114 protein-coding genes and 4 tRNA genes (1 of these 118 running past the window's edge) are annotated in these 111401 nt (G+C 60.3%); 88 read left to right on the top strand and 30 right to left on the bottom strand.

The window, feature by feature from the left end; translation table 11 throughout:
- From B9A97_RS20090 to dnaE, 24 genes are all read left to right on the top strand, one after another.
- A protein-coding gene (locus B9A97_RS20090; RefSeq protein WP_084367574.1) for a NuoB/complex I 20 kDa subunit family protein crosses the window boundary here: on the top strand, positions 1-387 show its 3' portion. Its footprint begins 192 nt before the window's first position; 387 of the gene's 579 nt are visible here — the last part of the coding sequence; its start codon lies beyond the left edge, outside the window; the stop codon is at positions 385-387.
- Between the two features lie 18 nt (positions 388-405).
- Positions 406-1008 carry an NADH-quinone oxidoreductase subunit C gene (locus tag B9A97_RS20085; RefSeq protein ID WP_084367572.1) on the top strand — a complete coding sequence of 201 codons (603 nt, stop codon included), beginning with the start codon at positions 406-408 and terminating at the stop codon, positions 1006-1008.
- A gap of 31 nt (positions 1009-1039) precedes the next feature.
- Entirely contained in the window at positions 1040-1444 is a 405-nt protein-coding gene (locus tag B9A97_RS20080; protein WP_280164091.1) for a four helix bundle protein, read from the top strand.
- Between the two features lie 59 nt (positions 1445-1503).
- Positions 1504-2694 carry an NADH-quinone oxidoreductase subunit D gene (locus B9A97_RS20075; RefSeq protein ID WP_084367569.1) on the top strand — a complete coding sequence of 397 codons (1191 nt, stop codon included), beginning with the start codon at positions 1504-1506 and terminating at the stop codon, positions 2692-2694.
- Positions 2694-2933 (top strand): hypothetical protein, encoded by a 240-nt coding sequence (locus B9A97_RS20070; protein WP_084367567.1) that lies wholly within the window; start codon positions 2694-2696, stop codon positions 2931-2933. Before B9A97_RS20075 ends, B9A97_RS20070 begins: the two co-directional genes overlap by 1 nt.
- Positions 2934-2951: 18 nt before the next feature.
- The gene (locus B9A97_RS20065; protein ID WP_084367565.1) at positions 2952-4055 is read left to right on the top strand and encodes an NADH-quinone oxidoreductase subunit E; all 1104 of its coding nucleotides are present in this window, start codon (positions 2952-2954) and stop codon (positions 4053-4055) included.
- A gap of 10 nt (positions 4056-4065) precedes the next feature.
- Positions 4066-5370 (top strand): NADH-quinone oxidoreductase subunit NuoF, encoded by a 1305-nt coding sequence (gene nuoF, locus B9A97_RS20060; protein WP_084367563.1) that lies wholly within the window; start codon positions 4066-4068, stop codon positions 5368-5370.
- Positions 5371-5379: 9 nt separating this feature from the next.
- The gene (locus B9A97_RS20055; protein ID WP_084367561.1) at positions 5380-6075 is read left to right on the top strand and encodes a hypothetical protein; all 696 of its coding nucleotides are present in this window, start codon (positions 5380-5382) and stop codon (positions 6073-6075) included.
- A 161-nt stretch (positions 6076-6236) separates the two neighbouring features.
- Positions 6237-8318: an NADH-quinone oxidoreductase subunit NuoG gene (nuoG, locus tag B9A97_RS20050; RefSeq protein WP_084367559.1), complete on the top strand. Its 2082-nt coding sequence runs from the start codon at positions 6237-6239 to the stop codon at positions 8316-8318.
- Between the two features lie 12 nt (positions 8319-8330).
- Entirely contained in the window at positions 8331-9374 is a 1044-nt protein-coding gene (gene nuoH, locus B9A97_RS20045) for an NADH-quinone oxidoreductase subunit NuoH (RefSeq protein ID WP_084367557.1), read from the top strand.
- A gap of 40 nt (positions 9375-9414) precedes the next feature.
- Complete coding sequence (gene nuoI, locus B9A97_RS20040) at positions 9415-9906, top strand: NADH-quinone oxidoreductase subunit NuoI (protein ID WP_084367556.1); 492 nt, start codon at positions 9415-9417, stop codon at positions 9904-9906.
- A 143-nt stretch (positions 9907-10049) separates the two neighbouring features.
- On the top strand, positions 10050-10664 hold the full coding sequence (locus tag B9A97_RS20035) for an NADH-quinone oxidoreductase subunit J (RefSeq protein WP_084367554.1): 615 nt from the start codon (positions 10050-10052) through the stop codon (positions 10662-10664).
- 30 nt (positions 10665-10694) lie between these two features.
- Positions 10695-11003 (top strand): NADH-quinone oxidoreductase subunit NuoK, encoded by a 309-nt coding sequence (nuoK, locus tag B9A97_RS20030; protein WP_084367553.1) that lies wholly within the window; start codon positions 10695-10697, stop codon positions 11001-11003.
- A 7-nt stretch (positions 11004-11010) separates the two neighbouring features.
- The gene (gene nuoL, locus B9A97_RS20025) at positions 11011-13008 is read left to right on the top strand and encodes an NADH-quinone oxidoreductase subunit L (RefSeq protein ID WP_084367551.1); all 1998 of its coding nucleotides are present in this window, start codon (positions 11011-11013) and stop codon (positions 13006-13008) included.
- A complete protein-coding gene (locus B9A97_RS20020) occupies positions 13008-14519 on the top strand; it encodes an NADH-quinone oxidoreductase subunit M (protein ID WP_084367549.1) in 1512 nt (503 codons plus the stop codon). Before nuoL ends, B9A97_RS20020 begins: the two co-directional genes overlap by 1 nt.
- 19 nt (positions 14520-14538) lie before the next feature.
- Positions 14539-15984 carry an NADH-quinone oxidoreductase subunit NuoN gene (gene nuoN, locus B9A97_RS20015; RefSeq protein WP_084367548.1) on the top strand — a complete coding sequence of 482 codons (1446 nt, stop codon included), beginning with the start codon at positions 14539-14541 and terminating at the stop codon, positions 15982-15984.
- A 23-nt stretch (positions 15985-16007) separates the two neighbouring features.
- Complete coding sequence (locus tag B9A97_RS20010) at positions 16008-16748, top strand: biotin--[acetyl-CoA-carboxylase] ligase (protein WP_143530608.1); 741 nt, start codon at positions 16008-16010, stop codon at positions 16746-16748.
- A 16-nt stretch (positions 16749-16764) separates the two neighbouring features.
- Positions 16765-18432: a ribonuclease J gene (locus B9A97_RS20005; protein WP_084367544.1), complete on the top strand. Its 1668-nt coding sequence runs from the start codon at positions 16765-16767 to the stop codon at positions 18430-18432.
- A gap of 68 nt (positions 18433-18500) precedes the next feature.
- Positions 18501-18905 (top strand): methylmalonyl-CoA epimerase, encoded by a 405-nt coding sequence (gene mce, locus B9A97_RS20000; RefSeq protein ID WP_084367542.1) that lies wholly within the window; start codon positions 18501-18503, stop codon positions 18903-18905.
- Between the two features lie 142 nt (positions 18906-19047).
- The gene (locus B9A97_RS19995) at positions 19048-19317 is read left to right on the top strand and encodes a DUF1467 family protein (RefSeq protein WP_084367541.1); all 270 of its coding nucleotides are present in this window, start codon (positions 19048-19050) and stop codon (positions 19315-19317) included.
- A gap of 475 nt (positions 19318-19792) precedes the next feature.
- On the top strand, positions 19793-21115 hold the full coding sequence (proS, locus tag B9A97_RS19990; RefSeq protein WP_084367539.1) for a proline--tRNA ligase: 1323 nt from the start codon (positions 19793-19795) through the stop codon (positions 21113-21115).
- Between the two features lie 19 nt (positions 21116-21134).
- Positions 21135-22445 (top strand): lipoprotein-releasing ABC transporter permease subunit, encoded by a 1311-nt coding sequence (locus B9A97_RS19985; protein WP_084367537.1) that lies wholly within the window; start codon positions 21135-21137, stop codon positions 22443-22445.
- Positions 22446-22459: 14 nt separating this feature from the next.
- Positions 22460-23149, top strand: coding sequence for an ABC transporter ATP-binding protein (locus B9A97_RS19980; protein WP_084367595.1), 690 nt, complete (start codon positions 22460-22462; stop codon positions 23147-23149).
- A gap of 397 nt (positions 23150-23546) precedes the next feature.
- Entirely contained in the window at positions 23547-27044 is a 3498-nt protein-coding gene (gene dnaE / locus B9A97_RS19975; protein WP_084367535.1) for a DNA polymerase III subunit alpha, read from the top strand.
- An 85-nt stretch (positions 27045-27129) separates the two neighbouring features.
- Here dnaE and B9A97_RS19970 read toward each other — a convergent pair whose 3' ends face one another.
- The 4 genes from B9A97_RS19970 to B9A97_RS19955 form a co-directional block, all read right to left on the bottom strand.
- Positions 27130-28371, bottom strand: a complete 1242-nt coding sequence (locus B9A97_RS19970) for a L,D-transpeptidase family protein (RefSeq protein WP_084367533.1) — start codon at positions 28369-28371, stop codon at positions 27130-27132.
- A 159-nt stretch (positions 28372-28530) separates the two neighbouring features.
- Positions 28531-29817, bottom strand: a complete 1287-nt coding sequence (locus B9A97_RS19965; protein WP_084367531.1) for a DNA polymerase IV — start codon at positions 29815-29817, stop codon at positions 28531-28533.
- Between the two features lie 83 nt (positions 29818-29900).
- Positions 29901-30536: a hypothetical protein gene (locus tag B9A97_RS19960; protein ID WP_084367530.1), complete on the bottom strand. Its 636-nt coding sequence runs from the start codon at positions 30534-30536 to the stop codon at positions 29901-29903.
- Positions 30537-30539: 3 nt separating this feature from the next.
- Entirely contained in the window at positions 30540-30848 is a 309-nt protein-coding gene (locus B9A97_RS19955) for a DUF3572 domain-containing protein (protein WP_084367528.1), read from the bottom strand.
- Between the two features lie 230 nt (positions 30849-31078).
- On the opposite strand from B9A97_RS19955, the gene B9A97_RS19950 reads away from it, so the two are divergent.
- Positions 31079-31450, top strand: coding sequence for a response regulator (locus B9A97_RS19950; protein ID WP_084367526.1), 372 nt, complete (start codon positions 31079-31081; stop codon positions 31448-31450).
- An 18-nt stretch (positions 31451-31468) separates the two neighbouring features.
- Positions 31469-32842, top strand: coding sequence for a PleD family two-component system response regulator (locus B9A97_RS19945; protein WP_084367524.1), 1374 nt, complete (start codon positions 31469-31471; stop codon positions 32840-32842).
- A gap of 933 nt (positions 32843-33775) precedes the next feature.
- Here B9A97_RS19945 and rpmG read toward each other — a convergent pair.
- The 6 genes from rpmG to topA all read right to left on the bottom strand — a co-directional run bounded on the left by rpmG (position 33776) and on the right by topA (position 41521).
- On the bottom strand, positions 33776-33943 hold the full coding sequence (gene rpmG / locus B9A97_RS19940) for a 50S ribosomal protein L33 (RefSeq protein ID WP_003547442.1): 168 nt from the start codon (positions 33941-33943) through the stop codon (positions 33776-33778).
- Between the two features lie 93 nt (positions 33944-34036).
- Positions 34037-35221 carry an MFS transporter gene (locus B9A97_RS19935; RefSeq protein WP_084367522.1) on the bottom strand — a complete coding sequence of 395 codons (1185 nt, stop codon included), beginning with the start codon at positions 35219-35221 and terminating at the stop codon, positions 34037-34039.
- 12 nt (positions 35222-35233) lie between these two features.
- Positions 35234-35932 carry an NUDIX hydrolase gene (locus tag B9A97_RS19930; protein WP_084367520.1) on the bottom strand — a complete coding sequence of 233 codons (699 nt, stop codon included), beginning with the start codon at positions 35930-35932 and terminating at the stop codon, positions 35234-35236.
- The gene (locus B9A97_RS19925) at positions 35929-36384 is read right to left on the bottom strand and encodes a DUF983 domain-containing protein (protein WP_084367518.1); all 456 of its coding nucleotides are present in this window, start codon (positions 36382-36384) and stop codon (positions 35929-35931) included. The genes B9A97_RS19930 and B9A97_RS19925 overlap by 4 nt, the downstream gene beginning before the upstream one ends.
- A gap of 79 nt (positions 36385-36463) precedes the next feature.
- A complete protein-coding gene (gene rnr / locus B9A97_RS19920; RefSeq protein ID WP_143530606.1) occupies positions 36464-38782 on the bottom strand; it encodes a ribonuclease R in 2319 nt (772 codons plus the stop codon).
- 66 nt (positions 38783-38848) lie between these two features.
- Complete coding sequence (gene topA, locus B9A97_RS19915; RefSeq protein ID WP_084367515.1) at positions 38849-41521, bottom strand: type I DNA topoisomerase; 2673 nt, start codon at positions 41519-41521, stop codon at positions 38849-38851.
- A gap of 256 nt (positions 41522-41777) precedes the next feature.
- Between topA and B9A97_RS19910 the strand changes: the two genes are divergently transcribed.
- Entirely contained in the window at positions 41778-42014 is a 237-nt protein-coding gene (locus B9A97_RS19910) for a hypothetical protein (RefSeq protein ID WP_084367513.1), read from the top strand.
- On the opposite strand, the gene dprA is transcribed toward B9A97_RS19910, so the two are convergent.
- From dprA to B9A97_RS19890, 4 genes are read right to left on the bottom strand one after another with little or no spacing between them, the layout of a single operon-like run.
- Entirely contained in the window at positions 41967-43118 is a 1152-nt protein-coding gene (gene dprA / locus B9A97_RS19905; RefSeq protein WP_084367512.1) for a DNA-processing protein DprA, read from the bottom strand. The genes B9A97_RS19910 and dprA overlap by 48 nt on opposite strands.
- Before the next feature lie 4 nt (positions 43119-43122).
- The gene (gene plsY / locus B9A97_RS19900; RefSeq protein ID WP_084367510.1) at positions 43123-43740 is read right to left on the bottom strand and encodes a glycerol-3-phosphate 1-O-acyltransferase PlsY; all 618 of its coding nucleotides are present in this window, start codon (positions 43738-43740) and stop codon (positions 43123-43125) included.
- Between the two features lie 27 nt (positions 43741-43767).
- Positions 43768-45063, bottom strand: a complete 1296-nt coding sequence (locus B9A97_RS19895; RefSeq protein WP_084367509.1) for a dihydroorotase — start codon at positions 45061-45063, stop codon at positions 43768-43770.
- Positions 45060-46013 (bottom strand): aspartate carbamoyltransferase catalytic subunit, encoded by a 954-nt coding sequence (locus B9A97_RS19890; RefSeq protein WP_084367507.1) that lies wholly within the window; start codon positions 46011-46013, stop codon positions 45060-45062. The genes B9A97_RS19895 and B9A97_RS19890 overlap by 4 nt, the downstream gene beginning before the upstream one ends.
- Before the next feature lie 407 nt (positions 46014-46420).
- Between B9A97_RS19890 and B9A97_RS19885 the strand changes: the two genes are divergently transcribed.
- Both B9A97_RS19885 and B9A97_RS19875 read left to right on the top strand, forming a co-directional pair.
- Positions 46421-48064 carry an acyl-CoA dehydrogenase family protein gene (locus B9A97_RS19885; RefSeq protein WP_084367505.1) on the top strand — a complete coding sequence of 548 codons (1644 nt, stop codon included), beginning with the start codon at positions 46421-46423 and terminating at the stop codon, positions 48062-48064.
- Between the two features lie 365 nt (positions 48065-48429).
- Positions 48430-48765: a DUF6105 family protein gene (locus tag B9A97_RS19875; RefSeq protein WP_084367501.1), complete on the top strand. Its 336-nt coding sequence runs from the start codon at positions 48430-48432 to the stop codon at positions 48763-48765.
- On the opposite strand, the gene ruvX is transcribed toward B9A97_RS19875, so the two are convergent.
- On the bottom strand, positions 48699-49196 hold the full coding sequence (gene ruvX / locus B9A97_RS19870) for a Holliday junction resolvase RuvX (protein ID WP_084367499.1): 498 nt from the start codon (positions 49194-49196) through the stop codon (positions 48699-48701). The genes B9A97_RS19875 and ruvX overlap by 67 nt on opposite strands.
- A gap of 6 nt (positions 49197-49202) precedes the next feature.
- Complete coding sequence (locus tag B9A97_RS19865; RefSeq protein ID WP_084367497.1) at positions 49203-49499, bottom strand: alkylphosphonate utilization protein; 297 nt, start codon at positions 49497-49499, stop codon at positions 49203-49205.
- 212 nt (positions 49500-49711) lie between these two features.
- Here B9A97_RS19865 and B9A97_RS19860 point away from each other — a divergent pair, with 212 nt between their 5' ends.
- From B9A97_RS19860 to gatA, 3 genes are all read left to right on the top strand, one after another.
- A complete protein-coding gene (locus B9A97_RS19860) occupies positions 49712-50416 on the top strand; it encodes a metal-dependent hydrolase (protein WP_084367495.1) in 705 nt (234 codons plus the stop codon).
- Positions 50417-50483: 67 nt separating this feature from the next.
- Complete coding sequence (gene gatC, locus B9A97_RS19855; protein WP_084367493.1) at positions 50484-50771, top strand: Asp-tRNA(Asn)/Glu-tRNA(Gln) amidotransferase subunit GatC; 288 nt, start codon at positions 50484-50486, stop codon at positions 50769-50771.
- An 85-nt stretch (positions 50772-50856) separates the two neighbouring features.
- A complete protein-coding gene (gene gatA / locus B9A97_RS19850; RefSeq protein ID WP_084367491.1) occupies positions 50857-52338 on the top strand; it encodes an Asp-tRNA(Asn)/Glu-tRNA(Gln) amidotransferase subunit GatA in 1482 nt (493 codons plus the stop codon).
- Between the two features lie 220 nt (positions 52339-52558).
- Here gatA and B9A97_RS19845 read toward each other — a convergent pair whose 3' ends face one another.
- The 3 genes from B9A97_RS19845 to B9A97_RS19835 form a co-directional block, all read right to left on the bottom strand.
- Positions 52559-52705 (bottom strand): type II toxin-antitoxin system RelE/ParE family toxin, encoded by a 147-nt coding sequence (locus tag B9A97_RS19845; RefSeq protein WP_084367489.1) that lies wholly within the window; start codon positions 52703-52705, stop codon positions 52559-52561.
- Positions 52695-52895: a hypothetical protein gene (locus tag B9A97_RS19840; RefSeq protein WP_084367487.1), complete on the bottom strand. Its 201-nt coding sequence runs from the start codon at positions 52893-52895 to the stop codon at positions 52695-52697. Before B9A97_RS19840 ends, B9A97_RS19845 begins: the two co-directional genes overlap by 11 nt.
- 88 nt (positions 52896-52983) lie before the next feature.
- Positions 52984-53241, bottom strand: coding sequence for a YjhX family toxin (locus B9A97_RS19835; RefSeq protein WP_084367485.1), 258 nt, complete (start codon positions 53239-53241; stop codon positions 52984-52986).
- 304 nt (positions 53242-53545) lie between these two features.
- Here B9A97_RS19835 and B9A97_RS19830 point away from each other — a divergent pair, with 304 nt between their 5' ends.
- From B9A97_RS19830 to B9A97_RS19820, 3 genes are all read left to right on the top strand, one after another.
- On the top strand, positions 53546-54055 hold the full coding sequence (locus B9A97_RS19830) for a GNAT family N-acetyltransferase (RefSeq protein WP_084367593.1): 510 nt from the start codon (positions 53546-53548) through the stop codon (positions 54053-54055).
- Between the two features lie 135 nt (positions 54056-54190).
- On the top strand, positions 54191-55696 hold the full coding sequence (gene gatB, locus B9A97_RS19825; RefSeq protein WP_084367483.1) for an Asp-tRNA(Asn)/Glu-tRNA(Gln) amidotransferase subunit GatB: 1506 nt from the start codon (positions 54191-54193) through the stop codon (positions 55694-55696).
- A gap of 56 nt (positions 55697-55752) precedes the next feature.
- A complete protein-coding gene (locus B9A97_RS19820) occupies positions 55753-56202 on the top strand; it encodes a GNAT family N-acetyltransferase (protein WP_084367591.1) in 450 nt (149 codons plus the stop codon).
- 6 nt (positions 56203-56208) lie between these two features.
- Here the strand turns inward: B9A97_RS19820 and B9A97_RS19815 are convergent, their stop codons facing one another.
- Positions 56209-56634, bottom strand: coding sequence for a hypothetical protein (locus B9A97_RS19815; protein WP_084367481.1), 426 nt, complete (start codon positions 56632-56634; stop codon positions 56209-56211).
- Between the two features lie 63 nt (positions 56635-56697).
- Here B9A97_RS19815 and B9A97_RS19810 point away from each other — a divergent pair, with 63 nt between their 5' ends.
- From B9A97_RS19810 to B9A97_RS19800, 3 genes are all read left to right on the top strand, one after another.
- Complete coding sequence (locus tag B9A97_RS19810) at positions 56698-57165, top strand: GNAT family N-acetyltransferase (protein WP_084367589.1); 468 nt, start codon at positions 56698-56700, stop codon at positions 57163-57165.
- 106 nt (positions 57166-57271) lie between these two features.
- The gene (locus tag B9A97_RS19805) at positions 57272-57670 is read left to right on the top strand and encodes an NADH:ubiquinone oxidoreductase subunit NDUFA12 (protein ID WP_084367479.1); all 399 of its coding nucleotides are present in this window, start codon (positions 57272-57274) and stop codon (positions 57668-57670) included.
- Positions 57671-57760: 90 nt separating this feature from the next.
- Positions 57761-58207, top strand: coding sequence for a DUF2155 domain-containing protein (locus tag B9A97_RS19800; protein ID WP_084367477.1), 447 nt, complete (start codon positions 57761-57763; stop codon positions 58205-58207).
- 10 nt (positions 58208-58217) lie between these two features.
- On the opposite strand, the gene aat is transcribed toward B9A97_RS19800, so the two are convergent.
- From aat to B9A97_RS19780, 4 genes are all read right to left on the bottom strand, one after another.
- Positions 58218-58832, bottom strand: a complete 615-nt coding sequence (gene aat / locus B9A97_RS19795; protein ID WP_084367476.1) for a leucyl/phenylalanyl-tRNA--protein transferase — start codon at positions 58830-58832, stop codon at positions 58218-58220.
- A gap of 6 nt (positions 58833-58838) precedes the next feature.
- A complete protein-coding gene (gene accC, locus B9A97_RS19790) occupies positions 58839-60188 on the bottom strand; it encodes an acetyl-CoA carboxylase biotin carboxylase subunit (protein ID WP_084367474.1) in 1350 nt (449 codons plus the stop codon).
- Positions 60189-60192: 4 nt separating this feature from the next.
- Positions 60193-60660 (bottom strand): acetyl-CoA carboxylase biotin carboxyl carrier protein, encoded by a 468-nt coding sequence (gene accB, locus B9A97_RS19785; protein ID WP_084367472.1) that lies wholly within the window; start codon positions 60658-60660, stop codon positions 60193-60195.
- 297 nt (positions 60661-60957) lie between these two features.
- Positions 60958-61719, bottom strand: a complete 762-nt coding sequence (locus B9A97_RS19780; RefSeq protein WP_084367470.1) for a DsbA family protein — start codon at positions 61717-61719, stop codon at positions 60958-60960.
- Between the two features lie 205 nt (positions 61720-61924).
- Between B9A97_RS19780 and B9A97_RS19775 the strand changes: the two genes are divergently transcribed.
- Both B9A97_RS19775 and B9A97_RS19765 read left to right on the top strand, forming a co-directional pair.
- Positions 61925-63085 (top strand): pyridoxal phosphate-dependent aminotransferase, encoded by a 1161-nt coding sequence (locus tag B9A97_RS19775; protein WP_084367587.1) that lies wholly within the window; start codon positions 61925-61927, stop codon positions 63083-63085.
- A 394-nt stretch (positions 63086-63479) separates the two neighbouring features.
- Positions 63480-63689: a phenylacetaldoxime dehydratase family protein gene (locus tag B9A97_RS19765; RefSeq protein ID WP_143530602.1), complete on the top strand. Its 210-nt coding sequence runs from the start codon at positions 63480-63482 to the stop codon at positions 63687-63689.
- A gap of 87 nt (positions 63690-63776) precedes the next feature.
- On the opposite strand, the gene B9A97_RS19760 is transcribed toward B9A97_RS19765, so the two are convergent.
- The gene (locus B9A97_RS19760; RefSeq protein ID WP_084367464.1) at positions 63777-66731 is read right to left on the bottom strand and encodes an Rne/Rng family ribonuclease; all 2955 of its coding nucleotides are present in this window, start codon (positions 66729-66731) and stop codon (positions 63777-63779) included.
- 637 nt (positions 66732-67368) lie between these two features.
- Here B9A97_RS19760 and B9A97_RS19755 point away from each other — a divergent pair.
- From B9A97_RS19755 to prfB, 3 genes are all read left to right on the top strand, one after another.
- The gene (locus tag B9A97_RS19755; RefSeq protein ID WP_244564294.1) at positions 67369-68661 is read left to right on the top strand and encodes an N-acetylmuramoyl-L-alanine amidase; all 1293 of its coding nucleotides are present in this window, start codon (positions 67369-67371) and stop codon (positions 68659-68661) included.
- Between the two features lie 239 nt (positions 68662-68900).
- Complete coding sequence (locus B9A97_RS19750) at positions 68901-71354, top strand: penicillin-binding protein 1A (protein ID WP_084367460.1); 2454 nt, start codon at positions 68901-68903, stop codon at positions 71352-71354.
- A gap of 101 nt (positions 71355-71455) precedes the next feature.
- Positions 71456-72584 (top strand): peptide chain release factor 2 gene (gene prfB, locus B9A97_RS19745; RefSeq protein WP_179145345.1). Its coding sequence is split into 2 segments (ribosomal slippage): positions 71456-71524 and positions 71526-72584, totalling 1128 coding nucleotides; the frame shifts between segments, so codons are not numbered across the junction.
- A gap of 90 nt (positions 72585-72674) precedes the next feature.
- Here prfB and B9A97_RS19740 read toward each other — a convergent pair.
- The gene (locus B9A97_RS19740; protein ID WP_084367456.1) at positions 72675-73181 is read right to left on the bottom strand and encodes a hypothetical protein; all 507 of its coding nucleotides are present in this window, start codon (positions 73179-73181) and stop codon (positions 72675-72677) included.
- A gap of 13 nt (positions 73182-73194) precedes the next feature.
- Positions 73195-73968: an NAD kinase gene (locus B9A97_RS19735; protein WP_084367454.1), complete on the bottom strand. Its 774-nt coding sequence runs from the start codon at positions 73966-73968 to the stop codon at positions 73195-73197.
- 159 nt (positions 73969-74127) lie between these two features.
- On the opposite strand from B9A97_RS19735, the gene B9A97_RS19730 reads away from it, so the two are divergent.
- Positions 74128-74203: transfer RNA gene (locus B9A97_RS19730), tRNA-Thr, on the top strand.
- Between the two features lie 186 nt (positions 74204-74389).
- Here the strand turns inward: B9A97_RS19730 and rlmB are convergent.
- Entirely contained in the window at positions 74390-75274 is an 885-nt protein-coding gene (rlmB, locus tag B9A97_RS19725; protein WP_084367452.1) for a 23S rRNA (guanosine(2251)-2'-O)-methyltransferase RlmB, read from the bottom strand.
- Between the two features lie 207 nt (positions 75275-75481).
- On the opposite strand from rlmB, the gene B9A97_RS19720 reads away from it, so the two are divergent.
- The 4 genes from B9A97_RS19720 to B9A97_RS19705 all read left to right on the top strand — a co-directional run bounded on the left by B9A97_RS19720 (position 75482) and on the right by B9A97_RS19705 (position 77714).
- Positions 75482-75566: transfer RNA gene (locus B9A97_RS19720), tRNA-Tyr, on the top strand.
- A 24-nt stretch (positions 75567-75590) separates the two neighbouring features.
- Positions 75591-75664, top strand: a tRNA-Gly gene (locus B9A97_RS19715).
- A 243-nt stretch (positions 75665-75907) separates the two neighbouring features.
- Complete coding sequence (gene tuf, locus B9A97_RS19710) at positions 75908-77083, top strand: elongation factor Tu (RefSeq protein ID WP_084367450.1); 1176 nt, start codon at positions 75908-75910, stop codon at positions 77081-77083.
- Positions 77084-77204: 121 nt separating this feature from the next.
- Positions 77205-77714: a hypothetical protein gene (locus B9A97_RS19705; protein WP_143530598.1), complete on the top strand. Its 510-nt coding sequence runs from the start codon at positions 77205-77207 to the stop codon at positions 77712-77714.
- A 26-nt stretch (positions 77715-77740) separates the two neighbouring features.
- Here the strand turns inward: B9A97_RS19705 and B9A97_RS19700 are convergent, their stop codons facing one another.
- The gene (locus tag B9A97_RS19700; RefSeq protein ID WP_084367446.1) at positions 77741-78097 is read right to left on the bottom strand and encodes a pentapeptide repeat-containing protein; all 357 of its coding nucleotides are present in this window, start codon (positions 78095-78097) and stop codon (positions 77741-77743) included.
- Between the two features lie 226 nt (positions 78098-78323).
- Here B9A97_RS19700 and B9A97_RS19695 point away from each other — a divergent pair.
- From B9A97_RS19695 to rpoC, 9 genes are all read left to right on the top strand, one after another.
- Positions 78324-78399 (top strand) — tRNA-Trp (locus B9A97_RS19695).
- A 187-nt stretch (positions 78400-78586) separates the two neighbouring features.
- Positions 78587-78787, top strand: coding sequence for a preprotein translocase subunit SecE (gene secE, locus B9A97_RS19690; protein ID WP_084367445.1), 201 nt, complete (start codon positions 78587-78589; stop codon positions 78785-78787).
- A 16-nt stretch (positions 78788-78803) separates the two neighbouring features.
- A complete protein-coding gene (nusG, locus tag B9A97_RS19685) occupies positions 78804-79334 on the top strand; it encodes a transcription termination/antitermination protein NusG (protein WP_084367443.1) in 531 nt (176 codons plus the stop codon).
- 149 nt (positions 79335-79483) lie between these two features.
- Complete coding sequence (gene rplK / locus B9A97_RS19680; protein ID WP_084367441.1) at positions 79484-79915, top strand: 50S ribosomal protein L11; 432 nt, start codon at positions 79484-79486, stop codon at positions 79913-79915.
- A 2-nt stretch (positions 79916-79917) separates the two neighbouring features.
- On the top strand, positions 79918-80613 hold the full coding sequence (gene rplA, locus B9A97_RS19675) for a 50S ribosomal protein L1 (RefSeq protein ID WP_084367585.1): 696 nt from the start codon (positions 79918-79920) through the stop codon (positions 80611-80613).
- Between the two features lie 333 nt (positions 80614-80946).
- Positions 80947-81465: a 50S ribosomal protein L10 gene (rplJ, locus tag B9A97_RS19670; RefSeq protein ID WP_084367439.1), complete on the top strand. Its 519-nt coding sequence runs from the start codon at positions 80947-80949 to the stop codon at positions 81463-81465.
- A gap of 58 nt (positions 81466-81523) precedes the next feature.
- A complete protein-coding gene (rplL, locus tag B9A97_RS19665) occupies positions 81524-81904 on the top strand; it encodes a 50S ribosomal protein L7/L12 (protein ID WP_084367437.1) in 381 nt (126 codons plus the stop codon).
- A gap of 252 nt (positions 81905-82156) precedes the next feature.
- On the top strand, positions 82157-86293 hold the full coding sequence (gene rpoB, locus B9A97_RS19655; RefSeq protein ID WP_084367433.1) for a DNA-directed RNA polymerase subunit beta: 4137 nt from the start codon (positions 82157-82159) through the stop codon (positions 86291-86293).
- Between the two features lie 193 nt (positions 86294-86486).
- Positions 86487-90701 (top strand): DNA-directed RNA polymerase subunit beta', encoded by a 4215-nt coding sequence (gene rpoC / locus B9A97_RS19650; protein ID WP_084367431.1) that lies wholly within the window; start codon positions 86487-86489, stop codon positions 90699-90701.
- Positions 90702-90880: 179 nt separating this feature from the next.
- On the opposite strand, the gene B9A97_RS19645 is transcribed toward rpoC, so the two are convergent.
- Positions 90881-91174 carry a transcriptional regulator gene (locus tag B9A97_RS19645; RefSeq protein WP_084367429.1) on the bottom strand — a complete coding sequence of 98 codons (294 nt, stop codon included), beginning with the start codon at positions 91172-91174 and terminating at the stop codon, positions 90881-90883.
- A gap of 502 nt (positions 91175-91676) precedes the next feature.
- Here B9A97_RS19645 and rpsL point away from each other — a divergent pair.
- The 31 genes from rpsL (at position 91677) to rplQ (ending at position 111119) form a co-directional block, all read left to right on the top strand.
- Positions 91677-92048, top strand: a complete 372-nt coding sequence (rpsL, locus tag B9A97_RS19640) for a 30S ribosomal protein S12 (RefSeq protein ID WP_003507760.1) — start codon at positions 91677-91679, stop codon at positions 92046-92048.
- Between the two features lie 76 nt (positions 92049-92124).
- Positions 92125-92595 carry a 30S ribosomal protein S7 gene (rpsG, locus tag B9A97_RS19635; RefSeq protein WP_084367428.1) on the top strand — a complete coding sequence of 157 codons (471 nt, stop codon included), beginning with the start codon at positions 92125-92127 and terminating at the stop codon, positions 92593-92595.
- 33 nt (positions 92596-92628) lie between these two features.
- Entirely contained in the window at positions 92629-94728 is a 2100-nt protein-coding gene (fusA, locus tag B9A97_RS19630) for an elongation factor G (protein ID WP_084367426.1), read from the top strand.
- Between the two features lie 71 nt (positions 94729-94799).
- Positions 94800-95975 carry an elongation factor Tu gene (gene tuf, locus B9A97_RS19625; RefSeq protein ID WP_084367424.1) on the top strand — a complete coding sequence of 392 codons (1176 nt, stop codon included), beginning with the start codon at positions 94800-94802 and terminating at the stop codon, positions 95973-95975.
- 360 nt (positions 95976-96335) lie between these two features.
- Positions 96336-96644: a 30S ribosomal protein S10 gene (gene rpsJ, locus B9A97_RS19620; RefSeq protein WP_006728688.1), complete on the top strand. Its 309-nt coding sequence runs from the start codon at positions 96336-96338 to the stop codon at positions 96642-96644.
- Positions 96645-96815: 171 nt separating this feature from the next.
- Entirely contained in the window at positions 96816-97457 is a 642-nt protein-coding gene (gene rplC, locus B9A97_RS19615; RefSeq protein WP_084367422.1) for a 50S ribosomal protein L3, read from the top strand.
- 13 nt (positions 97458-97470) lie between these two features.
- A complete protein-coding gene (rplD, locus tag B9A97_RS19610; RefSeq protein WP_084367420.1) occupies positions 97471-98091 on the top strand; it encodes a 50S ribosomal protein L4 in 621 nt (206 codons plus the stop codon).
- Positions 98088-98381, top strand: a complete 294-nt coding sequence (locus tag B9A97_RS19605) for a 50S ribosomal protein L23 (protein ID WP_084367418.1) — start codon at positions 98088-98090, stop codon at positions 98379-98381. Before rplD ends, B9A97_RS19605 begins: the two co-directional genes overlap by 4 nt.
- Positions 98382-98397: 16 nt before the next feature.
- Positions 98398-99234, top strand: a complete 837-nt coding sequence (gene rplB, locus B9A97_RS19600; protein WP_084367416.1) for a 50S ribosomal protein L2 — start codon at positions 98398-98400, stop codon at positions 99232-99234.
- Between the two features lie 15 nt (positions 99235-99249).
- Positions 99250-99528: a 30S ribosomal protein S19 gene (rpsS, locus tag B9A97_RS19595; RefSeq protein WP_062282885.1), complete on the top strand. Its 279-nt coding sequence runs from the start codon at positions 99250-99252 to the stop codon at positions 99526-99528.
- A gap of 2 nt (positions 99529-99530) precedes the next feature.
- On the top strand, positions 99531-99920 hold the full coding sequence (gene rplV / locus B9A97_RS19590; protein WP_084367414.1) for a 50S ribosomal protein L22: 390 nt from the start codon (positions 99531-99533) through the stop codon (positions 99918-99920).
- Positions 99920-100660: a 30S ribosomal protein S3 gene (rpsC, locus tag B9A97_RS19585; RefSeq protein WP_084367412.1), complete on the top strand. Its 741-nt coding sequence runs from the start codon at positions 99920-99922 to the stop codon at positions 100658-100660. Before rplV ends, rpsC begins: the two co-directional genes overlap by 1 nt.
- Positions 100661-100699: 39 nt before the next feature.
- Positions 100700-101113, top strand: coding sequence for a 50S ribosomal protein L16 (rplP, locus tag B9A97_RS19580; RefSeq protein ID WP_084367410.1), 414 nt, complete (start codon positions 100700-100702; stop codon positions 101111-101113).
- A gap of 12 nt (positions 101114-101125) precedes the next feature.
- Positions 101126-101326: a 50S ribosomal protein L29 gene (rpmC, locus tag B9A97_RS19575; RefSeq protein WP_084367408.1), complete on the top strand. Its 201-nt coding sequence runs from the start codon at positions 101126-101128 to the stop codon at positions 101324-101326.
- Between the two features lie 12 nt (positions 101327-101338).
- Complete coding sequence (rpsQ, locus tag B9A97_RS19570; RefSeq protein ID WP_046792687.1) at positions 101339-101575, top strand: 30S ribosomal protein S17; 237 nt, start codon at positions 101339-101341, stop codon at positions 101573-101575.
- A gap of 235 nt (positions 101576-101810) precedes the next feature.
- Positions 101811-102179: a 50S ribosomal protein L14 gene (gene rplN, locus B9A97_RS19565; protein WP_084367406.1), complete on the top strand. Its 369-nt coding sequence runs from the start codon at positions 101811-101813 to the stop codon at positions 102177-102179.
- A gap of 13 nt (positions 102180-102192) precedes the next feature.
- Positions 102193-102501, top strand: coding sequence for a 50S ribosomal protein L24 (gene rplX, locus B9A97_RS19560; RefSeq protein WP_084367583.1), 309 nt, complete (start codon positions 102193-102195; stop codon positions 102499-102501).
- A complete protein-coding gene (gene rplE, locus B9A97_RS19555; protein ID WP_084367404.1) occupies positions 102494-103051 on the top strand; it encodes a 50S ribosomal protein L5 in 558 nt (185 codons plus the stop codon). The genes rplX and rplE overlap by 8 nt, the downstream gene beginning before the upstream one ends.
- A gap of 33 nt (positions 103052-103084) precedes the next feature.
- Positions 103085-103390 (top strand): 30S ribosomal protein S14, encoded by a 306-nt coding sequence (rpsN, locus tag B9A97_RS19550; RefSeq protein ID WP_084367403.1) that lies wholly within the window; start codon positions 103085-103087, stop codon positions 103388-103390.
- A 12-nt stretch (positions 103391-103402) separates the two neighbouring features.
- Positions 103403-103801 (top strand): 30S ribosomal protein S8, encoded by a 399-nt coding sequence (gene rpsH, locus B9A97_RS19545; RefSeq protein WP_084367401.1) that lies wholly within the window; start codon positions 103403-103405, stop codon positions 103799-103801.
- Between the two features lie 43 nt (positions 103802-103844).
- Positions 103845-104378, top strand: a complete 534-nt coding sequence (rplF, locus tag B9A97_RS19540) for a 50S ribosomal protein L6 (RefSeq protein ID WP_084367399.1) — start codon at positions 103845-103847, stop codon at positions 104376-104378.
- A gap of 12 nt (positions 104379-104390) precedes the next feature.
- A complete protein-coding gene (gene rplR, locus B9A97_RS19535; protein ID WP_084367397.1) occupies positions 104391-104753 on the top strand; it encodes a 50S ribosomal protein L18 in 363 nt (120 codons plus the stop codon).
- A 141-nt stretch (positions 104754-104894) separates the two neighbouring features.
- Positions 104895-105464, top strand: coding sequence for a 30S ribosomal protein S5 (gene rpsE / locus B9A97_RS19530; protein ID WP_084367395.1), 570 nt, complete (start codon positions 104895-104897; stop codon positions 105462-105464).
- Positions 105465-105478: 14 nt separating this feature from the next.
- Entirely contained in the window at positions 105479-105688 is a 210-nt protein-coding gene (gene rpmD / locus B9A97_RS19525) for a 50S ribosomal protein L30 (protein ID WP_084367393.1), read from the top strand.
- Positions 105689-105704: 16 nt separating this feature from the next.
- Positions 105705-106184 carry a 50S ribosomal protein L15 gene (rplO, locus tag B9A97_RS19520; protein ID WP_084367391.1) on the top strand — a complete coding sequence of 160 codons (480 nt, stop codon included), beginning with the start codon at positions 105705-105707 and terminating at the stop codon, positions 106182-106184.
- 235 nt (positions 106185-106419) lie between these two features.
- Positions 106420-107760 carry a preprotein translocase subunit SecY gene (secY, locus tag B9A97_RS19515; RefSeq protein ID WP_084367389.1) on the top strand — a complete coding sequence of 447 codons (1341 nt, stop codon included), beginning with the start codon at positions 106420-106422 and terminating at the stop codon, positions 107758-107760.
- Positions 107757-108341 carry an adenylate kinase gene (locus B9A97_RS19510; RefSeq protein WP_084367388.1) on the top strand — a complete coding sequence of 195 codons (585 nt, stop codon included), beginning with the start codon at positions 107757-107759 and terminating at the stop codon, positions 108339-108341. The genes secY and B9A97_RS19510 overlap by 4 nt, the downstream gene beginning before the upstream one ends.
- 233 nt (positions 108342-108574) lie before the next feature.
- The gene (gene rpsM, locus B9A97_RS19505) at positions 108575-108943 is read left to right on the top strand and encodes a 30S ribosomal protein S13 (RefSeq protein WP_084367386.1); all 369 of its coding nucleotides are present in this window, start codon (positions 108575-108577) and stop codon (positions 108941-108943) included.
- Between the two features lie 128 nt (positions 108944-109071).
- Positions 109072-109461 (top strand): 30S ribosomal protein S11, encoded by a 390-nt coding sequence (gene rpsK / locus B9A97_RS19500; protein WP_015915761.1) that lies wholly within the window; start codon positions 109072-109074, stop codon positions 109459-109461.
- A gap of 105 nt (positions 109462-109566) precedes the next feature.
- Positions 109567-110577 (top strand): DNA-directed RNA polymerase subunit alpha, encoded by a 1011-nt coding sequence (locus tag B9A97_RS19495; RefSeq protein ID WP_084367384.1) that lies wholly within the window; start codon positions 109567-109569, stop codon positions 110575-110577.
- Between the two features lie 116 nt (positions 110578-110693).
- On the top strand, positions 110694-111119 hold the full coding sequence (gene rplQ / locus B9A97_RS19490; protein ID WP_084367382.1) for a 50S ribosomal protein L17: 426 nt from the start codon (positions 110694-110696) through the stop codon (positions 111117-111119).
- Positions 111120-111401 lie beyond the last annotated feature (282 nt).

The raw sequence follows: 111401 nt of genomic DNA, 5'->3' as shown, positions 1-111401 counted from the left end.
ATGACCTTCGGTCTGGCCTGTTGCGCCGTCGAAATGATGCAGCTGTCGATGCCGCGCTACGACGTCGAGCGCTTCGGCTTTGCTCCGCGCGCCAGCCCGCGCCAGTCCGACGTCATGATCGTGGCCGGCACGCTGACCAACAAGATGGCACCCGCGCTGCGCAAGGTCTATGACCAGATGCCGGAGCCGCGTTACGTCATCTCCATGGGCTCCTGCGCCAATGGCGGCGGCTATTATCACTATTCCTATTCGGTGGTGCGCGGCTGTGACCGCGTCGTGCCGGTCGACATCTATGTACCGGGCTGTCCGCCCACGGCAGAGGCACTGCTTTACGGCGTGCTTCTGCTGCAGAAGAAAATCCGCCGCACCGGCACGATCGAGCGGTAAGGGCCAAGGGACGATACAATGAGCGAAGCCCTCAACGAGCTTGCCTCTTATCTCAGGGAAGTGCGCGGCACGCTGGTGTCCGACGCCGTGATCAAGCTCGGCGAACTGACGCTGACCACGACGCCTGACAAGGTGATCGCGCTTCTGACCTTCCTGCGCGACGATGTGCAGTGTGGATTTGTCAGCCTGATCGATATCTGCGGCGTCGATTATCCGCAGCGTGTGGACCGGTTCGACGTCGTCTATCACCTCTTGTCGCCGCGCCAGAATCTGCGCGTCCGCGTCAAGGTGGCGACATCGGAAGAGCAGCCCGTACCGTCAGCCTGTTCGGTATTTCCGGGCGCGGACTGGTTCGAGCGCGAAGCCTGGGACATGTACGGCATCATGTTCACCGAGCATCCCGACCTGCGCCGCATCTTGACCGACTACGGCTTTGAAGGGCATCCGCTGCGCAAGGACTTCCCGATGACGGGCTTCGTAGAAGTTCGCTACGACGACAACGCCAAGCGCGTGGTCTACGAGCCGGTCGAGCTTAAGCAGGAATTCAGAAATTTCGATTTCTTGTCACCTTGGGAAGGTACGGATTACGTGCTGCCGGGCGACGAGAAGGCGAAGCAGTAACTTTCAGGCACTAGGCAGTAGCCAATAGGCAATAGACGAGGGAAGGGGCAGGCAGACGACGATCAATTCCTATCGGGATCTGAAGGTGTGGCAACGCGCCATGGATCTTGCAGTCGAGACATATGAGCTAACCAAAGCTTTTCCGCGGGATGAGGTCTATGGACTGGTCTCCCAAATCAGACGCTCGGCAACCTCGGTTCCGGCGAATGTTGCAGAAGGCTACGGACGGCAGATGACGGGCGCGTATGTCCATCATCTCAAGATCGCTCAAGGCTCTCTGAAGGAATTGGAAACGCATTTGATACTGAGTTCGCGCCTGAACCTGATTTCCGCCGACCGCGTGGAAAAGGTGATTACGCTGAGCGAGGAGATCGGGAAAATGCTGAGGTCGCTGATCCGCAGCTTGCAGGATGAACGGAATGATCGCACGAGTTAATCAAAGCCCTATTGCCTACTGGCTATTGGCTACTGCCTCGACAAGCGGAGCGCGTTGCAATGACTGAACATAACGTCCGCAACTTCAACATCAACTTCGGGCCGCAACACCCTGCGGCGCACGGCGTTTTGCGCCTCGTGCTGGAGCTGGACGGCGAAATCGTCGAGCGGGTCGATCCGCATATCGGCCTGCTGCATCGCGGCACCGAAAAGCTGATCGAGGCGAAGACCTACCTTCAGGCGCTGCCTTACTTCGACCGGCTCGATTACGTCGCGCCGATGAACCAGGAGCATGCCTATTCGTTGGCGGTTGAAAAGCTGCTGGGTCTGGAGATTCCGATCCGCGGTCAGCTGATCCGCGTTCTTTATTCGGAAATCGGCCGTATCCTGTCGCATCTTCTGAACGTCACCACGCAGGCCATGGACGTCGGCGCGCTGACGCCACCGCTCTGGGGCTTCGAAGAGCGCGAAAAGCTGATGGTTTTCTACGAGCGGGCCAGCGGTGCCCGCATGCACTCGGCCTATATTCGTCCGGGTGGCGTGCACCAGGACCTGCCGGCCCAACTCGTCGAAGATATCGGCAAGTGGTGCGATCCGTTCCTGAAGACGGTCGATGACATTGACGACTTGCTCACGGGCAACCGCATCTTCAAGCAGCGCAACGTCGATATCGGCGTGGTGAGCCTTGAGGATTGCTGGGCCTGGGGCTTCTCGGGCGTCATGGTCCGCGGCTCCGGTGCCGCCTGGGACCTGCGTCGCTCGCAACCCTACGAATGCTACTCCGATCTCGATTTCGATATTCCGATCGGAAAGAACGGCGACTGCTATGATCGTTACCTGATCCGCATGATTGAAATGCGCGAATCGGTGAAGATCATGAAGCAATGCGTCAATCGCCTGCTGGGCGATGCCAAGGTCGGCCCCGTGTCATCCCTTGATGGCAAGGTGGTTCCGCCGAAGCGTGGCGAGATGAAGCGGTCGATGGAAGGTTTGATCCATCACTTCAAGCTCTACACCGAAGGCTATCACGTGCCGGCTGGCGAAGTGTATGCGGCCGTCGAAGCGCCGAAGGGCGAATTCGGCGTCTATCTGGTCGCCGATGGCACCAACAAGCCCTATCGCTGCAAGATCCGCGCTCCGGGCTATGCCCACCTGCAGGCCATGGACTTCATCTGTCGTGGTCACCAGCTGGCCGACGTGTCGGCCATTCTCGGCTCCCTCGACATCGTTTTTGGAGAGGTCGACCGCTGATGCGCCGAGCATGGCTTGCTACGATCCTTGTGCTGCTCGCATCCGGCGCCATGGCGCAGGACGGCGTTGCGGTGTCGGGCTCGTCGGCGACCATGGCAGAGCTGATCAGGCAGGGCTATGAGATCAAGGCAGCCGTTCCCAACGGCCCAAAGTTCATCGTGTTCTTGCAGAAAGACAAGTCGGCCTATGCCTGCGAATTCGCCAACCTGGCGAGTTCGCGGTGTGGATCCATAAATTGAGATAAGGCGTGAGGAAGAATGTCCGTTCGTCGACTAGCCGAAGATAACGTCCAGCCAGCAGCATTTGCCTTCAACGAGGAAAATGCGGCCTGGGCCGAGGCAACCATCCGGAAGTATCCAGAAGGCCGACAACAATCCGCGGTCATACCGCTGTTGATGCGCGCACAGGAACAGGACGGCTGGGTAACGCGCGCGGCGATCGAATTCGTCGCCGAAAAGCTCGCCATGCCCTATATCCGCGTTCTGGAAGTGGCGACGTTCTACACCCAGTTCCAGCTGAAGCCCGTGGGCACGCGCGCCCATGTGCAGGTCTGTGGCACCACGCCCTGCATGCTGCGTGGCGCGGAGGACCTGATTGCCGTCTGCAAGAAGAAGATCGCTCCCGAGCCCTTTACCCTGAATGCCGAGGGCACACTGTCCTGGGAAGAGGTGGAGTGTCAGGGCGCCTGTGTGAACGCGCCGATGGTGATGATCTTCAAGGACAGCTATGAGGATCTGACACCGATCCACCTGGAGCACATCATCGATCGCTTCGACGCAGGCAAGGGACGCGACGTGACGCCCGGCCCGCAGATCGACCGCATCTATTCGGCCCCGGTTGGGGGCCCCGTGGCTCTGACGAGCGAGATCAAGCCTGTTCGCTTCGTGGCCAATCCTCCGGCCGCTGCCGAGCCGGCAGTTGATGTGCCTCCGGCCAATGCCGCAAAGCCGGTGACGGCTGCCGAGGAAACCAACCCGGCGCTTAAGACGCCTGCGACCGACAAGAAGGCTGCCGCCGAAAACGTCGAAGTCTCGGGCGAGAATGCGGACAAGGCCGGCGCGCCTGTGGCAGCGACTCTGGATTCTCCCGATCGTCCTGCTGGCATCGACCGCCCCGCGACGCCCGACGACCTCAAGATGATCTCTGGCGTTGGCCCCAAGATTGAAGGCACGCTGCACGAGCTCGGTATCTACACCTTCGCGCAAGTGGCATCGTGGAAGAAGAACGAACGCGACTGGGTCGACAGCTACTTGAAGTTCAAGGGACGCATCGACCGGGACGACTGGGTGAAGCAGGCCGAGGTTCTCGCCCGTGGCGGCGAGGCGGAATACATCAAGGTCTTCGGCAAGAAGCCGCGGTAAGGATTGAGACATGCTTGCAGATCAGGATCGCATCTTTACCAATATCTACGGCATCAAGGACAAGTCCCTGAAAGGCGCGATGGCGCGCGGACACTGGGACGGCACGAAGCAGATCCTTGAAAAAGGCCGGGATTGGATCATCAACGAGGTCAAGACCTCAGGCTTGCGCGGCCGCGGTGGCGCTGGCTTCCCGACCGGCCTGAAATGGTCCTTCATGCCGAAGGAGTCCGACGGCCGCCCGCACTATCTCGTCGTCAATGCCGACGAATCGGAACCGGGCACCTGCAAGGACCGTGACATTCTGCGCCATGATCCGCATACGCTGATCGAAGGCTGCGTCATTGCCTCCTTCGCCATGGGTGCCAATCACGCCTATATCTATGTGCGCGGCGAGTTCATGCGCGAGCGTGAAGCGCTGCAGGCGGCGATCGACGAATGTTATGACGCCGGGCTGCTGGGTAAGAACAACAAGCTCGGCTACGACATCGATATCATCGTGCATCACGGCGCCGGCGCTTATATCTGCGGCGAAGAGACGGCATTGCTCGAAAGCCTTGAGGGCAAGAAGGGTCAGCCGCGCCTGAAGCCGCCATTCCCGGCGAATATGGGTCTCTATGGCTGCCCAACCACAGTCAACAACGTCGAATCCATCGCCGTGACGCCGACGATCATCCGTCGTGGTGCCGGCTGGTTCTCGTCCTTCGGCCGTCCGAACAATGTCGGCACCAAGCTGTTCATGATCTCGGGCCACGTCAACCGTCCCTGCACGGTGGAAGAGGCCATGGGCATCAGCTTTCGCGAGATGATCGAAAAGCATGCCGGGGGCATCCGCGGCGGCTGGGACAACCTGCTGGCGGTCATCCCCGGCGGCGCATCCTGCCCGGTCGTGAAGGCGGAGGACATGATGAATGTCACGCTCGACTTCGATGGCCTGCGCGAGGTGAAGTCCTCCTTCGGCACCGGCGGCATGATCGTCATGGACAAGTCCACCGATATCATCAAGGCCATCTGGCGCATCGCTGCCTTCTTCAAGCACGAGAGCTGTGGCCAGTGCACGCCCTGCCGCGAAGGCACCGGCTGGATGATGCGCGTCATGGAACGCATGGTGCGCGGCAATGCGCAGAAGCGCGAAATCGATATGCTGTTTGAAGTCACCAAGCAGGTCGAAGGTCACACCATCTGTGCGCTCGGCGATGCGGCGGCCTGGCCGATCCAGGGCCTGATCCGCAATTTCCGTCCGGAAATCGAAGCCCGTATCGACCAGTACACCCGCAACGCCATGGCTCATGGCGTTGTCATGGAAGCTGCGGAATAAGGAACCGTCATGGCCAAGGCAAACGACAATTCGGAAGAGAAGACGGCAGCGGCCGATCTCGGCCGCGTTGACGAGGCCGCGGCCAATACAGGGCCCGCTGACGCAAATCCGCTGATGTCGAGCTTTGCGGCGGCCTCGGCAATCGGCTTCCACTTCGCCTCGCAGATGGCGGGGGCCATGCTCGGTTCCTTCCAGGGCGCGCTGGAAGCCACGACGAAGCTAGCCCGCACGCTGGAGGAAGAGCGCAAGGCATCCGCATCAAAGGCGCCAGAGCCTGCTGACGAAGGTGCTCCCCAGGCAAGTGGGCCAACTGCCGCTCCGGTCATGCCGGCTGCCGCAAAGCCAGTGGTTGCAGACGCGCCAAAGTGGGAAAAGACGGTGGCAAAGGCCGCCGCTACACCCAAGGCCAAGGCCAAGAACGAAAAGGCAGCCAGCACCGAAGTGTCGGCGGCAGTCGATCCGAAGCCTGCCAAGGCGACGACGCGAAAGAAGGCTGGCAAGGCCGACGACCTGAAGCGCATTTCCGGCATCGGCCCGAAGGTCGAGCAGGTACTGAATGGCATGGGCGTGACGCGCTTCGCCGACATCGCCGCCTGGACTGTCGACGACATCGCCAAGTTCGATACGGAACTGGGATTTTCCGGCCGGATCGAGCGGGATGATTGGGTCGGGCAGGCAAAGGCGCTGGTAGGGGGGAAGGCCTGATGGCGCTTACAACCCCGCACATAGGCATGAAACGTCGGTCCCTGCTGGGGGCTGAAGGACAGAAATATTACGGCAATACCGACCAAGCCATCGGCTGGTCGCAGCTGGCGGGCGTGACGCTGTGCCAGCACGCGCAGTGTGCGTGAGACAGGAAGGCGAATATGGCAAAGCTGAAAGTCGACGGTAAGGAAATCGAGGTCCCGGATCACTTCACGCTGCTTCAGGCATGCGAGGAAGCCGGCGCCGAGGTGCCGCGCTTTTGTTTCCACGAGCGGTTGTCGGTTGCCGGCAACTGCCGCATGTGCCTGATCGAGGTCAAGGGCGGCCCGCCGAAGCCGGCGGCTTCCTGCGCCATGGGCGTGCGCGATATCCGCGGCGGCCCGAATGGCGAATTGCCTGAGGTCTTCACCAACACGCCGATGGTCAAGAAGGCCCGCGAAGGCGTGATGGAGTTCCTGCTCATCAACCATCCGCTGGATTGCCCGATCTGCGACCAGGGTGGCGAATGCGACCTGCAGGACCAGGCCATGGCCTTCGGCATCGACAGCTCGCGCTATCGCGAGAACAAGCGCGCCGTCGAGGACAAGTATATCGGACCGCTGGTCAAGACGGTCATGAACCGCTGCATCCACTGCACGCGTTGCGTCCGCTTCACCACCGAAGTCGCCGGCATCGCGGAACTCGGCCTGATCGGTCGTGGTGAGGATGCCGAGATTACGACCTATCTCGAGCAGGCGATGACCTCGGAACTGCAGGGCAACGTGGTTGACCTCTGCCCGGTCGGCGCTCTGACCTCCAAGCCCTTTGCCTTTACCGCCCGTCCGTGGGAACTCGGCAAGACCGAATCGATCGACGTCATGGACGCGCTCGGCTCGGCGATCCGTGTCGATACCCGCGGCCGAGAAGTGATGCGCATCATGCCGCGCGTCAACGAGGAGATCAACGAAGAGTGGATCTCCGACAAGAGCCGCTTTGTCTGGGACGGTCTCAAGACCCAGCGCCTCGACCGCCCCTACGTTCGTCGTGACGGACGCCTGACGCCCGCCACCTGGGGCGAGGCCTTCGCGGCGATCAAGTCTGCCGTAGCAGCAACCTCGGGCGACAAGATCGGCGCCATCGCCGGCGACCTCGCTTCGGTCGAAGAGATGTATGCGCTGAAGTCGCTGATGACGGCTTTGGGTTCGGCCAATACCGACTGTCGCCAGGATGGCGCAGCGCTTGATCCGAGCCTCGGCCGTTCCAGCTACATCTTCAACCCCACCATCGAAGGCATCGAACAGGCGGACGCGCTGCTGATCATCGGCGCCAATCCACGTTTCGAAGCCTCTGTTCTGAACGCCCGCATCCGCAAGCGTTGGCGCCGTGGCGGCTTCCCGATCGCCGTGATCGGCGAGGCTGGCGAATTGCGCTACGAATACGAATATCTCGGTGCCGGCACCGACACCCTGGGTCAGGCTGTGTCCGGATCCGCTTCGTTCATCGAAAAGCTGAATGCCGCCAAGAAGCCGATGATCATCGTCGGGCAGGGGGCTCTGACCGGTGCGGATGGTGCCAATGTTCTGGCGAACGTCGCCAAGCTCGCCATGGCCGTTGGTGCCGTGACCGAGGATTGGAATGGCTTTGCCGTTCTCCACACCGCAGCGTCCCGCGTCGGTGGCCTCGATCTCGGCTTCGTTCCGGGCAAGGGTGGCGTCGCGGCAGCGGACATGCTGTCGAAGATGGACGTGCTCTTCCTGCTCGGCGCCGACGAGATGGATTTCTCGGCCAAGACGGCAAAGTTCACCGTCTATATCGGCTCCCATGGCGACAACGGCGCGCATACGGCGGATGTCATCCTGCCGGCCGCGACTTACACAGAAAAGTCGGGCACCTGGGTCAACACCGAAGGCCGCGTCCAGATGGGAAATCGTGCGGGCTTTGCGCCGGGCGAAGCACGCGAAGACTGGGCGATCATCCGCGCCCTCTCCGACGTGCTGGGCAAGAAGCTGCCCTTTGATTCGCTGGGTGCGCTGCGGGCGCAACTCTATGCATCGCAGCCGCATTTTGCCGATCTCGACGCCATTGCCCGCAGTGCCGATGGCGAAATTGATGCACTGGCGAAAAAAGCCGGTGACATGACCAAGTCGGGGTTTGCGTCGCCTGTGAAAGACTTCTATTTGACGAACCCGATAGCGCGCGCTTCGGCCGTCATGGCCGAGTGCTCGGCTTTGGCCCGCAACAACTTCAAGGCCGCAGCAGAGTAAGGACAGGGGACCATGGATCAATTCGTTTCTACCTATGTCTGGCCTGCTGCGATCATGGTCGGCCAGACCCTGCTGTTGCTGGTCTGCCTTCTGGTGTTCATCGCCTATATCCTGCTGGCCGACCGCAAGATCTGGGCAGCTGTCCAGCTGCGCCGCGGACCGAATGTCGTTGGCCCCTGGGGTCTGTTCCAGTCGTTCGCGGACTTGCTGAAGTTTGTCTTCAAGGAGCCGGTTATCCCGGCAGGTGCCAACAAGGGCGTCTTCCTTCTTGCCCCGCTGGTGGCGGTGACGCTGGCGCTTGCCACATGGGCCGTCATTCCGCTGGCAGACGGCTGGGTTATCGCCAATATCAATGTCGGCATTCTCTATGTTTTCGCCATCTCCTCGCTTGAGGTCTATGGCATCATCATGGGTGGCTGGGCGTCAAACTCCAAGTATCCTTTCCTCGGCGCCCTGCGTTCTGCAGCGCAGATGGTTTCCTACGAAGTCTCGATCGGTTTCGTCATCGTCACTGTTCTCCTGTGCGTCGGCTCGCTGAACCTGACCGACATCGTCATGGCACAGAGCAACGGTCTCGGCACCATGATGGGCCTGCCGGCATCGTTCCTCGACTGGCACTGGCTGGCGCTGTTCCCGATGTTTGTGATCTTCTTTATCTCGGCATTGGCAGAAACAAACCGTCCGCCCTTCGACCTTCCGGAAGCGGAATCGGAACTGGTTGCCGGCTTCATGGTCGAGTACGGCTCAACCCCCTACATGATGTTCATGCTGGGCGAATATGCCGCGATCGTGCTGATGTGCTCGCTCACGACCATCCTGTTCCTCGGAGGTTGGCTGCCGCCAGTCGATATCGCGATCCTGAACTGGGTTCCGGGCATCATCTGGTTCATTCTAAAGGGCTCGTTCGTCTTCTTCATGTTCGCGATGGTGAAGGCTTTTGTGCCTCGCTATCGCTACGACCAGCTGATGCGTCTGGGCTGGAAGGTCTTCCTTCCGATCTCGCTCGCCATGGTGGTCATCACCGCATTCGTACTGAAGCTGATGGGATGGGCGTGATCATGATCCCGGTTCCATCCTGCAGAATTGGAGGTTGACGATGGCTGGCGTTGCTCAGGCTATCAATTCCCTGTTCCTCAAAGAATTCATCGGCGCCTTCTTCCTGTCGATGCGCTATTTCTTCCGCCAGAAGGCCACGATCAACTATCCCTTCGAAAAGGGACCGGTATCGCCGCGCTTCCGTGGGGAGCACGCTTTGCGTCGTTACCCCAATGGCGAAGAGCGCTGCATCGCCTGCAAGCTGTGCGAGGCGATCTGTCCTGCGCAGGCCATCACCATCGAAGCCGGCCCGCGCCGCAACGATGGCACCCGGCGCACGGTGCGTTACGATATCGATATGGTGAAGTGCATCTATTGCGGCTTCTGCCAGGAGGCCTGCCCGGTCGACGCCATCGTTGAAGGGCCGAACTTCGAATTCGCCACTGAAACGCGCGAAGAATTGTATTTCGACAAGGCGCGCCTCCTGGAAAACGGCGATCGGTGGGAGCGCGAAATCGCGCGCAATCTCGCGCAGGACGCACCGTATCGGTGATGTCGGATAAATGCCCGGGCGGCAATCTCAGCGCCGCCGGGCAGCATGATTGGACACAGGCGACAGGGTAGGGGATACCCGGCGCGCCTGATCGAATGGCGGCGCTGTTCTTGCGCCCCCGGGGAAGACGAAAAGGCACCACGATGGGTCTGCAGGCTCTTTTTTTCTATCTCTTCGCCTTTGTGGCGGTGGCTTCGGCCTTCATGGTCATTTCCGCGCGGAACCCGGTTCACTCGGTCCTGTTCCTGATCCTGACCTTCTTCAACGCGGCGGGTCTGTTCCTTCTGACGGGCGCAGAGTTCCTGGCGATGATCCTGCTGGTGGTCTATGTCGGCGCCGTCGCGGTTCTCTTCCTCTTCGTGGTGATGATGCTGGACATCGATTTCGCCGAACTGCGCTCCGGTGCGCTGAAATATGCGCCGATCGGCGCCCTGATCGGGCTCATACTTGCGGTTGAACTGATCGTCGTGATCGGCGGCAGCACGCTGTCGCCGGCGGCTAAATCGGCCATCACGATGCCGATCCCGGCTCTCACCGAGCGCCAGAACACCGCTGCATTGGGCGACGTTCTCTACACAAACTACGTCTATTTCTTCCAGATCGCCGGCCTGGTGCTGCTGGTGGCGATGATCGGCGCGATCGTGCTGACGCTGCGTCACCGCGAGAACATCAAGCGGCAGGATATTTCGCAGCAGGTCGCCCGCACGCCCGCAACCGCCGTGAAGGTGGTCAAGGTCAAGCCGGGCCAGGGCATCTGACGGGAAGAGCAAGGTCAAGGAACGAAAATTATGGAAATAGGACTTTCCCACTACCTGACGGTCAGCGCCATGCTCTTCACCCTCGGCGTGTTCGGCATCTTCCTGAACCGGAAGAACATCATCGTCATTCTGATGTCCGTCGAATTGATCCTGCTGGCGGTCAACGTCAACATGGTGGCCTTCTCGTCATTCCTGAATGACATCGTAGGCCAGGTGTTCGCGCTGTTCATCCTGACGGTGGCAGCGGCGGAAGCGGCGATCGGTCTTGCCATTCTGGTGGTCTTCTACCGCAACCGCGGCTCCATCGCCGTGGAAGACGTCAACATGATGAAGGGCTGATAAGGCTATGATCTACCAGGCTATTGTCTTCCTTCCTTTGCTGGGCGCCTTGATCGCGGGCCTGGGCGGCTCGCAGATCGGCGCGAAGGCTTCCGAATACATCACGACGGGCCTGATGGTGCTGGTCGCCATCCTCTCCTGGATCGTGTTCTTCAATGTCGCGATGTCGCATGCGGAACACCACGAGACGATCAAGGTCGTCGTCCTGCAATGGATCCAGTCCGGCGGCATCGATGTCTCCTGGTCCCTGCGCATCGATACTCTGACCGCTGTGATGCTGGTCGTCGTCAATACGGTGTCGACGCTGGTTCACCTCTACTCGATCGGCTACATGCATCACGATCCGCATCGGCCGCGCTTCTTCGCCTATCTGTCGCTGTTCACCTTCGCCATGCTTATGCTGGTGACATCGGACAACCTTCTTCAAATGTTCTTCGGCTGGGAAGGTGTGGGTCTCGCGTCCTACCTGCTGATCGGCTTCTGGTTCAAGAAGCCCTCCGCCAGCGCCGCCGCCATGAAGGCCTTCATCGTCAACCGTGTCGGTGACTTCGGCTTCATTCTCGGCATCTCCGGCGTTTTCGTGCTGTTCGGCTCGATCGATTTCGACACGATCTTTGCGGCTGCCGGCGGCTACCTGCCGCAGGACGGCGCTCAGAACCCGGAAGTCGTGCTGAACCTCTTCGGCATGGCGCTGGACCGTGGCCACGCCATCACCGGCGTCTGCCTGCTGCTGTTCATGGGTGCCATGGGTAAATCCGCGCAGTTCCTGCTGCACACCTGGCTGCCGGATGCCATGGAAGGCCCGACGCCCGTCTCGGCGCTGATCCATGCCGCAACCATGGTCACCGCGGGCGTCTTCCTGGTGGCGCGCATGTCGCCGCTGTTTGAACTGTCGCCTGACGCGCTGACCTTTGTCACCATCATCGGCGCCATCACGGCCTTCTTTGCCGCAACCGTCGGTCTCGTCCAGAACGACATCAAGCGCGTCATCGCCTACTCGACCTGCTCGCAGCTCGGCTACATGTTCGTGGCACTCGGCGTCGGCGCCTATGGTGCGGCGGTGTTCCATCTGTTCACGCACGCCTTCTTCAAGGCCCTCCTGTTCCTATGCGCCGGCTCGGTCATCCATGCCGTCGATGGCGAGCAAGATATGCGCTACATGGGTGGCCTGCGTCCGCACATCAAGGTGACCTTCGCGATGATGCTGCTGGGTACGCTCGCCATCACCGGCGTCGGCATCCCCTTCACGCCGGTCGGCTTTGCCGGCTTCTTCTCGAAGGACATCATTATCGAGTCGACCTTCGCGTCGCATTCGCCCGTGGCCGGTTTCGCCTTTACGCTGTTGGTCATCGCCGCGATGTTCACCAGCTTCTATTCGTGGCGCCTGATTTTCCTGACCTTCTTCGGCAAGCCGCGTGCCTCCGCCGATGTCATGCATCATGTGCATGAAAGCCCGCAGGTCATGCTGGTGCCGCTCTATGTGCTCGCCATCGGCGCGCTGTTTGCCGGTGTCGTCTTCAAGGAATTCTTCTACGGCCACGAATATGACGTGTTCTGGAAGGGCGCCTTGTTCACGGGTGCGGAAAACCATCTTGTTCACGAGTTCCACAATGTGCCGGCCTGGGTGGCGCTCAGCCCCTTCGTCGCCATGGTCATCGGCTTCGTGACCGCCTGGTTCATGTATATCAAGTCGCCGTCCACGCCGCGGGTTCTCGCCCAGCAGCATCGGGTTCTCTACGAATTCCTGCTGAACAAGTGGTACTTCGACGAGCTCTACGACCTGCTGTTCGTCCGTTCCGCCAAAGCGCTCGGCCGGTTCTTCTGGAAGAAGGGTGACATCGGCGTCATCGACACCTATGGCCCCAACGGCATTGCCGAGGCGGTCAATGGTGTGACCCAGCGGGCCGTGCGTCTGCAGTCCGGCTACCTCTACCACTATGCCTTCGCGATGCTGATCGGCATTGCCGCACTTGTTACCTGGATGATGCTCGGGAGTTCCCTCTGATGACCGATTGGCCCATTCTTTCAACGGTCACGTTCCTGCCGCTGGTCGGCGTTGCTCTCCTGCTGCTGACGCGGCAGGACACGAGCCTCGGCCGTCGCAACATCCGCACCGTGGCGCTTCTGACAACGGTGTTCACCTTTGTCGTCTCCCTCTTCGTCTGGATGCAGTTCGACAATGCGAACCCCGGCTTCCAGATGGTGGAGAAGCATGAGTGGCTGGGCACCGGCATTTCCTATCACCTCGGCGTCGACGGCATTTCGATGCTGTTCGTGGTGCTGACCGCTTTCCTGATGCCCTTCTGCATCCTGGCCAGCTGGGAAGTAATCCAGAAGCGCCTCAAGGAATACATGATCGCCTTCCTGCTGCTCGAAACGCTGATGATCGGCGTGTTCGTGTCGCTGGATATTGTGCTGTTCTACGTATTCTTCGAAGCAGGCCTGATCCCGATGTTCATCATCATCGGTGTCTGGGGCGGCAAGGACCGCGTCTACGCGTCCTACAAGTTCTTCCTCTATACCTTGCTCGGCTCCGTGCTGATGCTGCTGGCCATCATGGCGATGTATTGGGATGCCGGCACGACTGACATCACCCAGCTTCTGGCCCATGACTTCCCGCCGCAGATGCAGACCTGGCTCTGGCTTGCCTTCTTCGCCTCCTTCGCTGTGAAGATGCCGATGTGGCCGGTTCATACCTGGCTGCCGGATGCGCACGTGCAGGCGCCGACGGCCGGCTCCATGATCCTGGCCGGTATTCTCCTGAAGCTTGGCGGCTACGGCATGCTGCGCTTCTCCGTGCCGATGTTCCCGCTGGCGACTGACTATTTCGCGCCACTGGTGTTCACGCTTTCGGTCATCGCCATCATCTACACCTCGCTGGTGGCGTTGATGCAGGAGGACATGAAGAAGGTCATCGCTTATTCCTCCGTCGCCCATATGGGCTACGTGACCATGGGCACCTTCGCCGTGAACATGCAGGGCGTGCAAGGCGCGATCTTCCAGATGATCAGCCACGGCTTCGTCTCTGCTGCACTCTTCTTCTGCGTCGGCGTGATTTACGACCGGCTGCATACCCGCGACATCGCGGCCTATGGCGGCCTGGTCAACAACATGCCGAAATACGCGCTGGCTTTCATGATATTCACCATGGCCAATGTCGGTCTTCCCGGTACCTCTGGCTTCATCGGCGAATTCCTGACCCTGATCGGCGTCTTCCGCGTCAATACCTGGGTGGCGCTGTTCGCCGCGACGGGCGTGATCCTGTCGGCAGGCTACTCGCTGTGGCTCTATCGTCGCGTGGTCTTCGGTGCGCTGGAAAAGGAAAGCCTCAAGTCGATGCTGGATCTGTCGCTTCGTGAGAAGCTGATCCTCTATCCCTTGATCGCCTTGACCATCTTCTACGGCGTCTATCCGGCCCCGATCTTCGATGCGACCAAGGCCTCGGTGGAACTTCTGGTGAATAACTACTCCGCAGCTTTGCAGGCGGCGCAAGACATTGCGCTCGCGGTGAAATGACGACAGGATACGTGAGCACATGACTGCTGAAACACTCCTCGCAAGCCTGCATTTGATTGGACCGGAACTGATCCTGGCCGTCGGGGCGCTCGCTCTGTTGATGCTCGGTGTCTTCCTTGGCGACAAGTCGACGACGACGGTAACCGGCTTGGCGGTTGCCCTGCTGATTGCTGCCGGCATCTATTCGCTGATCCTGCCTGCCGAAGGTGCCGCCTTCGGTGGAGCCTTTATCTCGGATGGCTTTGCCCGCTTCCTGAAGATCGTGGCCCTGGTCGGTTCGATCGCTACGATGCTGATGGCGGTTGGCCACGCCCGCTACGACCATCTCGATCGCTTTGAGTTTCCCGTCCTGCTGGTCCTGGCGACCCTCGGCATCATGCTGATGATCTCCGCCAATGACCTGATCTCGCTTTACCTGTCGCTGGAACTGCAGTCGCTCGCGCTCTACGTCGTGGCCGCCATCAACCGCGACAGTCTGCGTTCGACGGAAGCCGGCCTCAAATATTTCGTGCTGGGCGCGCTGTCGTCCGGCATGCTGCTCTACGGCATGTCACTGGTCTATGGCTTCACCGGCAATACCGGTTTCGAGGAAATCGCCGCCGTGCTGAAGACCGGCGAACCGCAACTCGGCTTCATCTTCGGTCTGGTCTTTGTTCTGGCCGGTCTTGCCTTCAAGATTTCGGCTGTGCCGTTCCACATGTGGACGCCGGACGTCTATGAAGGCGCACCGACCCCGGTCACCGCCTTCCTGGCTGCTGCTCCGAAGATCGGCGCCATGGCGATCATGGTTCGTATCGTCATCGGTGCCTTCCAGCCGGTCTTTGCCGAATGGCAGCAGATCGTCGTCTTCATCGCCATTGCTTCTATGGTGCTGGGTTCGGTCGCCGCCATCGGCCAGAAGAACATCAAGCGCCTGATGGCCTATTCCTCGATCGGCCACATGGGCTATGCGCTCGTCGGTCTGGCCGCCGGCTCGGCCTCGGGCGTGTCAGGCGTGGTGCTTTACATGACCATCTACCTGGTCATGACCATCGGCACCTTTGCCTGCATCATGGCGATGCGCCAGAAGGATGGCGGCAGCGTCGAGAATATCGAGGACCTCGCCGGCCTGTCGTCCACCAAGCCCTTCATGGCGGTGGTTCTGACCGCGCTGATGTTCTCGCTTGCCGGCATTCCGCCGCTGGCCGGCTTCTTCGCCAAGTATTTCGTCTTCATCGCAGCAATCGAGGCGAAGCTTTACGCGCTGGCCATCATCGGCGTGCTGGCCTCGGTCATCGGTGCCTACTACTACCTGCGGATCATCAAGATCATGTGGTTCGATGAGCCCAAGAGCGAATTTACCCGCATTCCAGGTGAGCTCAGGCTCTTCTTCGGCCTGTCCGGTCTGTTCGTCACGGCCTACGTGCTGTTCGGCGGACCTCTGGGTACGGCGGCGGAGGCCGCAGCGAAGACACTTTTCCATTGAGTTCAGGCAGTCGACATAACCTCCTGTCGCTCAATGACTTTCGGCATGAGGCCCATGATACGCTTGCTTCGACAAACAGCGAATGCCTCGCCCGCGCTCGGGCGGGGGAGGCGAGCGGGCTATGGATTACCGCCCGCCGCCAGACCGGCGGCCGCGGCCGCCGCGGTCGTCCGTGGTCCTCTGAGCCCGGCAATCTCTACGCCTCTCTTCTCCTGATCAATCCAAGCCCGGTCGCTCTTCTCGGCTCGCTTCCTCTCGCGGTGGCGGTGGCGGTGCACGATGCAGTTCGCAGTGTGGTGCCCGCAGGCAGTGATCCGGTGGAGATCAAATGGCCGAACGACATCCTGATCGGCCGTCGTAAGACCTGCGGCATTCTGCTCGAGGGCGAAAACCTTGCGAATGGTGATCATGCGCTGGTGATCGGCATTGGCGTCAACATCACCGCCATGCCCGAGGAGACGGCCTATCCCGTGACCCGGCTGGCCGATCACGGGGCGGGCATCTCGCCGGACGAGCTGTTCGCGCGGCTGTTCGCCGCCATGGCGGACGTCCTCGCCATCTGGGACCGGGGCAAAGGGGTGGCGCAGATTGCGGCGCTATGGCGCCGGTCTGCCTGTGGCATCGGCGAGAAAATCAATGTTAATCTCCCCGACAGAACGATTTCCGGATATTTTGTCGGAATTGATGATAAGGGCATGCTTATCCTGGACCGGGGCGTAGACGGACGCATGGCGATTGCTGCCGGCGACGTCTTTTTCGCATGAATTGGAAATCGGCATAATGGCAAAGACAGAAGAATTGGTGTTCCTGCCGCTCGGCGGCGTCGGCGAGATCGGTATGAATCTCGCACTTTACGGCTATGGAGCACCAAACCATCGTCAATGGATCATGGTGGACTGCGGGGTTACCTTTCCCGGCCCCGATCTGCCGGGCGTCGATCTGGTCCTTGCCGATATCAGCTTCATCAAGAAGCAACGCAACAACCTCAAGGCCATCTTCATCACCCATGCGCATGAAGACCATTACGGCGCCCTGAACGATCTGTGGCCGGGCCTGAATGTCCCGGTCTATGCCTCGGGTTTCACCGCCGGCATGCTGGAGGCGAAGCGCGACTACGAGGGTAGCCGCGCGGAAATTCCAGTGACCCCGTTCAAGGCCGGTGACACGGTCAATGTCGGACCGTTTAGCGTTGAGGCGGTCGGTGTCAATCACTCGATCCCCGAGCCGATGTCGCTTGTTATCCGCACCCCGCTCGGCAATGTCGTCCATACCGGCGACTGGAAGATCGACCTTGCGCCTTCGCTTGGCCCGCTCACCGATGAGGCCCGTTTCCGCGCGCTGGGCGACGAAGGCGTGCTGGCGATGATGTGTGACAGCACCAATTCCCAGCGCGACGGCGTCTCGCCCTCCGAACAGGAAGTCTCCGAAGGACTGCGCAAGATCATTGAGACGGCCGAAGGCCGCGTTGCCGTCACCACGTTTTCCTCGAATGTCGGCCGTATCCGCTCGATCGCCCAGGCTGCGGAAGCGGCCGGCCGCGAAGTGCTGCTGCTCGGCAGCTCGTTGAAACGCGTCGTCGCGGTGGCAGATGATCTCGGCCTGATGCAGGGCCTGAAACCCTTCCTGGCGGAAGACGAATTCGGTTTCATTCCGCGCGACAAGGTCGTGGTCATTTTGACCGGCAGCCAGGGCGAGCCGCGCGCGGCACTGGCGAAACTTGCCCGCGACGAGATGCGCAATGTGGCGCTGACCTCAGGCGACGTCGTGGTGTTTTCCTCGCGCGCCATTCCCGGCAATGAGAAGGCGATCCTTGAGATCAAGAATGGTCTGATCGAACAGGGCATTCAGATCATCACCGACAATGAAGCGCTGGTCCATGTCTCGGGCCATCCGCGCCGCAGCGAATTGCTGCAGATGTATGAATGGGTAAGGCCGCAGATCCTGGTGCCAGTCCATGGCGAGGCAGCCCATCTGATAGCGCAGGCCGAGCTCGCGCTGCAGGCCGGCATTCCGACCGTTCCGCGTGTTCGCAATGGCGACATGCTGCGCCTTGCTCCCGGCCCGGTCGAGGTTGTGGAAGAGGTGCATCACGGCAGGGTGTTCAAGGACGGCAAGTTGCTCGGCGACCTTGAGGAAATGGGCATCGCCGAACGCCGCAAGCTCTCCTATGTCGGCCATGTCGCGGTCTCGGTGCTGCTGGACAGCAAATATGAGTTCCTCGGCGATCCCGACGTCGCACTGGTGGGCCTGCCCGCCTTTGACGACGAAGGCGAGGACATGGAGGACACGCTCTATGACGCCGTGCTGGGCGCCGTGGAAAGCATTCCGCGCAGCCGCCGCAAGGACCTTGAAACCGTGCGGGAATCGATCCGTCGTGCGGTGCGCTCCACCGCCAACGAGACCTGGGGCAAGAAGCCGATCGTCACCGTGTTCCTGACGAAAGTCTGAGTGACGGCTGGCTTGGCCCTGTCGTAGATAGAGCGACAAAGCCGTGGCGCGATTTGACGGAGGTTGAGATGCTCGGACGGGTAAACCATGTGGCGATAGCCGTGCCGGATCTCACGGCGGCAACAGCCTCCTACCGGGATCAACTGGGGGCGGAGGTCACGGCCCCCCAGGCCCTGTCGGAACACGGGGTGACCGTCGTGTTCGTCAACCTGCCCAACACCAAGGTCGAACTGCTGGAACCCCTGGGCGATGCCTCGCCGATAGCGGCCTTTTTGGAGAAAAATCCGGCCGGCGGCATGCATCACATCTGCTACGAGGTGGTCGACATCCTGGCGGCACGCGACCAGCTCAAGGCCTCGGGTGCCCGCGTCCTGGGATCGGGTGAGCCGAAAATCGGCGCCCACGGCAAACCGGTCCTCTTCCTGCATCCCAAAGATTTCTACGGCACCCTGATCGAGCTGGAACAGGTGTGACAATCCGCTGCAGGGTCTTGGAGATCATCATTCCCTAGGCTTATAAGCGTTGCGCGTACATAACGCCGCCGCGCCGACTGTCAGACGGCCAAGCCGCTGTCAGGGGCACGCGGACGGAGGAAAGCTTCAGGAGAATACCACCGTGGAATATGTCTCGGCCTTTGCCGTCTACTTCATCATCTGGTGGATAACGCTCTTTGCCGTTCTGCCGATTGGCATGCGCACCCAGGCTGAAGACAATGTCGTCGTGCCGGGCAGCGTCGAAAGCGCGCCCGCCAGGTTCCGCGGGCTGCGGGTTGTGGCACTGACAACCTTGATCTCTGCATTCATTTATGTGGTATGGTATATCGCCGACGTCTATTTCGGCATTGGCATCGACAGCCTGCCGCGCATGGTTCCCGATTTCGGCTGACCAACAAAATCTCTCGATAAAGGCTTGATTCCTTGCCAAAAAAAAACAAGGCCCGGGGGCCTTGTCTCTAGGTTTCGCGTGATCCTTCACCAATTAAGGGGCTGCGACTGCGCGCGCCTAAGATCTGATCCTCCCAAGACTTGACCGCGAAAACGACATGAAATTAATCTCCATGCCTCTTTTATGTGCTAACGCTAGCTTAATGCGTGGGCCATGTCACCCACTTTTTTGCATTTTTGCTACACTGATCTAAAAAAAATTTCTTGACACAAAAGTCGCAATATCGCCGCCTTTCGTCCTCGCCGTGCAATATGAGCATTTGCCCATATTCCTGTTAATTGCAGTGGGTTGACGTGATTGCGCGATGTGCAATGCGGGTTTTCATCCGGGCGGGAACCGGCTATTAACGCACCCAAATACAGTCTTATCCCGGTTGATTCCGCGCTTGCGGACCGCCACTTTTATGGAAGCCCTTATGCGTCTCTCGCGCTACTTCTTGCCCATCCTCAAGGAAAACCCCAAGGAGGCAGAAATCGTCTCCCATCGGCTCATGCTGCGCACCGGCATGGTGCGGCAGCAGAGCCAGGGCATCTATTCCTGGCTGCCGCTCGGAAAGCGCGTGCTCGACAAGGTCAACGCCATCATCCGCGAGGAGCAGAACAGGTCTGGCGCCATAGAATTGTTGATGCCGACCCTGCAGTCTGCCGAACTCTGGCAGGAAAGCGGTCGCTACGAGGCCTATGGCAAAGAGATGTTGCGCATCAAGGATCGCCAGGAGCGCCCGATGCTCTATGGTCCGACCAATGAGGAGATGGTGACGGACATCTTCCGCTCCTACGTCAAGTCCTACAAGAGCCTGCCGCTCAATCTCTATCACATCCAGCTGAAGTTCCGCGACGAGATCCGTCCGCGCTTCGGCACCATGCGCTCGCGCGAATTCCTGATGAAGGATGCCTATTCTTTCGACCTGACCAAGGAAGATGCGATTCATTCCTACAACAAGATGTTCGTGGCCTATCTGCGCACCTTCGCACGGCTTGGCCTGCGCGCCATTCCCATGCGCGCCGATACCGGCCCGATCGGCGGCAATCACAGCCACGAATTCATCATTCTTGCCGATACCGGCGAATCGGAAGTGTTCTGCCACAAGGATTTCATCGATTTCGATATCCCCGCAGCCGACACCGACTTTGACGACGTGGCCGCGCTGCAGGGCGTGTTCGACAAGTGGACATCGCTCTATGCGGCGACCTCCGAGATGCATGACGCCGCCGCCTTCGACGCGATCGCCGATGGCAACAAGCTCTCGGCCCGCGGCATCGAAGTCGGCCACATCTTCTATTTCGGTACCAAATATTCCGAGCCGATGGGCGCCAAGGTCCAGGGTCCCGATGGCAAGGAACATCTTGTCCACATGGGTTCGTATGGCATCGGCCCGACGCGCCTTGTTCCTGCCATCATCGAAGCCTCCCATGATGAGAACGGCATCATCTGGCCGGCCTCGGTTGCGCCTTTCGATGTCGTCGTGATCAACATGAAGTCTGGTGACGCGGCCTGCGACGGCGCGTGCGACCGGCTTTATGAGGCATTGAACAACGCCGGCAAGGACGTGCTGTACGACGACACGGACGACCGTGCGGGAACGAAATTTGCTACGGCTGACCTCATCGGTGTGCCGCTGCAGGTGATCGTCGGTCCGCGCTCCGTGGCCAGTGGCGAGGTCGAGGTGAAGGATCGCAAGACCGGCGCCCGCGAAACCATGACGATCGAGGCCGCACTGAACCGGCTGATCGGCTGAACATCGTCGAGGAGGCGATATGAACGACAAGGTCGCCGGAACAGTGGCGGATAGCTCGGCCAAGGGGCCGTCCGCCGGCGCGTTTTCTGTGTTCGAACGCATGGTGGCGTGGCGCTACCTGCGGGCGCGGCGCAAGGAGACCTTCATCTCGGTCATCGCCGGCTTCTCCTTCGTCGGCATCATGCTGGGCGTTGCGACGCTCATCATCGTCATGGCCGTGATGAACGGCTTCCGCACCGAACTGATATCCCGCATCCTCGGCATCAACGGCCATATCATCGTCCAACCCTTCGACAGCCCGCTGAATGATTATCCGCAACTGGCGGAGAAGTTCAGCGCCATCCCCGGCGTCACCATGGCCTTGCCTTTGGTCGAGGGCCAGACGCTGGCGCAGGGCCGCGCCGGTGCAGGCACGGGGGCGCTGGTCCGCGGCATCCGTGCCGAGGATCTGAGCAAGCTGACCGCCGTCTCCTCCACGCTGAAGGAAGGCGCCGACATGGTCGGTTTTGCCGCGGGGCAGGGGGTTCTCATCGGTTCGCGCATGGCCTTCCAGCTCGGCTTGCAGCAGGGCGACAAGATCACGCTCGTGGCGCCGGAAGGCGACGTGACGCCAATGGGGGTCAATCCCCGCGTCAAGAGCTACAATGTCTCCGGCATCTTCGAGATCGGCATGTCGGAATATGACGGCACGATCGTCTACATGCCCCTGGAAGAGGCGCAGCTCTATTTTAACGTCGAGGGCATAGTCCAGTCGATCGAGATGTTCCTGACCGATCCGGAACTTGTCGATGAGGTGAAGCCCAAGATCGAGGAGGCCGCCGGTCGCCCGGTCGCGATCACCGACTGGCGCCAGCGCAACCAGACATTTTTCTCGGCACTGCAGGTCGAGCGCAACGTCATGTTTATGATCCTGACTTTGATCATCATCGTGGCGGCGCTCAACATCATCTCCGGTCTGATCATGCTGGTTAAGGACAAGGGGCGTGACATCGCCATCTTGCGCACCATGGGGGCGAGCTCCGCGTCGATTATGCGGATCTTCTTCATGACGGGTGCGGCCATCGGTGTCGTCGGCACGGTTGCCGGCGTGCTGCTCGGGGTGGTGGTCTGTCTCAACATCGAATCCATCCGGCAGTTCTTTTCCTGGATGTCCGGCACCGTGCTGTTCAACCCCGAGCTCTACTTCCTCAGCGAATTGCCTGCGGAAATGAGCGTTCGCGAAACCATGTCTGTGGTTGCGATGGCCCTGTCGCTGTCGTTCCTCGCCACCATTTTCCCGGCCTGGCGGGCATCCCGGCTCGACCCTGTTCAGGCGCTGCGATACGAATGAGGAACGACAAGCCGATGCAAAGCCGTACCGTGCTCTCGCTGACCGGCGTCGAACGCCATTATGGGCAGGGCGAGACCGTGCTCAACATCCTCAAGGACGTGAACTTCTCCCTGAGGCGCGGCGAGACCGTGGCGCTGGTTGCGCCGTCTGGAACGGGTAAATCCACCCTGCTGCACATTGCCGGCCTTCTGGAGCATCCTGATAGCGGCGAAGTGACGATCGGCGGCACCGACTGCGGACTTTTGTCGGAAGATGAACGCACGGCGATCCGTCGCGGGTCGATCGGCTTCGTCTACCAGTTCCACCATCTGCTGCCCGAATTTTCCGCCCTCGAAAATATTATGATGCCGCAACTAATTGCCGGCCTTTCGCGCAAGGAGGCCGAGGAGCGCGCCAGCCAGTTGCTGGACTATATGCGCATCGGTCACCGCGGCGATCACCGCCCGGCCGAACTGTCGGGCGGCGAACAGCAGCGGGTCGCGATCGCACGCGCCGTGGCAAACGCGCCGCTGGTGCTTCTGGCCGACGAGCCCACGGGCAATCTTGACCCGGATACCGCATCCTACGTGTTTTCGGCGCTAGAGGCCCTGGTGCGGCAATCGGGACTGGCGGCGCTGATCGCCACCCATAACCACGATCTCGCCCGGCGCATGGATCGCTGCGTGACCATATCGGACGGCCGGATCATCGACTTCACCGCCTGAGCGGGGCACGTCGTTCGGCACGCGTTTGGGCTTTGGCCCAACGACACGTCCATCTCTCATCTACACGTGGCGGCGCCCCAAGGATCATATGGGGAACGCCGAGCGTTTGTGCTGTCTCGATCCGAGATGTCAAAAGCTATTTTTGTGTTGACACGAGAACTTAAAGGGAACAAAATAAAAACATAAGGGATAAGGAGAACGTCATGACCGAAATTCTTCGTGATATTGCCGCATTCGCCTCCATTGCCATGTTCGTCACCAGCCTATCGTTGATTGCGATGGCGCTCTGACGCAAGCTTCCTGTCGACAACCCTGCTGACCTCCATTCGGGTCTGGACTTCCTCAGCCCATAAGCCGAAACTTGCGCCTGTTGATTCAGTGCAGGGATTGTAGGCGGATGGCTGAGGCGAGTGAAAAAACGGCGACGGCATCAAATGCGGGCGGATCGCCTGGGTTTGTGCACCTGCGCGTTCACTCGGCCTATTCGCTTCTGGAAGGCGCTTTGCCGCTGAAGAAGATCCTTGGAAAGGCCGTCGCCGACGAGCAGCCGGCGATTGCCATTACCGACACCAACAATCTGTTCGTCGCGCTTGAATTTTCGCAGAAGGCGCTGTCGGACGGCCTTCAGCCGATTGTCGGCTGCCAATTGTCGATCGACATGGAGGATGGGGGCGAGGAGCGCCGCAGCGGCCAGCATTCCCTGGCGGCGTATCCCTCCATCGTGATCCTGGCGTCCGACAGCAAGGGTTATGAACGGCTGGTTGATCTTGTCAGTCGCGCCTATCTCGATGGTGATAACAGTCAGGCGGTGCATATCTGCGCATCCTGGCTGGAGGAGGGCGGTACGGACGGCCTGATTGCCCTGACCGGTGCACGCGGCGGCGTCGTCGACGTGGCCCTTGCGGGTGGCCAGAGGGCGCAGGCTGAGGCACGGCTGATCCGGCTGAAGCAGTTGTTCGGTGATCGCCTCTATGTCGAATTGCAGCGGCATGGCAGCTATGATCGCCAGCATGAGCGTCGCATGGTGGCACTTGCCTATGAGCACGATTTGCCGCTGGTTGCGACCAACGAGGCATTTTTTCCAAGCCGCGCCGATTATGACGCGCACGACGCCTTGATGGCGGTGGCGCATAACGCGATCGTCTCGGATGACAGTCGCTTTCGCCTGACGCCGGACCACTATCTCAAGAGCCGGTCCGAGATGTGCGCGCTGTTTGCCGATCTGCCGGAGGCGCTGAAGAATACGGTCGAAATTGCCCGCCGCTGTTCGTTCGTGCTCGATACCCGCAAGCCGATCCTGCCGCGCTTTACCGGCGGCAGCGCCGATGGCGAGGAAGCGGAGCGTGCGGAGGCCGAGGAATTGCGCCGCCAGGCGGTCGAAGGGCTTGAGCACCGCATTGCCACGCTTGGTATGACCGCCGGCTATACCGAGAAGGACTATCGCGAGCGGCTGGACTTCGAACTCGGCGTCATCGAGAAGATGAAGTTCCCCGGCTACTTCCTGATCGTTGCCGACTTTATCAAGTGGGCCAAGCAGCAGGACATCCCGGTTGGACCCGGCCGCGGGTCCGGCGCTGGATCGCTGGTCGCCTATGCCCTGACGATTACGGACGTGGATCCGCTGCGCTTCTCGCTGCTGTTCGAGCGCTTCCTCAATCCCGACCGCGTGTCGATGCCCGACTTCGACATCGACTTCTGCCAGGATCGCCGTGAAGAGGTGATCCGCTACGTCCAGCAGAAATACGGCCGCGAGCAGGTGGCGCAGATCATCACTTTCGGTTCGCTGCAGGCCCGTGCCGCCTTGCGCGACGTCGGCCGTGTGCTGGAAATGCCCTATGGCCAGGTCGACAAGATCTGCAAGCTCGTGCCGAACAATCCCGCCAACCCGACGCCGCTGTCAAAGGCGATCGAGGAGGAGCCAAAGCTGCAGGAGGCTGCGGAAGAGGAACCGGTCGTCGCCCGGCTTCTCGATATCGCCCAGAAGATCGAGGGGCTTTATCGGCATGCCTCGACCCATGCGGCCGGCATCGTCATCGGCGATCGGCCGCTCTCCAAGCTGGTGCCGATGTATCGCGATCCGCGCTCCGACATGCCGGTCACGCAGTTCAACATGAAGTGGGTCGAGCAGGCCGGTCTGGTCAAGTTCGACTTCCTCGGTCTGAAGACGCTGACGGTGCTGAAGACGGCGGTCGATTTTGCCGCCGCGCGCGGCTCGACCGTCGATCTTGCGGCGCTGCCGCTCGATGATGCGCCGACCTACGAGATGCTGGCCCGCGGTGAAACGGTCGGCGTGTTCCAGGTGGAAAGTGCCGGCATGCGCAAGGCGCTCATCGGCATGCGTCCCGACTGCATCGAAGACATCATCGCGCTGGTGGCGCTTTATCGCCCCGGCCCGATGGAGAATATCCCGACCTACAACGCCCGCAAGCACGGCGAGGAGGAAATCGAATCGATCCATCCGAAGATCGATTACCTGCTGAAGGAAACGCAGGGCGTCATCGTCTACCAGGAGCAGGTCATGCAGATCGCCCAGGTTCTTTCGGGTTATTCGCTCGGCGAGGCCGACCTGTTGCGCCGCGCCATGGGTAAGAAGATCAAGGCTGAGATGGATCAGCAGAGCGAACGCTTCGTTGATGGCGCGATCAAGAATGGCGTATCGAAACCGCAGGCGGTCAACATCTTCGAACTGCTGGCGAAGTTCGCCAATTACGGCTTCAACAAGTCCCACGCTGCGGCCTATGCCATCGTCTCCTACCAGACGGCCTATATGAAGGCGCATTTTCCGGTCGAGTTCCTCGCCGCGTCGATGACGCTCGATATGTCCAACACCGAAAAGCTCAACGATTTCCGTCGTGATGCCGGGCGGTTGGGGATTAAGATCGTGCCGCCCTCGGTGCAGACCTCGTTCCGCCATTTCCAGACGGGCGACAACGCCATCTATTATTCGCTGGCAGCCATCAAGGGCGTCGGCGAGGCCGCGGTCGATCACATCGTCGCGGTCAGGGGCGATACGCCGTTCAAAAGCATCGAGGATTTCTGCACCCGGATCGATCCCAAACAGGTCAATCGCCGCGTGTTCGAAAGCCTGATCTGCGCCGGTGCCTTCGATTGCTTCGGGCATGATCGGGCCGAATTGATCGGCGGTCTCGACCGCATCATCGGCTATGCCCAGCGTGCCCAGGAAAATGCGGTGAGCGGCCAGTCCGACATGTTCGGCTCCGGCAGCGCCACGGGACCGGAGACGATCAGCCTGCCGGCCTTTTCCCCCTGGCTTGCATCCGAGAAGCTGCAGCGCGAATTCCAGGTCCTTGGCTTCTATCTCTCCGCCCACCCGCTCGATGCCTATGCCAGCCTGTTGGAAAAGATGCGCGTCCAGACCTTCGCGAGCTTCGTCAACGCGGCCAAGGGCGCCAAGACGCCGGGCAAGCTTGCGGGTACCGTCATCTCCAAACAGGAGCGCAAGACCCGAACCGGCAACAAGATGGGCATTGTTGTCTTCTCGGACGCGTCGGGCCAATTCGAGGCGGTGATGTTCTCCGAGACCCTCAATCAGTATCGCGACCTCTTGGAGGTCGGCAAATCCTTCATCGTCGGCGTCGAGGCGGAGATGCGGCCGGAAGGCATATCGTTCCGTATCAACTCGGTGCAGTCGCTGGAGGAGAAATCCATCCAGATGCAGAAGGCGCTGCGCGTCTATGTGCGCGATTCCGGCCCGCTGCGGTCCGTCGCCGCCCATCTCAACACCAAGGGCGATGGGCTTGTGTCCTTCATCGTCATCAAGGAGGATGGCCGGCGCGAGATCGAGGTGGAACTCAATGAGAAATACCGCATCTCGCCTGATATCGCCGCGGCCATGCGGTCAGCACCGGGCGTGATTGATGTGGAACTGGTGTAACACTCGACACGGATGATCCTGACACAAAAAGACACCCCGCGATTTGGGCGCGGGGTGTCTTTGCAGGCGGTGGATATGGGTTTCCTCAGGCGCGCGGGGCCTTGCGGGTGACGGTGATGAAATCGGTTCCGTCACCGGTTTCCGGGCCAAGCCCGGTGTCGGAGATCGTGATCGACGCGCCCTCAGAGATCAGCAGATTGATCTTGCGGCGGATATTGTCGGGAATGGTGATCCGGTCCAGCGCCTTCGCCGCCGCATCCGGCCCATCGACGCCGGATTGATCGGTGATGCCGAGCATCTTCATGGTCGTGGGCGAAATGTGGTTTTCCATGGTGAGCGCCTGCCATTCGGCCTTGCCGCCGAAGCGGTTGACCTTGGTGGCCTCGAAGAAGTGCGTGCCAAGCGCCCGGTCCGGATCGTGGATCGTGACCGGGGCCTCAAACATCGGCTTGAACTTCTGGCGCACCATGATCTGGCCGAGCGGCGGCTCGCCCTTGCCGGCACTGGCATAGAGCTTTTCGAGGAATTCTGCCGTGACCAGTTCACCCTTGGTCTCCAGACCCTTCCAGCGCTTGAAGCCGTTAATGGCAGAGATGGTCTGCTTGCCGATCTGGCCGTCCGGAATGCCGGTGTCGAAACCGAGATCATTCAACAGCGCCTGGGCATCCAGCACCGTTTCGCGCATGCCGCGCCGGGTGATCAGGATGCGCAGCGGCGGGATATCCTCCAGCACGACCTTGGCGCTGGCGCCGGCCTTTGGCAGCGTGGCAAGCGCCACCTCGGTCGGGGCGAGGGCCGGGTCGATGGTCGCAGGCCGCAGCTGGGCGTCCGACAGCAACTGGCCGTCTTCCGCCGGCAGTTCCGGCTTGAACAGGGCGGCGTGGTTGATCGAGAAGGGCGTGATCTCCCGGTCGGAGATGATGACGTGTGCCCCTCGCTCGGTCATCTGGAAGAGCGTGCGGGCGAATTCCGAAGGCAGACGCACGCAACCATGGGAGGCCGGATAGTTCGGCACCTTGCCTTCATGCAGCGCAATGCCGGACCAGGTCAGACGCTGCATCCAGGGCATAGGCGCGTTCGAATAGAGGTTGGACTCGTGATATTTCTTCTTCTCCAGGATCGAGAAGATGCCGGACGGTGTGGTGTGCCCGGCCTTGCCGGTCGAAACCTTGGACTTTGCCACCACCTGCCCACCGTCATAGATGGTCAGCGACTGGGTGTCCTTGGAAACGATGATTTGAAGGGAGCCGCCACTTTCGGCGCTGGCCGGCTGGGCGAAAACGGAGGCCGAAACGAGGCCGGCAAGCATGACCACAGACTTGATCATCGAAAGACATCCCATACGCAGAACAGATGCGTGGACAATATATGTCGAAGTTTAAGGAAAGTTTGAAGCAACTGCGACGATCACGTTTATGTGTCTGGTGATATTTTCCGTGGTTTTACAGTTGTTCGGGCTGTGGGCGTTAAAGCGGAATTTACCAACCTACTTTTTTCTTGTGGTAAAGGTGTAACCGGTCTCCACGGTGGCCTTGCCGAATTTGGCCCTGAGTTTGTCCATGGCCGCCTCGGCCGCTGCACGCCTGCCGGCCTGCTGATCGATCAGATCGGGTGGATCGGCCCGGTCCGGGTCGCAGAGATCCGTCACGCCAATCCCGATCAACCGGTACTTCGTTCCGTCCGCCTCGCGCTCCAGCAGGGTAAGCCCAGTTCGAAAGATGCGATCGGCGAGTTGCGTGGGGTCATCCAGCCTGCGATTGCGGGTCCTGCTCTTAAAATCCGAGGTCTTCAGCTTGAGCACGACGGTTTGTCCGGCAACACCGGCTCGCTTCAGCCTCCATGCCACCTTCTCCGACAGGGAGCGCAGATGCGCGATCAAGTCCGCTGGTTGCGAGATGTCGTCGAAGAACGTGGTCTCGGAAGAGACGCTCTTGGCCGCATCGCCCAGATGCACCTGGCGATGATCGATGCCGCGGGAGAGTTGCGACAGCCTTTGGCCAATGGCGCCGTAGCGCCGCATCAGTTCGGTCTCCTCCATCGTCTGCAACTGGCCGACAGTTCGAATACCGTCGCGCTCCAGCGTCGCGGCAAAGGCCTTTCCAACGCCCCAGATGGTCGTGACAGGCCGTGGCGCGAGGAACTCCATCGCCTCAGCGCGTCCGATGACGGAAAAGCCCCGCGGCTTTTGCAGGTCGGACGCCACCTTGGCGAGGAATTTGCAGTAGGACAGCCCGACCGATACCGTGATACCGATCTCCTGCTCGACTCGCCGGGCAAATCGCGCCAGCACGCGGGCAGGCGGTTCGTGATGCAACAACTCGGTTCCGGCGAGTTCGAGAAAAGCTTCATCGATGGAAATCGGCTGCACCAGGGGTGTCAGGTCGAACATCATCTGCCGCACCTGCCGGCCGACCCGCACATATTTTTCCATATCGGGCCGGATGACCACCGCTTCAGGACAGGCTTCCAGCGCCTTGAACATGGGCATGGCGGAGCGCACGCCATGGATGCGGGCGATATAGCAGGCCGTCGAGACCACGCCGCGCTTGCCGCCGCCGATGATGACAGGCTTGTCGGCCAGTTCGGGATTGTCGCGCTTTTCCACCGCGGCATAGAAGGCATCGCAGTCGATATGCGCGAGGGTCAATTGGAAGAGTTCGTCATGATAGACAAGCCGCGGACTGCCACAGGCCGAGCAACGCCGCCGACCGACAGGCTGCGCGTCAAGGCAGTCGCGACAAAATCCCGGAGATGCGCTGTCTGACGGTGCCATGGTGAGAACAAAAGTTGAACATTCAGACGATACGCGTTAGCCTGAATCTATTCAAGTGGAACGGCACCATGCGCAGAAGGACGTCAGCAGCCGAAATGATCGCGGATCAGCGTCGATGCCTCGCTCCAGTCGCCGGCGCGTCGGGCCGTGTCCGGCGTCTCCGGCGCGAAGCGATGGATCTCGGAGATGGGCGGCAGATGCACCAGCAGGCAATCGGATTTGTGCTGGCCAACCGAATGCAGATTGTGAACCATGTCATCCACGAAGGCGATCTTGTGCTCGCGGCTGGCGTGCAGCCTGGCCACAAGCGGCCCTTTCGCATCTTCGGTCGCGATCAATGGAAAGGCAAATCCGAGGGAATCAAGCAGTCGACGGCGTTGCGCGAAGTATCGCGTCGGCATGGCCGTGAGAAAGACCACGTCGGCGTCGCTGGACAGCATTTGCAGGGCCTCGGCGGCACCGGCGATCGGCACCTGCCAGCGTTCCTGGCTATCGAAGAAACCGGCGATCAGGCCTGTTACATCAGCATGGTCCACAGGCTGTTCGTTGATGGCAGACACGATATTGCCATGCAGCCGGAAGGACCGAGGGAGCAATCGGTATCCATGATCCTGCAGGAAGGACTGGAACGGCCCGACAAACTGAAGCACGACGTCATCCACGTCGCACACGATAAGCGGACGCTCGCTGAGTGCGATATCGGCTGTTATGTCGTCCATGCCTCAGTATTCGCCGGAGTCGAGATGCGGGCGGGAGTAGGTGTGCGCCGCCGCCGCAACGTCTTCCGGCTTGCTGTCCGTCGCCGCGCAGAACGCCATGAGTGTCGGCTCGTGTTCCATCAGGAAGTCCAGAAGGCCGGCAAGGAATCCCGGATCGGCAGCAGCATGACGCAGTTGATCCGGCTGAATACCCGTCAAAGCCAGAAAACGGCCGAGCAATTCAGGTTCACCGGCCAGCCAGCCAAGAACGCTGATTGCCATGTCTTCCGCAGTTTTGCGATTGTGTTTCGGTGTCGTAAGGCTTTTGTGCATTTTTCGAGCGGGTTACCGTTTTCTCAACCAAATGACCTTACCATATCCATGAGGAAAAGCACGATCTGTCAGTGGTCAACGGGCTTCCTACCGGCATTTTTGACCGGAGGGAACGTTGAGCCAGGGCAGGTCATGAGCACGATGGCGCTGATGTGGCCGACTGCCGGATAAACGTCCCGGCCGTCTGTTTGTTTTGCGCCGGAGGCCACGGGTACCCAAGGACTGACTGAATGCCCAAGAAGGTGATGATTGTCGAAGACAACGAGCTCAACATGAAGCTCTTCCGCGATCTCATCGAGGCATGCGGCTATGAAACGGTCCAGACCCGGAACGGCATGGAGGCGCTCGACCTGGCGCGCATGCACCGTCCCGACCTTATTCTCATGGATATCCAGTTGCCGGAGGTCTCAGGGCTTGAGGTGACGAAATGGCTGAAGGAAGACGATGAACTTCATGTCATCCCAGTGATCGCCGTCACGGCCTTCGCCATGAAGGGCGACGAGGAGCGCATTCGCCAGGGCGGTTGCGAGGCCTATGTTTCCAAGCCGATTTCGGTGCCGAAATTCATCGAGACGATCAAGACCTATTTGGGCGATGCGTAAGAGGGCAGGGCGAGCTTCATGACTGCTAGAATCCTGGTCGTCGACGACATTCCAGCGAATGTGAAGCTGCTGGAGGCGCGGCTGCTTGCGGAGTATTTCGACGTGCTGACGGCCGAAAACGGCTATCAGGCGCTGGATATCTGCGACAAGACACAGGTGGATCTCATTCTCCTGGATATCATGATGCCGGGAATGGACGGCTTCGAGGTCTGCGAGCGTCTGAAGGCCAATCATCGCACGGCGCATATTCCGGTTGTCATGGTCACAGCTCTCGACCAGCCATCCGATCGCGTGCGCGGCCTCAAGGCCGGCGCCGACGACTTTCTCACCAAGCCCGTGAACGACCTGCAGCTCATCTCGCGGGTGAAAAGCCTGGTGCGGCTGAAGACGCTGAGCGACGAACTGCGCATCCGTGCGGAAACCGCGCACAACATCGGCATGGAGGACCTCGGCCGCGTCGGCGACGGGCGAATGGAAGAGGCCGGGCAGGTGCTGCTGGTCGATGGCCGCGGCAGTTCCCAGGAGCGCCTCATCAAGACGCTGAAGCCGATCGCCGACGTCGTTGCCATGTCCGACCCGCAAGCGGCCCTGTTTGACGCAGCAGAGAATGCCTACGACCTCGTGATCGTCAACGCCAATTTCGATGACTACGATCCGTTGCGGCTGTGCTCGCAATTGCGATCGCTGGAACGCACACGATTCATTCCGGTCCTGATCATCACCGACCAGGGCGATGAGCAGATGACCGTCCGGGCGCTCGATCTCGGCGTCAACGACTACATTGCCCGCCCTGTTGATCCAAACGAACTGGTGGCGCGCACGCTGACACAGATCCGTCGCAAGCGGTTCAACGACCGGCTTCGGACGAGCGTCAAACAAACGATCGAGCTTGCCGTCACCGATGGCCTGACGGGACTGAATAACCGGCGTTATCTCGACAGCCATCTGAAGATGCTCTTCAATCGCGCCAAGGCGCGCAATCGGCCGCTGTCGATCTGCATTACCGATATCGACCGCTTCAAAAGCGTGAATGACACCTATGGCCACGATTCGGGCGATGATGTGCTGAAGGAATTCTCCAGCCGCATCAGGTCGACCGTTCGGGGCGCCGATCTGGCCTGCCGCTATGGCGGGGAGGAGTTTGTGGTGGTCATGCCGGATACCTCGGCAGATGTCGCAGCCTCCGTGGCGGAACGTCTGCGCAGCATCATCGAGAGCAAGCCTTTCGCCATTCAATCCGGCGCAGGCGCACTCAGCCTGACGGCCTCCATGGGGATCGCCACGATATCGGACGGCATCGAGACGCCTGAGCAGTTGCTGAAGCAGGCCGACCGGGCACTGTACGAAGCGAAGAATGGCGGCCGCAACCGCGTCGTGGCGGCAGCCGCCTGAAGCCCAATGTATGCATGAACGCACAATTGCGCCGTGTTGGCACTGACCACCGCCATGCAGCACCCAAGTCGAATCCGCAAGATGGAAGTGATTATCTCGAAGCATGCCGCTTTGACCATGGCGCTGATTCGCCCCGAATACCTCCGGGGAAAGTCAATCACCCGAATTGAGTGATTGCCTGTAGCGGCTGCTCGGCTAACTTGTTCACAGGCAATTTTCGTCTGGCTCAGCCGGCGCGTTGAAGCGCGCTGACTGGCGATTTTTCGGGATTTTCAAGTACCGGAACATTATTGTCTTCTAAATTTCGGCTATTTTTTCCACATGTGTGGACACCAGATTGTCATAGTCCGCTGTGGTCAAGCATAGACAATATGTCGGGTGCGGGCCTCGTTTGCCGAAATTTGTCGATATATTCGTGGATGTTGTACCGTGATGGTCGCTATGCCGATTATTCTTAGGATTTTCCAGTTTATTCTTCGAGAGAGGTTATTCTGTTTTTGGGTTGCTATCCGGAAGTCAAGCTTAGTGGCCCTTTTTTGGACTTTGATCTTAACCATAGTCACAGCCAAAATTGGCCACGGTTAAGAAATTGTTGATTTTTTTTCCATTATGGGCAAACCTTAGGACAACAAAAACAACAGATGCAAAAGAAATCACCAGATACCCCATGATGCTCAGGTCCGCCGCATCTCCTGGGTCGTGGGGTCGGTCGACTGGCGTACAAATTCAAATACGGTTCCTCGTGCCGTTATTGTATGCCGGTCGACCCCCATTCGCAAAGGCACTGCTATCTTGGGATAGCGGTGCCTTTTGCTTTTTGGCATCTTCCGGGACCTGTGAACCCGTCCATGTGTGGCGACGGCAATCGCGGGCACGAAAAAAGCGCGTCTCCGAAGGAAACGCGCTTTTTAAATACCGTCAGGAATGAAGATCTTACTTGATCTTGGTTTCCTTGAATTCAACATGCTTCTTGGCGACCGGGTCATACTTGGTCTTGGTCATCTTGTCCGTCATCGTACGGCTGTTCTTCGTCGTGACGTAAAAGAAACCCGTGTCGGCCGTCGACAGCAGCTTGATCTTGATTGTCGTTGCTTTCGCCATGGTCGTTCTGCCTTTTATAAAAAATCAAGCCGTGGACGGCCGAAGATGTCCACGGCAAATTCTGGCGCGAAACTACAAATCGCGCCCGAAAAGTCAAGCCCGTTTGGGCTGGAAAAGCAGTCTACCCAGCGAAACCAGCACATAGAGCAAGAAAAACCCTGCAATAGCCCAGGCAAACCCGTGATTGCCGGAGATATCGATGGCAGCGCCGATCGCTTGGGGACCGGTGACCGTGCCCACGGCATAGCAGAAGATGAAGGCTGCATTGGCTGCAGCGAGGTCTGATCCTGTGAGTCTGGAGCCCAGATGGCTCAAGCCGACCGTATAGAGACCGGAGACGCTGCCGCCCCAGAACAGTAGCACCAGGGCCATGAGCCACCAGTTTCCGGCTAGCCAGGGCAACAGCAGCGAGCCGCAGAGCCCGATGACGGCCATGATCGACAACAGGGTGCGGCGGTCCGTCATGCGGTCGGAGAGCATCCCTAAGGGGATCTGGAAGATCATGTTGCCCGCCCCCATGATGCTCAACAGCAGCGCGGCCTCGCCTTCGCCGAAACCGATGCGGGTCGCGTAGATCGGGAAGAGCGATAATCCACCCACCTCCACCGCGCCAAAGACGAAGACGGCCGCTGTGGCGGTCGGTACGAGGAAGATATAGCGCAGGAAGTGTTGCTGTGGCTTATCGTCCAGCGCGGGACTTTCGCGACGCGCGATATAGATCGGCACGGCAGCAAGCAGGATAGCGCAGGCGCCAACCGCGAACGGCAGAACGCCATCGCTGCCGAGCACCGAGAAGATCAGCGGCCCCATTGCAAAGCCGATCGACAAGACAGTGGCGTAGATGCCGAGCACCAGCCCGCGCTTCGATGGTGGCGCGGCGGCATTGATCCAGAATTCCGAGAGAATGAAAAGCGTTGTCGTCGCGCCGTGGAAAACGATTCGTAGCGGAAACCACATCCAGAAGGCTTCGGCGTAATAGAAGCCGAGTGCGCTGATCGCCGACAGGACGACCGCCCACAGCATGGTGCGTGCCACCCCAAACTCATGGGCAAGCCTTGTGGTAATCGGAGCGGCAATCATCGCGGCGACGCCGGCCATGGCCGAGTTGAGGCCGATCAGGGTCGACGGGATGCCGCGCTTCTCAAGAATGATGCTGAGAAGGGGAAGGCCAAGACCGATGGCGATGCCGACGGCAGTGATCGCGGAGATCGCGGCGACCAGCGAAGGCCAGTGGATCTCCTCAGGATGAGACGGGGAGCCGTTCAACGGCTGTGACATGGGGACGTGTCCTCAGATGCTGCCGCGTTGAAGACGGCCATGGCGTAAGTAGTAGAACGGACCAGCACTGCCAAACGGTAAAGACGGATCGGCAGACATCAGTTTTTTCACGTCATCGAGAATAGTCCGGGTGATGGGTGGCATCTTCAGGGCGGTCGCGGCGTCCATATCGACCCATTGCAGGTCCTGCAATTCATCCGAACTGCGAACCGACGCAGGATCGACGCCGACCTCGTCCACGAAGGTCAGGAAAAAGCGGGTATCGAATCGCCTGACATTGCCAGGTGGGGTGATGGCACGCGCCACGTAACGAAGGCTCGAAAGGCTCGCGCAGAGCCGGCTGGACGGCTCACACGGCTCCAGGCGGCCGATGGTGAGCCCCGTCTCCTCGTGAAGCTCGCGCACCGCTGCCATGGCGATCCCGCGGGCGCGGCGCACGGAGGCAGCATCGCCCGCGCTGGCAAGGCGGTCCAGAACCTCGGGATGAAGATCGGTGTCGAACGGCAAGGCGCTGTCCGTCCGGTCGCGGCGCCCCCCGGGAAATACGAAGAGGTCCGGCATGAAGACATGGCCACCGCCACGGCGACCCACCAGCACACGCGCCGAACTGCCGCTCCTGTCCACCAGGAGCAGGGTCGCGGCATCCTTCGGGCGCAGGTTCACCGCACCTGCTTCCCGCTTGGGCCGTTGTTCAAACGGATTGGGCGTCATGCGCCGGGCTTCTTGGGACCGTATTCCTCCGGTCCATCCTCATGGCCGCCAAAGCCGTGCATCCTGAGCGCCCATTGCAGGCCGATGACGCCGCCCTTGACCGGCTGGATCGTCAGCAGAGAGGTGAGGATGCCGATCGGCACCCAGATGGCGAGATGAATCCAGGTCGAGGCCGGGAACACGAGATCCGTCGCCATGTATCCGCCGACCAGCACGTGGCCGAGAATCATGATGACGATATAGGGCGGCAGGTCATCGGAACGCTGGTGATGCAGTTCTTCGCCGCAGGCTGCGCATTGATCCACCGGCTTCAGATAGGCGCGGAACAGGCGGCCGCTGCCACAATGCGGGCAGCGATTGGCAATGCCGCGCATGATTGAACGGCCAAGCGGCCTTTCCGTCTGGCCGTCGTCTCCAAACCGGGTCACCGGAGGGCTGTTCTCGCTCACCATGTTACTTCCTCTCTTGCCGATCACGCAAACCGCCGCAATCTGAGCATTCTCTTGTTAACAGGTTGAGATGACCTGACCGTTACCGTCGCCCCCGTGGCGGCCGGGTGCCGGGTTTGCGCGCTGCCGACCCGGCACCGCGTCGACTGGACTTGTGAAACGACCGCGTCGCCACAGGCATCTTGCGGCCTTCGCTCAGCATTTCGAAGCGTAAGGCACCGGCAAGCGGCACCGCCTCGACCAGCCTAACATCGACCGTGTCACCCAATTGATAGCCGAGGCCGGTCCGTTCTCCCGACAGCGCCTGATGGGCTTCGTCGTAGATATAGTAATCCCGGCCCAGCGTGGAAACCGGTATGAAGCCATCTGCGCCAAATTGCGGCAGGGCAATGAACAGGCCCGACTTGGTAACGCCGGAAATCCGCCCCTCGAATTCATCGCCGATGCGGGTCGCAAGATGGTGGGCAACGAGCCGATTGACGGTGTCGCGTTCCGCCGCCATGGCCCGCCGTTCGAAGGTGGAGATTTCCGCTGCGATGTCCTCCAGCGCAGCTTCCTCCTCCGGCGTGATGCCGCCTTCGCCAAGCCCCAGCGAGCCCACCAGCGCACGATGCACGATGAGGTCGGCATAGCGACGGATCGGTGAGGTGAAATGCGCGTATTTCATTAGGTTCAGGCCAAAATGGCCGATATTGTCGGGGCTGTAGATCGCCTGGCTCTGCGAGCGCAACACCATCTCGTTGACCATGGTCTGGTGCGGCGTATCGACCGTCTTCGCCAGGATGCCGTTGAACGAGTTGGACCGCAGCCCGCCGCCCTTGACCATGGAGAAGCCGATCGTTGCCAGGAACTCCCGTAGCGTCTCCTGCTTGGAGAGCGACGGTGCGTCATGCACTCGGTAGACGAGGGGCTGGCGCTTCTTCTCCAGCGTTTCGGCGGCGGCCACGTTGGCCTGGATCATCATCTCCTCGATCAGCTTGTGGGCATCGAGGCGCTCTGGAATATGCACGCGATCGACAGTGCCATCGGGCTTCAGAATCAATTTGCGCTCCGGCATATCGAGTTCAAGCGGCTGGCGCCGGTCGCGACCACGCTTCAAGATCTCATAGGCGTGCCATAGCGGCTTCAGGATCGGTTCCAGCAGTGGTCCGGTCTTGTCATCAGGCTTGCCGTCGATCGCCGCTTGCGCCTGTTGGTAGGACAGCTTGGCGGCGCTCTTCATCATGATCCGGTGGAAGGTGTGGCTGGCCTTGCGGCCTTCCTTGGAAAAGACCATGCGCACGGCAATCGCCGGCCGATCCACCCCTTCGCGCAGCGAGCAGAGGTCGTTCGAAATGCGCTCCGGCAGCATCGGAACCACACGGTCGGGGAAGTAGACGGAATTTCCGCGTTTCAACGCTTCGCGGTCGAGCGCGGACTTGGGCCTGATGTACCATGACACGTCAGCAATCGCGACGGTGACGATCACGCCGTCAGGATTGTCGGGTGACGGATCGGGCTCGGCATAGACAGCGTCGTCATGATCCTTGGCGTCATGCGGGTCGATGGTAACAAGCGGCAGATCGCGCCAGTCCTCGCGCTTGGATAGGGTCGCGGGTTCGGCCGCCTCTGCCTCGTCCAGCACCTGCTGGGGAAAGATGTGCGGTATGCCGTGGTCGTAGATGGCGATCATCGAGATCGCCTTTTCCGAGGCCACAGAACCGACGACGGAGAGCACGCGGGCGCGGTTCAGGCCCTGGCGGCCATAGCTGCGCACCGTCTCGACTTCGACCAGATCGCCATCGGTGGCGCCGTTCACGTCAGCCTGGTCGATGGTCATTTCCTCGCCGCGCCGATCAATCGGCATCAGCCGTCCGCCGCCACCGGCCATGGCGCGATAGACGCCCATAAGGGCGTTGCGATGCTTGTCGAGCACCTTGATGATACGGGCGGTATAGGCAGGCCCGGCGCGTTCCTTGGAGGGAAAGATCTTGGCAAGCACCCGGTCGCCCAGGCCACCCACGGGCGCTTTGCCCTTGGCGCGATCCGCGCTGGACTGGCGAATGGCAACGGCCGGCGCCACGCCCAGTTCCTCGTTCCACTCCGCCGGCCGGCCGATCAGTTCGCCGTCCTTGTCACGGGTGGTGATGTCGAGCACGGTGACCGGAGGCAGGGCGCCCGGTCGGCTCAGCGTCTTGCGGTTCTTCTCCACCAGCCCGTCATCGGTCAGCCCGCGTAGGGCTTCCTTGAGCTCGACGCGTGCCTCGCCCTTCAGGCCGAATGCCTTGGCGATCTCTCGCTTCGAGGCCCGGTCTGGATTGTCGGCGATGAACTGCAGCAGCACTTCGCGCGGCGGTACCGCGCCGTGAATGATCGGCGTCTCGGTTCCGCTTTTGGCCGCGGCTTTCGCGCCCCGCGCCAGGCGTCGCTCCTCGCCATTGCGGCTGCCTGACGGACGGGACGGGTCGCGCGGTAGTTTTGGCACGGATCAGCTCTTCTTCGCTTTTGGTGCGGCCTTTGCCTTCGGCTTGGCGGCAGCCTTCTTCGGTTTGGTCTCGCCTTCAGCGGCGTCCGCGCTCTTGGCCTTTGCCGCCTTGGCAGGAGCCTTCTTCGCGGCTTTGGCCGGCTTGCCGCCATCCTTGGCGGAGCGCTCGGCGATCAGTGCCAGCGCTTCCTCCATGGTGACGCTCTGCGGATCCTTGCCCTTCGGCAGGGTGGCATTCACCTTGGCCCAGTTGACATAGGGGCCATAACGTCCGTCGCGCACGGTGATCGCGCCGCCGCTGGGGTGCTCACCCAACTCCTTCAGCGCCGCCGGCGTTCCGCCGCGGCTGCTCGGGCCCTTGGAAGCCTTCTCCGCCAGCACGGTCACGGCGCGGTTGAGGCCGACCGTAAAGACGTCCTCGATGGTTTCGAGATTGGCATATTTGCCGTCATGCAGCAGAAACGGTCCATAGCGGCCAAGGCCGGACGAGATCATCTTGCCGCTTTCCGGATGCTGGCCGATGTCGCGCGGCAGGGAGAGCAACGCTAGCGCCTTCTCGTGGTCGATATCCTCGACCCGCCAGCCCTTGGGCAGCGACGAGCGCTTGGCTTCCTTGCCGTCGCCCCGCTGGACATAGGGCCCGAAGCGGCCCGAACGCAGCGTGATTTCCTCGCCGGTATGCGGGTCCTTGCCCAGTGCCTTCGGCTCGTTGGTGGCGCTCGCTTCGGCTTCCGCGCCGCCTTCGGATGTCAGCTGGCGCGTATAGTTGCATTCCGGATAGTTTGAACAGCCGACAAAGGCACCGTATTTGCCAAGCTTCAGCGACAGGTTGCCGGTGCCGCAGACCTGGCAAATGCGCGGATCGCTGCCGTCCTCGCGCTTCGGAAACACCAGCGGGGCCAGCGCCTCGTTCAGGGCATCGAGCACGTTGGTGACGCGGAGCTCCTTGGTCTCCTCGATCTGGGCGAAGAAATTCTTCCAGAAGTCGCGCAGCACGTCCTTCCAGTTCAACTCACCCGCGGAGATCTTGTCGAGCTTTTCTTCCAGGTCGGCCGTGAAGTCGTATTCGACATATTTGGTGAAGAAGCTTTCCAGGAAGGCCGTCACCAGCCGGCCCTTGGAATGCGGCACCAGCTTGCGCTTGTCGGTCACCACATATTCGCGGTCGCTGAGCGTCTTCAACGTCGCCGCATAGGTCGAGGGTCGGCCGATGCCGAGCTCTTCCATCTTCTTGATCAGCGAGGCTTCCGAATAGCGCGGCGGCGGCTCGGTGAAATGCTGGGTGGAGTTGACCTTGCTCTTGGCAAGCTTGTCCCGCGGATCGATCGGCGGCAGGCGACCATCCTCGTCGTCGCCGTCATCGCTCTGTTCGCCGTCTTCCTTCTGGTCGGTATAGGCGGCGATGAAACCGTCGAAGCGGATAACGGAGCCGACAGCACGTAGGCCGGCCTTGTCGCCGTTGCGGTCCGCCAGGATCTCGACCGTCGTGCGCTCGATTTCGGCCGATGCCATCTGGCTGGCGATGCCGCGCTTCCAGATGAGGTCGTAGAGCTTCAACTGGTCGGCATCGAGGAAGCGGCGAACCTTGTCGGGCGAGCGGTTGAAGTCTGTCGGGCGGATCGCCTCGTGGGCTTCCTGGGCATTCTTCGCCTTGGTCGAATAGAGGCGTGCCTTTTCCGGCAGGTAGCGAGGACCGAACTGATCGGTGATGGCGGCGCGGGCGGCGTCAATCGCCTCCGGCGCCATCTGCACGCCATCGGTACGCATGTAGGTGATCAGGCCGACGGTTTCTCCGCCGATATCGATACCCTCATAGAGCTTCTGCGCGATCTGCATCGTGCGCGACGCGGAATAGCCGAGCTTGGAAGAGGCGGCCTGCTGCAGGGTCGACGTGGTGAAGGGCGGCGACGGATTGCGCTTGACCGGCTTGGCCTCGACGGTGTCGACCACATAGGTCGCGCCTTCGAGCAGCGTCTTCAGCCGGTTGGCCGTGTCGGCATTGGGAATGGAGTTGCGTTGCAACCGCTTGCCGTCGGCGGATACCAGGCGGGCCTCGAACTCGTCGCCCCGTGGTGTCTTCAGGAGCGCCGAAAGGTTCCAATATTCTTCGGAGACAAAGCGCTCGATTTCGTTTTCGCGGTCGCAGACCAGCCGCAAGGCAACCGACTGCACGCGACCCGCGGAACGGGCGCCGGGAAGCTTGCGCCACAGGACCGGGGACAGGTTGAAGCCGACGAGATAGTCGAGAGCACGACGCGCCAGATAGGCATCGACCAGCGGCTCATCGATATCGCGCGGATGCGCCATGGCATCCAGAACCGCCTTCTTGGTGATTGCGTTGAAGACCACGCGCTTGACGGTCTTGTCGCCAATCGCGCGCTTCTTCTTCAGCACGTCGAGCACATGCCAGGAAATCGCTTCGCCCTCGCGATCCGGGTCGGTCGCAAGAATAAGGCCATCGGCCCCCTTGAGCGCGTCGGCAATGTCCTTGATGCGTTTCTGCGAGGCGTTGTCGACCTCCCAAAGCATCTGGAAGTCTTCGTCGGGAAGTACCGAACCGTCTTTCGCCGGAAGATCGCGGACGTGGCCGAAGGAAGCGAGAACCTTGTAGCCGGAGCCGAGATACTTGTTGATTGTCTTGGCCTTGGCGGGCGATTCTACCACTACGACATTCATATTGTTTCTCTGAGATCTAGCGCGAACGGACAGTTGCTGCGGGGCTTTCGCGACACATCCCCCACTTCCGGCTTCCCGACATGGACAGGGATTCGGCTGCGGTCAAGGGGTAGGGGCGATTTTCTGTTGGTTACAACGCGATGCAACCTGCAAGAGTTTTCACTGTTATTGCAATTATAGATAAATAGTTTATCGTTTTTTGCAGTCGCGCTTACAACCTTTCTGCGCCCCCTAATTGCTGTTCCAGGATCTTGATATGGCCCATAAACATGTCGGCGCTTCCCTTGACCCCGCCCGGACACGGGAGAATATCGCCTATATCAGGCAGATGCTGGGCGAACTGAGACAGGTCGCCCAGAACGAGGGTGCCGATATGCTCTGCTATCTGATCGAGATGGCCTATGTGGAGGCAGGCGACGTGCAATCGGGCCGCCGGGCGCTCACCTCAATCCAGCATACTAATGGAAACAAGTCCGCCCGCATGCCTTTGTAGCCGACCGGCGATGTCAAGTTCCAGAAGCACAAGATAGACCTGTGCCGCCGGCAAGCCGGTATGCCGGATGATGTCGTCCACCTCGACCGGTGTCGGCCCTAGCGAATCCACGATCTGCTCTCGCTCCCGCTCGCTCGGTGGCATCGCCATCGGGCGATCCTGTTCCTGTGGTGGTTCCTGCGCTTCGACGGGGGTGAAGAGGTCGATCTCCGAGATCGGCGCCAGGGCTTCCAGCACATCCCTTGCTTCCGTAGTGACGATGGCGCCGTTCTTTAAAAGTCCATTGGTTCCGTGGCAGCGCGGGTCGAGCGGCGATCCCGGCACGGCAAAGACGAGGCGTCCGAAATCGGCAGCAAGGCGTGAGGTGATGAGCGAGCCGGAACGGCTGGCCGCCTCCACCACGACGAGACCGAGGGAGACGCCGGCAATCAACCGGTTGCGTCGGGGGAAATCCCGTGCCCGGGCCTCCCAGCCAAACGGCATCTCGCTGATCGCCAAACCCTTGCCGGAACAGATTTCATCGAGCAGGCCGATGTTTTCGGGCGGGTAGGGCTGGTCCAGCCCGCCGGCCATGGCGGCAATGGTTCCGGTGTCCAGGCTTGCCCGATGGGCGGCGGTATCGATGCCGCGCGCAAGGCCCGAGATGACGGCGTAACCGGCGCGCCCGACATCGCGGGCAATCATAGCTGCGAACTTCGCGCCGGAAATCGAGGCATTGCGCGAACCGACGACACCGACAGCGGGCATGGCCGTACAGTTGAGATTACCCTTCATCGCCAGGAGCGGTGGCGCGCCATCGATCTGCCGAAGTGCGGGCGGATAGTCCGGCTCGCCGATGCCGACAAAGCAGGCGCCGAACCGCTCGGCAATCTCCAGCTCGCGGATGGCGTCGGCTTCGCTGGCGATCCGGACCGACCGGGTGGAACCGCCGCGCCGCGACAGTTCCGGCAGCATCATAAGGGCGGTATCGGCGGTGCCGAAATGATTGATCAGGTCTCGGAAGGTGGAGGGGCCGACATTGTCGCTGCGGATCAGCCGGAGCCAGGCGATCTTTTGTTTCTCCGTCAGCGCGATGCCGGTTCGCCTTGCGCTGACGTGGGACATGCCTCTACCCCTTTTGCCCGATCTTGCTTTCCGTGCCGGCCATGAGCCGCTGGATATTGGTCTTGTGCTTTATCCAGGTGATGACGGTCATCACGGCGGTCACGATGGCGGCATCCTGGATGCCCAGTATCCACAGGACAACCGGAATAACAAGAGTTGCAACCAGTGCGGACAAAGACGAGTAGCGGCTGAGGAAGGCAACCGAAAGCCAGCACGCGGCAAACACCAGCACCATCAGCGGCGCGACGCCGAGAAGCGTGCCGATATAGGTGGCCACACCCTTGCCACCCTTGAAGCCGAGCCAGACCGGGAACAGGTGCCCGATGAACGCAGCAAAACCGCCGATCAGCCCCGCATCGCCGCCGAAGATCCACTGGGCGATCAGGGCGCCCGCCGTTGCCTTCAGCGCATCGAGCAGCAATGTCGCGGCGGCAAGCTTCTTGTTGCCGGTGCGCAGCACGTTCGTGGCGCCGATATTGCCTGAGCCGATCGAGCGGAGGTCGCCGAGGCCCGCCATGCGGGTCAGCACCAGGCCAAACGGGATGGAGCCGAGAAGGTAGCCGCCGATCGCAGAGACGAGCAGCGCCGTCAGGCTGATGTCGAAAATCGAAAGGTCAGTCAACCCAGGCCTCCTGAAGGCGTCACATGGTCAAAGCGAATAAACCTGGGCACCCGCCACATAGGTCGCAATGGCGCGACCGGAGAAGCGGGCATCCTCGAACGGCGTGTTCTTCGAGCGGGAGACAAGCACATCCTTGGTCACCAGCCAAGGCTCATCGAGATCGATGAGCACGATATCGGCAGCCGCTCCCGGCTTCAGCGTTCCCGCATCAAGCCCGAAGATCTGTGCCGGGCGCGTCGACATGGCATCGATCAGCCGCATCAGCGGCACACGGTCGCTGTGATAAAGGCGAAGAGCCGCCGCCAGCAGCGTCTCAAGCCCGATCGCGCCGTCCTCGGCATCGGCAAAGGGCAGGCGCTTGGTATCGACATCCTGCGGATCATGCGATGAGACAATAATGTCGATAGTGCCCTTGGCCAGCGCATCGACCATGGCCACGCGATCATCTTCGGACCGCAGCGGCGGCGTCAGCTTGAAGAAGGTTCGGTACTCGCCGATGTCGTTTTCGTTCAGCGAGAGATTGTTGATCGAGATGGCCGATGTGACGTTTGCGCCGCGGCCGCGCGCCACCGAGATCGCCTCTGCCGATTCCGGCACCGAGATCTTGGCCGCGTGATACTTGGCGCCGGTGAGCGCCGCGAGACGAAGGTCGCGCTCGAGTGGAATGATCTCGGCTTCCTTGGGAATGCCTGATAGTCCGAGCCAGCTCGCAAACAGGCCCTCGTTCATCACCCCGTTTGCGCCCAAATACTTGTCGCGCGGCTCGATCGCGATCACCGCGTCGAATTCCCGGGAATAGGTCATGGTCCGGCGCAGCAACTGGCTGTCATGCAGGCCCTTGCGGCCACTGGTGAAGGCGACGGCACCCGCGGCCTGCAGCAGGCCGATTTCTGTCATTTCCTCTCCGCGCAGGCCCTTGGTCAGCGCCGCCGCCGGATGGATATTGACGATCGACTGATCGCGCGCCGTCTTCTTTACATATTCCACAAGCGCGATGTCATCGATGACGGGATCGGTTTCCGGCATCATGATGAAGGATGTCACCCCGCCGGCGGCGGCGGCACGGCCTGCGGACGCGATGGTTTCGCGGTGCTCCGCGCCGGGCTCGCCCACATAGACCTGCGCATCGACAAGGCCCGGTGCCGCAACGAGGCCGGTGCAATTGCGGATATCGGCCCCCTCGGGCGCGCCCTGGTTCAGCGCGTCGCGTCCGGCGGCGACAATGCGACCATCCGCATCGGTCAGGATGGCCCCGACCTCATCGAGATTGCGGGAGGGATCGATGATCCTGACATTGCTGAGAAGGATGGGCCGCTTGCTCATGACAGGGCCTCGCTTCTCGGACCGTTGTTCTGGGAGATCAGCAGCGCCTCCATGACGGCCATCCGCACGGCGACCCCCATTTCCACCTGCTGTTCGATCACGCTCTGCGGACCATCGGCAATCTCCGAGGCGATCTCGACGCCGCGGTTCATCGGGCCGGGATGCATGACAAGTGCGTCTTCCTTGGCAGCCTTCAGCTTTTCCGCGTCCAGTCCGTAATAGTGGAAATATTCACGCACCGACGGCACGAAGGCGCCCGACATGCGCTCACGCTGCAGCCGCAGCATCATCACGACATCGGCGCCCTTCAGGCCTTCCTTCATGTCGTGGAACACTTCGACACTCATCTGCGAGATACCCGATGGCAGCAGGGTCGCGGGTGCCACGACGCGGACGCGGGCACCCATGGCGTTCAACAGGATGATATTGGAGCGTGCCACGCGCGAATGCAGGATGTCGCCGCAGATCGCCACCGTGATGCGTGATAGCTTGCCTTTGGCGCGGCGGATCGTCAGCGCGTCGAGCAAGGCCTGGGTCGGATGCTCATGCTGGCCGTCGCCGGCATTGATGACCGAGCACGCGACCTTCTGCGACAGGAGAGCCGCAGCACCGGCGCTGGAGTGGCGCACGACCAGGACATCCGGACGCATCGCGTTCAGCGTCATCGCCGTGTCGATCAGCGTCTCGCCCTTCTTCACGGAGGAATTGCCGACGGACATGTTCATGACGTCGGCGCCAAGACGTTTGCCCGCAAGCTCGAATGAGGATTGCGTGCGGGTCGAGGCTTCGAAAAACAGATTGATCTGGGTGAGGCCGCGCAGGGTACTTGTCTTCTTTTCGCGCTGGCGGCTGATCTTCACCGCCTCGTCTGCGCTATCCAGAAGAAAGCCGATATCCTGTTCAGTCAGGCCCTTGATGCCGATCAGATGGCGGTGGGGAAAGAAGACCATGGAGTGTCCTTCGGCAGTGTTCCCGGCTCTATAAAGACAGGCAGTCCGATGGGCAAGCACATGCTCTGTGGATTGATGGCCGGTCCCCATGTTAGAGCCTTCCAGTGATAACAAGATTCGTTCTTTCGGCTTTCGTGGAGCGCCGGGCATCTTTCCGCCGGAATCACAGATGATCGGCTGGAATGAGAGAAGAGCATGCCGCTTGCCTTCGGCTGGTCTGTAACCCGCTCCGGCAGACTGCTTCCATTTGGCACTGAAAGGCTCTAAAGGCGGCGAACTAGGTTGAAGCATGACGCCCCGAAGCGGTAACCGATTTCGGGACGACCCATGAGCAGGAACAAGGAACCGAAGCGCCGCCAGCCGATCATTTGGGTCGAGGCCGCCTTGGTAGATCGGCATAAGCACAGATGAACCGGACAGAAGCCAAACTCGCTGAATTGAACCAGCCCAAGCCATGGACCGGTATCAATGCCTTCAGGACCGATCCGCTGATCGTCGATCTGTCGGCTTCGCTGCACCGTAATCTCAAGGACGAATTCGATTCCATCGGCCGCTATGTCACCTCGCATGAGGCGCAGGAACTCGCCCGCATGGCGAATGAGAGCCCGCCGAAGCTGAGGACGCACGGCATGCGCGGCGAGCGGCTTGACATGGTGGAGTTCCATCCGGCCTGGCACGCGCTGATGCGCCGCTCCATGTCGCTTGGTCTGCATTCTTCCGTCTGGGATCCGCAAACCGATGCCAAGGGCCAGGAGCACAAGGCTCGTGCTGTCCGGTTTTTCCTCACCGCACAGTTGGAATGCGGCCATCTCTGCCCGCTGACCATGACCAATGCGTCGGTCGCTGCCATTTCCGCGGCACCACAGGTCCAGCGCGAATGGGTGCCGAAGATCCTCGCGCGCAAATACGATTCGTCCAACCGTCCCGCCATGCAGAAATCCGCCATCACCATCGGCATGGGCATGACGGAGAAGCAGGGCGGTACCGATGTGCGCGCCAATACCAGCCGCGCGGAACGTGTCAGCGACGGCATCTACCGGCTGAACGGCCACAAGTGGTTCATGTCCGCACCCATGAGCGACGCCTTTGTGATGTTGGCCCAGATGCCGGAGGGCATGGGCTGCTTCCTGGTGCCGCGCCTGCTGGAAGATGGCTCGGCCAATGGACTCGAATTCCAGCGGCTGAAGGACAAGCTCGGCAACCGGTCCAACGCCTCGTCCGAGGTCGAGTTCGACAGCGCGCTCGGCTACCTCCTCGGCGATCCCGGCGCGGGCATCCGCACCATACTCGACATGGTGACGCTGACGCGGCTCGATTGCGCGATGGCTTCGGCTGGCATCATGCGCGCCTCCATGGCCGAGGCCGTGCATTTCGTTCGCGGCCGCAACGTCTCCGGCAAGACCCTGATCGATCAGCCCTTGATGACCCGTGTCCTGGCCGACATGGCACTGGATGTCGCTGCCGCCACCGCGCTCGCCTTCCGGCTGGCCGATGCCTTCGACCGGGCCCGCGACAGTGCCGAGGACGCCGCATATGCGCGCGTCATGACGCCCGTCGTCAAATATTGGATCTGCAAGATTGCCCCGGCGCTGATCTATGAGGCGATGGAAAGCATCGGCGGCAGCGGTTACGTCGAGGATCGGCCGATTGCCCGCCACTATCGCGAGGCACCCGTCAACGCCATCTGGGAAGGCTCCGGCAATGTCATGGCGCTGGACGTCCTGCGCGTGCTTCAGCGCGGCAAGGACCTGTTTGCCACCGTCTTTGCCGGCTTCCAGCGCGACCTCGGGCCTTCGGGCAAGAAGACGGTCGAAGTCCTGAGCGCCGCCGTCGCGCTGTGCGAGCGCGATGAGGGGGCGGCCCGTCTGCTGATCGAGCAGATGGCGCTGGCCGCAGGCGCGGCCGAGCTTTACCGGCTTGGGGCCGGTAAGATCGCTGATGCCTTCCTCGAATCGCGCCTCGCTGGCGGCTGGCGCCATACCTATGGTGTGCTCGATGCCCGCTTCGATGCCCGCTACGTGCTGGATTTGCTCTATCCCGCCTCCGCCTGAGGGCAGGGCGCGTCTTTCTTTCATCGGCAAATCCGTCATCCACAGGGCCCGCGCGCGCCTGTGGATGATCGCGTGCGCCACCGGCAGACCCATGGACAATCCCCGCCATTTCGCCGTTAACCTTAACAAAGGGTTTACGTTGCGTGCCGCGTGTTAAGGCGTCAGTTTCCCACACGGACGAAATGAGTGATGGGGATCATGGGTACGAGAGTGTCGAAAGCGGCGTTTTTGCTGGCGGCTGCCGCGTTTTTCGCGAGCCTGGCGCTGGACATCACGGTGCCCGCGCTTGTGCTCTGTGCCATGTCGTTGACCAATTGGGTCGTATTGAATGGCGCTATGCCGCGCCTTTCCAGGGGAAATGCCGCATGAAGTGGTTTTTGGTGTTCTGGGCCATGCCCATCTTGCTTCTCAGCACGTGGTATGGCCTGTCCTATTACGACATCAATTTCGGCTACTTCATGCTGAGCCGCCAGGGCCATGACCTGGTCTTCCAGGTCTATGCCGACATTCTCGGCATCCCCGCAGAGACCATCCCGCCATTGGTTGTCCGCGCCATCGTCGTCGATAGCGCTGTGGTGTTTGCGATCATCGCCTTTCGCCGCCGCCGCGAGATTGCGCTATGGTGGCGCAAGCGTCAGTCCTCGGCGATGCCGTCCGATGCCGCTCTTCCGAGCGCTGAAAGCCTGTCCAGCGCCCCCTGAAGAATGAAGCTCGCCGCTGCCGAATCGATGCGTTCGGCACGCTTGGCCCGCGAGACATCCATTTCCAGAAGCGCTCTCTCGGCTGCGACCGTGGATAGCCGCTCATCCCAATAGATGAAGGGGATCTCGGTCTTCTCGGACATGGAGCGGACAAAGGCGCGGGTGGCTTGCACCCGCGGTCCCGATGATCCGTCCATGTTGACTGGCAGACCGATGACGAAGGCCGCGATCCTTTCCTTCTCGGCGAAGGCCAGCAGCGCGACAGCATCTTGCGTAAACTTGACCCGCTTGAGGACGGGGCGAGGGGTGGCGAAGCGCCGTCCGATGTCGGAGACCGAAAGCCCAATCGTCTTGGTGCCAAGGTCCAGCCCGGCAATGGCCTCGCCGGGCTTCAGGGCGCCGGCCAGTTCCTCGATCGTCAGCGTTGCCATCTGGGCTTACCGCTTGCGGACAAATTCGGTGCGCAGCACCAGGCCCTTGATGCCGTCAAAACGGCAATCGATCTCCTCGGGATTGTCGGTGAGCCGGATCGACTTGATGACCGTGCCCTGCTTTAAGGTCGTATTGGCGCCCTTGACCTTGAGATCCTTGATCAGCGTGACCGAGTCGCCATCGGCAAGTTCATTGCCGGCCGAATCATGCACGGCATTTGCCTTGGCTGCTTCGGCGGCCAGTTCGGACGCCGGCCGCCATTCGCCCGTCGCCTCGTCATAGACGTAATCGTCGTCGGCCATGAAAATCGCTCCTGTGTGCTTGCGCTTCGCCTTTGCGGCGGCTGGTGGTCGCTTATAGCACGGGTCCAGCCTGCGCAACCGAGGGGACGGACGAGCGCCGGAAAGGCGTCTTGCTGCGGCCGCAAATCTCTCATCTACCGCTGCCACGAGGTTGTCGTTCCGGCCCGCGCGCACATATAGTCCAGCGCAGAAATTCCAAAGGAGACTCTCCCATGAAAATCAACTGGCTCGGCCATGCCGCCTTCCGTCTGGAAACGGCCAAGGCAAACATCCTCATCGACCCGTTCTTCACGGGCAATCCGAGCTTTGCGGGCCTCGATGCCAAGGATGCCGCCTCCGGCATCACCCATATCCTGCTGACCCATGGCCACGGCGACCATGTGGGCGATACCATCGCCCTGGCCAGGGAAACCGGCGCCACGGTCCTCGCCAATGCCGATCTGGCAAGCTGGCTAGGCTCCAAGGGCGTCGAACGCATCGAGATGGGCAATACCGGCGGCACGGTTGCCTTCGATAGCTTCACGGTGACCTTCACGAACGCGCTGCATTCGTCGGCACAGATCACCGAGGACGGCGTGTCCCATGCGCTGGGCAATGCCAATGGCCTGATGCTGCATTTCGACGACGAGCCGTCTTTGCTGCACATGGGCGATACCGACATCTTTTCCGACATGGGCCTGATCAACGAGCTGCACCAGCCTGAGATCGGCATCGTGCCGATCGGCGACCGCTTCACCATGGGCGGCGCGGTGGCGGCTTTGGCGTGCCAGCGCTTCTTCAAGTTCAATACCGTGCTGCCCTGCCATTACGGCTCTTTCGGCATCATCGATCAGACGCCGGAGAAATTCGTCGCCGGCATGGAAGGGGCAAAAACCAAGGTCCAGGCGCCGCGGCCGGGCGAACAGGTTGCTGTCTGACAAAAGCCCGTTGCGTGCGCGTCATCGGGCCATTATAGCGGGGGAATGATCGACAGGGAGAATACCGATGTCCGTTGACCTGGCCACCGTCAAACGTGTTGCGCACCTTGCCCGCATTGCTCTGGACGAAGAGGATGCGCAGCGCATGATGGGGGAACTCAATGGAATTTTAGGTTTTGTCGAGCAACTCTCTGAAGTGGACGTCACCGGCGTTGAGCCGATGACGTCGGTTACACCCATGGTGATGCGCAAGCGGACCGATGTCGTGACGGACGGCAACAAGGCGGACGACATCGTCGCCAATGCGCCGGAGACTGACCGCAATTTCTTCCTGGTGCCGAAGGTGGTCGAATAACGCCACCGTCAGGACCGGCTGAGGCCGGTCCAAGCCGGCGCCCCGCCGGTCGAGCAGTCACACAAATTCGAAGCGAAGCGACATCATGAGCGAACTCACCAGCCTCACCATTGCCGAAGCCCGCGCCAAGCTGGCCGCGAAGGAGATCAAGGCCGTCGAACTGACGGACGCCTATATCAAGGCGATCGAGGGCGCCAATGACGTGATCAATGCCTATGTGACCGTGACGCCGGAAAAGGCCCGCGAGATGGCAGCCGCCTCAGACGCCCGTATTGCCGACGGCAAGGCCGGCGCGCTGGAGGGCATTCCGCTCGGGATCAAGGACCTCTTCGCCACCCGCGACGTTCACACCCAGGCCTGCTCGAACATCCTGAACCGCTTCAAGCCGAAATACGAATCGACCGTCACCCAGAACCTCTGGAACGATGGCGCCGTCATGCTGGGCAAGCTGAACATGGACGAATTCGCCATGGGTTCGTCCAATGAAACTTCTCACTATGGTCCTGTGGTCAACCCGTGGAAGGCCGAAGGCTCGAACCAGAAGCTGGTGCCGGGCGGTTCGTCCGGCGGCTCAGCGGCTGCCGTTGCTGCCCATCTCTGCGCTGGTGCCACCGCAACCGATACCGGCGGCTCGATCCGCCAGCCAGCCGCCTTTACCGGCACCGTCGGCATCAAGCCGACATATGGCCGCTGCTCGCGCTGGGGCGTTGTCGCCTTTGCCTCGTCGCTTGACCAGGCCGGCCCGATCGCCCGCGACGTGCGCGATGCGGCCATCCTGTTGAAGTCGATGGCCAGCACCGACGTCAAGGACACGACATCGGTCGATATTCCCGTGCCGAATTACGAAGCCTCGCTCGGCCAGTCTCTCAAGGGCATGAAGATCGGTATCCCCAAGGAATACCGCGTCGACGGTATGCCGGATGACATCGAGAAGCTCTGGAGCCAAGGCATCGCCTGGTTGAAAGATGCCGGTGCCGAGATCGTCGACATCTCGCTGCCGCACACCAAGTACGCGCTGCCGGCCTATTACATCGTTGCGCCAGCGGAAGCCTCCTCCAACCTCGCCCGCTACGACGGCGTGCGCTATGGCCTGCGTGTCGACGGCAAGGACATTGCCGACATGTATGAAAAGACCCGCGCCGAAGGCTTCGGCACCGAGGTGAAGCGCCGCATCATGATCGGCACCTACGTGCTGTCGGCAGGCTATTACGACGCCTATTACCTGCGGGCGCAGAAGGTCCGCACGCTGATCAAGCGCGACTTCGAACTGGTGTTCGACGCTGGCGTCGATGCCATCCTGACGCCCGCCACCCCATCTTCGGCCTTCGCCATCGGCGACGAAGCCTTGGCCGCCGACCCCGTCGCCATGTACCTGAACGACATCTTCACGGTCACGGTCAATATGGCCGGCCTTCCCGGCCTGTCGGTCCCCGCCGGCCTCGACGCCAAGGGCCTGCCGCTCGGCCTGCAACTCATCGGCAAGCCGTTTGAAGAGGAAACCCTGTTCAAGACCGCCCATGTGATCGAACAGGCCGCCGGCAAGTTTGTCCCGGCGAAGTGGTGGTAAGAAAAATCGAGGTGCCACAGGCTGCGGGCAAAGTTATGAGTAACGTTGGCCGTAGTCTTTTGGCGGTATAACCTTGCCCGTCATGCCGGCCTCCAAGCCGGCATCTAGCGCGATCAAGTCTTTGATCGCACTTGACTCTTTCGCGGCGCAGACGCGCCGCTGCTGGATGCCGGATCAAGTCCGGCATGACGATAAAGAGTTATGTTGGCAGTCAGAGGCGTTAGACGCCTGCGGTGGAAAATAAGGTATCGATGGCCTGACGGAGTCTGGAAATGATCCTGTCGGCCAGCTTCGGATCATCGTCCGCGATGTAACGGTGTATCGAGCGAAGATCTTCAAGCGCCTGCGGCGTGAAGCTAACGTTCAAAGCCGAACGTCTCCCAAACCTTATGCGCCGGAATCATCTTGGAGCGGTCCAGCGCTTGCTGCTGGGCCTTCCGCACCTTGTCGACCTTCCATTCGCTATAATCAGCCGCGGGCTGTTCTCCCGAAACGCCTGTCAGTTCTTCTACGGGGAGCTTCTTGCCATCTGTTTCCATGCACAGAATGTAGCGCATCGCTCAGGATAGATCGAGTCCGCGCCGACAGTGGGTTTCATGGCGTAGAAAGACGCTGGCGGCAAAAAAGCAGCCAGCGTCTTTCAGTCTACCTGTTATCCAGTTCAGCTCTCACCAGCACCAGCCCTCTTTCGGTAATCCTGTAGGGCTTGCCGCCCTTGGATGAGATGGCCCGTTTCTGCTTCAGCTTGCGAAACAGGGTCAGGTCGACGCCGGGATAGAGCCAGCCGTCGCGGGAAAAGCAGTTTATCTTTTCGATCTTGCGGTTTTCGTCGCGGATGAGTTCTATTCTTCCGCCCTGGGCGAGCAGGTGGAGGATGCGCTGTTCGGCGCGCGAGATGTCCATTGTCTTGATGATCCGGTATCGCGTCCAACGTGCGGACGTACAAAAACGTATCCGGCGCCGTCAGGCGTCGGGGCTTCGTTTCTGTCGGGCCCTTGCGCGCGGTTTTCCGCGGGCAGGGGCCTTTACCGGGTCTCAGCGTACATCAAAACTCCCTGTGTAGCTGCGTCAGATATGCCGCAAGGACGGGCCCCGGTCAAGTTTCCTCGGCCGACTCGGTGGATGCGCCTCAGTCCACGCGATCGATCTGCCCTCTGGAAAATCCACTCTTCAGGTGATCTACTGCCAGATGAAAGAAGAGGACTCGATGATCACCATTCGCAATGCGCGGCTCGATGAGGCGGATCTGCTGGCGGAAATCGGCCTTCGCGCTTGGGAAAAGGCGATGATCCCGGTGGGCGAGACCGGCGCGATGCTGGACAATGCGCGTCGCGCCTTTGCCAACTTCACCCATTCATCCTGGATCACGATTTCCGTTGTCGAGAAATCGGGCCAGCCCGCCGGCTGGGCCGCCCGCGAGGCGCTGGACGAGAACATCACCGATTTCTGGATCGATCCCGACTACCAGGGCCTTGGCCTCGGCAAGGCGCTGCTGGCGGAAATCGAGCAGGAGATCGTGCGCCAGGGTTTTTCCAAGGCAAGCCTCGAAACCCATGCCCGCAACCGCGAAGCCGTCGATTTCTTCGAGAAGCACGGCTACACGGTTCACTGGCTCACCGTCGCCTACAATCCGAAGTTGGACCGGGACGTCCAGTCCGTCGGGCTGTCCAAGCAACTGGTCGAGGAGGGGCCGAAGCCCTATGGCACCGAGTTCTAGCGATCAGGCCTAAAGCTTTCAGAACAAATCCCAGTAAACCCAGCTTCCCATTCCCCCGGTGCCGACGAGCCTTGCGCCAGCGCGCCAATTGCTCTACCTCACCGAGAACAAACCCACTGAAAATACGAGCCGACGATGACCATTGTTGACACCCGCACGCCCGATCCGAAACGTCTTATTCCCGGCGCAACCGGCGACTGGGAAATCGTCATCGGCATGGAGGTACATGCGCAGGTTCTCAGCCAGTCCAAGCTGTTTTCAGGCGCCTCGACGACCTTCGGCAATGCGCCGAATTCCAACGTCTCGCTGGTGGATGCGGCCATGCCCGGCATGCTGCCCGTCATCAACGAGGAATGCGTGGCCCAGGCGGTGCGCACGGGGCTTGGGCTGAAGGCGCAGATCAACAAGCGTTCGATCTTCGACCGCAAGAACTATTTCTACCCGGACCTGCCGCAGGGCTATCAGATCTCCCAGTTCAAGGATCCGATCGTCGGCGAGGGCAAGATCATCATTTCGCTGGGTCCAGACCGCCAGGGCCAGTTCGAGGATATCGAAATCGGCATCGAGCGCCTGCACCTGGAACAGGATGCCGGCAAGTCGATGCACGACCAGCATCCGACCATGTCCTATGTCGACCTGAACCGCTCCGGCGTGGCCCTGATGGAAATCGTTTCCAAGCCGGACATGCGCTCGTCCGACGAAGCCAAGGCGTATATGACCAAGCTGCGCTCCATCGTGCGCTATCTCGGCACCTGCGACGGCAACATGGACGAAGGCTCCATGCGCGCCGACGTCAACGTCTCGGTGCGCAAGCCCGGCGGCGAATTCGGCACGCGTTGCGAAATCAAGAACGTCAACTCGATCCGCTTCATCGGCCAGGCGATCGAATACGAGGCCCGCCGCCAGATTGCGATTCTTGAGGATGGCGGCTCGATCGACCAGGAAACCCGTCTCTTCGATCCGGGCAAGGGCGAGACACGTTCCATGCGCTCCAAGGAAGACGCGCATGACTACCGCTACTTCCCCGACCCGGACCTGCTACCGCTAGAATTCGACGACGCCTTTGTCGAGAGCCTGAAGAAGGATCTGCCGGAACTGCCCGACGACAAGAAGGCGCGCTTCGTCGCCGAACTCGGACTCTCCGTTTATGACGCTTCGGTGCTCGTCTCGGAAAAGGCGATTGCCGACTATTTCGAGGCCGTGGCCGAGGGCCGCGATGGCAAGACGGCGGCAAACTGGGTTATCAACGACTTGCTGGGTGCCTTGAACAAGGCGGGCAAAGCCATTGAAGAGACTCCGGTTTCTCCGGCCCAGCTCGGCGGCATCATCGACCTCATCAAGTCGGAAGTCATCTCCGGCAAGATCGCCAAGGATCTGTTCGAGATCGTCTGGAACGAGGGCGGAGTGCCGTCCGAGATCGTCGAAGCTCGCGGCATGAAGCAGGTCACCGACACCGGCGCCATCGAAAAGGCCGTGGATGAGATCATCGCAGCCAATCCCGACCAGGTGGCCAAGGTGCTGGCCAAGCCGACACTCGCCGGCTGGTTCGTCGGCCAGGTGATGAAGGCAACCGGCGGCAAGGCCAATCCCCAGGCGGTCCAGGCGCTGGTCAAGGCCAAGCTCGGCCTGCCGGAGGAATAGTCTTGGTCTACTTCGTCCGCACGGCAAGCGAGCGCGATATCGAGCCCGTGCGGGCGATGCTGGTCGAGACCTTTCACGCGACCTACGATCCGTTCTACGGCGTGGAGCGCGTGTCCAGGATGGTGGATGGGTGGAATTCGCCATCTGCCATTCGCGCGCGGATCGGCAAGAAGGGCGGCGAATATCTGGTGGCCGATAGCGGCCGCGACATTGGTGGCATCGGTTATGCCGCCATGTATCCGAAGATGGCCAAGACCGCGATGCTGCACCAGCTTTATGTCATGCCGTCCGCGCAAGGCGAAGGCGTCGGTCGCGACATCTTCGCCGAGCTCGAAACCTGCTTCCCCGATGCGGAGATCATGCGCGTGGAAGTCGCCCTGCCGAATGTCAGGGCGCAGTCCTTCTATCAAAGGCTTGGTTTTGTCGAGGTGGACCGGATGGAGGAGTGGGGCGCGCCCAATTCCGGTCTGCCGGCCGTGATCCTGGAAAAGAAGCTGCCCGCCTGACGGCGCTTACTGCGACACTTCTTCCTGGTTGCCGTCCTCGTCATAGATCATGACGGCCTGGCACTCCATGATGCCGTCTCTCAGCTTCTTGTTGCAGGCGGTCTTGGCGGCTTCCAGCGCCAGCTTCTTGCTGTCCCAGCCGCAGTAGAATTCATGCCAGTGATTGCCTTCGCTGCTTTGCACGAAGACGTCGACGCTCCAGCGGGCCGGGAAGCAATAGGCGATATCGACACAATCCTCGTCGGTTCCCCCGCCATCGACGCATTGTTTGCGCGCGCATTTCAAGGCGTCGACCACGTCGCCGCCAACACACACGCCGCTCGACATCTCAGGTGCTTCCACATAAGCAATGCCGGATCGCGCGACTGCCCATGATGGTGCCAGTGACATGGCGAAAATGCTCAGAATGACGCTGATGAACCTGACTGTCATGATATCCCCCGACGAAGTCCTGTACCCAGATCAATGGCAGATTTTGAACTGAAGGCAAAGCCGATGACATCGCAAGTACCAGAAATGCGCAAGGCCGAGGAGCGGGACGTGGAGGCGATCGCTGCCATCCTCGCGGCCGACGATCTCGGCGGTCATGGCGACACGACGGATGCTGCCGCTCTTCCAGAGTATCTCAAGGCATTCAGGGCCATCGAGGCTTCGCCCAATGAAACGCTTTATGTCGTGGAGCGAGCCGGGGAGGTTGTCGCCACCTTCCAGACGCTGATCACCACCACCATGTCCGGGCGCGGCTCGAGCGCCATGATCATCGAGGCCGTGTTCACGCGGCCGGATTGCCGGGGGCAGGGCATCGGCTCCCAGATGATCCGGTTCTGCATCGAGGAGGCCGGGCGACTTGGGATGGGCATGGTGCAACTCACGTCGAACGCGGCCCGCAAGGATGCCCACCGGTTCTACGAGCGGCTCGGCTTCCGCCAAAGCCACCTCGGCTTCAAGATCAAGCTGAAATGAGGGGTTGCCTCGGTTCGAATCGCTGGACAATCCGACCCCGAGGCGGCATAAGCTGGGAGGTCCGGAGGTGCCAGGCACCTGCCGTGAACAGGCCTAGGGATTGGACATGAAAAATCTGCTGTTGCAAATCTTCACCTGGTGGAACGGCCAAACCGTCGGCACACGCTTCTTTACCTGGCGTAACGGCAAGCGGGTCGGCGAAGACGAGTTCGGCAATGTCTATTATGAGGGCGGCACGACCTCTTTCGGCCTGCCGCGCCGCTGGGTGATCTACAAGGGTTACGCAGACGCCTCCACCATTCCCGCCGGCTGGCACGGCTGGATGCATTACCGCACAGACACGCCCCCCTCCAAGGAGGACTACAAGGCGCGTGAATGGCAGAAGGCCCACAAGCCGAACTATACGGGTTCGGCGCTTGCCTACCGCCCGCCGGGCTCGATTGCTGCCGCCGGTGAGCGCCCGCGCGTAACCGGTGACTACGACGCCTGGACGCCGGGCAACTGACCCCGGATTTGGCCACATTTGGAGTTTAGGCGCTGCATCAGGTCCGCGGGTTTCCGCGGACAAATGGTGGAAGCGCTGGAGACGGTTGATATGGGTTTTCTCGGGTTGGGGCGGCGTTCGGTTGTCGGTCGTGATGCGCTTGTTGCGATATCGCTGTCCGTCTCCACCATGGCGCTGCTGCCGAGCCAGGCTCTGGCCGAGCGCATATCCAATCCGGTTGCCGTGTTTGCCGGGATCGACAAGATCACGGGCCGCATTACCAGCTTCGATGTCTATATCGATGAGACGGTCCAGTTCGGCGCCCTGCAGGTGACGCCGAAGGTCTGCTATTCCCGCGACGAAAGCGAAGCCCAGCAGATCGACGCCTTTGTCGAGGTGGATGAAATTACCCTGGATCGCAAGATCAGGCGAATATTTTCTGGCTGGATGTTTGCCGCAAGCCCGGCGCTGAATGCCGTCGAACACGCCATCTATGACGTCTGGCTGACCGACTGCAAGGCATCCTCCGATATTCCCGCCCCCGACAAGACCAATTGAGGCCTTGCTCTCAGAAGTCCAGCGTCGGCACGGACACGGCCTTTTCCAATAGCCGCGCATAATCCTTCTTCGGCAGGTCGATGGCCCCGAAGGTCTTCAGATGCTCTGTCGTGAACTGGGTGTCCAGCAGCGTGAAGCCGCGCGCCTTCAACCGCTCCACCAGATGAACGAGGCAGATCTTGGAAGCATTGGTGCGCCTGGAAAACATGCTCTCGCCGAAATAGGCCGAGCCGAGCGTCACCCCATAGAGGCCGCCGACCAGTTCGTCCCCTTCGAAAGCTTCCACGGAATGAGCATGGCCCATGCGATGCAGCTGACCATAGAGCTTGCGGATCGTCGCGTTGATCCAGGTGCTGGGGCGATCCTCGGCTGATTCTCCGCATTTCTCGATCACGGCGTCGAAGGCGGTGTCAAAACGGATATCGAAGGGCTTTTGCCGTATGGCCTTGGCGAGGCTGCGGGAGACATGAAAGCCGTCGAGCGGGAGGATGCCGCGCAGTTCGGGCTCGACCCAGAAGATCTCCGGATCGTCGGCGCTTTCAGCCATCGGGAAAAGACCGATGGAATAGGCCCGCAACAGGATTTCGGGCGTTATCGTCATATCCCTGTTGCGGCGCCCTATCATGGCAGGTCAGTCGGTTGGCTGGGCCAGGTATTTTTCCAGCCAATGGATATCATAGTCGCCATTGGCGATATCCTGGTTGGCCACGAGATCCTGGAACAGCGGCAGCGTCGTCTTGATGCCGTCAACGACAAACTCGTCGAGCACGCGGCGCAGGCGCATCATGCATTCGACGCGGGTGCGTCCATGCACGATCAGCTTGCCGATGAGGCTGTCGTAATAGGGCGGGATCTTGTAGCCGGCATAGGCACCGGAATCGACACGAACGCCGAGACCACCAGGAGCATGGAAATGCGTGATCGTGCCGGGAGACGGAACGAAGGTCCGGGGATCCTCGGCATTGATGCGGCACTCGATGGCATGGCCGGAGAACGTGATCTCATCCTGCGTCACGGACAAGCCAGCGCCTGATGCGACACGGATCTGCTCATGCACGAGGTCGATGCCGGTGATGGCCTCGGTGATCGGATGCTCCACCTGCAGGCGGGTGTTCATTTCGATGAAATAGAACTCGCCGTTTTCGTAGAGGAATTCGATCGTGCCGGCGCCGCGGTACTTCATCTTCTTCATGGCGTCGGCGCAGATCTGGCCGATCTTCATGCGCTGCTCGACATTGAGGGCAGGGGAATTGGCCTCTTCCCAAACCTTCTGGTGGCGACGCTGCAGCGAGCAATCACGTTCGCCCAGATGGATTGCATTGCCGGCACCGTCGCCCACGATCTGAATCTCGATATGGCGCGGCTTCGACAGATACTTTTCCATATAGACGGCGTCGTTGCCGAAGGCAGCCAGCGCCTCGGAGCGAGCCGTGGACACGGCCTCTTCCAGTTCAGCCTCGGTCCGGGCTACCTTCATGCCGCGGCCACCACCGCCGGCGGTTGCCTTGATCAGCACGGGGAAGCCGATCTGACGGGCGATCTCCAGCGCGTTTTCCGGCTTGACCTCGCCATCGGAGCCCGGAACGACGGGAATGCCGAGTTCGACGGCCGTCTTCTTTGCCGTGATCTTGTCGCCCATCAGGCGGATGTGCTCGGCCGTCGGTCCGATGAAGGTGATGCCGTGGGCTTCAAGGATGTCGGCAAACTTGGCGTTTTCCGACAGGAAGCCATAGCCCGGGTGAACGGCGTCCGCACCCGTGATCTCGCAGGCGGCAACAATCTGGTGGATGTTCAGATAGCTGTCGCGCGACGGCGGCGGCCCGATGCACACGCTTTCATCGGCGAGGCGCACATGCATGGCATTGGCATCGGCAGTCGAGTGAACCGCGACCGTCGCGATGCCCAGTTCCTTGCAGGCGCGCTGCACACGCAGCGCGATCTCGCCGCGATTTGCAATCAGGATCTTGGAAATGGTGCTCATCGGCTTACTCGATGACAACCAGCGGCTCGCCATATTCGACAGGGCGTGCATCTTCGATGATGATCTCCACCACCTTGCCGGAGCGCGGAGCCGGGATCTGGTTCATGGTCTTCATCGCTTCGATGATCAACAGCGTCTGGCCTTCCTTGACGGTCGCGCCCACCTCGATGAACGGTCGTGCGCCGGGTGCCGGCGAGAGGTATACGGTGCCGACCATTGGTGCGGTGACTGCATTGGCGAGATTGCGTGCAGGTTCAGCAGGGGCAGCCGGCGCGGCTGCCGCCGGAGCGGCGGCGGCCGGCATCTGGTAGGTCGGCATCTGCGGCATTGCCATCATCTGCGGGCCCGAGCGCGAAACGCGGATGCGCAGGTCGCCCTGTTCCACTTCGATCTCGGTCAGGTCGGTCTCGTTGAGAATGTTTGCCAAGTCGCGGATGACTGCCTGGTCGATGCCGCTTTTTTTATCTGCCATGTAACTGGTCCTATATTCCTGGTCTTCTTGCTACCGCCATGCCGCGCCATACCGGCGCTGGAGCGTTTGCCCATGCGCGGCCGCTAACACCGGTTTGTGGCGGAATTGTTCACATCGGAAACAATTCCGCCGAAATTCAACCGCCTCCTATAAACCGCCCTTGGCACAAGGGAAAGCCCCTCGCCATGAAGCGGTGGTCGGTGGAGGCCACTAACAAGTGGATTGTTGCAATTAGGGTAAAAATGCGCGCGGCTTGCCCGGCCTTATGCGGCCGGGCGGGGTAGGGCGCAGTTGGCGTCAGCAGGTGGCCTTGCCGCAGCTGCGGACATTGGCGACCTTCTCGGCGATGGTCTGATGGCCGATCGCGCCGAACACGGCTTCCTCGCCGACGATATAGGACGGCGTGCCGGTAATGCCGAGGCTGGTTGCCAGTTCGTAGGCTTCCTTCACCGCGGCATCGTTCGGACTGTCTGCCATCTGCTTGCGAATGGCGTCCTCGGTCACGCCGAGCGAGACAGCCACTTCCATCGCGCTTTCCTCACCATGCCGGCCGGGCGCCGCCATCAAGGTGCGGTGGAATTCACCGTATTTCTCCGGCGCAAGCTTGCGGAATGCATCCGATACCTTATGGGCCGCCATGGATTCCGGTCCGAGGATCGGGAATTCCTTCAGCACGAAACGCACATTCTTGTCGTTCGCCAGGATCTCGTCCATGTCGCTCAAGGCGCGCTTGCAGTAGCCGCAATTGTAGTCGAAGAACTCGACGATCGTGACGTCGCCCTTGGGATTGCCCAGCGCGATATCGTGGCTGGAGGAGAACAGGGCGTCCTTGTTTTCCGCGATTGCGGCCGAGGCCTGCTTGAGGCGGGCTTCCTGCTGCTTCTGTTCCAGTGCGTCCTGGACTTCGAGCATGATTTCCGGATTGGCGATCAGGTACTCCTTGATGAAGGCACCGATCTCCTGCTTCTGCTGATCGTCCAGCGCGCTTGCGGTCACCGGGAGCACCGTGACTGCAGTCAAGGCGGTGGCGGCAACAATAAATCTTGATAGTCCGGACATGCTTTCCTCATCTCTAGGGCATCTCGTGCCTTCGACTATTGCGCCGTCGTGGCAGATGCAAGTGCGCTGCGTCGGATCGCACTGTAGAACTGCAGTGCACCAAGGCAAATCGGTATTTTCAGGGCGGTTTTAAAATCGCGGGATTGTGATGGCCCTGATATTGCGGCAAATGTCTGGCGCCCGTTCGCAGACAAAAGGAATGCCCGTGATCTCCGTATCCAAGCGCAGCGCCGTTGAGCCTTTCCACGCCATGGATCTCCTGGGCGCGGCGACCCGCCGCCGCCAGACGGGAAAGCCCGTCATCTCCATGGCGGTGGGACAGCCATCGCATCCGGCCCCGCAGCGTGCTCTTGAGGCGGCGCGCCAAGCGCTGGCGCATGGTCGCATCGGCTATACCGATGCCCTTGGCCTGATCGAGCTGCGCCAGGGCTTAAGCGACTACTACAGTACGCGCCATGGGGTTACTATCGATCCTGGCCGTATTCTTGTGACAACAGGTTCATCGGCAGGCTTCAACCTCGCATTCCTCGGTTTGTTCGATCCTGGCGATGTCGTGGCCATCGCGCGACCGGGATATCCGGCCTATCGCAACATTCTCAATGCACTTGGGCTTCGTGTCCTGGAAGTGGGCGTGGACGCTGAAAGCCACTTCACCTTGACCCCGGAGAGCCTGGAAGCGGCTCAACGAGCCGCAGGCTGCAAGCTTTCCGGCGTCCTGCTGGCGAGCCCAGCCAATCCCACGGGGACCGTCACCGGGCGCGCGCAGCTGAAAGCGCTGATGGACTATTGCGGCACGCAGGACATTACCCTGATCTCCGACGAGATCTATCACGGCCTCACCTATTCGGGCGACGAGAGCAGCGCGCTGGAAATCGGAGACGAGGTCATCGTCATCAATTCCTTCTCCAAATATTATTGCATGACGGGCTGGCGGATCGGCTGGATGGTGGTGCCCGACCATCTTGTCAGGCCGTTGGAGTGCCTCACGCAGAGCCTCTACATCTCGGCACCGGAACTGTCGCAGATCGCTGCCATTGCGGCTCTGGGCGCGACTGACGAACTGGATGGCTATAAGGCAAGCTGCCGCGCCAACCGTGACTTCCTGCAGAAGCGCCTGCAGGATCTCGGCATGCCGCTTTTGTCGCCGATGGATGGCGCCTTCTATGCCTATGCGGATGTCAGCGCCTTCACCAATGACAGCATGGATTTTGCCTACAAGATGCTCGCAGAGATCGATGTGGCCGCCACACCGGGGCGTGATTTCGATCCTGTTGATGGCCACAGGGCGATGCGGTTTTCCTATGCCGGCTCCAGGGCAGACATGGTTGAAGCCACGGACCGCATTGCGGCGTGGCTGGCAAAATAGATTCTGGATCAGGGGTTTAGAGAGGTTTCCGGATTCGATTTTTCCGGGGCGTGACTCTGTTTCTCAAGGTCTGAATAGGCTGTGTGTACGGCCGCAAGGGTAGTAGGCGATCCGGTCGGTGCCGTGAAGTGCGGCGCCGACCGGATCCTGTCTGGTCATGCCAGGCCTACGAATGACAGGATCGCACCCACGACTACCACGAGACCGACGATATAGATGATGCTGTTCATGTTCCTTGCTCCCTTAGGTTGGAATGCCACAGCAACGGTCAGGGTGCCGGGATTGTTCCCAAGGTCGAAAATCAGCCTCTGAATGTTTTGGGTCAGATGATCCGGAACCCAAGCGCCAGCCAACGTGTTGGCGTCGGACATTGGCATCGGAAGGAGAGATGAACATGGACACACCAACGAAAAAGCTGGCGGACCAATATCTGCGACTGGGCGGCAAGCGCAGGGCCAAGGTCGACGACAACATCGTCAGCGTTCGGGAATGGGAAGACGATACGCCGGAAGCAGAGGCATTCTGGCAGGAGCATATCGAACCGCTCGATGACAAGAAGCGGGCGGAAGTGGAATTGCTGCTGCCGACGATCAATTCGCCTTGACGCCAGGCCTCTTGCCTGACCGCCAAAATGCAGAACGGCCGCGCATGCGCGGCCGTTCGCCTAAATATTATCTGCTATGCGCGACGATCAGAAGAAGCCGCGCTTCTGCCACCATCCGCCCTTCTTGGGCTTTGCCGGCTCATCGTCGCTGCCGGACGTGGACGTTACGACCGGCTCGGAAGAAACGACATTGTCTCCACGATTGGCCCTGACGGGCTTTTCCTCGGTGGATGATTCTTCCACGGCCTGCGTCGCTTCTTCCGTCGGCTGCACGGCAGCCGGTTCAACGCTTGGCTGTTCTGCCGGAGCCGAAGCTTCCAGAGGCTCAGGCACGGTCACGGGGGCGGCGTCATCGAGAACAGGCTCTTCCACCGGCGAAGGCGCCGCTGGCTGTGACTTGCGGCTGCGCCTTGGCTTAGGCGCCACGACGTCATCACCCGCTTCGACGGCTGCCATGGCAGGCGGCGCATCTGTCTGGCTGTCCTCAGCGATATCTTCGATCAGAGCGGCTTCGGTATCGCCATCATCGTCACCGTCGGTGTCGCCGTTGTCTTCGGATGCAATCTCCGAACCGTCCTCGGCCCGGTTGCGGCGTCCGCCACGCTTGCCGCGACGGCGACGCTTGCGCTTCTGGCCTTCGTCGCCATTGGCGTCCTGCGTCTCCGCCTTCACGACGGTGTCTGCATCGCCCTCGGCCTCGTCCGCCTCGTCGCCGTCATCAGCGTCGTCGCCCTCATCGGCATCATCCGCCGAAGAGCGCATACCCTGATTGTCCTGGCCCGGCTGTCCGCCCTTGTTGCGACGGCGGCGGCGACGCTTGCGCTTGCGCGAATTCTGGTCGTCGCTGGTGCTGCTGGACGCGGCATTGTTGCTCGCCGGCTGTGCGGCCGGTGCAGCAACGATCTCCTCTTCGTCTTCCTCGTCTTCCGGCTCGATGATGATGTCATCGTCTTCATCCGGTTCGATAGCGAACTGCATGAGGCTCTCGATCTTGACGGGATTGGCAACGGCCTCGCCCCGGTCGATCGTGAAGTGCTGCGCGCCGTTATGACCTGCAGGCTGGGTGCCGTCGATGACGATCGAGACGCCGAAGCGGTTCTCGTAGTCGACAATGGTGCCGCGCTTGTGGTTCAGCAGGTAGAGCGCCGTTTCCGGCGTCGTGTGCACGATAATGTCGTGCGTGGTGCTCTTCAGCAGGAATTCCTCGATGCCGCGCAGCACATGCAGCGCAACGGAAGACTGCGAGCGAATGAGGCCGGTGCCCGAGCAATGCGGGCAGACCTGGGTGGTGGATTCGAGCACCGAGGCGCGGATGCGCTGGCGCGACATTTCCAGCAGGCCGAAATGCGAGATCCGGCCGACCTGGATGCGCGCGCGGTCGTTCTTCAGGCAATCCTTCAGCTTCTTCTCGACAGCGCGGTTGTTGCGCTTCTCTTCCATGTCGATGAAGTCGATGACGATGAGGCCCGCAAGGTCGCGCAGGCGCAACTGGCGAGCCACTTCCTCAGCCGCTTCCAGGTTGGTCTGGAGTGCGGTGTCCTCGATCGAATATTCGCGGGTCGAGCGGCCCGAGTTGACGTCGATGGAAACCAGCGCTTCGGTCTGGTTGATGATGATATAGCCGCCGGACTTCAGCGTCACCTGCGGCTGCAGCATGCGGTCGAGCTGGGCTTCGATGCCCGAACGCGAGAAGATCGGATGCAGGTCGCGATAGGGCTGAACCACCTTGGCGTGGCTCGGCATCAGCATCTTCATGAAGTCCTTGGCTTCACGATAGCCTTCCTCGCCGGCGACGATGATCTCGCTGATGTCCTTGTTGTAGAGGTCGCGGATCGAGCGCTTGATCAGCGATCCCTCTTCATACACCAGGCAGGGCGCGGTCGAGGCAAGCGTAAGGGTGCGTACGTTTTCCCACAGACGCATCAGGTATTCGAAGTCGCGCTTGATCTCGACCTTGGTGCGGTTCGCACCGGCCGTGCGCAGGATCACGCCCATGCCCTGCGGCACGTCGAGGCCGCGGGCGATTTCCTTCAGCCGCTTGCGGTCGGTCGGCTGGGTGATCTTGCGGGAAATGCCGCCGCCACGCGCCGTGTTCGGCATCAGGACCGAATAACGGCCGGCGAGCGAGAGATAGGTGGTCAGCGCTGCACCCTTGTTGCCGCGCTCTTCCTTGGCCACCTGCACCAGCAGGATCTGCCGGCGCTTGATGACTTCCTGGATGCGATACTGCTTGCGCGGCTTGCGCACGACGCGATCCGGAACCTCTTCCATCGCGTCTTCGGCACCGACGGATTCGATTTCTTCCTTTTCCTCGATGTGATCGTCGTCATCATCGTCGAAATCGTCGTCTCCACCGCGGCGACGGCCGGCTTCTTCCGACACCTCGTCCATGTCGACCATGGCGGCCATGCTGCCGGAATTGCCCTCGTCATCGCTGCCCTCGGCGGCGGCGGCATCCTCGGCCGAAGTCTCAGCCACGGCGGCCTTCTTGGCGCGCGGCTTGCGAACACGCTTCGGCTTGGCTTTCTCGGCCGGCGCCTCGACGGCATCCGCTTCGGCCGCAGCAGCTTCCGGCGCGGCTTCAGCAATCACGGATGCGCTTTCGGACACGGCGGCGGCCATCTCATCGACCGCGGTTTCGGTCTCGGCATCGGACACGACTTCCGGAACACTGTCCGGCTCCGGTGCTGCCTCGATATCCGCTGGGATCGCGGCATCGATCGGCGATTCCTCGCCCTCGTCGTCCCTGCGGTGCTCTTCGGCCTCCGCGCTCAACAGCGCCTGTCGGTCGGCCAGCGGTATCTGATAGTAGTCGGGATGGATTTCGGCGAATGCCAGGAAGCCGTGGCGGTTTCCGCCGTAGTCGACAAACGCGGCCTGAAGGGAGGGCTCTACCCGTGTCACCTTCGCCAGATAAATATTGCCTCGGATCTGCTTTTTATGCTGCGATTCGAAGTCGAATTCTTCAATGCGGTTACCGCGTACGACGACAACCCGCGTCTCTTCTTCGTGAGACGCATCGATAAGCATTTTGTCTGCCATGAAAGCTTTGCTCCTCGGCGCCGCTGCCTGAAGCCGACCAGTCTGTTGCCCGAGGGCGGACGGTGATCTCGAGGTGGCCTTGCGCCGGATATAGATGTGGCCGTTCGGCTTGGCGAGACTTCAAAGCCCGACAGATCTTGGGGAGGTTTGCTCCTCCCTGTCTGTCAACTTTTGGTGAAGCCTGCTGCAAAGACATAAAAACCAAACGACGACGATAATTGCCAAAGGCCCAATGGACCCGATGAGTGCTCTTCAAATATCAAGAGCGGTGGATGGATCCCCATCCGGGTAGTCTTGCCGGCTCGTGCCGGAGTTCCAATTCAGTTTCAGACCTGGGGCGCAGCGACGGCGGATGAAGTGTCGGCTTGTCTGGCGCCAGTCCAAAAATTCAGGTTGGCAGCCGCAACGACGATTCTATCCCGTTGACGCTTTTAGTCTTCTCTTGCCTTGTATGTTTTCTGCATGACAATAGCAAGGGGAAACCTAAATATGCCATAATATTGATGGATTCGTCTCGGGTGGAGAGATGGCTGGCGTTCGGGAGCCCCATTCTCATCTGATTCGCATAGTGGGATATGTAACCTGACGTCTCGCATTTTGATCGGTCGGGATTGGGCGATGGCTGTTGGGAGGCGACTTGCATTCACGGATTTTGATGGTGGCGGACGAAGAGAAGTTCGGGGTGGGGCACGTCATCAGGCATGTCCTCACAATTGTGCTCGCCGGTCTGGCGGTCGTGATTGCTGCGTTGCCGCTTCACTCAACTCACGCATGGGCGGTCGGGACCGAAGTAAAGCCGCTGCTGGCGCTGGGCGCCCGCGTCGCAGGCGATCGTGCCCGCAGCCGGATCGTCATTGATTTCGACCGCAAGCCTGACTTCAAGCTGCATTACCTCGCACGGCCGAACCGCATCGTCATCGATCTGCCCAGCACGGCCTTTGGCTTCAACCAGGAAGACCTGGCGCCGCGCGGCCTTTTCAAGGATATCCGTTATGGCGCCATGGATGTCGATAGCGCCCGCCTTGTGCTGACCATGGAGCGGCCCGCGCGCATGGTGATTGCCGAGGCGCAGCAGGACGAGAAGACTTCCGGCTACCGGCTTGTTCTGGATGCCGAAATGGTAACCGACCAGGTGTTCTCGCAACTCGTGGAAGAGCAGGGCTGGGGGCAGGCGACGTCGGTAGCGGTCACCCGCGGAGACCGGGTCGCCTCGACGCCGGATGCGTCCTCGCCCGGAAAGTTCGTGATCGCGGTAGATGCCGGACATGGTGGCATCGATGCCGGGGCGACCGGTGCGACGAGCAAGGCCGCGGAAAAGGACATCACTCTGGCATTCGCGCGTGCCTTCGCCGATCGCCTGAATCGTGAGGAGGGGATCGAGGCGTTTCTCGTTCGTGACAAGGATGAGTTTCTGTCGCTATCGGAGCGGGTGACGATCGCACGCCAACGCCAGGCCAACATGCTGATATCGGTGCATGCCGACACGCTGCGCCAGAGCAATATCCGCGGCGCCACCGTCTATACCATATCCGACAAGGCATCGGACCGCATGGCGGAAGAACTGGCCGCGCGCGAAAACCTGTCCGACGAGGTTGCCGGCGTGTCGACGCCGCAGGAGCCGGCTGAGGTGACGGACATCCTTCTGGATCTGACGCGGCGGGAAACCCAGGCCTTTTCGATTGCGGCCGCCAATGCGGTCGTCAAATCATTCGAGGGCCAGGTCACGCTGATCAACAACCCGCATCGCTATGCCGGTTTCCAGGTGCTGAGGGCGCACGACGTTCCCTCGATCCTGCTGGAACTCGGGTTTTTGTCCAACAAGGAAGACGAGGCCCTGCTGCTCGATGCGGCCTGGCGCGAAAAAATTGCCGACCTTTTGACACAGGCCGTGCAGCGCTATCGCCAACCCTTGCAGGCGAACGGAGGATAAGGATGTTGGGGATCGTTGGTCACATCCTCCGTGCGGCGGGAGATATCCGGCCGCTGGCCCTATTTTCCTCACATTCGGGCCCTTACTCGAATGATGGCTCGCAGCGCTTCGCATGCGCGGGCCGAGCCTGAAATTGCGTGCGGCTTGCCAAACATGGCATTGCGTGCAAAACGCCACGGAATATGCGATCCTTGCTTGTCGCGTGCCGATCCGAGAAATGAATTGCCGGTAGCTGGAATATGATCAGACTGATTGGATACCTCTTCGGACTGGCCTCTGTCCTCGCTTTGGGCGTGGCGGTGGTCGTCGCCGTTTATCTGAGCGCGGTTTCCAAGGATCTGCCGGACTACGCGGTTCTCTCAAGCTATGCGCCGCCGGTCACGACCCGCATCCATGCCGGTAACGGCGCCCTGATGGCCGAATATGCCCGCGAACGCCGCCTGTTCCTGCCGATCCAGGCCATTCCCGACCGGGTGAAGGCCGCCTTCCTGTCTGCCGAAGACAAGAATTTCTACAATCACCCTGGTGTCGATGTGTATGGTCTCGGGCGCGCGATCCTGACCAACGTACAGAACCTCGGTTCCGGCCGCCGTCCCGTTGGTGCATCGACGATCACACAGCAGGTGGCCAAGAACTTCCTGCTGTCCGCCGACCAGACCATGGACCGCAAGATCAAGGAAGCGATTCTCTCGTTCCGCATCGAGCAGACCTATTCCAAGGACAAGATCCTTGAGCTTTATTTGAACGAGATCTTCTTCGGCATGAATGCCTATGGCATCGCCGGCGCGGCACTCACCTATTTCGACAAGTCGGTCACCGAATTGACGATCGCCGAGACCGCGTATCTCGCGGCGCTGCCGAAGGGCCCGTCGAACTATCACCCCTTCCGTCATGAGCAGGCGGCGCTGGAGCGTCGCAACTGGGTCATCGACCGGATGGTCGAAAACGGATTCGTCAGCCCCAACGATGGCGCCGAAGCCAAGAAGCAGCCGCTCGGCGTCAATCTGCGCCGCTCTGGATCCTATCTCTTCGCATCGGACTATTTCTCAGAGGAAGTCCGCCGGCAGATCATCGAGAAATATGGCGACAAGGCGCTTTACGAGGGCGGCCTCTCGGTCCGCACCTCTCTTGACGCCGATATGCAGATCAAGGCCCGCAAGGCCCTTCACGACGGTCTCATTACCTATGACGAACGCCGCGGCTTTCATGGTCCCATAGCGAAAATCGCGGTCACAGGCGACTGGGGTCCGGAACTCGCGAAGGTCAACGGTCTGAGCGACGTGCCGGAATGGCAGTTGGCGGTCGTGCTGGATGTGGCAGCGGATGGCGTCGAGATCGGCCTGCAGCCGCAGAAGGAAGCCGGCGGCGCCGTCTCCGCCGAGCGCGTCAAGGGACGCATCGCCGCCAAGGACATGGATTGGGCCTTCCGCTCCGCCAAGGGCGACCGCAAGACCACGAAGAACCCGGTCGGTGTCGTCGTGCCGGGCGATGTCGTCTTCGTCGAGCGTCTCGCAGAGGGCGGTTCAGACTACCGGCTGCGCCAGCCGCCGAAGGTGCAGGGCGGTCTTGTGGCCATGGACCCGCATACCGGCCGCGTGTTGGCCATGGTCGGCGGCTTCTCCTACGCCCAGTCGGAATTCAACCGCGCCACCCAGGCAAAGCGGCAGCCGGGCTCGTCCTTCAAGCCCTTTGTCTATGCCGCAGCGCTCGACACCGGCTATACGCCCGCATCCGTGATCCTGGACGCGCCGGTCGAATTCGTGTCTGGTGGTCAGGTCTGGCGTCCGCAGAACTACGGCGGTGGTTCCGCCGGCCCGCAGACACTGCGCATGGGTATCGAGAAGTCGAGAAACCTAATGACCGTGCGGCTAGCAAACGACATGGGCATGAATCTCGTCGCCGAATATGCCGAGCGCTTCGGTATCTATGACAAGATGCAGCCGGTTCTCGCGGCCTCGTTGGGCTCGGCGGAAACGACGGTGCTCAGAATGGTCTCGGCCTATGCGGTTCTCGCCAATGGCGGCAAGCAGATCAAGCCGACCCTGATCGACCGTATCCAGGATCGCTACGGCAAGACGATCTTCCGTCACGAGGAGCGGGTTTGCGAAGGCTGCAGCGCCAGTGAATGGAACGGTCAGGACGAACCCACGGTTGCCGACAACCGCGAACAGGTTCTGGACCCCATGACCGCCTACCAGATCACGTCGATGATGGAAGGCGTTGTTCGCCGTGGTACGGCAGCCGGCAAGATCGAGCTCGATCGTCCCGTGGCCGGCAAGACCGGCACGACCAATGACGAAAAGGATGCCTGGTTCGTCGGCTACACGCCGGATCTCGTCGCCGGCCTTTATATCGGCATGGACACGCCCACGCCGCTCGGCCGTGGTGCAACCGGTGGCTCGATGTCCGCGCCGATCTTCAATGAATTCATGAAGGCAGCCGTGGCCGGAACGCCGGCCGGCAAGTTCCACATCCCTGAGGGCATGAGCCTTATCCCGGTCAACCGCACCACCGGCATGCAGGCGATCGAGGGTGACCCCGACACCATCATCGAGGCCTTCAAGCCGGGCACCGGTCCGGCCGACAGCTTCTCCGTGATCGGCATGGACGAGTATGTTGCGCCCGAGGAAATTCTTCGCCAATCGCCGCAAGCGAATCAGGCCGTGACCTCAGGCTCCGGCGGCCTGTTCTGACCATCCATCCCCATCTGCCCGCCGCGGCCGCCCCTTTACATTGAGGGCGGCCGACACTATTCACGGGCACAGCTTTTACAAGAACCGAAGAAGCAGGAAGAATGCGCAGCGAAATCGAGAATATTGTCGACGAAATCAAGCAGGCCATAAGCCTGCTGAGGAGGCATCTTTGACTGGGACCAGGCGGTAAGACGACTGGACTGGTTGAACAACAAGGCCGAAGATCCGAACCTGTGGAATGATGCGCAGGAGGCCCAGAAGCTGATGCGTGAGCGCCAGCAGCTGGAAGACAGCATCAGCGGCGTCAAGCGCCTCGAACAGCAGATGACCGACAACATCGAGCTGATCGAGATGGGCGAAGAAGAGGGCGACGATTCCGTCGTCAAGGAAGCCGAGGACGGGCTGAAGGCACTCCGGACCGAAGCGGCCCGCCGACAGGTCGAGGCGATGCTGTCAGGCGAGGCCGATAGCAACGACACTTATGTCGAAGTGCATTCCGGTGCCGGTGGCACGGAGTCCCAGGACTGGGCCAACATGCTGCTTCGCATGTATACCCGCTGGGCCGAAAAGCAGGGCTTCAAGGTCGAGCTTCTGGAAGTGCATGACGGCGAAGAGGCCGGCATCAAGTCCGCAACGATCCTCGTCAAGGGCCACAATGCCTATGGCTGGATGAAGACCGAATCAGGCGTGCACCGCCTGGTGCGCATTTCGCCCTATGATTCGAATGCCCGCCGTCACACTTCGTTCTCTTCGATCTGGGTCTATCCCGTCGTCGATGATTCGATTCAGATAGAGATCAACGAGAGCGATTGCCGAATCGATACCTATCGTTCGTCAGGCGCCGGCGGCCAGCACGTCAACACCACCGATTCGGCCGTGCGTATCACGCATATCCCGACCGGGATCGTTGTTGCCTGCCAGCAGGAGCGCTCGCAGCACAAGAACCGTGCCAAGGCCTGGGAGATGCTCCGCGCCCGCATGTATGAAGCGGAGTTGAAGAAGCGGGAAGAGGCTGCCAATGCCGAAGCCGCCTCGAAGACCGATATCGGCTGGGGCCATCAGATCCGCTCTTACGTGCTGCAGCCCTATCAGCTGGTCAAGGACCTCCGCACCGGCGTCGAAAGCACCGACCCGGATACGGTTCTGAATGGCGATCTGAACGAGTTCATGGAAGCCGCACTTGCCCACCGCATCAGCGGCAAGGCCGACGCGGTGGCCGATATCGACTAAGCTGGTCTTCAAGGGATTTCTATCGACGGCGGGACGCGAGTCTCGCCGTTTTGCTTTGTCAGGCTCACTGCTGCCGAAATCTAAAAAGACTCAGTTCGTTTCCCGCTCGACCCGGATATCGCCTAGCTCATCAATCAGCACCGTCCAGGCTTCCGGCTGCACCGCGGTCGGCACGGTTTTGAGATAGACCGTGGCAAACATGCCGGGCTGACGCGTAATGCCAGTCGAATCCTCCGGGCGGATATCCGTCACATAGGGCTTGAGCTCGGTGAATTCTTCGAGTTCCACGCTGTTGACCAGTTCGGGTCCGGCGTCGGTCGCCGCAATCTGCTGCAGATAGACCTTGGCGGTGCGATCCGGTTGGCGGACGGAAACGAGTTTATAATAGCCTCGGCGTGCGGCTGCGGCCTGTCCCTGGGTGGATCCGCTCGCCTGAGCGTTGCCATCCCCGATGTCTCCCGGCTCTTCCCACAGGCCGCCGCTGACGATGAAGGTCACCGTGACGGGCAGGCGCTCGATATCCTCGGCTGCCGGAAGGGATCCCGCGAGGAGAGACGCAGTCAGGACGACCGATCCCCAAAGTGCAAAACGATGCATCGCGACACCTCGCTCAGTTGGAAAATTGCTCCGCCAGAATGCGATCGGACCAGGACCGATCCGGATCCGAGAGGATCCGGGCGGTCGTGTCGGTGGTTTGGGCAACCCGCACATGGGTAACGCTCTTCACCTCCGTATGATCCGCAACGGCGTTTACGGGGCGCTTTTCAGCCTCCAGCACATGAATGTCAACCGTGACCTTGTTGGGCAGCAAGGCGCCGCGCCAGCGCCGCGGGCGAAAGGCGCTGACCGGCGTCAGCGCCAGCAGCGGCGCCTCAAGCGGCAGGATCGGGCCGTGGGCCGAAAGATTATAGGCCGTGGAACCGACAGGGGTCGCGACCATCAGCCCGTCGCAGATCAGTTCGTCGAGCCGAACCTGGCCATCGATCTCTACCCTGAGCTTCGCCGCCTGGTAGGATTGCCGCAGCAGCGACACCTCGTTGATGGCGAGCGCAATCGACGTCGCGCCGTCCTCGGTATGGGCGGTCATCATGAGCGGATGGAAGGAGTTTTCCACAGCCGAGGCGATTCGCTCCCGCAGGCCGTCGGCGCGATAGTCGTTCATCAGGAAGCCGACCGAGCCCCTGTTCATGCCATAGACGCGTTTGCCGGAATTCATCGTGTCATGCAGCGTCTGCAGCATGAAGCCATCACCGCCGAGCGCGACGATCACGTCGGCCTCGTCCATCGGCTCGTCGCCATACCGGGCTATCAGATGCATGCGCGAAGCCTGGGCTTCCGGCGTATTCGAAGCAACGAAGGACAACGACTGGAACGAGGGGGACATGGCTCAGCCTTCTGCGATTGGCGCCTTTGGTACATGAAAAGCGCCCGGCGCCACAAGCGCTTTAACCACATCGTGGGCTGTCGCTGAGGCAAGATCGCTTGTTGCCCAGGCAGATTTTTCTTTACAGAAGACAAGAATCTGCTATCCGACGACCCGGATGCCCTTGTAGCTCAGTTGGTAGAGCACCTGATTTGTAATCAGGGGGTCGCGGGTTCGAACCCTGCCGGGGGCACCACTCTCTTCAAACAATTCTACGATGTAGGCAGCGCCAAGACGTGGCGCGCTTTGCCATGTGCGCAGAACACTTGCCGATCTCAAGATCACGCCGGCAGTGCCTGACTCAAAACCTGAGCATGGTCAGCTGTGACATCAGCAGCCCCTCGCAAGGGGCTGCAATGATTCACGTTTCGGCAAGGGCTCGTCAGCCTGGGGTACGCGTCAGGAACTGCCGCGTGGCATAGAGGGCGATGGCCGCGGCATTGGAGACGTTGAGCGACTTGATCGCTCCCGGCATGTCCAGACGCGCCAGGGCGCTCACGGTCTCCCGCGTCTTCTGCCGCAGGCCCTTGCCTTCGGCGCCCAGCACCAGCGCGATCCGCTCGCCTGCAAATGTCTGTTCGATGGGGGCGGGGCCTTCCGAATCGAGGCCGATCGAGGTGAAGCCCAGCTTGTGCAATTCGCCCAGCGCATCGGCGAGATTGGTGATCTGGATATAGGGAATGAGTTCCAGCGCGCCGGAAGCGGATTTTGCCATGACGCCCGATTCGGTCGGACTGTGCCGCTGTGTCGTGATGATGGCACCGGCGCCGAAGGCGACCGCCGATCGCATGATCGCGCCGACATTGTGCGGATCAGTCACCTGGTCCAGCACCAGCAGCATTGGGCTGTCCTTCAGCGCCTCCAGCCTGCGAACCGGCAGTGGCCGTGTTTCCAGCATCACGCCCTGGTGAATCGCGTCGGGTCCGAGAATCTTGTCGAGATCCTGAGGGGACACCAATTCCACGGGGAAGGGTTGATCCGCCACCGGACCGATATCCAGCCGCACCAGCGCATTCTGCGTCACGCTGAGCTTGATTTTCTTGCGCTCGGGATTGTCGATGGCCGCACGCACCGTGTGAAGCCCGTAAAGCAGGATCTGGTCTGACTGCAACTGCGGCGGCTTCCAGTCCGGGTCGGCCTTGCGTCCCTTCTGGGGCGGGGGTGTGGGTATTTCACCGCGTTCGCGCTTGGCGTCGCGCACCTGGCGGCGCAGCGTCGCATAGTGGGTGTCGCGGGCGGTCTTGTCATTTTTCGGTTCTTTGCTCATGCGCCCTTATAACGTCGGGCGAGGGCAGGCGATAGAGCCGTGATCCTGCAGGCCATCCACAGGGGCGATGAAAAATTTCGACAATTTTCCGCATTCATCGTGTTGACATGAGCGGGAAGGGCCGTCATATACCCGCCGCAGACGACGGGGCGAACGCCTCGCCGCTCTACGACTGAAAAGCTTGGTCGCTGATCCGGACGAATAACTGGAGAGATGCCCGAGTGGTTAAAGGGGACGGACTGTAAATCCGTTGGCTCAGCCTACGTTGGTTCAAATCCAACTCTCTCCACCATTCGTTCTCGGATCACTCGAATACGCGGGTATAGCTCAATGGTAGAGCAGCAGCCTTCCAAGCTGAATACGCGGGTTCGATTCCCGCTACCCGCTCCAAAGCAGTCCCCTTGACATACCACTGGTTCGTACCGATCTGACAGCTTCACTGCTGATGCAGTTATTCGCGCACATATCAAAATTGTTCGGATTTCTCATTGGCTTGCGTGACCGCAACCGCGCTGGGACCACCTGATTCGGCTCCCAGCAATTAAGTCTTGCGCAATTGCTGCGAAAGCCTTAAACGGCGGCACTAAACCGGTTCGCCGGGTCAACCTTATTACGATCATAGGAAGCATTCAAATGGCAAAGAGTAAGTTTGAGCGCAACAAGCCGCACGTTAACATTGGCACGATCGGCCACGTTGACCATGGCAAGACGTCGCTGACGGCGGCGATCACCAAGTTCTTCGGCGAGTTCAAGGCCTATGACCAGATCGACGCTGCGCCGGAAGAAAAGGCCCGCGGCATCACCATCTCGACGGCGCACGTCGAGTATGAGACGGCCAACCGTCACTATGCCCACGTTGACTGCCCCGGCCACGCCGACTACGTCAAGAACATGATCACCGGTGCTGCCCAGATGGACGGCGCGATCCTGGTTTGCTCGGCTGCCGACGGCCCGATGCCGCAGACCCGCGAGCACATCCTGCTCGCCCGTCAGGTTGGCGTTCCGGCTCTGGTCGTTTTCCTCAACAAGGTCGACCAGGTTGACGACGCCGAACTGCTCGAGCTCGTCGAACTCGAAGTTCGCGAACTGCTGTCGTCCTACGACTTCCCGGGCGATGAAGTTCCTGTCGTCAAGGGTTCGGCTCTGGCCGCTCTGGAAGATTCCAACAAGGCAATCGGCGAAGATGCCGTTCGCGAGCTGATGGCAGCCGTTGACGCCTACATCCCGACGCCTGAGCGTCCGATCGACCAGCCCTTCCTGATGCCGATCGAAGACGTGTTCTCGATCTCGGGCCGTGGTACGGTTGTGACCGGCCGCGTCGAGCGTGGCATCGTCAAGGTTGGTGAAGAAGTCGAGATCGTCGGCATCCGTCCGACCTCCAAGACGACGGTCACCGGCGTTGAAATGTTCCGCAAGCTGCTCGACCAGGGCCAGGCCGGCGACAACATCGGCGCATTGGTTCGCGGTGTGAACCGTGACGGCGTTGAGCGTGGCCAGATTCTCTGCAAGCCGGGTTCGGTCAAGCCGCACAAGAAGTTCAAGGCCGAAGCCTACATCCTGACGAAGGAAGAAGGCGGCCGTCATACGCCGTTCTTCACCAACTACCGTCCGCAGTTCTACTTCCGCACGACGGACGTTACGGGCATCGTGACGCTGCCGGAAGGCACCGAAATGGTTATGCCTGGCGACAACGTCACCGTTGACGTCGAGCTGATCGTTCCGATCGCGATGGAAGAAAAGCTGCGCTTCGCTATCCGCGAAGGCGGCCGTACCGTCGGCGCCGGCATCGTCGCTTCGATCATCGAGTAATCGATGGGGACATCTCGGCCGAATAGCCGAGGTGCATGAGACAGAGAATAGGGCTTCGTCGGAAACGACGGGGCCCTTTTCGCTGTTAAAGATTGGGATCGCGATGCTCAGCAAAGACGACATGGCCGCCATCAAGGACTACCGGCACGAGATGCGTCTGGCTGGCTGCTGGGGCGCGTGTTACGAGGTGAGCTGCTTCATCGAGCACCGCTACGGTTTCCGGCGCTTCGACGGTGTGTATCAACTGTCGGACGGAACGCCAGTCTTCAAGCATTCCTGGAATGTGACGCCGGATGGCGGAATCATCGATGGCACGGCAGACCAGTTCTTCCACGGAGAAGATGTCGCGACCCATGGGGCAGGGGATCCGCGGGCGGTCCGGTACCGTGAAAAATTCACCCGCGCCCACAATCCCGCGCGAGTCGACTGGCTCGCCGCGCACACCTATATCGGTATGCCGGACGAAGAGTTCTGGAGTACAAGGTATAGCGAGCGCAGGCTTGGGCCGGGTTGGTGGCTGCTAGACAACAGCGACTATCTTGCATGGTTGAACGACAACGCTGATCGCTATTGGCTCTTCGCCCGCAAACGTGAGGAATACCAGACGTTGGGATATGACTGCGCGGTATAGGCTGCGCGGTGAACGGCCAACATGGGTCAGTCCTCCTCGACCTTGACGGTGGGCCGCGCGACTGTGGCGAGGATCAAAAGGTCCGTGACCAGGTAGCCATTGATGCTGAACCCCTCGAGATTGCAGTCGTTGATCGAGACATTGGCCAGGCTCGCATGGCGGATGCTGCTGTTTTCGAAATCGACATGACGGAAGATCGCATTCTTGAGGTCGACATCCTCGAACTGGCCGTTTTCGAGCGACACATTGAGAAACCGCGCTTTATAGGCGCGCGTGGCCGATAGCGACACGTTCTCCAGATTGACGTCATGGAAGTTCGAATCCCTGAGGTCGACATCCTGGAATTCCGAGCCGGGCAGGGCGGCATCATGGATTCGGATCACGCTCTGGTCTCCTGGCACGGGTGGATGTTGCGGGTTCGGCCAAAAACTGCTGAACTGCAACTATTGTTGAAAAGCGCAATCTGCGCAATGCCGGGCCTCACAGGCGGGCCGGGCGGTGATCCTCATGTCTTCAATGGGAAAAACGAAAAAGAGGCTTGCAAACGATAACGCCGCGCCTTAAAGGGAGCGTCAGGCGCGGGCGGGTTGTTACTCGACCGTGTGAGATAGGGGTATAGCTCAGTTGGTAGAGCGGCGGTCTCCAAAACCGCAGGTCGTCGGTTCAAGCCCGGCTGCCCCTGCCATTCATTATGGCGACCAGCGCGGCTGTCGCAGCTTTTCCGTCAAAATGTAAGTTGGCAAATGGTACTGGATGCGGATTTCCTCTTGTGAAATGAGGAATCGGTGTTTATGTAGGGTTCAAACAGACACGCGGTGCGTGGGGCTGACTCAGTCGGCTTTACGCGCCGTAAATGCGTGGGCATAAATTAAATGGCATCCAAGGCAAATCCATTCGCGTTTCTGCAGCAGGTCCGCTCCGAGACGTCGAAAGTTACATGGCCGTCCCGGCGTGAGACCATGATTTCGACCGCTATGGTCCTGTTCATGGTGATCTTTGCTTCGCTGTTTTTCTTTGCGGCGGATCAACTGATCGGTTGGTTGCTCGGCATGTTGCTGAGCATCGGCAATTAATCGGGCGGAGACAGTCATGGCGGCACGTTGGTACATCGTCCACGCATATTCGAATTTTGAGAAAAAGGTCGCCGAGGACATCGAGAACAAGGCCCGTCAGAAGGGTCTGGATCACCTCTTCGAGAAGATTCTCGTGCCGACCGAAAAGGTTGTCGAAGTTCGTCGCGGCCGCAAGGTCGATAGTGAGCGCAAGTTCTTCCCCGGCTATGTCATGGTTCGTGCGAACCTGACAGATGAGGCCTATCACCTCATCAAGAACACGCCGAAGGTCACTGGATTCCTGGGTTCCGACAACAAGCCGGTTCCGATCCCGGATTTCGAAGCCGAGCGTATCCTGGGTCAGGTCCAGGAAGGTGTCGAGCGGCCGAAGTCCTCGGTGTCTTTCGAGATCGGCGAGCAGGTTCGCGTTTCCGACGGACCGTTCGCATCGTTCAACGGTATCGTTCAGGATGTCGACGAAGAGCGGTCCCGCCTCAAGGTGGAAGTATCGATCTTCGGTCGCGCGACGCCAGTCGAACTGGAATATGCTCAGGTCGAAAAGGTCTGAGCAGGAGGCGGAGCTGGAATGTCCCGCCAACGCGTGGAAGAGCGACGATCTGAAGCCGGATCCGTCAATCGTACCACGCAACCGCAGCCGCTGGAGTGATCCGGCATATCGGGACCGCCCAGTCGGTCCTTAATGAAAGGCAGAGAGTAATGGCTAAGAAAGTTATGGGCCAACTCAAGCTGCAGGTGAAGGCAGGATCGGCAAACCCGTCCCCGCCGATCGGCCCTGCACTTGGTCAGCGTGGCATCAACATCATGGAATTCTGCAAGGCGTTCAATGCCGCCACGCAGGAAATGGAAAAGGGCATGCCGATCCCGGTCGTCATCACCTATTTCCAGGACAAGTCCTTCACCTTCGCGATGAAGCAGCCGCCGGTTACCTACTGGCTGAAGAAGGAAGCAAAGATCACCTCCGGTTCCAAGACGCCCGGCAAGGGCGCCAAGGTCGGTTCGATCTCCAAGGATCAGGTTCGCGCTATCGCTACTGCGAAGATGAAGGACCTGAATGCTGCTGATATCGAAGGCGCAATGGCGATGGTCGAGGGCTCTGCCCGCTCCATGGGCCTGGAAGTGGTAGGTTGATCATGGCTAAGCTTTCCAAGCGCATGCAGAAGGTCCGCGATGGCGTGGACCCCACCAAGCTCGTTGCTCTGTCCGACGCCATCTCGATGGTCAAGCAGCGCGCCGTTGCCAAGTTCGATGAAACGATCGAAGTTGCCATGAACCTCGGCGTGGACCCGCGCCACGCCGACCAGATGGTCCGTGGCGTTGTCAACCTGCCGAACGGCACTGGCCGCGACGTTCGCGTTGCTGTCTTCGCTCGTGGCGCCAAGGCTGATGAAGCCAAGGCTGCCGGCGCTGACATCGTCGGCGCGGAAGACCTGGTAGAAATCGTTCAGGGCGGCAAGATCGACTTCGATCGTTGCATCGCAACCCCGGACATGATGCCGCTGGTCGGTCGCCTCGGTAAGGTCCTCGGCCCGCGTGGCATGATGCCGAACCCGAAGGTCGGCACCGTCACCATGGACGTCGCTGGCGCCGTCAAGGCATCCAAGGGTGGTGCAGTCGAGTTCCGCGTCGAGAAGGCTGGTATCATCCACGCCGGTATCGGCAAGGCCTCCTTCGACGCCAAGGCTCTGGAAGAAAACATCAAGGCATTTGCCGACGCCGTCATCAAGGCGAAGCCGGCAGGCGCCAAGGGCAACTACGTCAAGCGCGTTGCCATTTCCTCGACCATGGGCCCGGGCGTCAAGATCGACCCGTCCACGGTCACGGCCTGATAGCATTTGCCGGCCTGGCCGGCAGTAAACGAATTCCCGGTCCTTCGGGGCCGGGAGTTTCCGGAGAAATCCGGAATTCCTGTCCGAGATTGCAGGTGGTTTTCCCTTAATCACTTGGCCTGCATGAGACGGGTTAGACCCGAATTTGAATGGGCGTTGCCCGCGATATTTGGTTCGAGCCTAGTGTGCCTTGTGCCTGTGACCAGATGGTGACAGAGCGAGGGGACAGGATCCTCAAGCGCCGCTTGGGATCTGATGTAGTTGGATCCCTTGAGGCAAAGGCAAACCCGGCGGGGCCTGCAGGATTGCGGTCCCGTCTACTGGAGACAGACAGTGGAAAGAGCGGAAAAACGCGAATTCGTCACGGAGCTGAACGAAGTCTTCAAGGCTTCCGGTTCGGTTGTCGTGGCCCACTATGCTGGTGTCACCGTTGCGCAAATGAACGACTTCCGGTCGAAGATGCGCGCAGCTGGCGGTACCGTCAAAGTCGCGAAAAACCGCCTGGCCAAGATCGCTCTTCAGGGCACGGATGCGGAAGGAATGGCTGATCTGTTCAAGGGTCAGACGCTCATTGCTTACAGCAGTGATCCGATCACCGCTCCCAAGGTCATCATGGATTTCGCCAAGATCAATGACAAGGTCATTGTTCTGGGCGGCGCCATGGGAACGACGACGCTCAGCGCCGATGCAGTCAAGTCGCTTGCGACCCTGCCTTCGCTGGACGAACTGCGTGCAAAGCTGCTGGGCATGATCCAGACTCCGGCTACGCGCATCGCAGGCGTTGTTCAGGCACCGGCAGCTCAGCTTGCTCGTGTGTTTGCGGCCTATGCCAAGAAGGACGAAGCCGCTTAAGGCGGATTTTTGCTGTTAAATCAAACCGGTTCGAACCGAATATTAAGGAACTATCACAATGGCTGATCTCGCAAAGATCGTTGAAGACCTCTCCTCGCTGACCGTTCTGGAAGCTGCTGAGCTTTCCAAGATGCTCGAAGAAAAGTGGGGCGTTTCCGCCGCTGCTCCGGTGGCTGTTGCTGCTGCTGGTGGTGCTGCTGGTGCCGCTGCTCCGGCTGAAGAAGAAAAGACCGAGTTCGACGTCATCCTGACGGATGCCGGCGCCAACAAGATCAACGTCATCAAGGAAGTCCGCGCCATCACCGGTCTCGGCCTCAAGGAAGCCAAGGACCTGGTCGAAGGCGCTCCGAAGCCGGTCAAGGAAGGCGTTTCCAAGGCTGAAGCCGCTGACCTCAAGAAGAAGCTTGAGGACGCCGGCGCCAAGGTCGACGTTAAGTAATATCGAAATGCGTCGGGGGAGGGCTTTGGCCCTCCTCCTTCGTCGTTTCCTCGGTGAACTGATTACCCAAAAGCCAGTGAAACGGCTTTTGGGTAATGGGTTCTTCAAGAGGATGGTCTTGCAGCATGTCCCCGGCAATCCGGCCGGCAGCATGGTCTGGAGACGAGATTGAACGATCCATGATTGACGGAGCCGCCTGGCCAGCGGTCACCGTCTGTTGCAGGCCCGGGTGCAAAACGACAAGGAGCGACGATGGCTCAGACCCTTTCCTTTAACGGTCGCAGGCGCGTACGCAAGTTTTTCGGAAAAATTCCAGAAGTCGCTGAAATGCCGAACCTCATCGAGGTTCAGAAGGCATCTTACGACCAGTTTCTCATGGTGGACGAGCCGGAAGGCGGTCGTCCGGACGAAGGTCTCCAGTCCGTCTTCAAGTCGGTCTTCCCGATCACCGACTTTTCCGGTGCCTCGATGCTGGAATTCGTATCCTACGAATTCGAGCCGCCGAAGTTCGACGTGGATGAATGCCGCCAGCGCGACCTGACCTATGCTGCACCGCTCAAGGTGACGCTGCGCCTCATCGTGTTCGATATCGACGAGGATACAGGCGCACGCTCCATCAAGGACATCAAGGAACAGTCTGTTTACATGGGCGACATGCCGCTCATGACGAACAACGGTACTTTCATCGTCAACGGTACCGAGCGCGTCATCGTCTCCCAGATGCACCGTTCGCCGGGCGTGTTCTTCGACCACGACAAGGGCAAGAGCCACTCGTCGGGCAAGCTGCTGTTTGCTGCGCGCGTAATCCCCTATCGCGGTTCCTGGCTCGACATCGAGTTCGACGCCAAGGACATCGTCCATGCGCGTATCGACCGTCGCCGCAAGATCCCCGTGACTTCGCTCTTGATGGCGCTTGGCATGGACGGCGAAGAAATCCTGTCGACCTTCTACACCAAGTCCACCTATGTCCGTGATGGCAAGGGCTGGCGCATTCCCTTCGTGCCCGAAACCCTCAAGGGTGCGAAGACCATCTCCGACATGGTCGACGCCGATACCGGCGAAGTGGTTGTCGAAGGCGGCAAGAAGCTGACCCCACGTCTGCTCCGTCAGCTGACCGAAAAGGGCCTGAAGGCGCTGAAGGCCTCCGACGAGGACCTTTACGGCAACTTCCTGGCCGAAGACATGGTCAACATGTCGACGGGTGAGATCTATCTCGAAGCCGGCGACGAAATCGACGAGAAGACCCTGCCGCAGATCCTGGCATCGGGCTTCGACGAGATCCCGGTTCTGGGCATCGACCACATCAATGTCGGCGCCTATATCCGCAACACGCTCGCCGCCGACAAGAACGAGAACCGTCAGGACGCTCTGTTCGATATCTACCGCGTCATGCGTCCGGGTGAGCCGCCGACGATGGAATCGGCGGAAGCCATGTTCCAGTCGCTATTCTTCGACGCCGAGCGCTACGACCTCAGCGCCGTCGGCCGCGTCAAGATGAACATGCGTCTCGACCTCAAGGTCGAAGACACCGTTCGCATCCTGCGCAAGGACGACATCCTGGCCGTGGTCAAGATGCTGGTCGAACTGCGTGACGGCAAGGGCGAGATCGACGACATCGACAATCTCGGCAACCGCCGCGTTCGTTCTGTCGGCGAGTTGATGGAAAACCAGTACCGTCTTGGCCTGCTCCGCATGGAGCGTGCGATCAAGGAACGCATGTCGTCGATCGAAATCGACACAGTCATGCCGCAGGACCTGATCAACGCCAAGCCGGCTGCTGCCGCCGTTCGTGAATTCTTCGGCTCCTCGCAGCTGTCGCAGTTCATGGACCAGGTGAACCCGCTTTCGGAAATCACCCACAAGCGCCGTCTCTCGGCTCTTGGCCCAGGTGGTCTGACCCGCGAGCGCGCCGGCTTCGAAGTCCGCGACGTTCACCCGACCCACTACGGCCGTATCTGCCCGATCGAGACGCCTGAGGGACCGAACATCGGTCTGATCAACTCGCTCGCCACCTTCGCCCGCGTCAACAAGTACGGCTTCATCGAAAGCCCGTACCGTAAGATCGTGGACGGCAAGGTGACGACGGATGTCGTCTATCTCTCGGCCATGGAAGAAGCGAAGTACTACGTCGCGCAGGCAAACTCGGAGCTCACCTCCGACGGCGCCTTCGTTGAAGAGTTCGTCGTTTGCCGTCATGCCGGCGAAGTTATGCTCGCTCCGCGCGACACCATCAACCTGATGGACGTTTCGCCGAAGCAGCTGGTTTCGGTCGCAGCCGCGCTCATTCCGTTCCTTGAAAACGACGACGCCAACCGCGCGCTCATGGGCTCGAACATGCAGCGTCAGGCCGTGCCGCTGGTGCGCGCCGAAGCGCCGTTTGTCGGCACCGGCATGGAACCGATCGTTGCCCGTGACTCCGGCGCTGCCATCGCGGCCCGTCGTGGCGGCGTGGTCGACCAGGTTGACGCAACGCGTATCGTTATCCGCGCCACGGAAGATCTCAACGCCGGCAAGTCAGGTGTTGACATCTACCGCCTGCAGAAGTTCCAGCGCTCCAACCAGAACACCTGCGTCAACCAGCGCCCGCTGGTGACCGTCGGTGACGTTCTGAACAAGGGCGACATCATCGCGGACGGTCCGTCGACCGACCTCGGCGACCTGGCACTCGGCCGCAACGCGCTCGTCGCGTTCATGCCGTGGAACGGCTACAACTACGAAGACTCGATCCTGATGTCGGAGCGCATCGTCGCCGAAGACGTCTTCACCTCGATCCATATCGAGGAGTTCGAAGTCATGGCCCGCGACACCAAGCTTGGTCCGGAAGAAATCACGCGCGACATTCCGAACGTCTCGGAAGAAGCGCTGAAGAACCTCGACGAAGCCGGTATTGTCTATATCGGTGCTGAAGTGACCCCCGGCGACATCCTCGTCGGCAAGATCACGCCGAAGGGCGAAAGCCCGATGACGCCGGAAGAAAAGCTTCTGCGCGCCATCTTCGGTGAAAAGGCCTCCGACGTTCGCGACACCTCGATGCGCATGCCTCCGGGCACCTTCGGCACCGTCGTCGAAGTTCGCGTCTTCAACCGCCACGGCGTGGAGAAGGACGAACGCGCGATGGCGATTGAGCGCGAGGAAATCGAACGCCTCGCCAAGGACCGTGACGACGAACAGGCAATCCTGGACCGCAACGTCTACAGCCGTCTCATCGACATGCTCCGCGGTCAGATGTCGATTGCCGGCCCCAAGGGCTTCAAGAAGGGCGTCGAGCTGTCGAACGCGATCGTCTCCGAGTATCCCCGCTCGCAGTGGTGGATGTTCGCCGTCGAGAACGAGAAGGTGCAGAGCGAAATCGAAGCTCTGCGCGGCCAGTACGACGAATCCAAGTCGCGCCTTGAGCAGCGCTTCATGGACAAGGTCGAGAAGGTTCAGCGCGGCGACGAAATGCCTCCTGGCGTAATGAAGATGGTCAAGGTCTTCGTCGCTGTGAAGCGCAAGATCCAGCCGGGCGACAAGATGGCAGGCCGTCACGGCAACAAGGGCGTCGTGTCCCGCATCGTTCCGGTCGAAGACATGCCGTTCCTCGAAGACGGCACGCATGTCGACATCTGCTTGAACCCGCTGGGCGTTCCCTCGCGCATGAACGTCGGCCAGATCCTCGAGACCCACCTGGCCTGGGCTTGCGCCGGCATGGGCAAGAAGATCGGCGACCTGCTCGACGAGTATCGCAAGACCATGGATATCACCGACCTGAAGCGCGAGCTGACGGACGTGTATTCCAGCCAGGCGAAGGACGAGGTCTCCGACTTCGACGACGACTCGCTCATCAAGCTCGCGGAACAGTCCCGCCGCGGCGTTTCCATCGCGACCCCGGTCTTCGATGGTGCGCATGAGCCCGACGTTGCAGCGATGCTGAAGAAGGCCGGCCTGCATGAGAGCGGTCAGTCGGTTCTGTATGATGGTCGTACCGGCGAACCCTTCGACCGCAAGGTCACGGTTGGCTACATGTACATGATCAAGCTGAACCACCTTGTCGACGACAAGATCCATGCCCGTTCGATCGGTCCTTACTCGCTCGTTACCCAGCAACCGCTGGGCGGCAAGGCGCAGTTCGGCGGTCAGCGCTTCGGGGAAATGGAAGTTTGGGCTCTGGAAGCCTACGGCGCCGCCTACACCCTGCAGGAAATGCTGACGGTGAAGTCGGACGACGTGGCAGGCCGTACGAAGGTCTACGAAGCGATCGTGCGTGGCGACGACACCTTCGAGGCGGGCATTCCCGAGAGCTTCAACGTTCTCGTCAAGGAAATGCGCTCGCTGGGCCTCAGCGTCGAATTGGAGAATTCCAAGAACGACGAGGCCCTGGGTCAGCAGCTGCCGAACGCGGCCGAGTAACTTTTGACAGGGCGTGTGCTGCCGCAAGGCGGCGCACGCCACTTTCCCTTGCCATGCCGGTTCGCCGGAACGGGCGAGGGGAGTTTTGCCGCATTTCGCGGTTATTGTCATTTTGAGGGATCGGCGCGACGTCCCGGGAATTCGTCGCAGACCGATCCTCAGCAAGGGCGTGAAGCCCAACAAGGAGACAGGCATGAACCAAGAGGTCATGAACCTTTTCAACCCGCAGGTGCCGGCACAGCACTTTGATTCGATCCGGATCTCGATCGCGAGCCCGGAAAAGATCCTGTCGTGGTCGTATGGCGAGATCAAGAAGCCGGAAACGATCAACTACCGTACCTTCAAGCCCGAGCGCGACGGCCTGTTCTGCGCGCGCATCTTCGGACCGATCAAGGACTACGAATGCTTGTGCGGCAAGTACAAGCGCATGAAGTATAAGGGCATTATCTGCGAAAAGTGCGGCGTCGAGGTCACGCTGTCGCGCGTTCGCCGCGAGCGCATGGGCCATATCGAGCTCGCCGCTCCGGTTGCCCACATCTGGTTCCTGAAGTCGCTTCCCTCGCGCATTTCGACCCTGCTCGACATGACGCTGAAGGATGTCGAGCGCGTTCTTTATTTCGAGAACTATATCGTCACCGAGCCGGGCCTGACGGCGCTGAAGGAAAATCAGCTGCTGTCGGAAGAAGAATACATGATCGCCGTCGATGAATATGGTGAAGACCAGTTCACGGCGATGATCGGCGCCGAAGCCATCTATGAAATGCTGGCCTCGATGAACCTTGAGAAGATCGCGGGCGACCTGCGCTCCGAGCTTGCCGACACCACGTCGGATCTCAAGCAGAAGAAGCTGATGAAGCGCCTGAAGATCGTTGAGAACTTCATGGAATCGGGCAATCGTCCCGAGTGGATGATCATGAAGGTCGTGCCGGTGATCCCGCCGGACCTGCGCCCGCTGGTCCCGCTCGATGGCGGCCGTTTCGCGACGTCCGACCTGAACGATCTGTATCGCCGCGTCATCAACCGTAACAACCGTCTGAAGCGCCTGATCGAACTGCGCGCTCCGGGCATCATCATCCGCAACGAAAAGCGCATGCTGCAGGAATCTGTAGACGCGCTGTTCGACAACGGCCGCCGTGGCCGCGTCATCACCGGCGCCAACAAGCGTCCGCTGAAGTCGCTGTCCGACATGCTAAAGGGCAAGCAGGGCCGCTTCCGCCAGAACCTGCTCGGCAAGCGCGTCGACTATTCCGGCCGTTCGGTCATCGTGACCGGTCCGGAACTGAAGCTGCACCAGTGCGGCCTGCCGAAGAAGATGGCGCTCGAACTGTTCAAGCCGTTCATCTATGCCCGTCTGGACGCCAAGGGTTACTCCTCGACCGTCAAGCAGGCCAAGAAGCTGGTTGAAAAGGAAAAGCCTGAAGTTTGGGATATCCTCGACGAGGTCATCCGCGAACATCCGGTTCTCCTGAACCGCGCACCGACGCTGCACCGCCTGGGCATCCAGGCCTTCGAACCGATCCTGGTCGAAGGCAAGGCCATCCAGTTGCATCCGCTCGTCTGCACGGCCTTCAACGCCGACTTCGACGGCGACCAGATGGCCGTTCACGTGCCGCTGTCGCTGGAAGCCCAGCTCGAAGCCCGCGTTCTGATGATGTCGACGAACAACATCCTGCACCCGGCAAACGGTGCACCGATCATAGTTCCGTCTCAGGACATGGTTCTCGGCCTGTACTATCTCTCGATCATGAACCAGAACGAGCCCGGCGAAGGCATGGCCTTCTCGGACATCGGCGAACTGCATCATGCGCTCGAGACGAAGACCGTAACGCTGCATGCCAAGATCCGCGGCCGCTTCAAGACGGTCGACGAGGACGGCAACCCGGTTTCCAAGATCTTCGAAACTACGCCCGGCCGCATGCTTATCGGCGAACTCCTGCCGAAGAATGCCAAGGTGCCCTTCGACATCTGCAACCAGGAAATGACCAAGAAGAACATCTCCAAGATGATCGACACGGTCTACCGTCACTGCGGCCAGAAGGACACGGTCATTTTCTGCGACCGCATCATGCAGCTGGGCTTCACCCATGCCTGCCGCGCCGGCATTTCCTTCGGCAAGGACGACATGGTCATCCCGGCGTCCAAGGCGAAGATCGTTGGCGACACCGAAGCGCTGGTCAAGGAATACGAGCAGCAGTACAATGACGGCCTGATCACGCAGGGCGAGAAGTACAACAAGGTCGTCGACGCCTGGGGTAAGGCGACCGAAAAGGTTGCGGAAGAAATGATGGCCCGCATTAAGGCCGTCGAATTCGATCCGGAGACCGGTCGTCAGAAGCCGATGAACTCGATCTACATGATGTCCCACTCGGGTGCTCGTGGTTCTCCGAACCAGATGCGCCAGCTGGGCGGCATGCGCGGCCTGATGGCCAAGCCGTCGGGTGAAATCATCGAGACGCCGATCATCTCGAACTTCAAGGAAGGCCTGACCGTTAACGAGTACTTCAACTCGACCCACGGTGCCCGTAAGGGTCTCGCAGACACCGCCTTGAAGACCGCGAACTCGGGTTACCTGACCCGTCGTCTGGTTGACGTCGCGCAGGATTGCATCGTCAACCTCGGCGATTGCGGCACCGACAAGGGCCTCACCATGACGGCGATCATCGACGCCGGTCAGGTGGTTGCCTCCATCGGCGCCCGCGTTCTGGGTCGTACGGCACTCGACAATATCGATCATCCGGTTACGGGTGAGCGTATCGTCGACGCCGGCAAGATGATCCTGGAACCGGATGTCATCGAGATCGAGAAGGCTGGTATCCAGTCGATCCGTATCCGTTCGGCTCTGACCTGCGAAGTTCAGACCGGTGTGTGCGGCGTCTGCTATGGTCGCGACCTGGCACGCGGTACGCCTGTCAACATGGGCGAAGCGGTCGGCGTTATCGCGGCCCAGTCCATCGGCGAGCCGGGCACCCAGCTCACCATGCGTACCTTCCACTTGGGCGGCACGGCGACCGTGGTCGACCAGTCGTTCCTGGAAGCCTCGTATGAAGGCACGGTCCTGATCAAGAACCGCAACATGCTGCGCAATTCCGACGGTGTTCTCGTCGCCATGGGCCGCAGCATGGCCGTGACCATTCTCGACGAGCGTGGCGTGGAGCGGTCTTCGCAGCGCGTTGCCTACGGCTCGAAGGTGTTCGTGGACGATGGCGACAAGGTTAAGCGCGGTCAGCGTCTGGCGGAGTGGGACCCCTATACCCGCCCGATCATGACCGAAGTCGAAGGTACGGTTCAGTTCGAGGACGTCATCGACGGTCTCTCGGTTCTGGAAGCGACCGACGAGTCCACCGGCATCACCAAGCGTCAGGTTATCGACTGGCGTTCGACGCCACGCGGTTCGGACCTGAAGCCCGCGATCGTGATCAAGGACGCCAACGGCAATGTGATGAAGCTCGCCCGTGGCGGCGACGCCCGGTTCCAGCTGTCGGTTGACGCCATCCTCTCGGTCGAGCCCGGCCAGAAGGTCAGCCAGGGTGACGTTCTTGCCCGCTCGCCGCTGGAAAGCGCCAAGACCAAGGACATCACCGGTGGTCTGCCGCGCGTTGCCGAACTGTTCGAAGCCCGTCGTCCGAAGGACCATGCCATCATCGCTGAGATCGATGGTACGATCCGCCTCGGCCGCGACTACAAGAACAAGCGTCGCGTCATCATCGAGCCGGCCGAAGACGGTGTCGAGCCTGTCGAATACCTGATCCCGAAGGGCAAGCCCTTCCACCTTCAGGAAGGCGACTACATCGAAAAGGGGGACTACATCCTCGACGGCAACCCGGCGCCGCACGACATCCTGGCGATCAAGGGCGTGGAAGCACTCGCTTCCTACCTCGTGAACGAAATCCAGGAAGTCTATCGACTGCAGGGCGTTGTGATCAACGACAAGCACATCGAGGTGATCGTTCGCCAGATGCTTCAGAAGGTCGAGATCACCGAGTCGGGCGACAGCCAGTACATCGTCGGCGACAATGTCGACCGTATCGAACTGGACGAAGCCAACGAGCGTCTGGTCGAAGAGGGCAAGAAGCCGGCTTACGGCGATCCTGTCCTGCTCGGCATCACCAAGGCCTCGCTGCAGACGCCGTCGTTCATCTCGGCTGCATCCTTCCAGGAAACCACGAAGGTTCTCACGGAAGCTGCAATCGCCGGCAAGACCGACACACTGCAGGGCCTGAAGGAAAACGTCATCGTCGGCCGCCTCATCCCGGCCGGTACCGGTGGTACCATGACGCAGATCCGCCGCATCGCCAGCTCGCGCGATGACCTCATCCTCGAGGAGCGCAAGCGCGGCACGGGTGCGGACCTGGCAACGCCGATGCTGCAGGATCTGGCATCGAGCGAAAGTGCCCCGGCCGCCGAGTAATCGGCAGCCATCGCGGCCAATTGGCCGCGGATATCGCTAGGAATAAAAAGCGCCCGGGTTTTGCCCGGGCGTTTTTCGTTTGCCCGGTCGTTGATCGACGTCTCTCCACCTAGCTAAAACAAAAAACGGGCCAACCGGATGTTCCGGCGGCCCGTTTTCTGTTCAATCAAGTGCTGCGGTCAGTCGAAGCGAATGATCGCGACTTCCCCTTCGAGCGCGCCCTGATAGGCGGAGGCATGTGGCTCGTCGACAGGCACTTCCGTCACCATGCCGATCTGGTCCAGGTCGGCCTCGATGAAACCTTCCTCGGCCAGCGCGTTCAATGCTTCGCGCACCGCCGAGTCGTCGTCGGGCGCGCTCAGCAGGATGTGCAGGTCGATACCTTCTCTATTGTCCTCCTCATAAGCCTTGGCGATGATGATGAACACCATCGGCTGATCCAGGTTGTTGTCGTTATCAGGGGTGGCAATCATGAAGGCGGTCCTGTTGAAGAGATCTTGATTCGGATGCGCATCCCCGGTAGAAGGCGCTGCATCGCAACTATGTGATCATGATTAGCGTCATTTGCGTGAAACGACTAAAGCTTTTGACCGAAGCCATCATCTTTTTTACCATTTGGGCATAACTTGCTCCAATTTGCCGCAGCGCAAGGCGCGCTGGGCAAAAAGTTGGACTTTGCCCTTGACGCAAACTGGCGAAAACAGTAGTACGCCGGGCATCTGATCCGATGTGAGGTTAGGCTTTTCGGCACGACGCGTGCTGGAGTTCATCTCAAACAAGGTTCAAACGCACGTAGACGACACTAATGCTGCACGCATGACGTACCTTGGTGCGTCCTCTGCTTTTTGTGGTCCATCCGCGAAATCGGGTAGGGCCACATTTTGCGCATGAAGAAATACGATGCGCCTCCGCCGGAGACGGCAAAGCCACAGCCCGCAAGGGCTCGATAGACTAGTTTTTGCAAGGGATGGTTATATGCCTACCGTAAACCAGCTGATCCGCAAGCCACGTCAGGCCCAGGTAAAGCGCAATAAGGTTCCTGCCCTCCAGGAAAATCCGCAGAAGCGTGGCGTTTGCACCCGCGTTTACACCACGACCCCGAAGAAGCCGAACTCGGCTCTGCGTAAGGTTGCCAAGATCCGCCTTACCAATGGCTTCGAAGTCATCGGCTATATCCCGGGCGAAGGTCACAACCTTCAGGAACACTCCGTTGTCATGATCCGTGGCGGCCGCGTCAAGGACTTGCCGGGCGTTCGTTACCACATCATCCGCGGCGTTCTCGACACCCAGGGCGTCAAGAACCGCAAGCAGCGCCGTTCTAAGTACGGTGCGAAGCGTCCGAAGTAATTCGGTTTTCACTTTCCCGGCGCTGCGCGAGGTTCTCCGCGTGGTAAAGCGCCATAGATATTGAGAGACAAGCAGTATGTCCCGTCGCCACAGTGCAGAAAAGCGCGAGATCAATCCGGACCCGAAGTTCGGTGACCTCGTCGTTACCAAGTTCATGAATGCCATCATGCTTCATGGCAAGAAGTCCGTTGCTGAAAGCATCGTTTACGGTGCCTTCGATGCCGTTCAGGCCAAGCTGAAGCAGGAGCCGCTCGGCGTGTTCCACTCCGCGCTCGACAACATCGCTCCGCACGTCGAAGTTCGTTCGCGCCGCGTTGGTGGTGCAACCTACCAGGTTCCGGTCGACGTCCGTCCCGAGCGCCGCCAGGCTCTGGCCATTCGCTGGCTGATTACGGCTGCACGCAAGCGCAACGAAACCACCATGGTCGATCGCCTTTGCGGCGAACTCATGGATGCTGCAAACAACCGTGGCTCCGCCGTCAAGAAGCGTGAAGACACGCACAAGATGGCCGACGCAAACCGCGCGTTCTCGCATTACCGCTGGTAATCCGAACCGACCGCATATTGAAAGGCAGTCCTCATGGCTCGCGAATATAAAATCGAAGACTACCGCAATTTCGGTATCATGGCGCATATCGACGCCGGCAAGACGACCACGACCGAGCGTATCCTCTACTACACCGGCAAGTCGCACAAGATCGGCGAAGTTCACGATGGCGCAGCCACGATGGACTGGATGGAGCAGGAGCAGGAGCGTGGCATCACGATCACCTCCGCTGCCACGACGACCTTCTGGAAGGGTCGCGATGGCAAGATGCGCCGCTTCAACATCATCGACACCCCCGGCCACGTTGACTTCACGATCGAAGTCGAACGTTCGCTGCGTGTTCTCGACGGTGCTATCGCTCTGCTCGACGCCAATGCCGGCGTTGAGCCGCAGACCGAAACCGTGTGGCGTCAGGCTGAAAAGTACAACGTCCCGCGGATGATCTTCTGCAACAAGATGGACAAGACCGGCGCTGACTTCTACCGCTCGGTAGAGATGATCAAGACCCGTCTCGGCGCCACCGCTGTTGTCATGCAGCTCCCGATCGGTGCAGAAACCGAATTCAAGGGCGTTGTCGACCTCATCGAGATGAACGCTCTGGTCTGGCGCGACGAATCGCTCGGCGCCCAGTGGGACGTCGTGGAAATCCCTGACGATCTGAAGGAAAAGGCCGCCGAATATCGCGAAAAGCTGATCGAGACCGTTGTCGAGATCGACGAAGAAGCGATGGAAGCCTACCTGAACGGCGAGATGCCGGACAACGACAAGATCCGCGCCCTGGTTCGCCGCGGCACGATCGACGTCAAGTTCCATCCGATGTTCTGTGGCACGGCCTTCAAGAACAAGGGCGTTCAGCCGCTGCTCGACGCCGTTGTCGAATACCTGCCGTCGCCGCTCGACATTCCGGCGATCAAGGGCATCGACGCCAAGACCGAAGCAGAGATCGAGCGTCACGCTGATGACAACGAGCCGCTCGCCATGCTCGCCTTCAAGATCATGAACGACCCCTTCGTCGGTTCGCTGACCTTCGCCCGTATCTATTCCGGCAAGCTCGAAAAGGGCGCGTCGGTCATGAACACGGTCAAGGAAAAGCGCGAGCGCGTCGGCCGCATGCTGCAGATGCACTCGAACTCCCGTGAAGACATCGAAGAAGCCTTTGCCGGCGACATCGTTGCTCTGGCAGGTCTAAAGGAAACCACGACTGGCGATACGCTCTGCGACCCGCTGAAGCCGGTTATCCTTGAGCGCATGGAATTCCCCGAGCCGGTCATCCAGATCGCGATCGAGCCGAAGTCCAAGGGCGACCAGGAAAAGATGGGCCTCGCGCTCAACCGCCTGGCAGCCGAAGACCCGTCCTTCCGCGTCAAGACCGACCAGGAATCCGGCCAGACCATCATTGCCGGCATGGGCGAACTTCACCTCGACATCATCGTCGACCGCATGCGTCGCGAGTTCAAGGTCGAAGCCAACGTCGGTGCTCCGCAGGTTGCCTACCGCGAAACCATCACGCGTCAGCACGAAGAAGACTACACGCACAAGAAGCAGTCCGGTGGTACCGGTCAGTTCGCGCGCGTCAAGATCGTCTTCGAACCGAACCCGGATGGCGACGACTTCAAGTTCGAGTCCAAGATCGTTGGTGGTGCTGTTCCGAAGGAATACATCCCGGGCGTTCAGAAGGGTATCGAAAGCGTTCTGACCTCGGGTCCGCTGGCTGGCTTCCCGATGCTGGGTGTCAAGGCAACCCTGATCGACGGCGCGTTCCACGACGTCGACTCGTCGGTTCTCGCCTTCGAAATCGCATCGCGTGCCTGCTTCCGTGAAGCCGCCAAGAAGGCCGGCGCACAGTTGCTCGAGCCGATGATGAAGGTCGAAGTCGTGACGCCGGAAGACTATGTCGGCGACGTAATCGGCGACCTGAACTCCCGTCGCGGCCAGATCCAGGGCCAGGAAAGCCGCGGTATCGCCGTGGTGATCAACGCCCACGTGCCGCTGGCGAACATGTTCAAGTACGTCGACAACCTGCGTTCGATGTCGCAGGGCCGCGCCCAGTACTCGATGGTGTTCGATCACTACTCTCCGGTCCCGAACAACGTGGCCGCTGAAATCCAGGCAAAGTATTCCGGTCAGAAGTGACCGGACTACAAACCACGCCATAAAGAACAAACATATTCCCCTTAGACGGGATCAAGAATGGAGAGCCGAAAATGGCAAAGAGTAAGTTTGAGCGCAACAAGCCGCACGTTAACATTGGCACGATCGGCCACGTTGACCATGGCAAGACGTCGCTGACGGCGGCGATCACCAAGTTCTTCGGCGAGTTCAAGGCCTATGACCAGATCGACGCTGCGCCGGAAGAAAAGGCCCGCGGCATCACCATCTCGACGGCGCACGTCGAGTATGAGACGGCCAACCGTCACTATGCCCACGTTGACTGCCCCGGCCACGCCGACTACGTCAAGAACATGATCACCGGTGCTGCCCAGATGGACGGCGCGATCCTGGTTTGCTCGGCTGCCGACGGCCCGATGCCGCAGACCCGCGAGCACATCCTGCTCGCCCGTCAGGTTGGCGTTCCGGCTCTGGTCGTTTTCCTCAACAAGGTCGACCAGGTTGACGACGCCGAACTGCTCGAGCTCGTCGAACTCGAAGTTCGCGAACTGCTGTCGTCCTACGACTTCCCGGGCGATGAAGTTCCTGTCGTCAAGGGTTCGGCTCTGGCCGCTCTGGAAGATTCCAACAAGGCAATCGGCGAAGATGCCGTTCGCGAGCTGATGGCAGCCGTTGACGCCTACATCCCGACGCCTGAGCGTCCGATCGACCAGCCCTTCCTGATGCCGATCGAAGACGTGTTCTCGATCTCGGGCCGTGGTACGGTTGTGACCGGCCGCGTCGAGCGTGGCATCGTCAAGGTTGGTGAAGAAGTCGAGATCGTCGGCATCCGTCCGACCTCCAAGACGACGGTCACCGGCGTTGAAATGTTCCGCAAGCTGCTCGACCAGGGCCAGGCCTGCGACAACATCGGCGCGCTGGTTCGCGGTGTGAACCGTGACGGCGTTGAGCGTGGCCAGATTCTCTGCAAGCCTGGTTCGGTCAAGCCGCACAAGAAGTTCAAGGCCGAAGCCTACATCCTGACGAAGGAAGAAGGCGGCCGTCATACGCCGTTCTTCACCAACTACCGTCCGCAGTTCTACTTCCGCACGACCGACGTGACGGGCATCGTGACGCTGCCGGAAGGCACCGAGATGGTTATGCCTGGCGACAACGTCACCGTTGACGTCGAGCTGATCGTTCCGATCGCGATGGAAGAAAAGCTGCGCTTCGCTATCCGCGAAGGCGGCCGTACCGTCGGCGCCGGCATCGTCGCTTCGATCATCGAGTAATATTGCAAGACAGCCGCCGGCTCGTGCCGGCGGCTGTTTTTTGTTCGAACTAAGGTATTTAGGTACCTGTCTTTCGACCCGGCTCAATTCATCTGCAGACTTTCCGACTCTACGGTTGACGGCATGATGATCACGGTGTATGTGCCGGCCATCTACTCAACGTAACGGTTTTATGAATCGTTTCGTTCAGGCACTGCTTTTCCCAATCCTAGGATTGGACGCTGGCGGCGCCCTCAGAATGACAAGTGACAGGGGTTCTTTTGGCTCCTGTGATTTTTGAAAATCCGGGGCCGGCCAGTCAATGGTAATTCACTGTCTCTGCGTATGCGGGACGCAAGGAAACGAACAAGGACAAGTCGAATGAACGGCCAGAATATCCGCATCCGCCTCAAGGCGTTTGATCACCGGGTTCTCGATGCCTCCACGCGGGAGATCGTCTCTACCGCAAAGCGCACCGGTGCAAGCGTACGCGGCCCGGTACCGCTCCCGACTCGCATCGAAAAATTTACTGTTAACCGTTCGCCTCACGTCGACAAGAAGAGCCGCGAACAGTTCGAGATGCGCACCCATAAGCGCCTTCTCGACATCGTTGATCCGACCCCGCAGACCGTTGACGCTCTGATGAAGCTCGACCTGGCTGCCGGCGTGGACGTCGAAATCAAGCTTTAAAAACGTAATTCCGGCGAGAGCCGAAATAACAAGGAAGGTACGTGGCAAGACCTGCCAACGACTTCTCGAAACGGGAAACCTAAGGGCTCGGAAGGGCCCGGACGGAATCCTTAAACAAAGAGGCAAGGGAAAGGCCTTTGGGCTTCTCTCGACTCTCAAGAGGAATGAACCATGCGTTCAGGTGTGATTGCACAGAAAGTGGGAATGACCCGCGTCTATAACGACGCCGGCGAACATGTCCCGGTAACAGTTCTGCGGCTGGATAACGTACAGGTCGTTGCCCAGCGCACCCAAGACAAGAATGGCTACACCGCGCTGCAGCTCGGCGCCGGCCAGTCGAAGGTCAAGAATACCACGAAGGGCCTGCGCGGCCACTTCGCCGCCGCAAGCGTTGAGCCCAAGGCCAAGCTCGTCGAGTTCCGCGTTTCCGAAGATCAGCTTCTCGAAGTCGGCGCACAGCTGACCGCAAGCCACTTCGCCGCCGGCCAGCTGGTCGACGTGACGGGCACGACCATCGGTAAGGGTTTTGCCGGCGCCATCAAGCGTCACAACTTCGGCGGTCTTCGCGCGACCCACGGTGTTTCCGTTTCGCACCGTTCGCACGGTTCGACGGGTAACAACCAGGATCCGGGCAAGGTCTGGAAGGGCAAGCGCATGGCTGGTCACATGGGCCAGACTCGCGTCACCACGCAGAATCTTGAAGTCGTCTCGACCGACGAAGATCGCGGTCTGATCCTGGTGAAGGGCGCTGTGCCCGGCTCCAAGGGGTCCTGGATCATCGTTCGCGACGCCGTCAAGTCGGCATCGAAGTAAGGGAGCCAGGCACATGGAATTGAACGTCAAGACCCTTGAGGGCAAGGACGCAGGTACGGTTTCCCTGTCGGATGAGATTTTTGGTCTCGACCCGCGTCAGGACCTGATCGCCCGCATGATCCGCTGGCAGCTCGCGAAGAAGCAGCAGGGGACGCACAAGTCGAAGACCCGCGCTGAAGTCTCCCGCACCGGCGCCAAGATGTACAAGCAGAAGGGTACGGGCCGCGCTCGTCACCATTCGGCACGCGCTCCGCAGTTCCGCGGCGGTGGCAAGGCTCACGGCCCTGTGGTTCGCAGCCACGAGCATGACCTTCCCAAGAAGGTTCGCGCACTCGCTCTGCGTCACGCCCTGTCTGCGAAGGTCAAGGCTGAAGAGCTCATCATCGTCGACCAGCTGGTTGCCGCCGATGCAAAGACCAAGGCGCTCGTCGGCACCTTCGCCGGCCTCGGCCTCACCAACGCACTGCTGATCGGTGGCTCCGAAATCGACAGCAACTTCAAGCTCGCAGCGGCAAACATCCCGAACATTGATGTTCTGCCGGTTCAGGGCATCAACGTTTACGACATCCTGCGTCGTGGCAAGCTCGTGCTTTCCAAGGCTGCGGTTGAAGCTCTGGAGGAGCGGTTCAAATGACTGATCTTCGCCACTACGATGTGATCCTCTCTCCGTCGATCACCGAAAAGTCGACCATGGTATCCGAACAGAACCAGGTCGTCTTCAACGTCGCCAAGGGCGCTTCCAAGCCCGAGATCAAGGCTGCCATCGAAGCGCTGTTCGGCGTCAAGGTCACGGCCGTCAACACGCTGCTGCGCAAGGGCAAGACCAAGCGGTTCCGCGGTTTCGCCGGCAAGCAGAAGGACGTCAAGAAGGCGATCGTGACGCTGGCCGAAGGCCAGTCCATCGACGTGTCGACGGGCGTCTGAGGTAGGGAACAAGAAAATGGCATTGAAGAGTTTCAATCCGACCACCCCGAGCCAGCGCCAGCTGGTCATCGTCGACCGCTCCGGCCTTTACAAGGGCAAGCCGGTCAAGGCGCTGACGGAAGGTCTTTCCAAGAGCGGCGGCCGTAACAACCTCGGCCGTATCACTGCCCGCTTCATCGGCGGCGGTCACAAGCGCACCTACCGTCTGATCGACTTCAAGCGTCGCAAGTTTGACGTTGAAGGCACGGTCGAGCGTCTGGAATACGACCCGAACCGCACGGCTTTCATCGCTCTCGTCAAGTACGAGGACGGCGAACTGGCCTACATCCTGGCTCCGCAGCGCCTGGCTGCCGGCGACAAGGTCATTGCCTCTGACAAGGCAGTGGACGTGAAGCCTGGCAACACCATGCCGCTGCAGTTCATCCCGGTCGGCTCCATCCTCCACAACGTGGAAATGAAGCCCGGCAAGGGCGGCCAGATCGCTCGTTCGGCTGGCACCTATGTGCAGCTGGTCGGTCGTGACGCCGGCATGGCGATCCTTCGCCTGAACTCGGGCGAACAGCGCCTGGTTCACGGCTCCTGCCTCGCTTCGATCGGCGCGGTTTCCAACCCTGACCACGCCAACATCAACGACGGCAAGGCCGGTCGTACCGTTTGGCGCGGCAAGCGTCCCCATAACCGCGGTGTCGTCATGAACCCCGTTGACCACCCGCACGGCGGTGGTGAAGGCCGCACCTCGGGTGGCCGTCATCCGGTCACTCCCTGGGGCAAGCCGACCAAGGGCAAGCGTACCCGTTCGAACAAGTCGACCGACAAGTTCATCATGCGCTCGCGCCACCAGAAGAAGAAGTAAGAGAGGTAGTCAGAGATGGCTCGTTCAGTATGGAAAGGCCCGTTTGTTGACGGCTACCTTCTCAAGAAGGCTGAGAAGGTTCGCGAAGGCGGCCGCAGTGAAGTGATCAAGATGTGGAGCCGTCGCTCCACCATCCTGCCGCAGTTCGTCGGTCTTACCTTCGGCGTCTACAACGGCAGCAAGCATGTGCCCGTCAGTGTCAACGAAGACATGGTCGGTCACAAGTTCGGAGAATTCGCTCCCACCCGGACCTATTACGGTCACGGTGCGGACAAGAAAGCGAAGAGGAAGTAACCATGGGCAAGGCAAAAGCCGAACGCCGGCTGAAGGACAACGAGGCGCAGGCAGTTGCGCGCACCCTCCGCGTCAGCCCCCAGAAGCTCAACCTGGTTGCCGCGCTGATCCGCGGCAAGAAGGTTGATCGCGCTCTGGCCGATCTGGAATTCTCCCGCAAGCGCATTGCCGGCACCGTCAAGAAGACGCTGGAATCGGCAATCGCAAACGCCGAGAACAACCATGATCTCGATGTCGACCAGCTGATCGTGGCGGAAGCCTATGTCGGCAAGTCGATCGTGATGAAGCGCTTCCATGCCCGCGGCCGCGGCCGCGCCTCGCGCATTGAGAAGCCTTTCGCGCACCTGACGATCGTCGTCCGGGAAGTCGAAGCCAAAGTGGAGGCCGCATAATGGGTCAGAAGATTAATCCGATTGGCTTCCGCCTCGGCATCAACCGGACCTGGGATAGCCGCTGGTTCGCTGACAACGCCGAATACGGCCAGCTGCTGCATGAGGATCTGAAGATCCGCAAGTACCTGATGGCCGAGCTGAAGCAGGCTGGTATCGCCAAGGTGGTCATCGAGCGTCCGCACAAGAAGTGCCGCGTGACGATCCACTCGGCTCGTCCGGGCCTGATCATCGGCAAGAAGGGCGCAGACATCGAAAAGCTGCGCCGCAAGCTTGGCGAGATGACCCAGTCGGAAACGCATCTCAACATCGTTGAAGTGCGCAAGCCGGAAGTGGACGCAACGCTGGTTGCGCAGGGCATCGCCCAGCAGCTCGAGCGCCGTATCGCTTTCCGTCGTGCGATGAAGCGTGCCGTTCAGTCGGCCATGCGTCTTGGGGCCGAAGGCATCAAGATCACCTGCGCCGGCCGTCTCGGCGGCGCGGAAATCGCCCGTACGGAATGGTATCGCGAAGGTCGCGTTCCGCTCCACACGCTGCGTGCCGACATCGACTACGGCACTGCCGAGGCTGAAACAGCCTACGGTATCTGCGGTATCAAGGTCTGGATCTTCAAGGGCGAAATCCTTGAGCACGATCCGATGGCGTCTGAGCGCCGTGCAATCGAAGGCGATGCGCAGGGTCCGGCTTCCCGTGACCGTGGCGATCGCGGTGATCGTGGCGATCGTCGCCGCGAAAACGCTTAAGATAACGCTGGCGAAAGATAAGCTCGGAGAAGTAAGAAAATGTTGCAGCCAAAGCGTACAAAATATCGCAAGCAGTTCAAGGGCCGCATCAAGGGCGTCGCCAAGGGCGGTTCTGAACTTGCATTCGGCGAATTCGGCTTGAAGGCGCAGGAACCGAACCGCGTCAACGCTCGTGAGATCGAAGCGGCTCGTCGCGCGATCACCCGTTACATGAAGCGCGCTGGTCGCGTTTGGATCCGGGTATTCCCCGATGTTCCGGTGACCGCAAAGCCCACCGAAGTCCGTATGGGTAAGGGTAAGGGCGGCGTCGAATACTGGGCTTGCAAGGTCAAGCCCGGCCGTATCATGTTCGAGATTGACGGTGTGTCCGAGGAGATCGCCCGCGAGGCGCTTCGTCTCGGTTCGGCCAAGCTCTCGGTGACGACGCGCTTCGTTCAGCGCATTGCAGAGTAAGGATCCAAGCCCATGAAAGCCGCAGACGTTCGCGCCATGAGCGCCGATCAGCTGAATGACGAACTGGCCAAGCTGAAGAAGGAGCAGTTCAACCTGCGCTTCCAGAAGGCGACTGGCCAGCTCGAAAAGTCTTCGCGAATCAATGAAGTTCGCAAGGACATCGCCCGCCTAAAAACCATCGCCCGCCAGAAGGCGGCAGAAGCCAAGGCCTAAGGACCAGATAATATGCCTAAACGCATTCTGCAGGGCGTTGTCGTCAGCGACAAGAACGAAAAGACTGTTGTTGTCCGCGTCGAGCGCCGTTTTGCCCATCCGTTGCTTCAGAAGACGGTTCGCCGTTCCAAGAAGTACAAGGCGCATGACGAAAACAACCAATACAAGGTTGGTGATGTCGTTTCCATCGAGGAATGCGCACCGATCTCCAAGGACAAGCGTTGGACGGTTATTGCCGCCCAGGCTTAATTTGCAGGCTTTGCGCCAGGGCCTATTGCTAACGGCGTAGAAATCTGTATTAAGCAGCGCATTGGCGCAGAACGCCCGGTCACGGGCGTTCTTTTGCTTTGAGCGCACGGAAGGTCCCTTCGGGGAAACCACCCTGGCAACATCCTTCCCGCGCGGAATCTGGAATTTATCATAAGCTGGAATAGGGGGCGTATCGTGCCCAACCGTCCCGGTTACAACAAGAAGGCGACCTGACATGATTCAGATGCAGACTAACCTCGACGTCGCGGATAATTCCGGCGCACGTCGTGTCATGTGCATCAAGGTGCTGGGCGGCTCCAAGCGCAAGTATGCTTCCATCGGCGACATCATCGTCGTTTCGATCAAGGAAGCCATCCCGCGCGGCCGCGTCAAGAAGGGCGACGTGATGAAGGCGGTTGTTGTACGCACCGCCAAGGACATCCGTCGCGCAGACGGCAGCGTCATCCGCTTCGATAACAACGCAGCTGTTCTTATCGATAACAAGAAAGAGCCGATCGGCAGCCGTATCTTCGGACCGGTTCCGCGCGAACTTCGCGCCAAGAACCACATGAAGATCATCTCGCTGGCTCCGGAAGTACTCTAAGGGAGCGATGGCGATGCAAAAGATTCGTAAGGGCGACAAGGTCGTCGTACTCACCGGCAAGGACAAGGGTCGTTCCGGCGAAGTTATCCAGGTTATGCCGAAGGAAGATCGCGCTGTTGTGCGTGGGATCAACGTGGTCAAGCGCCATCAGCGCCAGACCCAGACCCAGGAAGCCGGCATCATCAACAAGGAAGCCCCCATCCACCTGTCGAACATTTCGATCATCGACAAGGACGGCAAGCCGACTCGCGTCGGTTTCAAGGTCGTCGATGGCAAGAAGGTGCGTGTTGCGAAGCGTTCGGGAGATGTGATCGATGGCTGAGGCAAAGTATGAGCCGCGGCTCAAGGCCGAGTATGTGAACCGTATCCGCAAGGCGATGATGGAGCAGTTCTCCTACGCCAACGAGATGCAGATTCCGAAGCTCGAGAAGATCGTCATCAACATGGGTGTGGGCGAGGCGACTGCCGACTCCAAGAAGCCCACGGTTGCTGCAGCCGACCTCGCAGCGATTGCCGGCCAGAAGCCGGTCATCACGCGCGCTCGCAATTCGATCGCAGGCTTCAAGGTCCGTGAAAACATGCCAATCGGCGCCAAGGTTACCCTTCGCGGCGCACGCATGTATGAATTCCTGGACCGCTTGGTTACCATCGCGCTTCCGCGCGTACGCGACTTCCGGGGCCTGAACCCGAAGAGCTTTGACGGCCGTGGCAACTTCGCCATGGGCATCAAGGAACACATTGTGTTCCCTGAGATCAACTACGACAAGGTTGATCAGATGTGGGGCATGGACATCATCGTTTGCACGACGGCAAACACGGACGACGAAGCTCGGGCTCTTCTGAAAGAGTTCAACTTCCCCTTCCGTCAGTAACCGTAACGACGAGCGTAGAAGAGGAACTTCCATATGGCGAAGACCAGCGCAGTTGAAAAGAACAAGCGCCGCCGCAAGACCGTCGCCAACCAGGCTGCCAAGCGTGCCGGCCTGAAGGCGATCATCATGAACCAGTCGCTTTCCATTGAAGATCGGTTCAAGGCAACCCTGAAGCTGGCAGAACTGCCGCGCGATGGCTCCAAGACCCGGATTCGCAACCGTTGCGAAGTCACTGGTCGTCCGCGCGCATTCTACCGCAAGCTCAAGATGTCGCGTATCGCGCTTCGCGAGCTGGGCAATTCCGGCAAGGTGCCGGGCGTTGTCAAGTCGAGCTGGTAAGGAGACGGGCAAATGACGATGACTGATCCGTTGGGCGATATGCTCACCCGCATCCGCAATGGCGCTGCCCGCCGCAAGTCCTCGGTGACCACGCCGGCTTCCAAGCTGCGCGCACGCGTCCTCGATGTTCTGCAGGCCGAAGGCTACATCCGCGGCTATTCCCAGGTTGATTTTGAGAACGGCAAGTCCGAGCTCAACATCGAGCTGAAGTACTACGAAGGCGCGTCGGTGATCCGTGAGATCGGCCGCGTGTCCAAGCCGGGCCGCCGAGTTTATGTCTCGGTCAAGTCCATTCCGCAGGTCGCGAACGGCCTCGGCATCACCATCCTTTCGACTCCGAAGGGTGTGATGGCCGATCACCAGGCTCGCGAACAGAACGTTGGTGGCGAGGTTCTGTGCTCGGTCTTCTAAGACCGCGCATGGATCTCCTCAAGCGAACAGACAGGATTTAGACATGTCTCGTATCGGTAAAAAGCCCGTTCAGGTTCCTGCAGGGATCACGGCCACTGTCGACGGCCAGAAAGTGACTGCTAAGGGCCCGAAGGGCGAACTGTTCTTCGTCGCAAATGACGATATCTCCGTGAAGCTCGACGGCAATTCGATTGTCGTCAAGCCGATCAACGAAACCAAGGAAGCTCGTTCGAAGTGGGGCATGTCCCGCACGATGATCGAGAACATCCTGAAGGGCGTCAAGGACGGCTACGAGCGCAAGCTCGAAATCAACGGCGTTGGTTATCGTGCATCCTTGCAGGGCAAGAACCTGCAGCTGGCGCTCGGCTTCTCGCATGACGTCGTTTATGAGCCGCCGCAGGGCATCACCATTGCTGTTCCGAAGCCGACCGAAATCATCGTATCCGGCATCAACAAGCAGCAGGTTGGCCAGGTTGCCGCTGAGATCCGCGAATATCGCGGACCCGAGCCCTACAAGGGCAAGGGCGTCAAGTATGCCGAAGAGCGGATCGTCCGCAAAGAAGGCAAGAAGAAGTAAGGATCGCGCGAAATGGCAAGCAGGAAAGAAGCACTTGTACGTCGTGCGAACCGCGTACGGCGTCAGATCAAGGCGGTGGCCAATGGCCGTCCGCGTCTGTCGGTACATCGCTCGTCGAAGAACATCTACGCTCAGGTCATCGACGATGTCGCTGGCAAGACCCTGGCGGCAGCATCGACCCTCGATGGCAGCCTGAAGTCCGACCTGAAGACGGGTGCAGATGTTGCAGCAGCTGCTGCTGTCGGCAAGCTCGTTGCAGAGCGCGCCGTCAAGGCTGGCGTCAAGGAAGTCGTGTTCGATCGCGGCGCCTTCATTTATCATGGCCGCATCAAGGCCCTGGCGGAAGCTGCTCGCGAAGGCGGCCTCAGCTTCTGATGATATTCCGCCCGGGTGCAAGCCCGGGCGGTTTCCGGCATTTGCCGGTCTACCGGATTTCACCGTCAACGCCGCCTTAGGCCGACGGGAAATTGAACGTAATCTGCCGATTGCACCCGGAAAAGAAAAAGGAAAAGGACAATGGCACAAGACAAGCGTGGTTCGCGCGAAGATCGCCAGAACCGTGAAGAACGCGACAGCGAGTTTGTTGACAAGTTGGTCGCTATCAACCGCGTCGCCAAGGTGGTGAAGGGCGGCCGTCGTTTCGGCTTTGCAGCCCTCGTCGTCGTTGGTGACCAGAAGGGTCGCGTTGGCTTCGGCCATGGCAAGGCACGCGAAGTGCCGGAAGCGATCCGCAAGGCTACCGAAGCCGCCAAGCGCGATCTGATCTTCGTGCCCCTGCGCGATGGTCGTACGCTGCACCATGATGTCAACGGTCGTCACGGCGCCGGCAAGGTTCTCCTTCGCTCCGCCAAGGCTGGTACCGGCATCATCGCAGGCGGCCCGATGCGCGCCGTGTTCGAAACGCTCGGCATGCACGACGTCGTCGCAAAGTCGACCGGTTCGTCGAACCCCTACAACATGGTTCGCGCCACGTTCGACGCCCTGAAGCACCAGGTGCATCCGAAGGACATCGCAGCTCAGCGCGGCCTGAAATACGCCACGCTGCAGGCTCGCCGTGTTGCTTCCGGCAATGCCGCTGAAGAATAAGAGGAGTCTGATCCATGGCCAAGGCTACGAAGAAGACTGAAGGCAAGACGGTTACCGTCGAGCAGATCGGCTCGCCCATTCGCCGCCCGGAAATTCAGCGCAAGACGCTGATCGGTCTGGGCCTCAACAAGATGCACCGGGTACGCACGCTGGAAGATACGCCTTCCGTTCGTGGGATGATCCGGGCTGTCCAGCATCTCGTTCGCGTTGTCGACGAGAAGTGAGACGGAGGGAATCACCATGAAACTGAATGAAATCAAGGACAACGAAGGCGCCACCAAGGACCGTATCCGCGTTGGTCGCGGTATCGGCTCCGGCAAGGGCAAGACCGGTGGTCGCGGCGTCAAGGGTCAGAAGGCTCGTTCGGGCGTTGCCATCAGCGGCTTCGAAGGCGGCCAGATGCCGATCTATCGTCGCCTGCCGAAGCGCGGCTTTAACAACATCTTCGCATCCGACTACGTGACCGTTTCGCTCGGCCGTATCCAGGCTGCTATTGATGCTGGCAAGCTCGATGCCAAGGCAACCGTTGATGCCGCTGCTCTCAAGGCTGCCGGCGTCATTCGTCGTGCCAAGGACGGTGTTCGCGTTCTCTCCGACGGCGATCTGAAGGCAAAGCTGACGCTGGAAGTTGCCGGCGCATCCAAGCCTGCCGTCGAGAAGATCGAAAAGGCCGGCGGTTCGATCAAGCTGCTCGCAGCGGCTGCCGAAGCCTCCGAGTAAACTTTGAAGATTGTCGCCCGGGGTGCTTCACACCGGGCGATTTTTCTCCCATATGTGTGCCTCACATTCCCTGGACGGATAGACCTTCGGTCAGCCTCCGGGTGATACTGGAAAACAGGGTGGGGTCTGGCGCATTGCGCCGCATTGCCTGCCGCTCCCCGTTTCCGCCAATTTTAGATTACGTCTTCCGGACGGTTGCCTTTGCGCCTCTGGATATGGCTTTGCGGAGAATTTCATGGCTTCTGCAGCGGAACAATTGGCCTCCAACCTCAACTTCTCGACCTTTGCCAAGGCTGAGGATCTGAAGAAGCGGTTGTGGTTTACCTTGGCTGCTCTTCTCGTCTATCGCCTCGGGACCCATATTCCGTTGCCCGGTCTTAATCCGGATGCCTATGCGGCGGCGTTCCGCGGTCAGTCCGGCGGTATTCTCGGTCTGTTCAACATGTTCTCGGGCGGCGCCGTTGAGCGCATGGCGATCTTCGCGCTCGGCATCATGCCCTATATCTCCGCCTCGATCATCGTGCAGCTGATGACCTCGGTCGTGCCCACGCTCGAAAACCTGAAGAAGGAAGGCGAGCAGGGCCGCAAGATCATCAACCAGTACACGCGCTACGGCACTGTTCTGCTCGGCACGCTGCAGGCCTATGGCATTGCGGTCGGTCTCGAAAGCGGGCAGGGGCTCGTGGCCGATCCCGGCCTGTTCTTCCGCATCTCGACCGTCGTGACGCTTCTCGGCGGTACCATGTTCCTGATGTGGCTCGGCGAGCAGATTACCTCGCGCGGTATCGGCAACGGTATTTCGCTGATCATCTTCGCTGGTATTGCCGCAGGCCTGCCGACGGCTCTCGCCGGTACTCTGGAACTCGGCCGCACCGGCGCATTGTCGACCATGCTGATTCTGACCGTGATCGTTGTAGCGATCGCTGTCATCGCCCTGATCGTCTTCGTCGAGCGCGCACAGCGTCGCCTGCTCATTCAGTATCCGAAGCGCCAGGTCGGCAACCGTATGTTCCAGGGCGATACCTCGCACCTGCCGCTGAAGCTCAACACCTCAGGCGTTATCCCGGCGATCTTTGCATCGTCCCTGCTGCTCCTGCCGGCCACGGCTGCCGGTTTCAGCGGCACGACGAATCTGCCGGGCTGGGCGACCTCGATCATTTCAGCGCTTGGCCACGGCCAGCCGGTCTATATGCTGCTCTACGGGGCACTGATCGCCTTCTTCGCCTTCTTCTATACGGCCATCGTCTTCAACCCGAAGGACACCGCCGATAACCTGAAGAAGCATGGCGGCTTCATTCCCGGCATTCGTCCGGGTGATCGTACCGCCGAGTACATTGATTATGTCCTGACCCGTATTACGGTTGTCGGCGCCATCTATCTTGTCTTCGTGTGCATTCTTCCCGAAATCCTCGTGGCTAGGACCGGCGTCCCATTAGCCCTTGGTGGTACTTCGCTTTTGATTGTTGTCAGCGTCACCCTTGATACGGTAGCACAGATACAAGGGCACCTGATTGCGCAGCAGTATGAAGGGCTCATCAAGAAGTCGAAACTGCGTGGAGGAAAGAGGGGACGATGAGACTTATACTGTTGGGGCCTCCTGGGGCCGGCAAGGGCACTCAGGCGCAGCGCATTGTGGAAAAGCACGGGATCCCGCAGCTTTCCACGGGGGACATGCTGAGGGCCGCCGTGGCTGCCCGCACGGAAGTGGGGCTGAAGGCCAAGGCGCTGATGGATGCCGGTGAGCTGGTTCCTGATGCCGTTGTGAATGCCATCGTCTCCGAGCGGATCGACCAGGCAGATTGCGATAACGGCTTCATTCTCGATGGCTATCCGCGGACGCTGGTCCAGGCCGATTCGGTCGAGGCCATGCTCAAGGGCAAGGGCCAGGCGCTGGATGTAGCCATTGAGCTCGTCGTTGATGATTCGGCCATGGTCGGCCGTATCCTTCGCCGCGCTGAAGAGGCGCGCGCAGCCGGGCAGCCAGTCCGCAAGGACGACAATGCCGAAGTCTATGCCGATCGTCTGAGAGCCTATTACAAGAGCACGGCGCCTCTGACTGGTTACTATCATGCCAAGGGCAAGCTGAAGACTGTCGATGGCATGGCGAATATCGATTCGGTTACCGCCGAGATCGAAGCAATTCTGGCGAATCTGTAAGGTTTCACTGGAAAAGAATCTTTGGCGGATCGGTTGCTTTTGTCGGCTGATTCCGTTAAACAGCGCGCCAACTCGCGACATTTTAGCGATCGGCGCGTTCTTCCTCGTAAAAACGGGAAGGCCGGGTTCGATCGTTTTAACATGTTGAGAACCTGAATTGTAATTGCGGCCTGTTCAGGCCGTGTAACGAGACACCACTTGCCGGATGGCAACTGGAAGCAAGGAGAATAGGCGTGGCACGTATCGCTGGCGTCAACATCCCGACAGCAAAGCGCGTAGTTATCGCGCTGACCTATATCCACGGGATCGGTCCGAAATTTGCGCAGGAAATTATGGAAAAGGTCGGGCTTCCGGCCGAAAAGCGCGTCCATCAGTTGACGGATAGCGAGATCCTGCAGATCCGCGAAACCATCGACCGTGACTATCAGGTCGAAGGCGACCTGCGTCGCGAAACCGCGATGAACATCAAGCGTCTGATGGACCTGGGCTGCTACCGCGGTCTGCGTCATCGTCGCGGCCTGCCGGTTCGCGGCCAGCGCACCCACACCAATGCCCGCACCCGCAAGGGTCCGGCGAAGGCAATCGCTGGTAAGAAGAAGTAATTTGGCGAATTGCGAATCGCGGGTAGCGAATAGGGGTTGTTCCTCTGTTCGCTGCTCGCTTTGAACTATTCGCTGCCAGGTGTAGCCGCTGGAATTACGGCGGTGCTAAGATCCACGAAAGGGAAAATATGGCCAAGGAAGCCACCCGCGTCCGCCGTCGCGAACGCAAGAATATCTCGTCGGGCGTTGCTCACGTAAATTCGACCTTCAACAACACGATGATCACCATCACCGACGCGCAGGGCAATGCGATTGCCTGGTCGTCTGCTGGTGCCAAGGGCTTCAAGGGTTCGCGTAAGTCGACCCCCTTCGCAGCACAGATCGCTGCTGAAGACTGCGCCAAGAAGGCTCAGGAACATGGCATGAAGTCGCTGGAAGTCGAAGTTTGCGGTCCGGGTTCCGGTCGTGAGTCGGCGCTGCGCGCCCTCCAGGCTGCGGGCTTCATGATCACGTCCATCCGTGACGTGACCCCGATCCCGCACAATGGCTGCCGTCCGCGCAAGAAGCGCCGCGTCTGATCATCGATATTCGTCTGGCCGTCGGGGTGCATCTGCGCCCCGTTCGGTGCTTCTAAAGCTCGGTCGTCACGATTGGATGGTGGCGGCGAACGGAAGGAAATACACATGATCCAGAAGAACTGGCAGGAACTCATCAAGCCGAACAAGGTGGAATTTTCCTCCTCCGGCCGTACCAAGGTGACGCTTGTTGCAGAACCGCTCGAGCGCGGCTTCGGCCTGACGCTTGGCAACGCGCTGCGTCGCGTTCTGTTGTCCTCGCTGCGCGGCGGTGCTGTCACGGCTGTCCAGATCGACGGCGTGCTGCATGAGTTCTCGTCGATCCCGGGCGTCCGGGAAGACGTGACCGATATCGTGCTGAACATCAAGGAAATCGCCATCAAGATGGACGGCGATGATCCAAAGCGCATGGTCGTTCGCAAGCAGGGCCCGGGCGTAGTCACGGCCGGTGACATCCAGACCGTTGGGGATATCGAAATCCTCAACCCCGGTCATGTCATTTGCACGCTCGACGAAGGCGCTGAAATCCGCATGGAATTCACCGTTGCCAATGGCAAGGGCTATGTTCCTGCGGAACGCAATCGCGCCGAAGACGCGCCGATTGGTCTGATCCCGGTCGACAGCTTGTATTCGCCGGTCAAGAAAGTGTCCTACAAGGTGGAAAACACCCGCGAAGGCCAGGTTCTCGACTACGACAAGCTGACCATGACGATCGAGACCAACGGTTCGATCACCGGTGAAGATGCTGTCGCATTCGCAGCCCGCATTCTCCAGGACCAGCTCGGCGTTTTCGTCAATTTCGACGAGCCGCAGAAGGAAGTCGAGGAAGAAGCGGTTACCGAACTGGCGTTCAACCCGGCCCTCCTCAAGAAAGTGGACGAGCTGGAGCTGTCCGTTCGTTCGGCAAACTGCCTGAAGAACGACAACATCGTCTATATCGGCGACCTTATTCAGAAGACGGAAGCAGAAATGCTCCGCACTCCGAACTTCGGTCGCAAGTCGCTGAACGAAATCAAGGAAGTTCTCGCTTCCATGGGCCTGCACCTCGGCATGGAAGTGCCCGCATGGCCGCCGGAGAACATCGAAGATCTCGCCAAGCGGTACGAAGACCAGTACTAACAACAAAGAAAGGCAGGTTCACCTCTGCCTTTTCCAGTCAAACTGCAGGCGGATGCCTGTATGTGTCAGGAAACGGCAGCCTCTGGGATAGAGCCTGCACTTAAAGGAGAATAGCAATGCGCCACCAGAAAGCCGGCCGCAAGCTGAACCGTACCGCCAGCCACCGCAAGGCGATGTTCGCCAACATGGCTGCCTCGCTCATCACCCACGAGCAGATCGTCACCACCCTGCCGAAGGCGAAGGAAATTCGCCCGATCGTCGAAAAGCTTGTCACGCTCGGCAAGCGCGGCGACCTGCACGCTCGTCGTCAGGCCATTTCGCAGATCCAGGACCAGGACGCTGTCAAGAAGCTGTTCGACGCCATCGCTTCGCGTTACGCCACCCGCAACGGCGGCTACCTGCGCATCATGAAGGCCGGTTTCCGCCAGGGCGACAACGCTGCCATGGCCGTCATCGAATTCGTCGAGCGCGACGTCGATGCCAAGGGCGCAGCCGACAAGGCTCGCGTTGCTGCTGAAGCAGAAGCTGCCGAAGCCGCATAAGTTTCCTGCCCCAAGGGGAAGGATTGAAAGGCCGGGTGAGCGATCACCCGGCCTTTGTATTTTAGATGGGTGTGAACCGATCACGGCGAGTTGAAGATAAAACTTGACTGCAACAGTCATCCATTGATTTGCATCAACTCGGTTTGGCGCGTCAGGCCTAACCTCAAGCCATCGAACGATCGATGTAATACCAACGAGCAATGACGCCGACTCGTGATGGGATTCCCAAATCAGAGGAATTCTGACTCATTATGCCAAACGGAGGTTTGGCATGACGAAGGC

The organism is Rhizobium sp. RU36D (genome assembly GCF_900176345.1).
Taxonomy (GTDB): Bacteria; Pseudomonadota; Alphaproteobacteria; order Rhizobiales; family Rhizobiaceae; genus Allorhizobium.
Note: the sequence above shows the minus strand (reverse complement) of the source record. Positions and strands in the feature narration are given on the sequence as shown.

What these genes read in the sequence shown, in the direction of transcription:
- nuoL (WP_084367551.1), top strand. Translation starts at nt 11,011, where the DNA reads ATGATCTACCAGGCTATTGTCTTCCTTCCTTTGCTGGGCGCCTTGATC.
- B9A97_RS19935 (WP_084367522.1), bottom strand. Translation starts at nt 35,221, where the DNA reads ATGTCACAGCCGTTGAACGGCTCCCCGTCTCATCCTGAGGAGATCCAC.
- rpsQ (WP_046792687.1), top strand. Translation starts at nt 101,339, where the DNA reads ATGCCTAAACGCATTCTGCAGGGCGTTGTCGTCAGCGACAAGAACGAA.
- B9A97_RS19605 (WP_084367418.1), top strand. Translation starts at nt 98,088, where the DNA reads ATGACTGATCTTCGCCACTACGATGTGATCCTCTCTCCGTCGATCACC.
- nuoG (WP_084367559.1), top strand. Translation starts at nt 6,237, where the DNA reads ATGGCAAAGCTGAAAGTCGACGGTAAGGAAATCGAGGTCCCGGATCAC.
- B9A97_RS19740 (WP_084367456.1), bottom strand. Translation starts at nt 73,181, where the DNA reads ATGCATCGTTTTGCACTTTGGGGATCGGTCGTCCTGACTGCGTCTCTC.
- B9A97_RS19810 (WP_084367589.1), top strand. Translation starts at nt 56,698, where the DNA reads ATGACATCGCAAGTACCAGAAATGCGCAAGGCCGAGGAGCGGGACGTG.
- B9A97_RS19865 (WP_084367497.1), bottom strand. Translation starts at nt 49,499, where the DNA reads ATGGCCGACGACGATTACGTCTATGACGAGGCGACGGGCGAATGGCGG.
- rplR (WP_084367397.1), top strand. Translation starts at nt 104,391, where the DNA reads ATGGCAAGCAGGAAAGAAGCACTTGTACGTCGTGCGAACCGCGTACGG.
- rplE (WP_084367404.1), top strand. Translation starts at nt 102,494, where the DNA reads ATGGCTGAGGCAAAGTATGAGCCGCGGCTCAAGGCCGAGTATGTGAAC.
- rplN (WP_084367406.1), top strand. Translation starts at nt 101,811, where the DNA reads ATGATTCAGATGCAGACTAACCTCGACGTCGCGGATAATTCCGGCGCA.
- B9A97_RS19765 (WP_143530602.1), top strand. Translation starts at nt 63,480, where the DNA reads ATGGACACACCAACGAAAAAGCTGGCGGACCAATATCTGCGACTGGGC.
- gatB (WP_084367483.1), top strand. Translation starts at nt 54,191, where the DNA reads ATGACCATTGTTGACACCCGCACGCCCGATCCGAAACGTCTTATTCCC.
- rpmD (WP_084367393.1), top strand. Translation starts at nt 105,479, where the DNA reads ATGGCCAAGGCTACGAAGAAGACTGAAGGCAAGACGGTTACCGTCGAG.
- rplX (WP_084367583.1), top strand. Translation starts at nt 102,193, where the DNA reads ATGCAAAAGATTCGTAAGGGCGACAAGGTCGTCGTACTCACCGGCAAG.
- rplK (WP_084367441.1), top strand. Translation starts at nt 79,484, where the DNA reads ATGGCTAAGAAAGTTATGGGCCAACTCAAGCTGCAGGTGAAGGCAGGA.
- fusA (WP_084367426.1), top strand. Translation starts at nt 92,629, where the DNA reads ATGGCTCGCGAATATAAAATCGAAGACTACCGCAATTTCGGTATCATG.
- rplV (WP_084367414.1), top strand. Translation starts at nt 99,531, where the DNA reads ATGGGCAAGGCAAAAGCCGAACGCCGGCTGAAGGACAACGAGGCGCAG.
- topA (WP_084367515.1), bottom strand. Translation starts at nt 41,521, where the DNA reads ATGAATGTCGTAGTGGTAGAATCGCCCGCCAAGGCCAAGACAATCAAC.
- rplC (WP_084367422.1), top strand. Translation starts at nt 96,816, where the DNA reads ATGCGTTCAGGTGTGATTGCACAGAAAGTGGGAATGACCCGCGTCTAT.
- dprA (WP_084367512.1), bottom strand. Translation starts at nt 43,118, where the DNA reads ATGTCCCACGTCAGCGCAAGGCGAACCGGCATCGCGCTGACGGAGAAA.
- rplA (WP_084367585.1), top strand. Translation starts at nt 79,918, where the DNA reads ATGGCTAAGCTTTCCAAGCGCATGCAGAAGGTCCGCGATGGCGTGGAC.
- nuoN (WP_084367548.1), top strand. Translation starts at nt 14,539, where the DNA reads ATGACTGCTGAAACACTCCTCGCAAGCCTGCATTTGATTGGACCGGAA.
- B9A97_RS19645 (WP_084367429.1), bottom strand. Translation starts at nt 91,174, where the DNA reads ATGATTGCCACCCCTGATAACGACAACAACCTGGATCAGCCGATGGTG.
- B9A97_RS19840 (WP_084367487.1), bottom strand. Translation starts at nt 52,895, where the DNA reads ATGCGCTACATTCTGTGCATGGAAACAGATGGCAAGAAGCTCCCCGTA.
- B9A97_RS19780 (WP_084367470.1), bottom strand. Translation starts at nt 61,719, where the DNA reads ATGTCCGGACTATCAAGATTTATTGTTGCCGCCACCGCCTTGACTGCA.
- rpsH (WP_084367401.1), top strand. Translation starts at nt 103,403, where the DNA reads ATGACGATGACTGATCCGTTGGGCGATATGCTCACCCGCATCCGCAAT.
- B9A97_RS19705 (WP_143530598.1), top strand. Translation starts at nt 77,205, where the DNA reads ATGGCCGCCATCAAGGACTACCGGCACGAGATGCGTCTGGCTGGCTGC.
- nuoK (WP_084367553.1), top strand. Translation starts at nt 10,695, where the DNA reads ATGGAAATAGGACTTTCCCACTACCTGACGGTCAGCGCCATGCTCTTC.
- B9A97_RS19830 (WP_084367593.1), top strand. Translation starts at nt 53,546, where the DNA reads ATGATCACCATTCGCAATGCGCGGCTCGATGAGGCGGATCTGCTGGCG.
- gatC (WP_084367493.1), top strand. Translation starts at nt 50,484, where the DNA reads ATGTCCGTTGACCTGGCCACCGTCAAACGTGTTGCGCACCTTGCCCGC.
- B9A97_RS19885 (WP_084367505.1), top strand. Translation starts at nt 46,421, where the DNA reads ATGAACCGGACAGAAGCCAAACTCGCTGAATTGAACCAGCCCAAGCCA.
- nuoF (WP_084367563.1), top strand. Translation starts at nt 4,066, where the DNA reads ATGCTTGCAGATCAGGATCGCATCTTTACCAATATCTACGGCATCAAG.
- B9A97_RS20065 (WP_084367565.1), top strand. Translation starts at nt 2,952, where the DNA reads ATGTCCGTTCGTCGACTAGCCGAAGATAACGTCCAGCCAGCAGCATTT.
- dnaE (WP_084367535.1), top strand. Translation starts at nt 23,547, where the DNA reads ATGGCTGAGGCGAGTGAAAAAACGGCGACGGCATCAAATGCGGGCGGA.
- proS (WP_084367539.1), top strand. Translation starts at nt 19,793, where the DNA reads ATGCGTCTCTCGCGCTACTTCTTGCCCATCCTCAAGGAAAACCCCAAG.
- secY (WP_084367389.1), top strand. Translation starts at nt 106,420, where the DNA reads ATGGCTTCTGCAGCGGAACAATTGGCCTCCAACCTCAACTTCTCGACC.
- rpoC (WP_084367431.1), top strand. Translation starts at nt 86,487, where the DNA reads ATGAACCAAGAGGTCATGAACCTTTTCAACCCGCAGGTGCCGGCACAG.
- B9A97_RS20070 (WP_084367567.1), top strand. Translation starts at nt 2,694, where the DNA reads ATGCGCCGAGCATGGCTTGCTACGATCCTTGTGCTGCTCGCATCCGGC.
- aat (WP_084367476.1), bottom strand. Translation starts at nt 58,832, where the DNA reads ATGATAGGGCGCCGCAACAGGGATATGACGATAACGCCCGAAATCCTG.
- B9A97_RS19800 (WP_084367477.1), top strand. Translation starts at nt 57,761, where the DNA reads ATGGGTTTTCTCGGGTTGGGGCGGCGTTCGGTTGTCGGTCGTGATGCG.
- nuoI (WP_084367556.1), top strand. Translation starts at nt 9,415, where the DNA reads ATGGCTGGCGTTGCTCAGGCTATCAATTCCCTGTTCCTCAAAGAATTC.
- B9A97_RS19925 (WP_084367518.1), bottom strand. Translation starts at nt 36,384, where the DNA reads ATGGTGAGCGAGAACAGCCCTCCGGTGACCCGGTTTGGAGACGACGGC.
- B9A97_RS19930 (WP_084367520.1), bottom strand. Translation starts at nt 35,932, where the DNA reads ATGACGCCCAATCCGTTTGAACAACGGCCCAAGCGGGAAGCAGGTGCG.
- B9A97_RS19820 (WP_084367591.1), top strand. Translation starts at nt 55,753, where the DNA reads ATGCTGGTCGAGACCTTTCACGCGACCTACGATCCGTTCTACGGCGTG.
- B9A97_RS20055 (WP_084367561.1), top strand. Translation starts at nt 5,380, where the DNA reads ATGGCCAAGGCAAACGACAATTCGGAAGAGAAGACGGCAGCGGCCGAT.
- B9A97_RS19970 (WP_084367533.1), bottom strand. Translation starts at nt 28,371, where the DNA reads ATGATCAAGTCTGTGGTCATGCTTGCCGGCCTCGTTTCGGCCTCCGTT.
- mce (WP_084367542.1), top strand. Translation starts at nt 18,501, where the DNA reads ATGCTCGGACGGGTAAACCATGTGGCGATAGCCGTGCCGGATCTCACG.
- accB (WP_084367472.1), bottom strand. Translation starts at nt 60,660, where the DNA reads ATGGCAGATAAAAAAAGCGGCATCGACCAGGCAGTCATCCGCGACTTG.
- rplL (WP_084367437.1), top strand. Translation starts at nt 81,524, where the DNA reads ATGGCTGATCTCGCAAAGATCGTTGAAGACCTCTCCTCGCTGACCGTT.
- ruvX (WP_084367499.1), bottom strand. Translation starts at nt 49,196, where the DNA reads ATGGCAACGCTGACGATCGAGGAACTGGCCGGCGCCCTGAAGCCCGGC.
- rplP (WP_084367410.1), top strand. Translation starts at nt 100,700, where the DNA reads ATGTTGCAGCCAAAGCGTACAAAATATCGCAAGCAGTTCAAGGGCCGC.
- B9A97_RS19735 (WP_084367454.1), bottom strand. Translation starts at nt 73,968, where the DNA reads ATGTCCCCCTCGTTCCAGTCGTTGTCCTTCGTTGCTTCGAATACGCCG.
- B9A97_RS19875 (WP_084367501.1), top strand. Translation starts at nt 48,430, where the DNA reads ATGAAGTGGTTTTTGGTGTTCTGGGCCATGCCCATCTTGCTTCTCAGC.
- B9A97_RS20075 (WP_084367569.1), top strand. Translation starts at nt 1,504, where the DNA reads ATGACTGAACATAACGTCCGCAACTTCAACATCAACTTCGGGCCGCAA.
- B9A97_RS19950 (WP_084367526.1), top strand. Translation starts at nt 31,079, where the DNA reads ATGCCCAAGAAGGTGATGATTGTCGAAGACAACGAGCTCAACATGAAG.
- rplD (WP_084367420.1), top strand. Translation starts at nt 97,471, where the DNA reads ATGGAATTGAACGTCAAGACCCTTGAGGGCAAGGACGCAGGTACGGTT.
- B9A97_RS19910 (WP_084367513.1), top strand. Translation starts at nt 41,778, where the DNA reads ATGGCCCATAAACATGTCGGCGCTTCCCTTGACCCCGCCCGGACACGG.
- B9A97_RS19965 (WP_084367531.1), bottom strand. Translation starts at nt 29,817, where the DNA reads ATGGCACCGTCAGACAGCGCATCTCCGGGATTTTGTCGCGACTGCCTT.
- B9A97_RS19895 (WP_084367509.1), bottom strand. Translation starts at nt 45,063, where the DNA reads ATGAGCAAGCGGCCCATCCTTCTCAGCAATGTCAGGATCATCGATCCC.
- tuf (WP_084367424.1), top strand. Translation starts at nt 94,800, where the DNA reads ATGGCAAAGAGTAAGTTTGAGCGCAACAAGCCGCACGTTAACATTGGC.
- tuf (WP_084367450.1), top strand. Translation starts at nt 75,908, where the DNA reads ATGGCAAAGAGTAAGTTTGAGCGCAACAAGCCGCACGTTAACATTGGC.
- B9A97_RS19510 (WP_084367388.1), top strand. Translation starts at nt 107,757, where the DNA reads ATGAGACTTATACTGTTGGGGCCTCCTGGGGCCGGCAAGGGCACTCAG.
- B9A97_RS19835 (WP_084367485.1), bottom strand. Translation starts at nt 53,241, where the DNA reads ATGGACATCTCGCGCGCCGAACAGCGCATCCTCCACCTGCTCGCCCAG.
- rpsE (WP_084367395.1), top strand. Translation starts at nt 104,895, where the DNA reads ATGGCACAAGACAAGCGTGGTTCGCGCGAAGATCGCCAGAACCGTGAA.
- rpsG (WP_084367428.1), top strand. Translation starts at nt 92,125, where the DNA reads ATGTCCCGTCGCCACAGTGCAGAAAAGCGCGAGATCAATCCGGACCCG.
- rpsK (WP_015915761.1), top strand. Translation starts at nt 109,072, where the DNA reads ATGGCCAAGGAAGCCACCCGCGTCCGCCGTCGCGAACGCAAGAATATC.
- B9A97_RS19985 (WP_084367537.1), top strand. Translation starts at nt 21,135, where the DNA reads ATGAACGACAAGGTCGCCGGAACAGTGGCGGATAGCTCGGCCAAGGGG.
- rpsL (WP_003507760.1), top strand. Translation starts at nt 91,677, where the DNA reads ATGCCTACCGTAAACCAGCTGATCCGCAAGCCACGTCAGGCCCAGGTA.
- gatA (WP_084367491.1), top strand. Translation starts at nt 50,857, where the DNA reads ATGAGCGAACTCACCAGCCTCACCATTGCCGAAGCCCGCGCCAAGCTG.
- B9A97_RS20035 (WP_084367554.1), top strand. Translation starts at nt 10,050, where the DNA reads ATGGGTCTGCAGGCTCTTTTTTTCTATCTCTTCGCCTTTGTGGCGGTG.
- accC (WP_084367474.1), bottom strand. Translation starts at nt 60,188, where the DNA reads ATGAGCACCATTTCCAAGATCCTGATTGCAAATCGCGGCGAGATCGCG.
- rplF (WP_084367399.1), top strand. Translation starts at nt 103,845, where the DNA reads ATGTCTCGTATCGGTAAAAAGCCCGTTCAGGTTCCTGCAGGGATCACG.
- B9A97_RS19955 (WP_084367528.1), bottom strand. Translation starts at nt 30,848, where the DNA reads ATGCACAAAAGCCTTACGACACCGAAACACAATCGCAAAACTGCGGAA.
- B9A97_RS19495 (WP_084367384.1), top strand. Translation starts at nt 109,567, where the DNA reads ATGATCCAGAAGAACTGGCAGGAACTCATCAAGCCGAACAAGGTGGAA.
- rplB (WP_084367416.1), top strand. Translation starts at nt 98,398, where the DNA reads ATGGCATTGAAGAGTTTCAATCCGACCACCCCGAGCCAGCGCCAGCTG.
- rpsS (WP_062282885.1), top strand. Translation starts at nt 99,250, where the DNA reads ATGGCTCGTTCAGTATGGAAAGGCCCGTTTGTTGACGGCTACCTTCTC.
- rlmB (WP_084367452.1), bottom strand. Translation starts at nt 75,274, where the DNA reads ATGAGCAAAGAACCGAAAAATGACAAGACCGCCCGCGACACCCACTAT.
- B9A97_RS20020 (WP_084367549.1), top strand. Translation starts at nt 13,008, where the DNA reads ATGACCGATTGGCCCATTCTTTCAACGGTCACGTTCCTGCCGCTGGTC.
- nuoH (WP_084367557.1), top strand. Translation starts at nt 8,331, where the DNA reads ATGGATCAATTCGTTTCTACCTATGTCTGGCCTGCTGCGATCATGGTC.
- rpsC (WP_084367412.1), top strand. Translation starts at nt 99,920, where the DNA reads ATGGGTCAGAAGATTAATCCGATTGGCTTCCGCCTCGGCATCAACCGG.
- B9A97_RS19945 (WP_084367524.1), top strand. Translation starts at nt 31,469, where the DNA reads ATGACTGCTAGAATCCTGGTCGTCGACGACATTCCAGCGAATGTGAAG.
- rpmG (WP_003547442.1), bottom strand. Translation starts at nt 33,943, where the DNA reads ATGGCGAAAGCAACGACAATCAAGATCAAGCTGCTGTCGACGGCCGAC.
- rpsJ (WP_006728688.1), top strand. Translation starts at nt 96,336, where the DNA reads ATGAACGGCCAGAATATCCGCATCCGCCTCAAGGCGTTTGATCACCGG.
- rplO (WP_084367391.1), top strand. Translation starts at nt 105,705, where the DNA reads ATGAAACTGAATGAAATCAAGGACAACGAAGGCGCCACCAAGGACCGT.
- B9A97_RS20005 (WP_084367544.1), top strand. Translation starts at nt 16,765, where the DNA reads ATGGCAAAGACAGAAGAATTGGTGTTCCTGCCGCTCGGCGGCGTCGGC.
- B9A97_RS19980 (WP_084367595.1), top strand. Translation starts at nt 22,460, where the DNA reads ATGCAAAGCCGTACCGTGCTCTCGCTGACCGGCGTCGAACGCCATTAT.
- B9A97_RS19750 (WP_084367460.1), top strand. Translation starts at nt 68,901, where the DNA reads ATGATCAGACTGATTGGATACCTCTTCGGACTGGCCTCTGTCCTCGCT.
- B9A97_RS19960 (WP_084367530.1), bottom strand. Translation starts at nt 30,536, where the DNA reads ATGGACGACATAACAGCCGATATCGCACTCAGCGAGCGTCCGCTTATC.
- B9A97_RS19860 (WP_084367495.1), top strand. Translation starts at nt 49,712, where the DNA reads ATGAAAATCAACTGGCTCGGCCATGCCGCCTTCCGTCTGGAAACGGCC.
- B9A97_RS20085 (WP_084367572.1), top strand. Translation starts at nt 406, where the DNA reads ATGAGCGAAGCCCTCAACGAGCTTGCCTCTTATCTCAGGGAAGTGCGC.
- rplQ (WP_084367382.1), top strand. Translation starts at nt 110,694, where the DNA reads ATGCGCCACCAGAAAGCCGGCCGCAAGCTGAACCGTACCGCCAGCCAC.
- rpoB (WP_084367433.1), top strand. Translation starts at nt 82,157, where the DNA reads ATGGCTCAGACCCTTTCCTTTAACGGTCGCAGGCGCGTACGCAAGTTT.
- B9A97_RS19815 (WP_084367481.1), bottom strand. Translation starts at nt 56,634, where the DNA reads ATGACAGTCAGGTTCATCAGCGTCATTCTGAGCATTTTCGCCATGTCA.
- secE (WP_084367445.1), top strand. Translation starts at nt 78,587, where the DNA reads ATGGCATCCAAGGCAAATCCATTCGCGTTTCTGCAGCAGGTCCGCTCC.
- nusG (WP_084367443.1), top strand. Translation starts at nt 78,804, where the DNA reads ATGGCGGCACGTTGGTACATCGTCCACGCATATTCGAATTTTGAGAAA.
- rpmC (WP_084367408.1), top strand. Translation starts at nt 101,126, where the DNA reads ATGAAAGCCGCAGACGTTCGCGCCATGAGCGCCGATCAGCTGAATGAC.
- B9A97_RS19805 (WP_084367479.1), top strand. Translation starts at nt 57,272, where the DNA reads ATGAAAAATCTGCTGTTGCAAATCTTCACCTGGTGGAACGGCCAAACC.
- B9A97_RS19890 (WP_084367507.1), bottom strand. Translation starts at nt 46,013, where the DNA reads ATGGTCTTCTTTCCCCACCGCCATCTGATCGGCATCAAGGGCCTGACT.
- rpsN (WP_084367403.1), top strand. Translation starts at nt 103,085, where the DNA reads ATGGCGAAGACCAGCGCAGTTGAAAAGAACAAGCGCCGCCGCAAGACC.
- B9A97_RS19760 (WP_084367464.1), bottom strand. Translation starts at nt 66,731, where the DNA reads ATGGCAGACAAAATGCTTATCGATGCGTCTCACGAAGAAGAGACGCGG.